At 34.0% G+C, this 90,702-nt stretch carries 80 protein-coding genes, 1 tRNA gene, 1 other RNA gene and 1 pseudogene; 48 read left to right on the top strand and 35 right to left on the bottom strand.

All coding sequences use genetic code 11. The features are described 5' to 3' along the window. Window positions 1-117 precede the first annotated feature (117 nt). Both EKM05_RS12660 and msrB read left to right on the top strand, forming a co-directional pair. Window positions 118-984: an alpha/beta fold hydrolase gene (locus EKM05_RS12660; protein WP_126555815.1), complete on the top strand. Its 867-nt coding sequence runs from the start codon at window positions 118-120 to the stop codon at window positions 982-984. A 38-nt stretch (window positions 985-1,022) separates the two neighbouring features. Then, entirely contained in the window at window positions 1,023-1,412 is a 390-nt protein-coding gene (gene msrB, locus EKM05_RS12655; protein WP_126514806.1) for a peptide-methionine (R)-S-oxide reductase MsrB, read from the top strand. A 472-nt stretch (window positions 1,413-1,884) separates the two neighbouring features. Here msrB and EKM05_RS12645 read toward each other — a convergent pair whose 3' ends face one another. Further along, the gene (locus EKM05_RS12645) at window positions 1,885-3,507 is read right to left on the bottom strand and encodes an amidase (RefSeq protein ID WP_126451437.1); all 1,623 of its coding nucleotides are present in this window, start codon (window positions 3,505-3,507) and stop codon (window positions 1,885-1,887) included. Window positions 3,508-3,772: 265 nt separating this feature from the next. Here EKM05_RS12645 and EKM05_RS12640 point away from each other — a divergent pair, with 265 nt between their 5' ends. The 5 genes and pseudogenes from EKM05_RS12640 (at window position 3,773) to EKM05_RS12620 (ending at window position 6,441) form a co-directional block, all read left to right on the top strand. Beyond that, the gene (locus tag EKM05_RS12640; protein ID WP_126451436.1) at window positions 3,773-4,018 is read left to right on the top strand and encodes a hypothetical protein; all 246 of its coding nucleotides are present in this window, start codon (window positions 3,773-3,775) and stop codon (window positions 4,016-4,018) included. Between the two features lie 173 nt (window positions 4,019-4,191). Continuing rightward, complete coding sequence (locus EKM05_RS12635) at window positions 4,192-4,632, top strand: KTSC domain-containing protein (protein WP_126451435.1); 441 nt, start codon at window positions 4,192-4,194, stop codon at window positions 4,630-4,632. A 375-nt stretch (window positions 4,633-5,007) separates the two neighbouring features. Further along, window positions 5,008-5,781, top strand: coding sequence for a DUF4369 domain-containing protein (locus EKM05_RS12630; protein ID WP_126555812.1), 774 nt, complete (start codon window positions 5,008-5,010; stop codon window positions 5,779-5,781). Between the two features lie 18 nt (window positions 5,782-5,799). Continuing rightward, window positions 5,800-6,186: pseudogene (locus tag EKM05_RS12625) on the top strand (TlpA family protein disulfide reductase); the annotation flags it as partial. Window positions 6,187-6,360: 174 nt separating this feature from the next. Continuing rightward, window positions 6,361-6,441, top strand: a tRNA-Tyr gene (locus tag EKM05_RS12620). Between the two features lie 117 nt (window positions 6,442-6,558). Here EKM05_RS12620 and EKM05_RS12615 read toward each other — a convergent pair. Further along, window positions 6,559-7,245 (bottom strand): SIMPL domain-containing protein, encoded by a 687-nt coding sequence (locus EKM05_RS12615; RefSeq protein ID WP_126459784.1) that lies wholly within the window; start codon window positions 7,243-7,245, stop codon window positions 6,559-6,561. Window positions 7,246-7,295: 50 nt separating this feature from the next. Next, window positions 7,296-7,934, bottom strand: coding sequence for a rhomboid family intramembrane serine protease (locus tag EKM05_RS12610; RefSeq protein WP_126459787.1), 639 nt, complete (start codon window positions 7,932-7,934; stop codon window positions 7,296-7,298). 114 nt (window positions 7,935-8,048) lie between these two features. On the opposite strand from EKM05_RS12610, the gene EKM05_RS12605 reads away from it, so the two are divergent. Then, window positions 8,049-8,918 (top strand): lysophospholipid acyltransferase family protein, encoded by an 870-nt coding sequence (locus EKM05_RS12605; RefSeq protein WP_126555806.1) that lies wholly within the window; start codon window positions 8,049-8,051, stop codon window positions 8,916-8,918. 85 nt (window positions 8,919-9,003) lie between these two features. Here the strand turns inward: EKM05_RS12605 and EKM05_RS12600 are convergent, their stop codons facing one another. Next, window positions 9,004-10,491 carry an aminotransferase class V-fold PLP-dependent enzyme gene (locus EKM05_RS12600; protein ID WP_126555803.1) on the bottom strand — a complete coding sequence of 496 codons (1,488 nt, stop codon included), beginning with the start codon at window positions 10,489-10,491 and terminating at the stop codon, window positions 9,004-9,006. Window positions 10,492-10,658: 167 nt separating this feature from the next. Here EKM05_RS12600 and EKM05_RS12595 point away from each other — a divergent pair, with 167 nt between their 5' ends. Further along, on the top strand, window positions 10,659-11,075 hold the full coding sequence (locus EKM05_RS12595) for a DM13 domain-containing protein (RefSeq protein ID WP_126555800.1): 417 nt from the start codon (window positions 10,659-10,661) through the stop codon (window positions 11,073-11,075). Window positions 11,076-11,085: 10 nt separating this feature from the next. Then, window positions 11,086-11,988 (top strand): hypothetical protein, encoded by a 903-nt coding sequence (locus EKM05_RS12590; RefSeq protein WP_126555797.1) that lies wholly within the window; start codon window positions 11,086-11,088, stop codon window positions 11,986-11,988. Between the two features lie 97 nt (window positions 11,989-12,085). Here EKM05_RS12590 and EKM05_RS12585 read toward each other — a convergent pair whose 3' ends face one another. The 3 genes from EKM05_RS12585 to EKM05_RS12575 form a co-directional block, all read right to left on the bottom strand. Next, on the bottom strand, window positions 12,086-12,676 hold the full coding sequence (locus EKM05_RS12585; protein ID WP_126459801.1) for a porin family protein: 591 nt from the start codon (window positions 12,674-12,676) through the stop codon (window positions 12,086-12,088). A gap of 26 nt (window positions 12,677-12,702) precedes the next feature. Continuing rightward, on the bottom strand, window positions 12,703-13,476 hold the full coding sequence (locus tag EKM05_RS12580) for a membrane metalloprotease (protein ID WP_126555794.1): 774 nt from the start codon (window positions 13,474-13,476) through the stop codon (window positions 12,703-12,705). Between the two features lie 104 nt (window positions 13,477-13,580). Next, window positions 13,581-14,624, bottom strand: coding sequence for a hypothetical protein (locus tag EKM05_RS12575; RefSeq protein WP_126555792.1), 1,044 nt, complete (start codon window positions 14,622-14,624; stop codon window positions 13,581-13,583). A gap of 258 nt (window positions 14,625-14,882) precedes the next feature. On the opposite strand from EKM05_RS12575, the gene EKM05_RS12570 reads away from it, so the two are divergent. The 4 genes from EKM05_RS12570 (at window position 14,883) to EKM05_RS12555 (ending at window position 19,566) form a co-directional block, all read left to right on the top strand. Then, a complete protein-coding gene (locus EKM05_RS12570) occupies window positions 14,883-15,398 on the top strand; it encodes an RNA polymerase sigma factor (protein WP_126459810.1) in 516 nt (171 codons plus the stop codon). 62 nt (window positions 15,399-15,460) lie between these two features. Beyond that, window positions 15,461-16,375 carry a FecR family protein gene (locus tag EKM05_RS12565; protein WP_126555789.1) on the top strand — a complete coding sequence of 305 codons (915 nt, stop codon included), beginning with the start codon at window positions 15,461-15,463 and terminating at the stop codon, window positions 16,373-16,375. After that, on the top strand, window positions 16,362-18,896 hold the full coding sequence (locus EKM05_RS12560; RefSeq protein WP_126555786.1) for a TonB-dependent receptor: 2,535 nt from the start codon (window positions 16,362-16,364) through the stop codon (window positions 18,894-18,896). The genes EKM05_RS12565 and EKM05_RS12560 overlap by 14 nt, the downstream gene beginning before the upstream one ends. Window positions 18,897-18,996: 100 nt before the next feature. Beyond that, window positions 18,997-19,566 carry a PepSY-associated TM helix domain-containing protein gene (locus EKM05_RS12555; protein WP_126555785.1) on the top strand — a complete coding sequence of 190 codons (570 nt, stop codon included), beginning with the start codon at window positions 18,997-18,999 and terminating at the stop codon, window positions 19,564-19,566. 193 nt (window positions 19,567-19,759) lie between these two features. Here EKM05_RS12555 and glmM read toward each other — a convergent pair whose 3' ends face one another. Beyond that, a complete protein-coding gene (glmM, locus tag EKM05_RS12550; protein ID WP_126555782.1) occupies window positions 19,760-21,151 on the bottom strand; it encodes a phosphoglucosamine mutase in 1,392 nt (463 codons plus the stop codon). Window positions 21,152-21,270: 119 nt separating this feature from the next. Between glmM and EKM05_RS12545 the strand changes: the two genes are divergently transcribed. The 27 genes from EKM05_RS12545 (at window position 21,271) to EKM05_RS12415 (ending at window position 52,524) form a co-directional block, all read left to right on the top strand. Then, entirely contained in the window at window positions 21,271-21,852 is a 582-nt protein-coding gene (locus EKM05_RS12545) for an ACP phosphodiesterase (RefSeq protein WP_126459824.1), read from the top strand. 276 nt (window positions 21,853-22,128) lie between these two features. Continuing rightward, on the top strand, window positions 22,129-22,542 hold the full coding sequence (locus EKM05_RS12540) for a GxxExxY protein (protein WP_126454889.1): 414 nt from the start codon (window positions 22,129-22,131) through the stop codon (window positions 22,540-22,542). Between the two features lie 145 nt (window positions 22,543-22,687). Continuing rightward, window positions 22,688-24,373, top strand: coding sequence for a gamma-glutamyltransferase (gene ggt, locus EKM05_RS12535; RefSeq protein WP_126555779.1), 1,686 nt, complete (start codon window positions 22,688-22,690; stop codon window positions 24,371-24,373). A gap of 14 nt (window positions 24,374-24,387) precedes the next feature. Beyond that, entirely contained in the window at window positions 24,388-26,073 is a 1,686-nt protein-coding gene (gene ggt, locus EKM05_RS12530) for a gamma-glutamyltransferase (protein WP_126555776.1), read from the top strand. Window positions 26,074-26,285: 212 nt separating this feature from the next. Next, the gene (locus EKM05_RS12525; protein WP_126454883.1) at window positions 26,286-28,070 is read left to right on the top strand and encodes a chloride channel protein; all 1,785 of its coding nucleotides are present in this window, start codon (window positions 26,286-26,288) and stop codon (window positions 28,068-28,070) included. Window positions 28,071-28,171: 101 nt separating this feature from the next. Next, complete coding sequence (gene uvrA, locus EKM05_RS12520; RefSeq protein WP_126555773.1) at window positions 28,172-31,003, top strand: excinuclease ABC subunit UvrA; 2,832 nt, start codon at window positions 28,172-28,174, stop codon at window positions 31,001-31,003. Between the two features lie 36 nt (window positions 31,004-31,039). Continuing rightward, window positions 31,040-31,399: a cupin domain-containing protein gene (locus tag EKM05_RS12515; protein WP_126459837.1), complete on the top strand. Its 360-nt coding sequence runs from the start codon at window positions 31,040-31,042 to the stop codon at window positions 31,397-31,399. 120 nt (window positions 31,400-31,519) lie between these two features. Continuing rightward, window positions 31,520-32,248 carry a TIGR00730 family Rossman fold protein gene (locus EKM05_RS12510; protein ID WP_126459840.1) on the top strand — a complete coding sequence of 243 codons (729 nt, stop codon included), beginning with the start codon at window positions 31,520-31,522 and terminating at the stop codon, window positions 32,246-32,248. Window positions 32,249-32,446: 198 nt separating this feature from the next. Continuing rightward, a complete protein-coding gene (locus tag EKM05_RS12505) occupies window positions 32,447-35,194 on the top strand; it encodes an aminopeptidase (RefSeq protein WP_126555821.1) in 2,748 nt (915 codons plus the stop codon). Between the two features lie 186 nt (window positions 35,195-35,380). Next, window positions 35,381-37,789, top strand: a complete 2,409-nt coding sequence (locus EKM05_RS12500; protein ID WP_126459843.1) for a thiamine pyrophosphate-dependent enzyme — start codon at window positions 35,381-35,383, stop codon at window positions 37,787-37,789. A 340-nt stretch (window positions 37,790-38,129) separates the two neighbouring features. After that, window positions 38,130-38,807, top strand: coding sequence for a peptidoglycan DD-metalloendopeptidase family protein (locus EKM05_RS12495; RefSeq protein WP_126459846.1), 678 nt, complete (start codon window positions 38,130-38,132; stop codon window positions 38,805-38,807). Between the two features lie 3 nt (window positions 38,808-38,810). After that, window positions 38,811-39,293: a hypothetical protein gene (locus tag EKM05_RS12490; RefSeq protein WP_126555770.1), complete on the top strand. Its 483-nt coding sequence runs from the start codon at window positions 38,811-38,813 to the stop codon at window positions 39,291-39,293. A gap of 325 nt (window positions 39,294-39,618) precedes the next feature. Then, the gene (locus tag EKM05_RS12485) at window positions 39,619-40,170 is read left to right on the top strand and encodes an AraC family transcriptional regulator (protein WP_126460145.1); all 552 of its coding nucleotides are present in this window, start codon (window positions 39,619-39,621) and stop codon (window positions 40,168-40,170) included. A gap of 29 nt (window positions 40,171-40,199) precedes the next feature. After that, window positions 40,200-42,812 (top strand): ATP-binding protein, encoded by a 2,613-nt coding sequence (locus tag EKM05_RS12480; RefSeq protein ID WP_126555767.1) that lies wholly within the window; start codon window positions 40,200-40,202, stop codon window positions 42,810-42,812. Window positions 42,813-42,814: 2 nt separating this feature from the next. Next, window positions 42,815-43,249, top strand: a complete 435-nt coding sequence (locus tag EKM05_RS12475; protein ID WP_126459855.1) for a response regulator — start codon at window positions 42,815-42,817, stop codon at window positions 43,247-43,249. Window positions 43,250-43,453: 204 nt separating this feature from the next. Continuing rightward, complete coding sequence (locus tag EKM05_RS12470) at window positions 43,454-43,645, top strand: hypothetical protein (protein ID WP_126555764.1); 192 nt, start codon at window positions 43,454-43,456, stop codon at window positions 43,643-43,645. Between the two features lie 302 nt (window positions 43,646-43,947). Further along, on the top strand, window positions 43,948-44,169 hold the full coding sequence (locus EKM05_RS12465) for a hypothetical protein (protein ID WP_126555761.1): 222 nt from the start codon (window positions 43,948-43,950) through the stop codon (window positions 44,167-44,169). Between the two features lie 122 nt (window positions 44,170-44,291). Next, on the top strand, window positions 44,292-44,726 hold the full coding sequence (locus tag EKM05_RS12460; protein ID WP_199745220.1) for a hypothetical protein: 435 nt from the start codon (window positions 44,292-44,294) through the stop codon (window positions 44,724-44,726). A gap of 275 nt (window positions 44,727-45,001) precedes the next feature. Continuing rightward, the gene (locus EKM05_RS12455; RefSeq protein WP_126555758.1) at window positions 45,002-45,220 is read left to right on the top strand and encodes a hypothetical protein; all 219 of its coding nucleotides are present in this window, start codon (window positions 45,002-45,004) and stop codon (window positions 45,218-45,220) included. Between the two features lie 397 nt (window positions 45,221-45,617). Next, the gene (locus EKM05_RS12450) at window positions 45,618-46,256 is read left to right on the top strand and encodes a porin family protein (RefSeq protein WP_126555755.1); all 639 of its coding nucleotides are present in this window, start codon (window positions 45,618-45,620) and stop codon (window positions 46,254-46,256) included. Window positions 46,257-46,289: 33 nt separating this feature from the next. Continuing rightward, window positions 46,290-46,442 (top strand): lmo0937 family membrane protein, encoded by a 153-nt coding sequence (locus EKM05_RS12445; protein ID WP_126459873.1) that lies wholly within the window; start codon window positions 46,290-46,292, stop codon window positions 46,440-46,442. Between the two features lie 26 nt (window positions 46,443-46,468). Continuing rightward, window positions 46,469-46,738: a YtxH domain-containing protein gene (locus EKM05_RS12440; protein WP_126555752.1), complete on the top strand. Its 270-nt coding sequence runs from the start codon at window positions 46,469-46,471 to the stop codon at window positions 46,736-46,738. A gap of 141 nt (window positions 46,739-46,879) precedes the next feature. After that, window positions 46,880-47,086 (top strand): histidine kinase dimerization/phospho-acceptor domain-containing protein, encoded by a 207-nt coding sequence (locus EKM05_RS12435; RefSeq protein WP_126555749.1) that lies wholly within the window; start codon window positions 46,880-46,882, stop codon window positions 47,084-47,086. A 364-nt stretch (window positions 47,087-47,450) separates the two neighbouring features. Then, on the top strand, window positions 47,451-49,142 hold the full coding sequence (locus EKM05_RS12430) for an Ig-like domain-containing protein (RefSeq protein WP_126555745.1): 1,692 nt from the start codon (window positions 47,451-47,453) through the stop codon (window positions 49,140-49,142). Window positions 49,143-49,145: 3 nt separating this feature from the next. Then, window positions 49,146-51,179 (top strand): OmpA family protein, encoded by a 2,034-nt coding sequence (locus EKM05_RS12425; RefSeq protein ID WP_126555742.1) that lies wholly within the window; start codon window positions 49,146-49,148, stop codon window positions 51,177-51,179. Between the two features lie 429 nt (window positions 51,180-51,608). Further along, the gene (locus EKM05_RS12420) at window positions 51,609-52,088 is read left to right on the top strand and encodes a nuclear transport factor 2 family protein (protein WP_126555739.1); all 480 of its coding nucleotides are present in this window, start codon (window positions 51,609-51,611) and stop codon (window positions 52,086-52,088) included. Further along, on the top strand, window positions 52,078-52,524 hold the full coding sequence (locus tag EKM05_RS12415; protein ID WP_126555736.1) for a DinB family protein: 447 nt from the start codon (window positions 52,078-52,080) through the stop codon (window positions 52,522-52,524). The genes EKM05_RS12420 and EKM05_RS12415 overlap by 11 nt, the downstream gene beginning before the upstream one ends. Window positions 52,525-53,109: 585 nt before the next feature. Here EKM05_RS12415 and EKM05_RS12410 read toward each other — a convergent pair. From EKM05_RS12410 to nagB, 20 genes are all read right to left on the bottom strand, one after another. Beyond that, complete coding sequence (locus EKM05_RS12410) at window positions 53,110-54,156, bottom strand: o-succinylbenzoate synthase (protein ID WP_126555733.1); 1,047 nt, start codon at window positions 54,154-54,156, stop codon at window positions 53,110-53,112. A gap of 137 nt (window positions 54,157-54,293) precedes the next feature. Further along, entirely contained in the window at window positions 54,294-55,502 is a 1,209-nt protein-coding gene (locus tag EKM05_RS12405) for a M48 family metallopeptidase (RefSeq protein WP_126555730.1), read from the bottom strand. Between the two features lie 185 nt (window positions 55,503-55,687). Then, window positions 55,688-56,365: a metal-dependent hydrolase gene (locus tag EKM05_RS12400; protein ID WP_126454851.1), complete on the bottom strand. Its 678-nt coding sequence runs from the start codon at window positions 56,363-56,365 to the stop codon at window positions 55,688-55,690. Window positions 56,366-56,419: 54 nt separating this feature from the next. Further along, window positions 56,420-57,382 carry a 1,4-dihydroxy-2-naphthoate octaprenyltransferase gene (gene menA / locus EKM05_RS12395; protein ID WP_126555727.1) on the bottom strand — a complete coding sequence of 321 codons (963 nt, stop codon included), beginning with the start codon at window positions 57,380-57,382 and terminating at the stop codon, window positions 56,420-56,422. Between the two features lie 85 nt (window positions 57,383-57,467). Beyond that, window positions 57,468-58,982, bottom strand: coding sequence for a PH domain-containing protein (locus EKM05_RS12390; RefSeq protein ID WP_126555724.1), 1,515 nt, complete (start codon window positions 58,980-58,982; stop codon window positions 57,468-57,470). After that, complete coding sequence (locus EKM05_RS12385) at window positions 58,982-59,503, bottom strand: PH domain-containing protein (RefSeq protein WP_126555721.1); 522 nt, start codon at window positions 59,501-59,503, stop codon at window positions 58,982-58,984. Before EKM05_RS12385 ends, EKM05_RS12390 begins: the two co-directional genes overlap by 1 nt. Before the next feature lie 198 nt (window positions 59,504-59,701). Further along, the gene (locus EKM05_RS12380; protein ID WP_126459908.1) at window positions 59,702-60,532 is read right to left on the bottom strand and encodes a 1,4-dihydroxy-2-naphthoyl-CoA synthase; all 831 of its coding nucleotides are present in this window, start codon (window positions 60,530-60,532) and stop codon (window positions 59,702-59,704) included. Between the two features lie 876 nt (window positions 60,533-61,408). Continuing rightward, on the bottom strand, window positions 61,409-62,263 hold the full coding sequence (locus EKM05_RS12375) for a S1 RNA-binding domain-containing protein (protein WP_126454843.1): 855 nt from the start codon (window positions 62,261-62,263) through the stop codon (window positions 61,409-61,411). A 413-nt stretch (window positions 62,264-62,676) separates the two neighbouring features. Next, window positions 62,677-63,180, bottom strand: a complete 504-nt coding sequence (locus EKM05_RS12370; protein ID WP_126555718.1) for a CAP domain-containing protein — start codon at window positions 63,178-63,180, stop codon at window positions 62,677-62,679. Between the two features lie 165 nt (window positions 63,181-63,345). Further along, a complete protein-coding gene (gene pdxH / locus EKM05_RS12365; RefSeq protein WP_126555715.1) occupies window positions 63,346-63,990 on the bottom strand; it encodes a pyridoxamine 5'-phosphate oxidase in 645 nt (214 codons plus the stop codon). A gap of 96 nt (window positions 63,991-64,086) precedes the next feature. Then, window positions 64,087-64,992 carry a ribonuclease Z gene (locus EKM05_RS12360; RefSeq protein WP_126459916.1) on the bottom strand — a complete coding sequence of 302 codons (906 nt, stop codon included), beginning with the start codon at window positions 64,990-64,992 and terminating at the stop codon, window positions 64,087-64,089. Between the two features lie 95 nt (window positions 64,993-65,087). After that, window positions 65,088-65,420 carry a ribonuclease Z gene (locus tag EKM05_RS12355; RefSeq protein WP_126459918.1) on the bottom strand — a complete coding sequence of 111 codons (333 nt, stop codon included), beginning with the start codon at window positions 65,418-65,420 and terminating at the stop codon, window positions 65,088-65,090. A 77-nt stretch (window positions 65,421-65,497) separates the two neighbouring features. Then, a complete protein-coding gene (locus tag EKM05_RS12350) occupies window positions 65,498-66,424 on the bottom strand; it encodes an aspartate carbamoyltransferase catalytic subunit (protein ID WP_126555712.1) in 927 nt (308 codons plus the stop codon). 46 nt (window positions 66,425-66,470) lie between these two features. After that, a complete protein-coding gene (pyrR, locus tag EKM05_RS12345) occupies window positions 66,471-67,010 on the bottom strand; it encodes a bifunctional pyr operon transcriptional regulator/uracil phosphoribosyltransferase PyrR (protein ID WP_126555710.1) in 540 nt (179 codons plus the stop codon). Between the two features lie 81 nt (window positions 67,011-67,091). Then, window positions 67,092-67,388: a DUF418 domain-containing protein gene (locus EKM05_RS12340; RefSeq protein ID WP_126555707.1), complete on the bottom strand. Its 297-nt coding sequence runs from the start codon at window positions 67,386-67,388 to the stop codon at window positions 67,092-67,094. Between the two features lie 46 nt (window positions 67,389-67,434). After that, window positions 67,435-68,202 carry a DUF4382 domain-containing protein gene (locus EKM05_RS12335; protein WP_126555705.1) on the bottom strand — a complete coding sequence of 256 codons (768 nt, stop codon included), beginning with the start codon at window positions 68,200-68,202 and terminating at the stop codon, window positions 67,435-67,437. 484 nt (window positions 68,203-68,686) lie between these two features. Then, complete coding sequence (locus EKM05_RS14440) at window positions 68,687-68,887, bottom strand: hypothetical protein (RefSeq protein WP_158615153.1); 201 nt, start codon at window positions 68,885-68,887, stop codon at window positions 68,687-68,689. Window positions 68,888-69,015: 128 nt separating this feature from the next. Beyond that, window positions 69,016-70,635: an ABC-F family ATP-binding cassette domain-containing protein gene (locus EKM05_RS12330; RefSeq protein WP_126453416.1), complete on the bottom strand. Its 1,620-nt coding sequence runs from the start codon at window positions 70,633-70,635 to the stop codon at window positions 69,016-69,018. A 186-nt stretch (window positions 70,636-70,821) separates the two neighbouring features. Next, window positions 70,822-72,849: a beta-N-acetylhexosaminidase gene (locus tag EKM05_RS12325; protein WP_126555703.1), complete on the bottom strand. Its 2,028-nt coding sequence runs from the start codon at window positions 72,847-72,849 to the stop codon at window positions 70,822-70,824. 24 nt (window positions 72,850-72,873) lie between these two features. Beyond that, complete coding sequence (nagB, locus tag EKM05_RS12320) at window positions 72,874-74,811, bottom strand: glucosamine-6-phosphate deaminase (protein WP_126555701.1); 1,938 nt, start codon at window positions 74,809-74,811, stop codon at window positions 72,874-72,876. Between the two features lie 346 nt (window positions 74,812-75,157). On the opposite strand from nagB, the gene EKM05_RS12315 reads away from it, so the two are divergent. Continuing rightward, the gene (locus EKM05_RS12315; protein ID WP_126555698.1) at window positions 75,158-76,819 is read left to right on the top strand and encodes an MFS transporter; all 1,662 of its coding nucleotides are present in this window, start codon (window positions 75,158-75,160) and stop codon (window positions 76,817-76,819) included. 120 nt (window positions 76,820-76,939) lie between these two features. On the opposite strand, the gene fsa is transcribed toward EKM05_RS12315, so the two are convergent. The 3 genes from fsa to ffs all read right to left on the bottom strand — a co-directional run bounded on the left by fsa (window position 76,940) and on the right by ffs (window position 78,748). Then, on the bottom strand, window positions 76,940-77,596 hold the full coding sequence (gene fsa, locus EKM05_RS12310) for a fructose-6-phosphate aldolase (RefSeq protein WP_126555695.1): 657 nt from the start codon (window positions 77,594-77,596) through the stop codon (window positions 76,940-76,942). 139 nt (window positions 77,597-77,735) lie between these two features. Then, window positions 77,736-78,539, bottom strand: coding sequence for an SDR family oxidoreductase (locus EKM05_RS12305; protein ID WP_126555689.1), 804 nt, complete (start codon window positions 78,537-78,539; stop codon window positions 77,736-77,738). 111 nt (window positions 78,540-78,650) lie between these two features. Beyond that, an RNA gene (ffs, locus tag EKM05_RS12300) (signal recognition particle sRNA small type) lies at window positions 78,651-78,748 on the bottom strand. Between the two features lie 86 nt (window positions 78,749-78,834). On the opposite strand from ffs, the gene EKM05_RS12295 reads away from it, so the two are divergent. Together EKM05_RS12295 and hutI are read left to right on the top strand one after the other, a co-directional pair. Continuing rightward, window positions 78,835-79,911, top strand: a complete 1,077-nt coding sequence (locus EKM05_RS12295) for a glutaminyl-peptide cyclotransferase (RefSeq protein WP_126555686.1) — start codon at window positions 78,835-78,837, stop codon at window positions 79,909-79,911. Window positions 79,912-79,922: 11 nt separating this feature from the next. Then, the gene (hutI, locus tag EKM05_RS12290) at window positions 79,923-81,161 is read left to right on the top strand and encodes an imidazolonepropionase (RefSeq protein WP_126555684.1); all 1,239 of its coding nucleotides are present in this window, start codon (window positions 79,923-79,925) and stop codon (window positions 81,159-81,161) included. A gap of 48 nt (window positions 81,162-81,209) precedes the next feature. Here the strand turns inward: hutI and EKM05_RS12285 are convergent, their stop codons facing one another. Further along, complete coding sequence (locus tag EKM05_RS12285) at window positions 81,210-82,094, bottom strand: hypothetical protein (RefSeq protein ID WP_126555681.1); 885 nt, start codon at window positions 82,092-82,094, stop codon at window positions 81,210-81,212. A gap of 100 nt (window positions 82,095-82,194) precedes the next feature. Between EKM05_RS12285 and EKM05_RS12280 the strand changes: the two genes are divergently transcribed. Further along, complete coding sequence (locus tag EKM05_RS12280) at window positions 82,195-83,232, top strand: formimidoylglutamase (RefSeq protein WP_126459968.1); 1,038 nt, start codon at window positions 82,195-82,197, stop codon at window positions 83,230-83,232. Window positions 83,233-83,343: 111 nt separating this feature from the next. Further along, window positions 83,344-84,597 (top strand): DEAD/DEAH box helicase, encoded by a 1,254-nt coding sequence (locus tag EKM05_RS12275; RefSeq protein ID WP_126515627.1) that lies wholly within the window; start codon window positions 83,344-83,346, stop codon window positions 84,595-84,597. 538 nt (window positions 84,598-85,135) lie between these two features. Here the strand turns inward: EKM05_RS12275 and EKM05_RS12270 are convergent. From EKM05_RS12270 to aroC, 3 genes are all read right to left on the bottom strand, one after another. Next, complete coding sequence (locus EKM05_RS12270) at window positions 85,136-86,422, bottom strand: dicarboxylate/amino acid:cation symporter (RefSeq protein ID WP_126555677.1); 1,287 nt, start codon at window positions 86,420-86,422, stop codon at window positions 85,136-85,138. 79 nt (window positions 86,423-86,501) lie between these two features. Then, window positions 86,502-87,782, bottom strand: coding sequence for a dicarboxylate/amino acid:cation symporter (locus tag EKM05_RS12265; RefSeq protein WP_197037191.1), 1,281 nt, complete (start codon window positions 87,780-87,782; stop codon window positions 86,502-86,504). Between the two features lie 109 nt (window positions 87,783-87,891). Next, the gene (gene aroC / locus EKM05_RS12260) at window positions 87,892-88,953 is read right to left on the bottom strand and encodes a chorismate synthase (RefSeq protein WP_126453382.1); all 1,062 of its coding nucleotides are present in this window, start codon (window positions 88,951-88,953) and stop codon (window positions 87,892-87,894) included. 183 nt (window positions 88,954-89,136) lie between these two features. Here aroC and EKM05_RS12255 point away from each other — a divergent pair, with 183 nt between their 5' ends. Together EKM05_RS12255 and EKM05_RS12250 are read left to right on the top strand one after the other, a co-directional pair. Next, on the top strand, window positions 89,137-89,976 hold the full coding sequence (locus EKM05_RS12255) for a UDP-2,3-diacylglucosamine diphosphatase (RefSeq protein WP_126459977.1): 840 nt from the start codon (window positions 89,137-89,139) through the stop codon (window positions 89,974-89,976). A gap of 103 nt (window positions 89,977-90,079) precedes the next feature. Continuing rightward, a complete protein-coding gene (locus EKM05_RS12250; protein WP_126459978.1) occupies window positions 90,080-90,589 on the top strand; it encodes a hypothetical protein in 510 nt (169 codons plus the stop codon). The last annotated feature ends 113 nt before the right edge of the window (window positions 90,590-90,702 follow it).

Raw genomic sequence — 90,702 nt, 5'->3', positions numbered from 1 at the left:
TACTTGTCAAAATTTCTTTTAACAGGATTCAAATCTTTGGAAAACAATCTGTTTTGCTTTTTGTCATGTACTTAAAAAAAAATTATAATATAATAACCTGCTTGAAAATTTATTAAAATGACAAAAAAGTCTTCTAATCATACCCAATCATTGAAAATTCCTAAAATTATTTTATTAACCAGTAAATTAATCTCTTTTATTTCACCAAAACTAATTACATTATTTGCAGCTAAACTGTTTACTACACCCATAAAACATAAGATTCCAAAAAGAGAGTTAGAAATGGATCGAAATAGTATACAAAAATTAATTTCAATTCCGGCAATTGGCAAAGAAGTTGTTGTATATGAATATGGAAAAAGTGACAAGAAAATTTTATTAGTTCATGGTTGGTCAGGACGTGGAACTCAATTATTCAAAATAGCGGATGAATTGCTTAAAGCCGGATATTCTACGATCAGTTTTGATGCTCCTGCACATGGAAAATCACCTGGAAAAACGACTATTATGGTCGACTTTATTGATACAATTTTAGAAATAGAGAAGCAATTTGGGCCCTTTGAAGCAGCTATTGGTCATTCATTAGGAGGAATGTCCGTTTTGAACGCCATAAAAAAAGGTTTAAAAGTAAATCATGCCGTAGTGATTGGCAGTGGTGATGTTGTAGAAGATATTATAGATGATTTTGTGGCAAAATTACAATTGAAACCAAGTGTAAGTACTCTTTTGCGTTTGCATTTCGAAAAAAAATACGGAGAAAAAATGAATAGTTATTCTGCTTTTTTGGCTGCAAAAGAAACAGCGATTCCTATTTTAGTAATACATGATAACCTTGATCCTGAAGTTCCCGTAAAGGCTGGAATTCACATTCATAAATATTTAAAAAATGGAGAGTTACTATTAACAGACGGATTAGGACATAGAAAGATTCTAGGCAACCTTAAAGTAATTGAAAAAACAGTTCAATTCATCCAAAATAAATAATTGAAATACAACACTATACAATTAATAAAAAAATAATCATGAAATATCCTTTAGAAAAAACAGAACAAGAATGGAAAGAAAAATTAGGAGCAGAACGGTATAGAATTCTTCGACAAAAAGGAACTGAATACCCACATACTGGAACTTATAACTTACATTACGAAAAAGGAACCTATTGCTGTGGTGCCTGCGGTGAATCTTTGTTCGAAAGCAACTCTAAATTTGATGCCCATTGCGGTTGGCCTTCATTTGACGAATCCATTCCTGGAAAAGTAGAATATATTTCTGATGTAACTCTTGGTATGAAACGCACTGAAATCCTTTGTGCTAATTGTGGCAGCCATTTAGGACACGTTTTTGATGACGGACCTACAAAAACCGGACAACGCTATTGCGTGAATTCTTTATCAGTGGACTTCAAAGAATAGTGATACGGATTTATTTGAAAATTGCAACGGAATGGGATAAAAATTTAGAATCATTATAACAAACAAGTAATAACCATGGTATAATGTCGTATTTTAAAATCAGGATAAAATTATGTAACAATATGATTTAAAGCTGTTTTACTTAAAGTTAATTCTTTTGACTTTACGACTTTTAAACTTTCGACTTACTTATATAGGCAAAAAACATCCGTTGGAGTTAGAGTAGTGCCCAGAATTTGATTAATCCCAGAATCCGAAGACGGAATCAAAGCTGAGAAACAACTCTTGCAAGTTTTACCAAAAGAAATTTGGGGCGAAATTAGGATGGCTATTTCCTTTTGAGGAAGAGAAATTTCTAAGCCTCAGCCCAAATGTCCGGAATAACCGATTAATTCCATTTGTCAGTATTATAAAAAAAATAAAAGGGTAAAAAGTAATTCACCCTTTTACCCTTTTAAATACCTATGAAATATTATAAAAAAGAAGGTTTAAGTCCCGGTTTTATTCTCTTTTTAGATACTTGTTCATACGCATAGCCCAATCCTATTAATTTCCCTTCTGTATACGGCATACCAAAAAATGATAAACCAACGGGTAGATCATAAGCCAGTCCGCAAGGAACTGTAATATGTGGATATCCACTTGCTGCAGCAGGAGAAGTTAAAGAATATCCTCCCCAACGATCTCCGTAGATCATATCAATACTGCAAGCAGGTCCCATGGTGATTCCACAAATAGCGTCTAATTTATTTTCTTTAAAAACTGTATTTAGCACACTTTTACTTCCTTCGAAACTTACGGTTAATGCTTCCAGATATTTTTTGTCCTCTAATCCTTTTTTAGCATTAGAACTTTCTAATGTTTCTTGCTTAAAATACGGCATTGCTTTATCTTCATTAGCAGTATTAAAATCGATAACATCTTTCAAACTTTTTACTTTTGCATTGGCTGTGGCCAAATAGGTATTCAATCCATCTTTAAATTCATATTGTAAAACTTCGAATTCGGCCTGACCCAAAGCATTAATTTTCTCCAAATAGTCAATTTCGATAATAATAGCCCCTTGTTTTTTTAGCAGGTTGACAGCAGCATCTAAAAGTGCATTAATGTATTTATTATTTCCTTGTGGCTTTTTTTCAATACCAATACGCTTGCCTTTCAAAGCATTTTTATCTAAAAAAGTTGTATAATCCTTCTGTGCTTTCCCTTTACTTTCAAGGGTTACAGTATCATCTTGGTCTACAGCAGCAATTACGCCTAATAAAATAGCAGCATCCGTTACGGTTCTGGCCATTGGACCAGCCGTATCTTGTGTTTTTGAAATTGGAATAATCCCAGATCGACTAACCAGACCTACAGTAGGTTTAATCCCTACAACTCCGTTTACCGAAGCTGGACAAACAATAGAACCATCCGTTTCTGTCCCAACAGCAACAACACAAAGATTGGCTGAGACTGCTGCTCCTGAACCAGCACTGGAACCGCACGGATTATGATCTAAAATATAGGGGTTTTTAGTCTGACCGCCTCTACTGCTCCAACCGGAACAGGATTGGGTAGAACGAAAATTAGCCCATTCACTTAAATTTGTTTTTCCAATGATTACTGCGCCGGCTTCTCTGAGTTTTTTAACGACAAAAGCATCTTTTGAAGCACTATTTCCTGCCATTGCCAAAGATCCAGCCGTGGTTAGCATTTTATCAGCTGTGTCTATGTTGTCTTTTATTAAAACGGGGATTCCATGCAAAGGACCTCTGCTTTTACCTGCTTTTAACTCTTTATCCATTGCAAGAGCTATAGCCAATGCATCTGGATTGACTTCGATGACTGAATGCAATTGAGGCCCATTGGTATCAATAGCTTCAATCCGTTTTAAGTATAATTGCACTAATTGTTCTGAAGTATATTTACCAGAAATTAATTTCTCCCTAACACTGCTGATGGTTTCTTCGTCTAGTTCAAAAACGGCATTAAAATCTTCAACAGATACTAAATTTTCGTTCTTTTTGGTACCGGAGGTACAGCCTGTAATCAAAAAAGTAGTTAAACCTGCAGATGCAAGTGTTGCGGTAGTCAAAAAAGATCTTCTTTTCATAGATTGTCAAATAAATATTTATATACTTTTAATTTCGTTAACATTGAACACTGTTTGAAATAGATGCATTCAATTTAACTTCTAAATTAGTTTTTTTTTGATAAAATCAGTTCATTATTAATGAAATAAAAGTTAAAGTTTACAATGGAATAAAATTGGAATAAAAAACTAGAATACTAAAAGCAATAGAGTCAGGCTTAATTGTAGCAATACATTCAATAATTGATTAACTTTGCCAATTAGAATTATATAAAATCAAATTGATATGACAAAGTCTTCACAAGAACAAATGCTGCAAAAAGGAGTTTATACAGGAATCATAGAAAAAGATGAAAACAACAATTTTTTTTGTGGTACCTATCTTCTGGACTATAAAATGGCTCAAAAACACAGTATTGGAGATTGGATTACGATAAAATCAATCATCGAAAATCCGAGTGATATCAGTTATAATAAATATCCGAAAAAATCCAAAAATTTCGATAAAGCAAACAATAAGCCCCAACAATAAAACTTTTTTAGTTTTTATTCCTTAAATATATCGTTTCAAAAGACTTTTTTTTTAAAAATCTATTGGTCTGAAACCAAAAAAATAAAAAAAAGTGTACCTTTGCAAAAAATTTGTCGCTTTTTGAAATTAAATCACATTGATTTTATAGTAAAAGACAAGTAGTTACCTTATTTATGAAAAAAATAGTTGAATACCGAAAACTGCTAAATGTAGACAAAACTGCAGAGCTGAAAGATTTGAAAACGATATATCGTAATGCGATGAAAGAAGCGCATCCTGATAAATTTCAAGGAGATGAAACTGGTTTAAAAGCAGCTGAAGAAAACAGTAAAAAAATTATTGAAGCTTATCATTTCTTAGTGAGTATCAATCCTGAAACTCTAAAACAAAACTTACCGGAATACACTGAAACTATTGCAACTGCAAAAATTACAGATTATAAGTTCGTGGAAGGACGATTGATCATCAATTTTTCAAATGGAAGTGTTTACGAATATATTAGTGTGCCTAAAGCTACTTACGTAAAAATGGTAAATGCTGAATCTCCTGGAAGATTTGCAAAAAGACACATCCTGAATTCCTTTACTTGGAGAAAAACAATCAATCAAGATTAATTTTTTTTAAAGTCCAAAATAAAAAAGCATCCTTCAAAAAAAGGATGTTTTTTTATTTTGGACTTGTCCCGTTCTGAAATAGCAATATACAAACGCCTGCTTGCAAAACCTAAATAACTCGTCTAGAAAGTGTTTTAAATCCCATTTATTCGCTATTTTTTTATAAATCTTAATTGAAAAAAAATTGATTGTCCCAAACAAAACACATCATGATTAAAAGGTTTTATATTCAAAGAAGGAAGTAAAATAACTACTTGTAAAATAAATGCTAAATCCTAATTAAGAATGAAAAATAATAACAAAAATTTAGGTTGTAAAATTATATATCAATTAAAAATTTAAATACTTTTGCACTCTTAACTTAACTAATTAATAATGAAAAAAATAATTTTATTACTTTCGGCTGCTGTTGTTTTACTATCTTGTAGCAAAGTTGGCAAAGATGAATACATTATTTCAGGGACTGCAACAGGAATTGAAAATGGTAAAACAATTATCTTAGAAACACAAGATGCAAATGGCATGGGACTTATTGCTAAGGATACCGTAAAAGTTGAAAACGGTAAATTTGAGATGAAAGGATCTATTACAGAGCCATCGTTTTATACAATCCAATTAGAAGGGGCTCAGGCTAAAATACCTTTCATATTAGAAAATGGAGAAGTAACGATTGCCATAAATAAAGACAGTATTCAAAAATCTAAAGTTTCAGGAACGTATAACAATGATGAATACGCAACCTTCAACGAGGAAATCACTAAAGTTCAAAAGAAACTAATGGATTTCCAAAACAAAAACATGCAAGCAATGGAAGCTGCTCAACAAAGTAAGGACACCATTGTGATCAATAATTTGATGCAGGAATTTTCTAAACTTCAAGAAGAAGTTGGTATTGCTTCAAAAGCAAAGTATTTAGCGTATGCTGAAACACATCCTAAATCTTTTATTTCAGCGCTAATCATCCAAGGAATGTTAAACGATCCTAGTGCTGATGTTGCAAAATCTGAAAAGTTATACAACAGTTTAGAAGAAGCATTGAAAAAAACAAAGCCTGGAATTGCTATCAAAACCAGACTAGCTGAAATGAAAGCACCGGCTGCTGTAGGCGCTACCGCTCCAGCTACTGCTCCAACTACTGATGGTAAATGAAGAGCAGATTTTTCAGGCCCTAATCCTCAAGGGAAAATAATTTCTCTGAAAGAAAGTTTAGGAAAAGTAACAATAGTTGATTTTTGGGCATCATGGTGTGGGCCGTGTCGTCAAGAAAATCCAAATGTTGTGGCCATCTATAAAGAGTTACACAGTAAGGGTCTTAATATTATTGGTGTTTCTTTAGATAAAGATGCCAAAGCCTGGAAAGAAGCCATTGCTAAAGACAAGTTGACCTGGAATCAGGTTTCAAATTTGAAATTTTGGGACGAACCAATTGCTGCTTTGTATAAAGTAGAATCTATACCTGCCACTTTTATCCTGGATGCATCCGGAAATGTTGTGGCTAAAGATTTAAGAGGAGATGCCCTTAGAGCCAAAATAATTGAGCTTTTAGAACAATAAACACCTTATATCGTACAAATAAAAAAAATCTCCCTAGTGGAGATTTTTTTATTTTATTCAATACCAATGCTTTAAAAATAATAGTAAAATTAAGTACTAATATAGTTTGGAAACTTGAAAACAGTTTTTATATTTGCATCCGGTTAGCACAATAAGCACTGCTTATTGAGTCTTGGGGAGATACTCAAGCGGCCAACGAGGGCAGACTGTAAATCTGCTGTGTAAACTTCGCAGGTTCGAATCCTGCTCTCCCCACAAAACTCTTCAAGCGATTGAAGAGTTTTTTTTTACATACTACTGTTGTAAATTAATCCAAAAAAATCTTAGCAAATTGATATTTTGAACGGAATTTTTTAATACTTGCAGCTTCTTCTATTCTAAAATAAAACTTACCGTTACATTAGCCGTAATGTTGATTTCGCCTACCGCCATCGTTTCTCTTGAAACTCTAGTATCGCTCATTTCCATTTTCATGGCAGCATACATTGGTTGTGGGCTATAATTTTGTGAATTATCTGATATGATCATGGCACGTCCTACTTTTTGTCCTAATACTGAAACATAATCTTCTGCTTTTAATTTAGCCTCTTTCATCGCTAATTTTCTAGCCTCAGATTGATATTGGGCCAACTTAGAAGATTCAAACACAACAGTATCAATTCTATTAATCCCTTCGTCAACTAAACCTTCCATCAATTCATCATATTTTGATAAATCCTTCAATACAATTTCGATTGTTTGTGTTGCATTATAGCTGTGTTTCTTTTTTTCGTAATCGTATTGTGGGTTCAACGAAACACGTTGCGTTTTATAATCTGCAGGAGCCAAGTTCATTTTTTTGATGAACTTAAGCACAGCTTCAATCTTTTGATCATTTTGCTTTTTGACGTCTTTGGCATTATTCCCTTTTGTTTCAACAGTCACCGTTATACTTGCTTGATCCGGAACAACCTTTACTTTTCCTTCGCCACTTACGCTTATTTGAGGAACTTGTTTGATTTCTTGCCCGTAGGACACTGAAATAAATAAAATAGACAAGATTAATAGTGCTTTTTTCATTTTTTTATCATTTAATTGTTTGTGTTAACTTCTTTTCAAAAGTTGTGCCATTATAATTTTCCCATTTTTGCCATTACGAACAGGATAATTATAGGAATGGCTAATAAAACTGCCATTAAAGCATGATCCACTAATAACTGTGGCTCGTTGACAAGTGTAATCAAATAACCGCCAACAGCGCCTCCAAAATGGGCGGTATGACCTATATTATCATTCTTAGCTTTCATTCCGTAGATTGAATACAATAAATAAAGGATTCCAAAGATATAAGCAGGCATTGGGATAATAAAGAAGATTCCCAACATCATGTCTGGCTGTAACAATATGGCCGAATATAAAACCCCAGTTACGGCTCCAGAAGCACCTACAGCTCTATACCCGTAATCATTTTTATGAAACAATACCGTCAATAAACTTCCAAAAATTAAACTTCCAAAATACACCAGTATAAATGAAAAACTCCCTAAATAACTGATGACTACCGGTGCAAAAAACCACAGTGTCAGCATATTAAAAATCAAATGAGTCATATCTGCGTGAAGAAAACCAGACGATAACAACCGTATTTGTTCGCCTGCACGAATACTTCCAATATGGAATTCATATTTTCTAAAAAAAGAAAGGTCATTAAAACCTTTGTAACTAATCAAAACATTTACAACAATTATTGCTATTAAAATGGTATTCATAAAGTATGTTTATTGTGAATTGTAAAGATAGTCTTTCTCAAATACCATCTTGTATGCGGTCCAAATTTATATCAATCTATATTTTTGCCTTATATTTGTCAAAAAAATTACGGCATGCAATTTCTTATTTACATCTTAATCATTCCCTTTTTGTGGGTCATTTCTATTCTTCCTTTTCGGATTTTATACTGGTTTTCGGATTGTATCTATTTGATTGTATATTATATTATAGGGTATCGAAAAAAAACAGTTAGAGAAAATTTAGCCCTTACTTTTCCTAATCTGAGTTTCAAGGAGCGTCTTATTATCGAAAAAAAATCCTATCACCATTTGTGTGATATGTTCCTGGAAATGATAAAAACCATGACTATTTCAGCTGCTGAAATGAACCGACGATTTGTAATAACAAATATTGAACTGGTTAAAGAATATGAGGATAAAGGGAAAAGCACTGTATTATTAGCCTCCCATTATGCAAGTTGGGAATGGTTATTATCTGTAAATGAAAAAACAATATTTAAAGGAATAGGCGTTTATAAAAAAATTGCCAATAAATACTTTGATAAATTACTACGAGATATTCGATCCAAATACAATGCAGAATTAGTCGAAACAAAAAGAGCGATCCCGTTGATGGCAGAAAATCAACAAAAAGAAATATTATTCATGTATGGCTTAGCCAGCGACCAATCCCCAAAACTAGATCGAGCCTTTCACTGGGATACATTTATGGGCATTGAAGTTCCAGTGCATACCGGAGCTGAAATGCTGGCCAAACGATACGATCTCAATGTCCTTTTTGTAAAAGTAAAAAAAGTAAAAAGAGGATTTTATGAAGCTACTTTTGTCCCTATAACAGATGATCCAAAATCCATTCCCGATTTTGAAATCACCAATACTTTTTTACGGGAAGTAGAAAAACAAATTCTGGAAGCTCCTGAATATTATTTTTGGACGCATAAACGATGGAAACACAGACGGTAGTAATTCGTATTCAGAAAAAAATCACACATTAGAAACAATAGCGTTTATGATATGTGATTTTTTTAGTTTCTTAAAACAGCAACTTCTATAAAGAAAACCAGTTTTTTACCAATTCATCTTCTAAATGGCGTGTATTTTTATTTATAAACTCATTTGTAGCCGAATTATAATCATAATCCAAAGCCCAAATTTTATGCTTTTCAGCCAATGCTTTTATTGCGTTACACACAAATTCAATTTCGGCATTTGTAGTTGTAGGATGAATAGACATTCTGATCCAACCTGGTTTTCTGATTAAATCCCCCAAAGTAATTTCGTCAATTAATTTGTGTGAGGTTTCCTGATCCACATGCAATAAAAAATGTCCGTATGTTCCGGCACAACTACACCCGCCACGGGTTTGTATTCCAAATTTATCATTCAATAACTTTACCCCTAAATTAAAATGTAATTCTTCTATAAAAAAAGAAATAACCCCTAACCTGTCGTGATGCTGCCCTGCAAGGATTTTAATATTAGAAACCGCTCCTATCTCTGAGAAAATATAATCCACAATTTCATGCTCTCTCTTCAAGATATTCTCAATTCCCATTTGCTCTTTCAATTGAACCGCCAGTGCAATTTTTATAACCTGAAGAAAACCAGGAGTTCCTCCATCTTCTCTATCTTCAATATTATCAATATACTTGTGCTCTCCCCAAGGATTGGTCCAGCTTACCGTTCCTCCTCCAGGATTATCAGGTATTAAATTTTGATATAGCTTTTTATTAAAAATTAACACCCCGGAGGTTCCAGGTCCTCCCAAAAATTTATGAGGCGAAAAAAAAATGGCATCCAATTGACTTTCAATGTCTTCCGGATGCATATCAATTTTTACATATGGTCCAGAACAAGCAAAATCAACAAAACAAAGTCCGTTGTTTTGATGCATTCTTTTTGCCACTTCATGATACGGTGTTTTAATTCCCGTTACGTTTGAACAAGAAGTTATTGACGCTATTTTGAAAGGTCGCTCTTTGTACTTTTTCAATGCTATTTCTAAATTCTCCATACTGAACAATCCGTCTTCAGTAGAGGGAATTACTACAACATCAGCAATAGTTTCTAGCCAAGACGTTTGATTGGAATGGTGTTCCATGTGAGAAATAAAAACAACTGGTCTTTTTTCGGGTGGGATGGTAATAAAATCTTTCAGGTTTTCGGGTACTTTCAAACCTAGAATTCGTTGAAATTTATTGACTACACCTGTCATTCCTGTTCCATCAGTAATCAAAATATCATCACTGCCGGCATGCACATGGTGTTTGATAATATGGCGCGCTTGATGGTATGCTTTAGTCATGGCAGTTCCCGAAACGGTAGTTTCAGTATGAGTATTGGCTACAAAAGGGCCAAAATCATTCATTAATTTTTCTTCAATAGGACGATACAAACGACCACTGGCGGTCCAATCCGTGTATATAATTTTTTTTGGTCCGTAAGGTGACTCAAATTCTTGATCAATTCCAATTATATTTTTACGAAACTGTTGAAAATATTGTTCTAATTGGGTGGGTACTTCTTTAGTTATCATAGAATTCCTGATTTGAGTTCAAAGGTATTATTTTTTTGCAGAAAAAATATTTTCAGTTTATGGAAAGTGGATTCTAGTGTTTTTAATCTTCTCTTAAATGTAAAGTAGCTGACAAAGTTTAATTTACATTCCTTATACATTTGAATAATCAATAACCAATCCTGATTATGAAAAAAATTTTTATACTCCCACTATTTATTTTACTGCTCTCCTGCGAAGTGGAAGGAGATTTGACGCGTGATCCAGCTATACAAGCCTCACTTCCTGAAAATAGTACATCTGCATTTACTGGAGATTTTATGCCTACATCAGGCATTAAGGTTTCAGGTTCAGCCAAAGTGTATTTGAATACCAATCAAAATGAAGTACGCTTGGACAATTTTAGTATTTCCAATGGCCCGGATTTAAAAGTATATTTATCTAAAACCGCTGCCCCTTCAGATTTTGTGAATTTAGGAAATTTAACCTCGTCAACAGTATATGCAATTCCTCCTCAAGTAAATATTAGTGATTATAAATATGTGCTGATTCATTGTCAGCAATACAGTCATCTTTTTGCAGTAGCGCAATTGTCTCAAAATTAAATTTATATCCATGAAAAAAACAATAATAATTGTACTCGTTGGGCTGTTTTCAGGCTTTAGTTCTTATTCTCAAGGATGCAGTGACGCAGGGATTTGTTCGATAGGAAACAGCTTTCAAAACTCAAAAACTGATTTCAAAAACGGTATAGAAATAGGAAATATTTTTGGCACCGGGGAAGCAGATCTAACTTATTTTTCATCCTATCTTACCTATACCAGAACAATAAACGAACGCTTTTCACTCAGTTCTAAAATCACTTATTCTGTAGCAAACGGCAGTTTTGGACAACGTGGTGCTTTTGGTGATGGCTATTTCATAGGCAACTATAACTGGAAAACTAAAACTACCGCAAAATGGAGCACTCTTATGGGTTTTAAAATACCTTTTACGAGTTCCAATCTAAAAATAAATGAATTTTCGCTTCCGTTAGACTACCAATCCAGTCTGGGAACTTTTGACCTTATTTTGGGTTTGAATCTTACTTATAAAAAATGGGATTTCAATACCGGGATACAGATTCCTGTTTTTAATAACAACAGAAACTCTTATTTTAAGGAGTTTTCAGACACGGATGATTTCCCGTCTACTAATTTATTTGAAAGAAAATCAGATGCTTTATTTAGAACTACCTACACCATTCAGCCCGCTAATACTAAATTTACCTTCAAACCTAATGTATTATTTCTTTATCATTTAGGCGAGGATAGTTTTGAAAATGCTTTTGGAAAAAGAGAAACCATACAAAATTCTGATGGACTCACCATCAATGGAAATTTGATTGGTTCTTATGCTATTGATGCTAAAAATAGTATCGAATTATCATTGGCTGCCCCTTTTGTAATTCGGGAAGTAAGACCCGATGGACTTACAAGAGGTTTTACCGCCGGACTCATCTACAAAGTTTTGTTCTAAAAACAGTTGTAGTAAAGCCCTTTTCGTGAAATTTATTCAGAGTAAAATAAACAAAAAATGCCCAATATCTATTGGGCATTTCAACTGTTTTTTTTAATTATAAATCAAATCCTAACGAAAACTGCAGTACTCGATTTTGTGCTTTTCCTTCCTCATAGATATCGCCCTTGCCTAAGTGATAGCGTACTCCTAAACTTATTCCGGAATCCGTTTTAAAACCTGCTCCAAAATTGACTCCCCAGTCAAAATTATTAGGTTCAAATTCTTGATTGGTATCAAATAAACTAAACCCACTGTTAAACTCCTCTCTGTGAGAAACAGCCAATCCAATTTGAGGCCCTACTTCTAAAAAGAAATTTCTAGAAGGATAGGCTTTAAGCATCAATGGCAGGTTGATATAATTTAGCTTTTGTGTAAATGTACCGCTACTATTCGTAATTATATATCCTTGTTGGGAATACAACAATTCTGGCTGAACAGAAAAACTATTGCTTATAAACGACTCTCCATAAACCCCCACATGAAAGCTATGACGTTGAGCTGTTTCAGCATTTCCGTCAAATTGTACTGAGGATAAACTATACCCTCCTTTTATTCCTCCAAAGGATTTATTATTCGAGTTGTTTTGGGCATTCACAGCGAGGGTCATACCAAAAAGCATTACGAGTATTAATTTTTGTTTTTTCATCGATAAGTGTTTTTTAATGTATTCTATTATTTTCCCCCGTTAGCTCTAAGATCTGCAATACATTGTGCATCTAATTGTGGTGCTGTACCTCCAGAGACCATCTCTCCAATACCACTGCCTGTTTCTGCAGACCAAAACATTAAACACGTTTTTATATTACAATGCTTTGGGTGTTCCCCATCTTCATGATTGCTTTGCAATGCCGTTCCTAAGTTTGTTAAGCCAAAAATATGTCCAAATTCGTGGGTGATGATAGTTGTTTCTAATACGCTTCTGTTGGGTTTAAAAGGGCTGTTGCTTAACCCATGAATTGTTTGTTCATAAATAACAAATGAAGTATTTCTATACGCCGTTCCTAAAACAACTCCGGAGCTTGTATTTCTAGCTGATTCTCCATCTGCAAAAAAGGCCCAAACGGCAATTTCATTTGAGGTATTGTATTTTGTTCGGTTTGTTTCTTCAATTGCTACAATTTCCTCATTGGTATACGGAGAAGTCCCTGGTGACGGGATCGATCTCAATACAATATTAATCCCATTGGGCTTATGTGTTCGTGCTTCCAGAAAAGCTACAAAATTATTTATTGCTATACTTGTTGGCTGAAAACCAGCAACATAAACCACTTCAATAACCATACTTTTAAACTTTTTATCTGATAATAAATCGTTTGCAGAACTACCTGTGGACTGTTTATTTGTAATGGGATTAACAGTCTCAATTCCTTCTGTTACATCATTTTCTTTTGAACAGGATACCAATAAGACAAAACCTACGCACAGGATTACAAGTACTTTTTTCATTATTATCTATTTATATTAAAGTTTATTATTAAAAAACAGCTGCCTAAAAAGACAACTGTTTTTTGAGAATTTCAAAAAAATTAAACCCAACTTAAAAGTCTACTTTATATTTGTTTCAATACTAACGTCGCCGCTGCATTAGTTGAACTTTGTAATGATATCGTTGTTGCATTAAAAGAAGTTACTTTCCAATCATTATTCAACAAGCTGAAAGAAGCGTTACTTGTAAAATTTAATTTAAGAAAGACTTCTATTTGTGAGCTTACAGCGTACGTACCATTTACAGTTGTATTTAAATTATTTACCGCTTTTACACTCCAATCATTTGCAAAATCTATTGTAAAATCTTTGTAATTAGTTGCTGAATTTACTCCAGAACTTACAAATGATTCTACTTTGAATTTGCCGTTTACCATAATCGTTTCTAATTTTTTTGAATTTTGAGCTGCTTCGTCTTTAGTTGCTTCTGTTTTAAGAGACGCCACAATAGTAGCTTGCAATTCTGCATCACTAGAAATTGTAGTTTTTGAACCATCACTGGTTGTAACTGACATTGGATAATTTACTGAAAACAATTCCGTACTACTAATATTAGTCATATACGTATATAATTGCTGTTCGGATGTGATAACAACGCTTCCCGTTTGTTGTACACTTAAATTATAGGTCAAAATAGTAATTGGAAAACTAATCTTTACTGACGAAATAGCATTCTGACCAGATGATTGTGCGGAGGAACAAGCATTAATTATAGCATTATACTCTGTTTGGTTACTTACATTAACCTCTGTATAATTGCTTAATTTAACTTTTAAAGGAAATTGTAATACTACAGAATCCTGATCATTATTATACTGTCCAAGGATAGAAATGACTTGTTGATAATTGACTTGGCTAAAAAGAGTAACCTGCGTTCCATTTACTCTAGCTGAAGCTGGCAGGATAATAGAAGAACAAGAGGTGCCGTCTAAAAAATCATCCGATGATCCGTCATACATAGAAGTACGTTTCAGATTGTTTGCTGTAGTTGAGTTTGCCGCATTTGTATTTGGGTTTTGTCCTTGCTCGTTATCCACTTCACTTTGACAAGATGCAAATCCGAATAGAGTCATTAATGCTATTCCAGTAATCGTTTTTAATTTTTTCATAACGTTCAAATTTAATATATTTTTGTTTGTAGAGGCGCTGTTTTTGACGCCTTTCTTTTAGTAAGACAACTACGTTCCGTTTTACCCTATTTTATTTTTAAAAAAAATATAAATTTTTATTAAAAAATTCATAAATAACTATATAACAGTACTATACGATTTTATATTTTTTTTAAGTAAAAATCAATTCGAATTAACCTGACTGCTTTTTGAAAAAAAAATTACATTTACAATCTACAAAAAATGAATCCCTTTTAAATGGACGACCAAAAGAGTACACTTTGCGAAGAAAAACACTTTAGAGACTTTTACTTAAAGCAAGTACAATCAGCAACTAATTTTGCCTATTATAAATGTGGTAATACTGATACTGCTTTAGATTTAGTTCAAGATGCTTTTACTAAAATTTGGGAGAATTGTGCCAAAATTGATTTCAGTAAAGTAAAAACTTATTTATTTACAACGATATCAAATTTATTTCTAAATACTATAAAACACCACAAAGTAGTATTGCAGTATGCGAAAGAAACACCAAATTTAGACACCAATAATCAAAATCCAGAATATTTATTTGAAGAAGAAGAATTCAAACAAAAACTTACTAAAGCAATTGCATCCTTAAGTGAAGCGCAACGAGAAGTATTTTTGATGAATCGAATCGATGGCAAAAAGTACCGAGAAATAGCTGAAATACTCGACATTTCTCAAAAAACCGTAGAAAAAAGAATGTCGGCAGCACTGCAACTTTTAAAATCCCAGATAGAAAACCTATAAATAACCATTTTACCGTAGGGTAATTTAAAAGTTAGTTGTCTAATAAACATAGCGATATTAAAATGAAAAACGAAAAAGAAATATTAAAATGGTTAGACGATGCGCTTTCAAGTACAGAAATTGAGGATTTAAAACAATCTGATAGCTTGCAAACACTTGATAAAATTGCTTATTATGCCTCTAAAATGGAAGCTCCACAAGTAGATGCTCAGGAAGCTTTTGCAGCATTTACAGCTAGAAATCAGTCTAAAAAGGAAACAAAAGTCAGAACCCTAAATTTTAAAACAGGGTTTAAAGTAGCTGCAGTTTTAGTGGTTTTATTGACGTCGTCTTATTTTTTGTTTTTTAATAACATTCAGACATTTGAGACCCAAATAGCACAAACAAAAACCTTTAACCTTCCTGATGATTCTGAAGTAATCTTAAATTCTGATTCAAAAATAACTTTTAACGACAAAAAATGGGATGATCAAAGAAATTTAACTTTAGACGGAGAAGCCTTTTTTAAAGTCAAAAAAGGACAAACTTTTAGTGTGCGAACAGATGCCGGAATTATTACTGTCTTAGGAACACAATTTAATGTAAAAAAACGGAACAAATATTTTGAAGTAAATTGCTATGAAGGCTTAGTTAGCGTGTCCTACAAAAATCAAATCGTTAAATTGCCTCCTGGCAAAACATTCCGAATTATAAATGATGCCATAGAAGGTGTTCAAGACTTAAATGCAAAAAACCCTTCGTGGATTCAAGAAGAATCTAGTTTTGACCGTGTTCCTCTTAATCAGGTTATTGCAGAACTGGAGCGTCAATATGATCTAAAAATTAAAACACGAAATCTGGATACAACTAAATTATTTACAGGTAGTTTTACACATAAAGATCAAAATATAGCCCTTCAGGCGATTACAATTCCGCTTAAATTAAGTTATAAAATGGAAGGCAAAACCGTTATATTTTATAATTATGATGAAAAATAAAGGGCTGATTTTGCTATTACTTTGTTTTGGAAGCTTGTGTTACGGACAAAATTCTCCAAAAAAAATTCCACTAACGGCTCTTATCCTTTCTATAGAGAAACAATTTAATATTAAATTTTCGTATGCTGTAGAAGATGTAGTCGCTGTTTCAATAGAAAAACCTGAAACTACACTCACATTACCTCAGGTTATAGATTATCTTAATGCTAAAACAGTACTGAATTTTAAAGTTTTAGACAAGCGGTACATTACCGTTTCGGTTATCAATAAAACGATAGCTGTTTGCGGGACTGTCTTTGACCAGGAAAATAAGAGGCCACTTTCCGGTGCTTCCGTACTGGTAAAGAATACTTCCAGAAGCACCGTTACAACTGAAAAGGGTATCTTTAAATTACAAAACATACCTCTGAATTCAACAATTACGCTCTCGTATTTAGGATATGAAATTAAAGAGATTCCTGCAAAAGAACTGTTTTTATCCGGTACTAATTGTCTGGAAATCACTCTTACAGCAAAAAGCGAAACGCTGAACCAAGTGTTAATTAATGTATATTTGACCCCTGGTTTGCAAAAGTTTTTAGACGGCAGTACCGTTTTAAACACAAAAAAATTCGGGATTCTTCCTGGACTTATTGAACCTGATATTTTACAATCCATACAAATACTTCCCGGAATTGAAAGTACCAATGAAAGCATTGCAAACATCAATGTTCGTGGTGGTACTAACGATCAGAACCTGGTCATTTGGGATAATATCAAAATGTACCATTCCGGTCATTTCTTCGGATTGATTTCTGCCTATAATCCAAATCTTACCGAAAAAGTGACTGTCAGCAAAAACGGAACGAGTGCGGAGTACAGTGATGGAGTTTCCAGCACCATAAACATGCAAACCAAAGACGTAGTGACGAACAAATTTTCCGGTGGAGCCGGTGTCAATCTCATCAGTGCCGATGCTTTTCTTGCCATTCCGTTAGCTAAGGATCTGGAACTTCACCTTTCAGGTCGCCGTTCTATTACGGATCTTTTCAATACACCAACTTATAACAATTATTTTGAAAGAAGTTTTCAGGACAGCGAAATCAATGCCGATAGCTCAGACAAGAATACTAATTCTGATTTTTACTTTTACGATTTTACCGCCAAATTACTTTTTGATTTAAATGAAAAACATCAGTTTAGAGCCAATATTATTGGAATAAATAATGCTTTGGCCTATTCTGAGAGCAACGCTAATACGAACAATACTGAAACAAAAGCAAGTACACTTTCTCAAAATAATATTGGTTACGGCGGAAACTGGAAAGCACAATGGACCTCAAAATGGAGTACCAACCTGATTACCTATTTTTCAAAATACAATATCGACGCCACTGATTATAGGATAGAAACTGACCAACGACTCACAGAAACCAATGAAGTTCTGGAAACTGGCGTGAAACTAAATACCCATTATAAAGTAAATAAGCACCTAAGCCTTTTATCCGGGTACCAGTTTAATGAAACAGGAATGTTAAACGAAACTACCGTTAGCGCTCCGTCATATAAACGAACTAAAAAGGATGTGCTGTTAAATCATTCCCTATTTTCGGAAGCGGAATACAACAATGCAAACACTTATTTAAGAGTTGGTATGCGTATAAATTATTTTCAAAAATTTAATAAATTTTTGATTGAACCAAGAATAAATATCCGACAAAAATTATCAACTACTTTTGCTCTGAAACTAGAAGGAGAATTTAAAAATCAAACTACTGCACAAATAATTGATTTTGAAGATGATTTTCTTGGTGTTGAAAAAAGACGTTGGGTTTTAGTAAACAATCAAGATATCCCGATTGCAACAAGTAAACAAGGCTCTTTTGGAATAGAATTCAACCAAAAAAAATTAAATATTGAGCTTACTGGATTTTATAAATTGGTAGAGGGCATAACGGCTTCTAATCAGGGTTTCTATAATAGTTTTCAGTTTATTAATGCCAACGGCAGCTATACAGCAAAAGGAATTGAGTTTCTAGCCAATAAAACAGCTCGTAAATATAGTGCTTGGTTCAGTTACACCTATAGCATAAACGATTATGAATTTGCTGTTTTTACGCCTTCTGTCTTTCCTAATAATGCGGATATAAGACATTCTTTTTCTATTGGGTTTTATTATGATATAATCAAAAATCTAAAAGTATCTGTTGGTGGAGTATGGCGAAACGGGCAACCGTATACAAAACCCATTCCAGGAAATGAAACCATACAAGACGGAAATGCCACAATGGTCAACTACGATTCCCCCAACAATGAAAATTTAGATAATTTCATGCGTTTAGACGCTTCCTTACAGTATAATTTCAACCTGTCTGAATCAATTAAAGCTTCGTTTACAGCCGGTGTAATCAATGCTTCCAATCAGGACAATGTCATCAATCGCTATTACAAAGTCAATCCAAATGATACTAATGATGCCATTCAAGTAGACAATAAGTCACTTGGCTTAACGCCAAATATAAGTTTCAGAGTAAATTTTTAAGGATTATTTTATTACCACCTAAGGTAGATTATATTGCTTTATTTATAATGTGCTGATAGAAAAATTTAATCGAAATTACCATAAAAAATAGTGCATTAAAATGACCGAAAATAATTCAAGAAAACAACAAGCTAAATTACTCCGGATTTTTAGAAAATTACACAGAACAACTGGCGCTTTTTTATTCCTATTTTTCTTTATTGTTTCCGTGACAGGACTATTATTAGGTTGGAAAAAAAATAGTGGCGGACTACTGCAATCAAAATCTTATCAAGGTACTTCGGTGCAATTTAAAGACTGGCTTCCTATTGATAGTTTGCATAAAAATGCTTGCAAAATTGTACATGATTCAATTTCAGCAGATAGTACTTTAGAACTAGAGCGCATTGAAATAAAAAAAGATAAAGGAATGGTGAAATTTATTTTTGCTGAGAATTATTGGGGAATTCAACTAGACGGAGCAACAGGGAAATTATTGCATATTGAAAGACGAAGATCTGATATTATTGAAAAAATACACGATGGATCAATTGTTGACGATTACTTCAAAACGGGTAGTGGTTTCTTCAAATTATTTTACACAACCGTCATGGGATTTGCACTTTTACTGTTTACAATCACAGGATTCTGGCTTTGGTATGGACCAAAGAGGATGAAACGAAAATCATAAAGTGGTAATTCAAATAAATAACACTTCATTATTTTCTCTATTATTGCATAAATAATCATAATTATTCCTCTGCAATGTCATCTGCAAAGAAGACTAAAATAAAAGTTTACGCTTTAATTTAGTCCCAAGGACGGATCAAAAAAGCCTGTTTAATAATTCAAACAGGCTATTTGTCAGTATTTATTTTAGATTTCTAAGATATTCCAGCCACTGCTTTTATTTCATCAATAATTCGAAGTGCCAAAGCATCTGCTTTCTCTTGTGAAGCAGCTTCGGTATAAATACGAATTATAGGCTCCGTATTCGATTTTCTTAGGTGAACCCAATTTTCAGCAAAGTCAATTTTTACACCGTCAATGGTTGTAATATCTTCATTTTTATATTTTTCCGTCATGGCAACAAGAATCGCATCTACATCAATTTGTGGCGTCAATTCGATTTTGTTTTTGCTCATATAATATTCCGGATACGAAGCACGCAAAGCCGAAACTGTCATTTTTTTGTTAGCCAAATGCGTTAAAAACAGCGCTACTCCCACTAAACTATCACGACCGTAATGCAGTTCCGGATAAATGATTCCGCCATTTCCTTCACCACCTATTACAGCATTATTCTTTTTCATCAACTCGACTACATTTACCTCACCCACCGCACTGGCTTCATAGCTTCCGTTATGCAAATTAGTTACATCACGCAACGCACGGGAAGACGACATATTCGAAACCGTATTCCCTGGTGTTTTACTCAATACATAATCGGCGCAAGCCACCAAAGTATATTCTTCACCAAACATCTCTCCGTCTTCACAAATGAAAGCCAAACGATCCACATCAGGATCTACCACGATTCCTAAATCTGCTTTTTCTTTGACAACCAATTCTGAAATATCGGTCAAATGTTCTTTCAACGGTTCGGGATTGTGAGGAAAATGACCATTTGGTTCACAGTATAACTCGACTACTTCAACGCCCATTAATTCCAATAATCTTGGAATAATAATTCCTCCAGAAGAATTTACACCATCCACAACCACTTTAAATTTAGCTGCTTTTACTGCATCAACATCTACCAAAGGTAAATTCAACACTTCATCAATATGAATATCCATGTAGGCGTCGTTAATCATAATTTCTCCCAAATTATCCACATCTGAGAAATCGAAAGCTTCCGTTTCAGCAATTTCAAGAATTTTCAAGCCTTCTTCTCCATTCAGGAATTCTCCTTTTTCATTCAATAATTTCAAGGCATTCCATTGTTTTGGATTGTGAGAAGCGGTAAGGATAATGCCACCTTCAGCTTTTTCTAACGGAACAGCAACTTCAACCGTTGGCGTTGTTGATAGACCTAAATCAATCACGTCAATTCCTAAACCAATTAAAGTATTTACCACCAAATTGTGAATCATTGGTCCCGAAATACGGGCGTCACGACCTACAACAACAGTGATTTTTTCCTTCCCGATATATTTTTTTAACCAAGTTCCGTACGCCGCGGCAAATTTAACCGCATCAACAGGTGTCAGGTTATCCCCTACTTTACCGCCTATTGTCCCACGTATTCCCGATATTGATTTTATTAAAGTCATTGATTATTATTTTAAATTTTGAATTATAAATTTTAAATTGCTCACAAATATAATAATTGACGCTTTATAAAAGTCATTTAGAATTCAAAATTAACCATTTAAATTCCTAAATTAGGCGAATGAATTTTCTAGCACACATCTATCTTTCCGGTGATAATGATTTAATCAAAATTGGCAATTTCATGGCCGATGGAATTCGGGGAAAACATTTTGAAAGCTTTCCTTTAGAAATTCAAAAAGGAATTGTTCTGCATCGTGCCATTGACACTTTTACTGATGCACATCTTGTTTTTAGAAAAAGTACCAAACGCCTGCATGAGCATTATCATCATTATGCAGGTGTAATTGTTGATGTTTTTTACGACCATTTTTTGGCTAAAAACTGGACGAAGTATTCCGATGAAAAACTAGAGGACTTTGTGATACGATTTTACCAATCCTTGTATTATAATTATGAGATGTTGTCAGAACGAACCAAAGGACTAATGCCTACCATGATGAAAGAAAATTGGCTGGTGAGTTATCAAACGGTTGAAGGAATTGAGCATATTTTGACTCAAATGGACCATCGCACCAAAAATGAATCTAAAATGCGGTTTGCTACCAATGAGCTTTCAGAATTTTATTCGGAATTTGAAAAGGAGTTCACGGAATTCTTTGAAGAATTGAACGCTTTTGCAAAACAAAAAAGAATTGATTAATGATTTTTTTTACCACATAGAAACATAAGTTTGTTTTTTGTAGAGACAGATTAGAAAATAATTTTCAAACATAAGTAATAACCATGGTATAATGTCGTATTTTAAAATCAGGATAAAATCATGTAACAATCTAATTTAAAGTTATTTTACTTAAAGTTAATTCTTTTGACTTTACGACTTTTAAACTTTCGACTTACTTAGTAGTATTACAAAGACAATATTATATTTAAATCAACAACGCTTTAAGAAGATTAATAATTCGAAAGGACTAAAAGGATGATTACACAAAAATATCTAAATGAATTAAGCTTTCAAATTATTGGGGCAGCAATAGAAGTTCATAAAATCATGGGTAGAGGTTTATTAGAAAGCGTCTATCACCAATGTATGAAAGAGGAATTACGGGTGCGGAATATTAATTTTATTTCAGAGCTTAAAATACCTGTCATTTACAAAGGCAAAATCATGGAATCTGATTTTAGATGTGATTTGCTAGTTGAAAACTTAATTGTTATTGAGTTTAAAGCCGTCTCAGAAATACATCCTGCTTTTGAAGCAAAACTTTTGAATCATATGAAATTATTAAAATCACCAAAAGGTGTTTTGATAAATTTTAATTGTTATAATATTTTCAAAGAGGGGCAAAAGACTTTCGTTAATGAATTTTATAAAATTTTACCAACAGAGTAACTAAATCCGTCTATGAAATCTATTTTTAAGCGAAGTTTTTTTACACACAAACTAAAATTCTATGTCTCTATGTGGTCAAACCATTTAAAGTATTACAATATAAAACAACCAAAACAATACACCTAAAACCAAAATATATTATACAATGAAAAAAATACTATTCCTACTTGCCTTTGCCGTTTTAGGTTGCAAATCAAATGAAAAAACAGTCGAACCAACAGGTTTAGTGACTTCTAAAGCGATGGTCGTTTCCGCTCGTGAAGAAGCGTCGCAAATTGGAGTTGAAATCATGAAAAAAGGCGGTAATGCTTTTGATGCTATGGTTGCCATGGAACTGGCTTTGGCGGTTTCACATCCTCAGGCGGGAAATATTGGTGGTGGCGGTTTCATGGTTTTCAGAAAAGCCAATGGTGAAACAGGCGCTATCGATTACAGAGAAAAAGCACCTTTGGCAGCATCTAAAGATATGTTTCTAGACAAAAAAGGAAATGTAATTGAAGGAAAAAGTACTGCGACTGCTTTGGCATCTGGAATTCCGGGTACCATTGCAGGAATATTTGAAGTACACAAAAAATATGGCTCTTTACCCATCAGTGAAATTCTCAAACCTGTAATTGCTTTGGCAGAAAGAGGTGTTATTGTCACTAAATTTCAAGCCGAAAGTTTAGCGTATCACAGAGCCTCCTTTATAAAAAGTAATGGTAAGAACAGTTTGTTTTCTAAAGTATATAAAGAAAATGATACTATAAAATACATCGCTTTGGCAGCAACATTAAAACGAATTGCTAAAAACGGACGAGATGAATTTTACAAAGGAGAAACTGCTCAAAAGTTAGTTGCTTTTCTTGCTGAAAAAGGTGGAAATACCACCATTGAAGATTTTAATAGTTATAAAGCCAAGTGGCGAACTCCAATTACTTTTCAATATAAAAATTTAAAAATCACCTCGATGTCGCCTCCCAGCAGTGGTGGAATTTGTTTGAATCAAATCATGAAAATGATTGAGCCCTTCAACCTCTCGCAAATGGGACACAACAGCCTAAAAACGATTCAAGTCATTACTGAAGCAGAACGAAGAGCCTATGCGGACAGGAATTATTTCTTGGGTGATCCTGATTTTGTAAAACTTCCGGTAAAAGAATTAGTAAGTCCATCCTATTTAGAAAAAAGAATGGCTGATTTTTCATTTGATAAAGCTTCTAAATCTTCGGATATTGCCCACGGAGCAATCAAGGGATATGAAAGCAACCAAACCACACATTACTCTATTGTTGATGCCGCTGGGAATGCAGTTTCAGCAACAACTACTTTAAATGATAACTATGGTTCTAAAATATATTGTGACGAATTGGGTTTCTTTTTGAATAATCAAATGGATGATTTCAGTGCCAAACCGGGTGTTCCCAACTTATACGGACTCACTGGAAGTGAAGCCAACAGTATTGCTCCCGGAAAAAGAATGTTAAGTTCCATGACACCCACGATTGTCGAAAAAAACGGTACGCTTTTTATGGTTGTAGGTACGCCGGGAGGCTCCACCATTATCACATCGGTGTTACAAACGATATTAAATGTGTATGAATTTGATATGAGCATGCAAGAAGCGGTAAACGCCCCACGTTTTCACCATCAATGGTTACCCGATGAAATTACTTTTGAACCCAATTCATTCGATACAGAATTATTGAATAATCTGAAGAAAAAAAGCTATTTAATCAATGAAAAAAACAAAGAAATCATTGGTGAAGTTGATGCAATTTTGGTTTTGCCAAATGGAAAATTAGAAGGTGGCGCAGACAAAAGAGGTGATAATAAAGCCGTTGGTTTTTAAATTTATACATTCAAATGAAAAAAATTAGTATTCTACTATGTATGCTTTCTATTGGGTGTAAAACCCAAAATATAATGGTTCAGCCCACAGGATTGGTTGCTGATAAAGCAATGGTCGTTTCGGCACGGGTAGAAGCGTCCAAAATTGGAGTTGAAATCATGCGAAAAGGGGGTAATGCTTTTGATGCGATGGTGGCAACCGAATTGGCTTTGGCAGTAGCCTACCCTTTTGCAGGAAATCTTGGCGGTGGCGGTTTTATGGTGTACCGAAAAGCGAACGGTGAAATTGGTTCGTTAGATTACCGTGAAAAAGCGCCGATAGCAGCCACGAAAAACATGTTTCTGGACGAAAAAGGAAATGTCATAAAAGGAAAAAGTACTGAGTCTCCGCTGGCTATTGGAGTTCCCGGAACAATTGCCGGTGTTTTTGCAGTTCATGAAAAACTAGGTTCATTACCGATTGCAGACATCCTGAAACCTGTAATTGCATTAGCCGAAAAAGGGGTTATTGTTACCAAAAAACAAGAAGACCGACTAGCTGCTTATCGAGATAGAATTATAAAAGTAAATGGGAACAAAACGTTATTTGCAACTGCTTTCAAAGAAAATGATGTAATACAATATCCTGCGCTGGCAGCTACGTTGAAAAGGATTTCAAAAAATGGCAGAGCTGAATTTTACAAAGGGAAAACTGCTGAAATATTAGTGAAATACCTTCAAGAAAAAGGAGCTATCATCACCTTAGAAGATCTGGCTCAATACGAAGCCAAATGGAGGACGCCACTCACTTTTGATTACAAGGATTTAAAGATAATCTCGATGCCTCCACCCAGCAGTGGCGGAATATGTCTAGCTGAAATATTCAAAATGATAGCGCCTTTCGACCTGGCTAAAATGGGACATAACTCAACCGAAGCCATTCAAGTTATTGTTGAAGCCGAAAGAAGGGCTTACGCAGACAGAAGTTATTATCTGGGCGATCCTGATTTTGTAAAAATTCCTTTAAAAGCCTTAATGACAGATGCGTATTTGAAACAAAGAATGTCGAATTTTAGTTTTGAAAAAGCCACCTTATCATCGGATATAAAAGAAGGAAAAGTAAATTATAATGAGAGTACAGAAACTACTCATTATTCTATTGTAGATCAGTTTGGGAATGCTGTTTCGGCAACAACAACATTAAACGACGGTTACGGGTCTAAATACTATTGTGATGAATTGGGATTTTTCCTCAACAACGAAATGGATGATTTCAGTGCCAAACCAGGTGTGCCTAATATGTTTGGATTGGTAGGAAATGAAGCTAATAGTATTGCGCCACAAAAACGAATGCTGAGTTCCATGACGCCAACAATTGTGGAGAGAAACGGCAAATTATTCATGGTTGTGGGTTCTCCCGGAGGCTCGACAATTATTACATCCGTATTGCAAACGATTTTAAATGTTTCTGAGTATAATTTCAGCATGCAACAAGCAGTAAACGCACCTCGTTTTCATCATCAATGGTTACCGGATTTAATCACTTTTGAGCCTAATACTTTCGATGCTAAAACTTTTGAAACCTTAAAGTCCCGAGGATACATCATCAATGAAAAAACAACACCTGTAATAGGAAAAGTAGATGCGATTTTGGTTTTACCAACTAAAAAATTAGAGGGTGGTGCTGATTTTAGAGGTGACGATACAGCGGTTGGATTTTAGTCCGTCGATTGTGCTCGGAATGATGACAAATTTACTTTTTTATGAAATTTACACACGCCTTAGAAAACGCTTTTACACAAAATAGATCCAAAAGCTGTGCAGCAGTTTGTCGCAAATTGTAATTTAAACCCCTTAAGCACAAAAGAAGCTTTAAAAAACATTTGTTAGGATTAAAATAATAGTAGTTTTGCATCCCCTTTAAAAAAAATATAATGTTCAAAAAGTTGATCACCAAATTAGAAGTAATAATTGCCATAGCACAGTCTTTATTGACTCCAAAACAGTTTATATTTTTATCTGCTGTTTTAGTTGGTATCTCTTCTGCATTTGCCGTAATCGTTTTAAAAACTTTTGCCCATTGGGTTTTTTCTTTTGCCACGTATGTCAGTGGAATATTAAAATTAGGTTTTCTTAATAGTATCTTGCCTATAATTGGTATTCTGCTTACTGTTTTTGTAGTCAAAAGAGTTTTGGGAGGAACCATACAAAAAGGAACTTCGCAAATTTTATATGCTGTTGCCAAAAAAGCAAGTATTATTCCAAAAAAACAAATGTATTCCCAAATTGTTACCAGCTCACTAACAGTTGGATTAGGAGGGTCTGCAGGTCTGGAGAGCCCTATTGTTATTACAGGAGCTGCTTTTGGGTCTAATTATGCCCAAAAATATAAACTGAGTTATAAAGACCGAACGCTTCTAATCGGTTGTGGTGTTGCCGCAGGTATTGCCGCTGCTTTTAATGCGCCAATTGCGGGTGTATTATTTGCTATTGAAGTGTTATTAGTTGATGTGAGTATTGCGGCATTTACACCCATTATGATTGCAGCGGCAACAGGCGCATTAGTATCCGTCATTGCCTTGGACGAAGCCATCTTACTGTCCTTTAAGCAACAGCAAAGTTTTGATTATCACAACCTTTTTTTTTACGTACTTTTAGGCTTGTTTACCGGGTTTGTTTCCGTTTATTATTCCCGTAACTTTCAAAGGGTAGAACATTTTTTTGCCAGACTTAAATTATCGCCTTATAAAAAAGCCTTATTTGGTTCTTCTATTTTGGCCATTCTTATTTTTATTTTTCCAACACTTTTTGGAGAAGGATATGAAAGTATCAAAACATTATCCGAAAATGATCCCGGAAAATTATTGGAGAACACTTTATTCAGTAGTTTTAGAAATAATAGTTGGGCGCTTTTATTGTTTGTAGGTTGCACCATGATGATAAAGGTTTTTGCTACAGGAATAACCTTGAGTAGTGGTGGTAATGGAGGTAATTTTGCACCTTCACTATTTCTGGGGTCTTATGTTGGTTTTTTCTTTGCTAAATTTTTAAATTTAACCGGATTAACGAAACTTCCTATCAGCAATTTCACTTTGGTTGGCATGGCCGGAATATTGAGTGGCTTGTTTCATGCGCCATTGACTGCGATTTTCTTAATTGCTGAAATTACAGGAGGTTATAATTTAATGATTCCACTTATGATTGTTTCTTCTATCAGTTTTGCTATTTCAAAGCGTTTTGAAAAACATTCTATGGATGTAAAAAATCTTATTCAAAAAGGACATGCATTTACCAGCAATAAAGACACTAATGTTCTTTCCACATTAGAAACAAATTCTATTATTCAAACGGATTTTTTAACGGTCACGCCAAATGAAAATTTAGAAAAATTAGTAGATTTGATATCACATTCCAATCAAGTAATTTTTGCTGTAGTAGATCCAGAAAATCAACTTCTAGGAATGGTTCATTTTAATACTATTCGGGAAATAATATTCAATACCTATAGAGTTAAATATACTTTGGTCAAAGATATTATGATAAAACCTTTGGAAACAGTCACTCCGGATGACAGTATGGAAACCGTCATGAATAAATTTGAAAAATCTAAAGTAGCCTTTTTGCCAGTACTCAAAAACGACAAATATTATGGTTTTATTTCTAAATCTATTGCGCTTGAGGCTTACAGAACTAAACTAAAATCGATGACGATAGAATAATTTCGTAATTACTTTTAACACAAACTTCTAAAGTGTTCTATCGAAAGAATAAATCAAAATAGTAACTTTGTTTCCGAAAAATTCGGAATCTGCGAAAAATTATGTTAGACAAAGACAATACCATCGAAGTTCAAGGCGCTCGCGTTCACAACTTAAAAAATATAGATGTTTCTATTCCTCGGGAAAAACTGGTTGTAATTACCGGTCTCTCAGGTTCTGGAAAATCCTCCTTAGCTTTTGATACTATTTATGCCGAAGGGCAACGCCGTTATGTAGAAACTTTTTCGGCTTATGCACGCCAGTTTCTTGGTGGCTTGGAACGTCCCGATGTGGATAAAATTGACGGACTTTCTCCTGTAATTGCTATTGAACAAAAAACGACCAGTAAAAGTCCGCGTTCCACCGTGGGAACTATCACTGAAATTTATGATTTCCTGCGTTTGCTTTATGCTCGTGCAGCTGATGCATACAGTTACAACACCGGCGAGAAAATGGTTTCTTATTCTGATGAGCAAATCAAAGATTTGATTATTCAAGATTTTACCGGAAAGCGAATCAATATTTTAGCGCCAGTTATTCGGTCTCGCAAAGGACATTATGCGGAGCTTTTTCAACAAATTGCCAAGCAAGGTTTTCTTAAAGTTCGCGTAAACGGCGATGTATTGGATATTACTTTGGGAATGAAATTAGACCGTTATAAAACACACGACATCGAAATTGTTGTGGATCGAATGGTGATTGAAGCCACCCCAGATAACGAGAAACGTTTGTCGGAAAGCATCAATACAGCCATGCATCATGGGGAGAACGTCTTGATGGTTTTGGATCAAGATTCCAATGAAGTACGATTTTTTAGCCGGAATTTGATGTGTCCTACTACTGGAATTTCCTATCAGAATCCCGAACCCAATTTATTTTCTTTCAATTCCCCAAAAGGCGCTTGTGATCATTGCAATGGCTTAGGAACAGTCAATGAAATTAACCAAAAAAAGATTATTCCAAATCCAAAATTATCCATAAAAAATGGCGGTTTTGCGCCTTTGGGCGAATACAAGTCATCTTGGATTTTTAAGCAACTTGAAATCATAGGCGAAAAATATAGTTTCAAATTGACGGATGCCATAGAAACCATTCCGCAGGAAGCGATGGAAATGATTTTGAATGGCGGAAAAGAAAAATTCACCATCAACTCAAAAGATTTAGGCGTTGCCCGAGAATACAAAATTGATTTTGAAGGGATTTCACATTTCATAAAAAACCAACATGATGAAAGCGGCTCTACATCAATCAAGCGCTGGGCAAAGGAATTTATGGACGAAATAAAATGTCCGGTTTGTGACGGTTCCCGTTTGAAAAAAGAAGCGATGTTCTTTAAAATCAATGAAAAGAATAGTACCGAATTGTGCGATATGGATATTTCGGATCTAACGGTTTGGTTTAATGACTTAGAAAATCATTTATCCGACAAACAAAAACGCATCGCTACCGAAGTCATCAAAGAGATTAAGGATCGATTGAACTTCTTAATGAATGTAGGCTTGGATTATTTGGCTTTAAGCCGAAGCTCTAAATCACTTTCGGGTGGTGAAGCACAACGCATTCGATTAGCGACTCAAATTGGTTCGCAACTTGTAGGTGTTTTATATATCTTGGATGAGCCAAGTATTGGTTTACACCAAAGAGATAATGATAAATTGATTCATTCCCTGGAACAATTACGCGATATTGGAAACTCTGTAATTGTGGTAGAACACGATAAAGATATGATTGAACGTGCAGATTATGTAATTGATATTGGACCAAAAGCAGGAAAATACGGAGGAGAAATCATTAGCATTGGAACTCCTGCAGAAACAATGGCCTCAAATACCATTACGGCACAATATCTCAATGGGAAGATGAAAATTGAGGTTCCAGCAAAACGTCGGGAGGGAAATGGGAAATTCCTAAAACTGACCGGAGCAACCGGAAATAACTTGAAAAATGTTTCGATAGAATTGCCTTTGGGCAAAATGATTTGCGTGACTGGAGTTTCCGGAAGTGGTAAATCTACGTTAATTAATGAAACGCTCTACCCTATTTTGAACGCGTATTATTTTAATGGCGTCAAAAAACCAAAACCGTATAAAAAAATTGAAGGACTGGAACATATTGATAAAGTGATTGATATTGACCAAAGTCCGATTGGCAGAACGCCACGCTCTAATCCTGCAACTTATACCGAAGTTTTTACCGAAATCAGAAATCTGTTTACGATGACTTCTGAAAGTCTGATTCGGGGATATAAAGCCGGACGTTTTAGTTTTAATGTCAAAGGCGGACGTTGTGAAACCTGCCAAGGTTCTGGAGTGCGAACGATTGAAATGAATTTTTTACCTGATGTATATGTAGAATGTGAAACCTGCCAAGGAAAGCGTTTTAACAGAGAAACTTTGGAGATTCGATACAAAGGAAAATCCATTTCGGATGTGTTGAATATGACAGTAGATGAAGCGGTTCCGTTCTTTGAAATGATTCCGAAGATTTATAGAAAAGTAAAAACTATTCAGGATGTTGGATTAGGATATATTACCCTTGGACAACAAAGCACTACACTCTCCGGCGGTGAGGCACAGCGCATTAAGCTGGCGGGAGAATTATCTAAAAAAGATACTGGGAACACGTTTTATATTCTGGATGAACCCACAACTGGTTTGCATTTTGAAGACATTCGAGTGTTGATGGAAGTGATCAATAAACTGGTTGACAAAGGAAATACGATTTTGATTATCGAACACAATATGGACGTGATTAAACTTGCGGATTATATTATAGATATTGGTCCTGAAGGCGGAAAAGGCGGCGGACAACTCATTGCCAAAGGAACTCCGGAAGAAATTATTAAAAATAAGAAAAGCTATACGGCGCAATTCTTGAAAAAAGAATTACTTTAGTATACATAAAAAATAAAAAAATAATTTTTGGAAATTATGAATTTAAAAGAAGCGTTCAGTAGTGTCGAAAACTATTTTTCACCTAAAATAATTGGTGAAGTTAATGATCAATTTATTAAAGTGGCAAAAATCAAAGGCCAAGATTTACCATGGCATAATCATGAAAATGAAGATGAATTATTTTACATTGTAGAAGGAGAACTTTTAATGGAAATTGAAAACGAACCTAAATTCACTATGAAAAAAGGAGATTTATTTGTGGTAAAAAAAGGTATAAACCACAGAGTTTCGTCAACTGACGACTGTTTAATAATGCTGATAGAATCAAAAACTACTGAACATACTGGTAAAGTTATATCTAAAATAACAAAATCCATTGAAGAGCAAACGTATTAAATTTGCTTAGCCCTGATAGCAATGAAAATCCTTTATTGTTTTTCTTTAAAACAATAAAGATTGAAATGGATAGCAGGAAATAGCTCCAAAAAAAAGAGAAATTAAAATATATTTTTGAAAATGAGATTAGAAGATTTTGATAACGACGAAGATAGAGTAATCCAAGACCGACTGAAAAGAAAGACTTGGAACGAAATTAGGACCAATGATAGTTGGGCGATTTTTAAAATCATGGCCGAATTTGTTAATGGTTATGAGAGCATGGGACGCATAGGTCCGTGCGTAACCATTTTTGGTTCTGCCAGAACAAAGCCTGAAGACCCCTACTATTTGCTTGCTGAAAAGATTGCCTATAAAATCAGTAAGGCCGGTTATGGTGTAATCACTGGCGGTGGTCCAGGAATTATGGAGGCAGGAAACAAAGGTGCACATTTGGGTGGTGGAACATCAGTAGGATTGAATATTGAACTGCCTTTTGAGCAACATTTCAACCCATATATTGACAGTGATAAAAACCTTAATTTTGATTATTTCTTTGTTCGCAAAGTGATGTTTGTCAAATATTCTCAAGGTTTTGTAGTGATGCCGGGAGGTTTTGGAACGATGGATGAATTATTTGAAGCGATGACTTTAATACAAACCAAAAAAATTGCTCGATTCCCAATTATACTTGTTGGTTCCAGCTTTTGGGCAGGATTAATTGAATGGATAAAAACGGTTTTAGTGGAAAAAGAAGGTACAGTTCATGCCGAAGATTTGAATTTATTTAAAATTGTAGATACAGAAGATGAAGTGGTTGACGTCCTGAATGCCTTTTACAAGAAATACGATTTATCTCCAAATTTTTAAACAAAAAAAGAAGTTGCTTCAAAACAGCTTCTTTTTTTTGTTTTATTTTAAGATCCCTAGTAAGAATACTATCTAATTATAAGTACATTTATTTTTTTAATAAATCAATATCTGAATTTGAAATCATACCTTAAAATATTCTGTTACATTCTTTTTTTATTAGCTACATTGAATCAATATGCACAGCAGCACTCTACCATCTCTGTAGTGTTAAATATTGAAAAAAAGACATTGGATATTAAGCAGGAAATCATTTTTAATAATCAGTCCGATGATACGTTGACATCTATTGTTTTGAATGACTGGAATCATGCCTTTTCCAATAAAAATACGCCTTTAGCCAAACGATTTTCGGATGAATTTTATAGAGGATTTCATTTAGCCAAAGAAGAAGAGCGTGGTAGCACAATAAATTTAATTATTACAGATGCCACTCAGCAGTTTTTGTCTTGGCAAAGGACAGAGAAAAATCCTGATTATGTAGTTGTCCAATTAAAAAATCCGCTACTTCCAAACCAGAAAATCAATTTAAATCTCTCGTACATTACTAAAATCCCCAGCGAAAAATTTACAAAATTTGGTTACCACAACAATGGAACTGTAAACCTTAAAAACTGGTACCTTACTCCTGCGCGTTATGAAAACCATGCTTTTATCAAAAATAGTAATAATAATCTGGATGATATTGCCAATGCTATTTCTAACTTTGAAATTGATCTTAAAATACCCACTACTTTAGAAGCAACATCCGATTTAAACAGTGAGAAAACAACTGATAATAATGGCTTTTCAAACTACAAATTGTGGGGGAATAACAGAACTGATTTCAGTCTGATCATTGAGCCTAAATTGAATTTTGAGAGTTACAAAAACAGTTCAGTTGAAGTACTCACGGATATGAAAAGCAACAAATTAGACAACATTCAAAAAGCAATTGCAATTGACCGAATTGTGAATTTTGCAAGTAATTTGATTGGGAAATATCCTTACGAAAAAATTGTAGTTTCCCAAACGGATTATGAGAAAAATCCGTTTTATGGATTGAATCAGCTTCCCTCATTTATAAGTCCTTTTTCTGATGAATTTATTTTCGAAATTAAATTTCTAAAAGCCTATTTAAATGAATATTTAAAAAAGAGTTTACATCTGGATCCTAGAAAAGACAATTGGATTTATGATGGTATTCAAGTTTATGCGATGATGAAATATATGGATGAAAATCATCCCAAAGCTAAAATGATGGGCAGTGCATCAAACATCCGATTGCTAAAAAGTTTCAATCTGACCAATATTGACTTTAATGGACAATACAGTTATTTCTATATGTTGATGGCTCGCAAAAATCTGGATCAGCCATTAGGCGATCCAAAGAACACTTTAATAAAATTCAATGAACAAATTGCCAGTAAATACCGTGCGGGATTAAGCATTCGGTTTCTGGATGATTATTTGTTAAATGATGCTGTAAAGACCAGTATTCAACAATTTTATAAAAAAAATCAGTTGGAACAAGTATCAAGATCCGATTTTGAAATTTTATTAAAATCAAATACAACTAAAGATATCAGTTGGTTTTTTAATACAATCATTAATTCAAGAGACATCATTGATTATAAATTTTCAAGCGTCTTAAAAACCCAAGACAGTATCACTTTTTCAATTAAAAACAGAACTGGAACTCTTATTCCCATTCCAGTTTATGGTACTAAAAAAGGTCAAATTGTTTTTAAGCAATGGCTGGATATTAATGAAACCGATACTACTTTCACGATACCCAGAAATAATGCTGACAAAATTATTTTAAATCTAAAAAATGAAGTTCCAGAATATAACTTAAGAAATAACTGGAAGAAATTAGAAGGGTTTTTCCCTAATAATCGTCCTGTAAAGTTTGTTTTCATGAAAGACTTAGAGGATCCTTATTACAATCAAGTACTGTATGTTCCGTCAATATATTACAATTTATACGATGGTTTAACTCCCGGCATCAGATTGCATAACAAAACCATTCTGGAAAAGCCTTTTGTTTTTGATGTCAATCCATCTTATTCTACTAAATCAAATAACGTATCTGGTTCAGCATTTTTTGTGGTCAACCAAAATTTCAGAAACACAACGCTGTATAATGCCCGATATTCAGTAAGTGGATCCTATTTTCATTATGCACAGGATGCAGCGTATCTTAGACTAAATCCAACGGTGCAATTGCGTATCCGAGAGCCCAACTTCAGAGACAATAGGAAACAGCTTTTCTTATTCCGACAAGTAATTGTCAATAAAGAAAAAAGCATCCTGGTACTTGACAACTCCCCCGAAAATTATTCTGTTTTTGATGCGAGATATATTAATACCAAAACAGAAGTTACCAACCATTTTAATTTTACTACGGATCTACAAATTTCTGGTAAATTCGGAAAAATTACAGGTGAAATTGAATACCGAAAACTCTTTGAAAACAACCGGCAAATTAATTTACGGTTGTATGCGGGAAGTTTTTTGTATAATAAAACGCAATCCGATTTTTTCAGCTTCGCATTAGACCGGCCAACGGATTACCTTTTTGATTACAATTATTTTGGAAGGTCTGAAAGTACAGGGATTTTTAGTCAACAATATGTATTGGCCGAAGGCGGTTTTAAATCAAAAATTGCTACGCCTTATGCCAATCAATGGCTTACCAGCTTTAATGCCAGTTATAGTATCTGGAACTGGATTGAAGTATATGGTGACATTGGTTTAATCAAAAATAAAAATGTAAAAGAAAGATTTGTCTATGACAGTGGTATACGCCTAAATTTAGTCACAGATTATTTTGAATTATATTTTCCGGTCTATTCTACAAATGGATGGGAAATTGCCCAAAACAATTACAATGAAAAAATACGCTTCATCGTAACTTTTTCACCTAAAACATTAATCAATCTTTTTAATCGAAAATGGTTCTAATCCAATAAGATTCTCATTAATTATTAAACTATTCTTAGTGAATTGATTTTAAAATTACATATACTAAAAAAATAAGATGCTTTTTATTAGAATAAATTACAATAATTTAATTATATTTATTTCAATGAATTATGAATCTAGCTACTTTTTAAGTAAATTTGCACCTCAAAGTTATACTTTTCAATTATGATAAAAGAAAAAACCAATACTACATTGACATTTGAAGATTTCAAAATCGAAGTATTAAATGACTATAAAATAGCCATATTAAGCAGAGAATGCAGTCTTTTAGGACGTAAGGAAGTATTAACTGGAAAAGCTAAATTTGGGATTTTTGGAGATGGAAAAGAAGTACCACAACTGGCAATGGCGAAAGCATTCCAAAATGGAGATTTCCGTTCTGGCTACTATCGGGATCAAACGTTTATGATGGCTATTGGTGAACTTAGTATCCAACAATTTTTTGCCGGATTATATGGTCATAATGATATCGAACAAGAACCAATGTCAGCAGGAAGGCAAATGGGCGGTCACTTTGCTACCCATAGTCTAAATGAAGATGGAAGTTGGAAAAACTTAACAAAACAAAAAAACTCTAGCGCTGATATTTCCCCAACTGCCGGACAAATGCCACGTTTATTAGGACTGGCTCAAGCATCAAAAATTTACAGACAAGTCTCCGGAATACCAAATGCAGCTAATTTTTCTAATCAAGGAAATGAGATTGCCTGGGGCACCATAGGAAACGCAAGTACTTCAGAAGGCTTATTTTTTGAAACTATCAATGCAGCGGGTGTTTTACAAGTACCAATGGTAATGAGTATTTGGGATGATGAATATGGGATTTCTGTTCATGCAAGACATCAAACCACAAAAGAAAATATTTCTGAAATTTTAAAAGGATACCAAAAAGACAAAAACACAAATGGCTTTGAAATTTTAAGAGTAAAAGGGTGGGATTATGCAGACCTGATTGCCACGTATGAAAAAGCTGCCACTATAGCCCGAGAAAATCATACTCCTGTTTTGATACACGTAAATGAATTGACACAACCGCAAGGACATTCCAGTTCTGGTTCTCATGAGCGCTACAAAAATACGGACCGATTGGCCTGGGAAAAAGACTATGATTGCATCCGTCAAATGAGATTATGGATGATTGCTATCAATATTGCTTCTCCTGAAGAAATTGAAGCCATTGATACACAAGCCAAAAAAGATGTTTTAGAAGGCAAGAAAGCGGCCTGGAATGCATTTTTAGAACCCATAATTGAAGAGCAAAAAGAAATAGTCGCTCTATTACAAAAAATAGCCGAAAGCAGCAAAAACAAAGAAGCAATATTAAAACATATCGTTGATTTAAGCAGTATCAAATCTCCTTTGAAAAAGGAAATTCTGGTGACAGCCCGAAAAGTATTGCGTTTAATCCTAAATGAAAATAGCAAAACTGAACTGTCACTTTGGATAAAAACCTACACTGCTAAAACACAAAAGAATTTTAGCAGCAACTTATTTTCGGAAACGGATTTAAATGTGTTCTCTGTCAAAAAAGTTCTGCCTATTTATGCTGAAGATGCCAAGGAAGATACAGATGGACGTATGATTTTGCGGGATAATTTTGATGCAATTTTTACTAAATATCCTGAAACATTAATTTTTGGTGAGGATGCTGGAGCTATTGGTGATGTCAATCAAGGTTTAGAAGGAATGCAAGAAAAATACGGAGAACTCCGCGTTGCCGATGTAGGAATTCGTGAAGCAACCATTTTAGGTCAAGGGATTGGAATGGCTTTAAGAGGTCTTCGCCCTATTGCCGAAATTCAATATTTAGATTATTTATTGTATGCAATTCAAATCATGAGTGATGATTTAGCTACGTTGCGCTATAGAACCGTAGGAAAACAAAAAGCACCATTAATTATCCGTACTCGTGGTCATCGTTTAGAAGGCATCTGGCATTCTGGTTCTCCTATGGGAATGATTATAAATGCCATTAGAGGAATTCACGTTTTAGTTCCTAGAAACATGACTCAAGCAGCCGGTTTTTATAATAGTTTATTAGAATGTGACGAACCTGCTTTAGTCATTGAGTGCCTGAACGGTTATCGATTGAAAGAAAAAATGCCTTTAAACTATGGCGAATTTAAAACACCAATTGGAGTAGTTGAAACCTTAAAACAAGGAACAGACATTACACTCGTTTCCTATGGTTCTACTTTGCGATTAGTACAGCAAGCTGCCAAGGAACTCCTTGAAATAGGTATAGATTGCGAGATTATCGACCTACAATCTTTGCTTCCGTTTGACATTAATCAAGATGTTGTAAAAAGTATTGCTAAAACAAATCGTCTTTTAGTAATTGATGAGGATGTTCCTGGTGGTGCTTCAGCTTATGTTTTACAACAAATTATTGAGCATCAAGATGGTTATAATTATTTAGACAGCAAACCTCAAACGCTAACAGCAAAAGCACATCGACCTGCTTACGGAACAGATGGTGATTATTTCTCTAAACCTTCAATAGAAGATATTTTTGAAAAAGTGTATGGTATGATGAATGAAGTAAATCCATCAAAATATCCAAATTTATACTAAGATCCAATTCATAAATTAGAATCCCAATTGGAAACGATTGGGATTTTTTTTGATAGAAAAAATACACAAACTCATTTCTAAACAGTCATTAGATAATCCATTATTAGATTGTATATCCCATTTAACGGATAAGCATGAAAAGTTGATGACGTTTTAAAAGAAAAATTCAGCTGCTAAACTCGGTACCTATTTATAAATAAATCTTAAAATTAGGAGTTAAAAATTATACTTGTACACTCAAATTAAAAGGTTCTATCTGCTAATTAAAAGTTATAAAGCGGGCGTAAAATTTTTATACAGCCTTTTTTTATTTAAATTTAAGCTTTTTAAAACCCAATAAATGACAAAACTAGAAACTATCTTACACAACATTCAAAATGTTAAAGTTATAGATCAAACAATTGATTACAACAGCTACCTGCCATTAGATTTATCCAATACAAATGAAATCTTATCAAAACGAAATATACATACCGCAGTTGCCTTTGAAGAATATATTGAGGATTATTTAGCTCAAAATAATGCAAAAGTTGCGTTTGGAGGATATAATGAAATTAGAAATTTATACAAACGGAGTGAAATTTTTAATGACACGAAAACCGATGAAAGAAACATTCACATTGGTCTAGACTTATGGATCAAGGCAGGAACGCCAGTTCTGGCAGCATTAGACGGATTTATCCACAGCTTCAATTACAATACTGGTGTGGGTGATTATGGCCCCACTATTATTCTGGAACATAAAATAGAAAATCAAAAATTCTATACTTTATACGGTCATTTGTCCCTTGAAAGCATTAGTAACATTAATATTGGTGATGTGTACGAAAAAGGAAGTCAGCTGGCTACATTAGGCGATTCTGCTGTCAATGGTGATTATGCCCCACATTTGCATTTTCAGATTATAAAAAAAATAGCAAAAATCCTTGGTGATTATCCGGGTGTCTGCAGCAAAAATGATTTGAGCTACTATTTGAAAAATTGTCCGGATCCTAATATCCTATTAAAAATTAAATAAATCATGAAAAAAATAATTATTGTATTTAGCATTCTTTTACTTATTGGATGCAAATCAAAAACTATTGTAATTGCCCCAGAACCCGAATTTGAGAACGCTAAAATTGTGAAGCTGGACTTAACAGCAATCGATGCGGATCAAAAAGCCAAAGCGTATGAGTTAGGAAAGCGAGTTTTGATGACCTGTAATACTTCAAAATTCAAGCCTTTTAACCTCAATGAAGCCACAACGTCAGTAATAAAAAACACCACCGAAGAAAGACTGACAAAGACCTGTACGCGTTTTCGCCAATATTATGGAACTTTTATTGATCTTCAGTTAGTTGAGGTATATAAAAACAATTTTGACGGAAGTACTCTTTTCAGATACAAGGCATCATATACTAAAAAAGTAGCCAACAAGGAACTTCGAGTTACAATGAATGAAGAAAATAAAGTTTCTTCTATTAAATCATTAGATTGGGTAAATTCATTTTTGATGAAATAATTTTTTAAAAAATAGCACTGCATTTTTTCTTCAGGAATAGTTGTTGCAAAACAGAATAGAAATACTAAATTCCAAAAATAGTTTTAATGCCAATTATTTTAAAATTGCTAGAATATTACTGGTGAAAAATATTTAACGAAATTTACTAATTGTAAAAAATTAATTACTATAATTCAATTGAATATTTCGGATTAATATCCTATTAAAAATAGAATACCTTTAATTATATAACTTATAAGTTAAATTATATAATGTACCTTTATTACTAGAAGCTATTTTTGTCTAAACTGTAAAAGAAATATTTTTGAAACTATATATAAAATACATGGTAAGCAATCGCTGTAAAATTGCAGTGAAAGAAGAGCTAAAAAAACTAAACCTTCACTTTATGGTTGTCGATTTAGGAGAAGTTGAAATTATGGAAAATATTACTTTGGAGCAACGACAACAATTAAAAATTGCACTTTTAGATTCTGGACTTGAATTGATGGATGACAAAAAGTCAATGCTTATTGAAAAAATTAAAAATATAATTATCGAGATGGTGCACCATTCAACTGAAAATATTAAGATCAATTTTTCCGATTATTTGAGCCAACTCTTAAATCACGACTACACCTATTTATCTAACTTGTTTTCAGAAGTGCAGGGAACCACAATTGAACAATTTATAATTTCACATAAAACAGAACGGATCAAAGAATTAATTATTTACGGCGAATTAAATATAACTGAGATCGCTTGGAAAATGAATTACAGCAGTGTTGCCCATTTATCAAGTCAGTTCAAAAAAGTAACCGGACTTTCCCCTTCTCACTTTAAAAAATTAAAAGATAAAAGACGAAGCCCAATTGAAGAAATCGGGAATTTAAATTAGAACAATCAACACCTTATTTATCTACCTTCATAAATAAAACAGAAATCATTAAAAATCAAGAATCACAATACGCAAGAAGTTTAATAGAAGCCAGTCTGGATCCCATAATTGCAATAAATACGGAAGGGAAAATTACGGATATAAATCAAGCGACAATACATATAACGGGATTTACTCGCGATTTTTTAATTGATTCTGACTTTTTTGATTATTTTACAGAAAAACAAAAAACACAAGACATCTATCATGAAGTTCTCCAGAAAGGGGCTGTGTCTGATTTTCCGCTTACAATTCAAAATAAGAATGGCAGTTTTACGGATGTATTGTTTAATGCCTTTGTATACAAAGATAATTTAGGAACTATAATAGGCGTACTAATTGTTGCCAGAGATAGTGCAAAACAAAAATGGGCGCTAGATTTAAAAATTGCAAACAATGAACTTGCTTTTCAAAACAAGATCAAAGAAAAACGAGCGGCTGAATTAGTTATTGCCAATGAAGAATTGGCTTTTCAAAACAATGAAAAAGAAAAACGCGCGGATGAATTAGTTATTGCCAATAAGGAGCTTTTATTTCAAAGTAAAGAAAAAGAAAAACGAGAAATTGTAAATAAAAAACTAGAGGAACTTACGTACAACGCAAAATTAGCGTATCAGTATTCACTCAGTTTAATTGAAGCGAGTCGTGATCCATTGGTTACAATTAATACCAAAGGAAAAATTACTGACATGAATGAAGCCTTAGTAAATATCACAGGAATCCCTCGAGAAGAACTTACTGATTCTGATTTTTTTGATTATTTTACGGAACAACAAAACGCAAGAGAAGTATATCAGGAAGTATTTGAGAAAGGATCTGTTGCAGATTCACCACTTACACTACGGCATAAAGACGGCAAACTAACGGATGTATTATTCAACGGATCCGTATACAAAGATGACAAAGGAAACATCCTTGGTGTAGTAATTGTTGCCAGAGATGTTACTGAGCAAAAAAGAATTGCGACAGAGTTGATTGAGGCCAGAGTTTTTGCTGAGTTAACTACAGAAATTGCTGAAAAAGCTAAAAAAAATGCTGAAAGCGCCACTATTATAGCAGAGAATGCCGTAAAAGCAAAACAACAATTCTTATCAAATATGAGTCACGAAATACGTACCCCAATGAATGCCATCATTGGATTTACAAAAGTGGTTTTGAAAACAGAATTGACACCCAAACAAAAAGAATACATCAGTGCGATTAAGATGAGTGGTGATGCCCTAATTGTGCTGATCAACGACATACTCGATCTAGCAAAAGTTGACGCAGGAAAGATGACATTTGAAAAAAAACCTTTCAAAATGAAATCATCCATATCAGCTATGCTGCATTTATTTGAAACAAAAATTCAAGAAAAAAACTTACGATTAATAAAGCAATACGATAGTAAAATACCAAATGTACTTGTGGGAGACCCGGTGCGTTTGCATCAGATTATTTTAAACCTCGTGAGCAATGCCGTAAAGTTTACATCAAAAGGAAACATTACAGTAAGCGTACATTTGATACATGAAGACGAAGATCGAGTCATTATTGAATTTGCCGTTACTGATACCGGAATTGGTATCCCAGAAGAAAAAATAGACAAAATATTTGAAAATTTTCAACAAGCTTCCAGTGGAACTTCACGATTGTACGGAGGAACGGGACTAGGTCTGGCAATTGTCAAACAGCTGATAGAGCCACAAGGCGGGACTATAAGGGTAAGAAGTACCCTAAATGAAGGTTCTACATTTAGTTTTACTTTAAGTTTTCAGAAAACAAATGCCGATGTTGAATTAGAAAATGAGTTAATCGAATTAGATACCGAAATCAAGAATATTAAAGTCTTAGTAGTTGAAGATATTCCGCTCAATCAATTGCTAATGAAGACATTATTAGACGATTTTGGATTTGAGTGCGATATTGCCGAAAACGGGAAAATAGCTATCGAAAAACTAAAAGCGAAAGAGTACGACATTATTCTAATGGATTTACAAATGCCAGAGATGAACGGATTTGAAGCTACAGAGTATATCCGTAAGAAAATGAATTCAAAAGTCCCAATTATTGCTTTAACTGCTGATGTCACCACAGTTGATTTAGCTAAATGCAAATCGGTAGGAATGAATGACCACCTTGCAAAACCAGTTGATGAAAGACTGCTGTACAGCAAAATTGTTGGAATATTAAAAAAACCAAAACTGGAAAAACTGAGTGAAAAACTTAATAACGGTTTAAAGGAAAACAATAGTAAAGAGAAAAAAATAAAATGTATTGATTTGATTTATTTGAATCAAAAAACAAAATCAAATCCAACCTTAATGATGGAAATGATATCCCTGTATTTAGTACAAACACCGCCTTTAATGAATACTATAAAGCAAAGTTTAGAGGACAAAAACTGGAAATTATTAGGCGCTGCTGCTCATAAAATGATCCCTTCATTTGCCATAATGGGTATTAACAGTGATTTTGAAAATATGGCAAAAAAAATTCAGAACTTTGCAATTACACAAGATCAATCAGAGGGAATATATGATTTAGTATTACAACTAGAAAAAATTTGTCTGCAAGCCTGTATTGAACTAGAGGAAGAACTTAATATAATTAAAAACACATAATAGTGAAAAACGAAAATAAAATAAAAATCTTCTTAGTAGATGATGATGCATTATTTTTAAAATCTTTAGAAATTGAATTTACCACAAATACTGATTTTATCGTTGAAACCTTCTCTACCGGTGAACACTGCTTGGCAAATATATCCAATAATCCAGATGTGATCATTTTAGATTACCAACTTGATGGTATTGAGAAAAATGCCATAAACGGAATTAAAACTTTAGATCAAATTAAAGCTTTCAATCCAGATATTCCAGTGATCATGTTGTCCTCACAGGATAAGATTGAAATTGCAGTAAACTGTATGCATCACAAAGCATTTGATTATGTAGTAAAAAGTGAAACTGCCTTTATTCGGTTAAATAAAAATATCAAAACTATTTTTAAATATCAAAAAATGACAAAGGAATTGAATTGGTTCATGGATAGAATGTGATACTAAATCCCTTTTTTTAAGTGTGAATGATGTAACTTTTATAGACAATTATATAACACTCGTAAAGTCTAATCGGAATACATTTGTATTGTAATACCATTATTTACAGCTGTTTGAAGATATTTTTATTTTGTGTATTTGTTTCTAATTAGACTTTCACGAGAAATTACTAAAACTATAGCAATCCATTTAAAAAAAAGAAATATGAATCTTAAAAGAATCTTTGGAACTGTACTTACTTTTCTTGGAATTAGCGGTCTAATCTATACTGCGGTATTATTTTCTAGTGCCTCAGACGATATGAGTGACATTAAATCCCTCCTTATTTATGGCATATTAGGTGCCGTATTTTTCGCTTCAGGTATTAGTCTGATTCGTACAACAAAAGATGAATAATAAAATATCTTCACTCTGCACAACTGTCAAAACAACACTCCATAAATAGAACGGAATTATCTTATAATTTAAATTGTTTTATACCAAATTGACAACTCTATAGCTGTACTTTAAAAGCCATTTGCTCAAGCACACCCACTGGAACTGTTTAATTTCTTGAGTGAGGATGAACATTTTTTAAAATAAAATTCGAAATCAAACATCCCAATCAGATGACACCAAATCAGCAACATACCTTTGTAAAAGAATATTTTTCAAAAGCATAAACGCATCTCCATACAATCACTTTTAAATAAAAAAAAATGAAAACAAGAACCATTGGAATCGCGATGATTTTTTTAGGAGTAATTCTGTTACTTTACAACAGCTTTAACTATGTAACCACTGAAAAAATTGTTGATATAGGCCCAATACAAATAAATAAAAAAGTAAACCATCCAATAAAATGGTCCCCCATTATAGGGGCTGTACTTGCTATTGGAGGAGTTGTTTTAATTATGAAAGACAAGAAACAAAGTAATTAATTACAAAGAATAATTTTTTTATTAATCTGTGAATATTACAAGTTTAAATAAAAGTTATTCAACAACTAATTTAATAAAAAAACTTAAATTTGTATTATATATACTCTTAAAATAAAACTAAAATGAAAATAAGTGCTGATTTAAAAAAAATATTTATGGGTGGTTTAGCAATGCTGATGCTGCTTTCGATTTCTTCATGTGGTAAAAACATTGCTTTTCAAAATTCTATTGTGGTCCCCGCAGCAAATGGCTCGGTAAATGTCACAAAAGACAGTAACAAAAATTATTTGATAAAAATAAAAATATCAGATTTAGCCGAAGTAAACAGATTACAGCCTTCAAAAAATGTTTACGTTGTCTGGATGGAAACAGACGGGGATATTGTAAGAAATATTGGTCAAATAAAAAGCGATAGCGGATTTTTGTCCTCAAAACTTAGAGCAACTTTTGAAACAGTTACAGCCTACAAGCCGTCAAAAATATTTATAACTGCTGAAGATGACGGAGATATTCAATATCCGGGGATGCAGATGATTTTGTCTACCAACCAATTTTAAATTTATAAAACCTACCTGATATGAATCCATACCTGGTAGGTTTTATTTTTAAAAAGTTAACTTTTCTTTTTTTGGAATAGCAATAATCCAAAAAAACCTTAGGACATGAAACCCGCAATAACAATTCTTACTCTGGAATAAACAACCGTATTTTGAATAAATTTACTTTATAACCACTACTTTATCAAGTATTTATTCTAATTCTTAAAGATGAAATTCGTGAATTTGATTGCATCTTTTTTAAAAAAATAAAGGTTACCTTAAACTATTTTAGTATGAAAACAGAAAAACAACTTAGCAAATCTATTCTTGAAATTACGATAAAAATACACGACCAGTATCCTGAGTTATCTAAATACCTAGCGGAGATTCCCATCACTGTTCCAATTATTTCAAATCCTGAAATAAATATCCAAACATTAACAAATTACTACAAGTCTTTAGAAAATATCCTTAAAGAATACACTATTAATCACCCTAGAACTGCCAATTAATCAATTCCGGTATATGAAATGAATGAGGCAAAATACATGTGGCTCTAAGCCTTAGTCTGTAACCCGTGAATAATGTAACTAATCCTAAAAGTTATGTAATCGTTTTTAGGTATAAAGTGGATATTCCAGAGCAAACTGAACACCCTATTCCGGTTTAAACTGTACATAAAGAGCTGAACTTTGTAAAGTGACAATTCTTTCACAGGTAATTATCAATAAAGCGGAATGAATCAGATTTAAAAGGAAATTGGAAAGACAAAAATAAAAATCAAAAGAAAAATTTGGAGATTGAAAAAAGTGTGAATAATATAAACTTATCAAAAAGTATTGTAACATAATTATTTTGAAACAGTTGCATCTTTGCAAAGAACAATTTTTTAATTAAAAAATTAAACAAATGAAAAAATTAAAATCAATTATTTTAGCTTCACTATTTGTAAGCCTTATCACTTTTACAACTATTGAAGCACAAGAAAAAACAGCTTCTTTTGGTTTTAAAGGAGGATTAAATTTCTCAAATCTTTACACGGATAATGTAGATGACAATAATGTATTAACAGGTTTTAATGCCGGTTTATATGCTAAGCTTCCCATTACTAATGCTATTGCTATTCAGCCTGAGATTAACTATACCACAAAAGGAGCAGAACTGGTGTACAACAATTCTTTTGCTAACGGAACAGCTAAATTCAATGTCAATTATATTGAAGTACCAGTCTTATTGGTAATGAATCTTACCGATAATTTTAATGTCCATGTTGGGCCTTATGCCGCTTATATGGTAAGTGGTAAAACAACCAATGATTCTAACTTATTTAGTTCCGAAAGTGAATTAGACACCAATGATTTCAATAAGTTTGACGCCGGTATCTCCGGAGGTATTGGTATCGATTTAGATGTTGCAAACTTTGGAGTACGATATAATTATGGTTTAACCAAAGTAGGAAAAGAAAGAAATTATTCCGGTACTAATTACACTTATCCTGATGCAAAAAATAGCGTATTGAGCTTATATGTGGGACTTAGACTTAACTAGAAATTAAAATATTAATCATTAAAAACTAAAATCATGAGCAATCTATTATATACCATAGCCGTAATTTTAATTATCTTTTGGGCGGTTGGGTTCTTCGCATACAGCGCGGGATCAATTATTCACATCCTTTTGGTTATAGCTGTAATAGCAGTGATATTGAGACTGATAAAAGGCCGAGGAATTTAAATTCATTGTTATTAAAAATAAACATTATGAAAGCAGATAAAATTATATTAGGAGTATTAGGAGGAGTTGCCGTAGGAGCATTATTAGGAGTCTTGTTTGCGCCTGAAAAAGGAGACAAAACAAGAAGAAAAATCATGGACAAAAGCAATGATTATGCTGATGAACTAAAAGGCAAATTAGACTCTTTATTAGGGACAATAACTCAAAAGTATGAGAAAATTTGGAACGAAGGCGAAAATTTAATTGGCAAGGGAGAAACTAAATTTGTAGAAGCTAAAAAGGAATTTAAAATTTAAAATTTTTAAATTACAGTTACAAAAAGATTCTCAATATCAATTTGTTCCAATTTTCAGTGTGGAAAACAATGTAACTACAGCATAAATGCTTTTTAAAAAAGCAAAAGAAACCATAAAGAATATATAAAAGGTCTTGAAGAAATGATCTTCATGACCTCGCATAGAGTGAGGCAACCTATTGCCAATATCATTGGGTTAGCCAATTTACTTGAGGAATCTATAAATTCCCCAAATGAATTAAAGGAATTTTCAGAGTACATAAAACAATCTACCATAGCGCTGGATATTTTTACAAATGAATTGACAACATTTATTTTTGCATTAGAAAAAAAAGGTAAAAAGACATAAACAGATTATATTCGTATTATTTACAAATCAAGAATGAAAATTCTTGATTTTTTTTATGTCTTTTTTTAAAATTAATTTTTGCGTTTTACGCTATTTACTTTTTTGAACTTAAAATTGAACATCGATATAAAACTACAAAAAAGCTTTTAAACTGTAAAGAGATCCTGTAAAAGGCCACTATTCTCTTTTAATATTGCGTTAAGCAAACACAAAATATAACTAATTGATTTTTAATACATAAAAGTAAAGGTAACAATTTACAAGAGTAAATCTTGCAAGTAATTTCGCTAATTCCATAACATATTCCTACTTTAATAAACTCACCTTTGTCCGCATATAACTTAATCCCCTAAATAAACAAAAAATGAAAATTAAAAATTTATTAGTAACTTTTGCAATACTATTTATTGCATTAATTTCTGGTTGCGCTAAGGATGACTTTCAAGAAATTGATGGTGTTTGTCCAGAAGTTGTCTCGACAAGCCCTGAAAATGGAGCTATTAATGTAGCACTAGACAAATCGATTACCGTTATTTTCAATGAGGAGATGAACGCATCAACTTTTAACCAATCCTCTTTTACTTTACAAGGCTCCACTTTAGTTACAGGAACTGTTTCATTCAGTGGAACAACTGCTACACTTGATCCTACATCCCCATTATCTGCGAACACAACCTATACCGGTAAAATTAAAACATCCGTTAAAGATGTAATGGGAAATGCATTACAAGTAGACTATGTTTGGACATTTAGTACCGGATCTACAGTTACTCCAATGGTAATAGAAACAGATCCGTTGAAAAATGCCACCAATGTATTTCTGAATAAAGTGGTTGCGGCAGAGTTCAATATGCCAATGAATCAAGCGACTGTAAACGCTACCAATTTCACCTTAAAACAAGGCGCTAATTCCGTTGCTGGTACGGTTACTTATAACGGAACAAAAGCTTATTTTGTACCTAGTATTCCTTTAACTGTCAATACAGTCTATACAAGTACGATCACAACTGGAGTCAAAAATATACAAGGAACATCACTTGCAAATAACTTTGTTTGGACATTTACCACAGGCGCCACTAGTGGACCTTCAGTAGTCACAACAGATCCTGAAAATAATTCTTCTGGTGTTGCTCTGAATAAAACTATTACTGCTGGTTTTAGTGTAGAAATGGATCCTACTACTATTAGTAATTCTACCTTTACTTTAAAAAATGGTACTACAGCGGTAGCAGGAGCTATTTCCTATTCAGGGACTACACTTTCCTTTATTCCTACAAGCCCACTTACAGCAGGGACTACTTATACCGCAACAATTAGTACAGCTGCTAAAAATTTAGCGGGTACTCCTCTGGCAAACGATTACGTTTGGAACTTCAGTACTACTTCAAACTTGGTTGGAAATACAGTAAATCTTGGATCAGCAGAAAGATTTGGAATTTTATCCGGTGTTGGAGTAAGTAATAATGCAGGTTTCAGTGTAATTAATAATATGGATGTGGGTATCAGTCCTGGTGTTCGTTCTTCAATAACAGGCTTTCCTCCCGCAGTTATAATAAATGGTGCTATTTATGCTTCTGATGATACTGCCCCTGTAGGGATTGCTGCCCTGCTAACACAAGCAAAACTAGACCTGACTAATGCATATCTTTTTGCAGAAGGAGCTTCTTATAGTGCGCCAATAACTGTATCCGGTGATCAGGGCGGAAAAACACTTGTTGCAGGTATATACAAATCAACATCCACACTTTTAGTACAAAATGGAGATTTGACTCTTACCGGTTCTGCAACTGACGTTTGGATCTTCCAAGTCGCATCTGCTTTTACTACTGTTGGTGGTGCAGGTGGAAATATAAAACTTAGTGGTGGAGCACTTGCTAAGAATGTGTATTGGCAAACGGGAAGTTCTGCAACTATTGGAAACTACACAAAATTTGAAGGAAATATATTAGCCTTGCAATCTATAACAATGGGAGCATATTCAACTGCAAATGGCAGAATGCTTGCTCGAAATGGAGCAGTAGTAATGACGCACACAAATATAATCTCTAAACCGTAAAAAATGAAAACTAAAAATAATTTCAAAATGGGATCATGCGCTGCATGGTCCCCTAATAATCTGAATTTCAAAAGTGTTGCGATAGTTGCTTTGACATGGTGGAGCATTCAAACCCAAGTTCAGGCACAAGAAACACTAGTAGTAAAATATGCAAAACCTACTTGGCTTTTTGGAGCTGCAGCTGGTGCCAATTTTAATTTTTATCGCGGTTCAACAAATCAGTTGAATGCTAATTTCACACCACCCGCTACTTTCCATGAGGGAGACGGTATTGGACTTTTCATTGCGCCGCTTGTAGAATACAGGCCTGCTGATTCCAGATGGGGCATCATGTTTCAAGCAGGTTATGACAGCCGTAAAGGTTCTTTTGACCCCGTTACTACCGCATGTGACTGTCCTGCAGATTTATCTACTGATCTTAGTTACATCACCGTGGAACCCAGCGTACGTTTTGCTCCGTTCAAATCTAATTTCTATGTGTATGGAGGCCCGCGTTTAGCTTTCAACTTAGACAAATCATTTACCTATCAATTGGGCACTAATACGGCATTTCCGGATCAAGAGCCTTCTCCTGAAGTAAGAGGTGATTTTAGTGCCATTAACAAAACAATTTTATCTCTTCAAATTGGAGCTGGATATGACATTCCGCTATCTTCAGACAGCAACAAAACACAATTTATATTGTCGCCTTTTGTCGCTTTCCAACCCTATTTTGGTCAAGATCCACGTGCTACAGAAACATGGAACAATACTACTGTCAGAGCTGGTGTTGCGCTCAAATTTGGACAAGGGAAAAATATTCAGGAAGCAACAGATCTGGCTAAGGACCGTGAAGTACAGTTCTCCGTAAATTCTCCTAGTAATGTTCCGGGAGAAAGAAGAATGACAGAGATTTTCCCACTTAGAAACTATGTGTTTTTTAATCAAGGATCTACTGAAATTCCAAGTCGTTATGTTGTATTAACGAAAGACCAAGTAAAAGACTTCAAAGAAGACCAACTGGAAGTTTTTGTTCCAAAAAAATTGTCTGATCGTTCTAAACGTCAAATGACTGTGTATTATAATGTATTGAACATTCTGGGTGATCGAATGCAAAAAAATCCTACAGCTACAATTATCTTGGTAGGTTCGTCAGAAAAAGGATCCCAAGAGGGTTTAGTAATGGCAGCATCAATCAAGACTTATCTAGTATATATATTTGCTATTGATCCGTCTAGAATCATGACTAAAGGTCAAGACAAACCAACTATACCTTCTGAACAACCAGGCGGAACTCAAGAACTAGTCTTACTTCGTGAAGGCGATCGCAGAGTTTCTATCGAAAGTAATTCACCGGATTTACTAATGGAATTTCAAAGTGGACCTGATGCGCAATTAAAACCTGTACAAATAATAGCACTACAAGAAGCTCCTATTGAAAGCTATGTTAGCTTCAACAATAAAGGAGCCGGTGAAGCCTTATCTTCATGGTCATTACAAATTACTGATGAGCAAGGTACGGTTCAAAATTTTGGACCATATACTCAAGACGAAGTTAAAATTCCTGGAAAAGCAATTTTAGGGAGCCGTCCAGAAGGTGATTACACCGTAAAAATGATTGGTCAAACTAAAAGTGGTAAAATTGTAGAAAAAGAAACTCCTGTTCACATGGTACTTTGGACTCCTGCAAAAATGGAGGAAGGCACCAGATATAGTATTATTTATGAATTTAATAAATCTAAAGCAATTGGTATCTATGAAAAATACCTTAGCGAAGTAGTAACCCCACAAATACCTGTTGGCGCAACAGTACTAATTCACGGTCATACTGATAGTATTGGTGAAGAAACCTACAATCAAAACTTGTCTTTAGCCCGTGCTAACGATGTGAAAGGGATCCTTGAAAAAGGGTTATCTAAAGCCGGTAGGAATGACGTAAAATTTGAAGTAACCGGAGAGGGCGAGAATGAAAATAATTCTCCTTTTGAAAACAAAACCCCTGAAGAACGTTTTTACAACCGTACCGTCATAATTGATATAATGCCCGCTATTAAATAAGTAAAATGCACGTATTATAAATTGACAAAGAGGGTAGAAACGCAAAGTTCTATCCTCTTTTTTTGTGCTGAAATTTATTTCAGATATCATGAATAGAAATTCATTTTCATAATTAAGTAGCAAGAAAGATATATTCTCGCAATTATTAAAGAAAATTTTTGCAACAGATTGGGCTGATTAAAAATATTTTAAAGCTATGAAGCGCATTAATCTATGCAAATCTGTGAAATCTATGGAAAGAAATGAAGATCTTTATTACTATTTTAGTCCCAAATTAATACCAATTTTTTTGAATTAATTTATTAGTTCTGAATCTTATAATTTTACAAAGTAAAGGTAAATTAGACGTAATCCCTTTCCAATTTTGATTTTAAACACTTACTTTTCGTAAAAATTTTAGTATTTTTACTTTTCACTTTATTTAAAAACATGACCGAAAGCGAGAAAATCCTTACCAAATTCTATAGTGCTATTGCAAATGCAGATTCACCAACAATGTGTAACTGTTATGATTCCAGTATTCAATTTCGTGATCCAGTTTTTGGTCTATTAAAGGGAAATGATGTTTGCCTAATGTGGAAAATGCTCCTCGAAAAAAGCAAAGGGAATATTACAATTAAATTCTCTGCGGTCAAGGCTGATGACTATATTGGCTCCGTACAATTTATAGCTACCTACAATTTCAGTAAGACTAATAGAAAAGTAGTAAATCGTATTCAGGCACAATTTCAGTTTAAAGACGGATTAATTATAAAACACACCGATGATTTTGATATTTTTAAATGGTCCAAACAAGCTTTTGGAATCACCGGATACCTACTAGGCTGGACTGGTTTTTTTCATAAAAAAATTCAAGAGCAAGCCCTTTTATCATTAAAAAAATATAAAGAAACTCAACATGCTGATTGACACCCTGAAAATGCTTTTCATTAGAGATTTAAACATTCTGAAATCCGAAATTGAATCGTATGAAAACGAAAGTGATATTTGGAAAACACAAAAAGGAATCGCTAATTCAGCCGGAAATCTATGCTTGCATATTATAGGAAATCTCAACACATATATTGGAGCCCAATATGGAAAGACGGGTTATATAAGAAACAGACCATTAGAATTTTCACTGAAAGATATTTCAAGAGCAGAATTATTATCAAAAATCGAAGAAACGATAGTTATCCTTGTCAATGCACTTAATACCCTCTCAGAAGAAGATTTGAAAATGGAATATCCACTTTTAGTTTTAAAGAACAAAACTTCAACTGAGTTCATACTCATCCATTTGACCACGCACCTTGCCTATCATTTGGGACAAATTAATTACCACAGGCGATTATTGGACGCTTAAATATTTCCCACAATATTCAATTTACTGTAATTCGATTAGTTATAACAAACATCTTACTCGCAAATAAATATAAAATACGAATAAGAGATAACGACTATAATGTAATATTGATATCCAATCCTCTAAAACTCCCATCCCGGTTCAGTCCACTAAAAAATATTCTGTTTTAGAAATTCTTTAGTTTATAAGTAATAACCATGGTATAATGTCGTATTTTAAAATCAGGATAAAATTATGTAACAATCTGATTTAAGGATGTTTTACTTAAAGTTAATTCTTTTGACTTTACGACTTTTAAACTTTCGACTTACTTAACGTTGTCCGCATTAATATTCTATTTTGGAAAAACACTATTTATTCCGTTATGTTTTGCTTTACTCATTAGTTTTATTCTATATCCTGTTTGTAAGTGGATTGAAAAAAAGGAATACAAAAAGGATTAGCTATCTTTATTTGTATTTTAGAACCTCACTTTTGGCAGGTCCCGTTATTTATTTATTATCAAATTGATAACGGACCGCACTCCTAGTTAGAAGACATTATCCGTTTTGTTAGGAGAGGGCGAACAAAAAAAGACGAGATAATCTATTTCAAAAGAGCAAAATCAAACGCCCAGTCCAACTCCTTTTTATACCACAATTGCCCTTGTGAAACTTCCAGCGGACAGTCAAAATTATTCGTATAAAGCGCTCCGGTTCCTAATCCCTGAGGCATTGCATTGTGTTGCAAAAAAGTCCATTGCGCAATCGCATTTAGTCCAATATTACTCTCCAAAGCAGAGGTAATCCACCACCCGATTTTATGCTTTTCAGCCAATGAAATCCATTCTTGCGTGCCTCGAAAACCACCTACAAAACTAGGCTTCAAAATGATGTATTGCGGCTTGATTTTTGTCAGTAATTGCTTTTTCTCTGCCAAAGTAAACACACCGATCAGCTCTTCATCCAAAGCAATAGGAAAAGGAGCTTTTTTACACAGATCTGCCATCCTGTCAGTATGGTTTTTTTGTATCGGTTGCTCTATACTATGTAATTTAAATTCAGATAGTTGAATTAATTTATTTAAAGCTAAAGTTACATCAAAAGCACCGTTCGCATCCACCCGAATTTCGACTTGTTCCGGAGTAAAATGTTCCCGAATAAACCTTAATAACTGTAGTTCTTTATCAAAATCTATTGCTCCAATTTTGAGTTTGATGCATCTAAAACCCTGCGCTAATTTTTCCTCGATTTGCTGCTTCATAAACGCCTCTTCACCCATCCAAACTAAACCGTTTATCAGGATGGATTTTGTACCGTTTGTGAATTCAGATGGAAAGAGGAAAAAAGGGTTTTCATTCTCCAAAGATCGGAACGCCATTTCCACTCCAAATTGTATCGAAGGAAACTCTAATAACGCTTCCCAAAGCTGATCTTTTCCTAAGTGAATATTATCGCAAGTCCACTGCAATTTTTCTTCATAATCCGGTCGGTCATCAATACTCAATCCGCGAAGGATTCCGCACTCTCCTATTCCCTTTTTACCGTCTTGTTCCAAAACAATAAACCAAGTTTCTTTTTCGGTCATAACGCCACGAGAAGTTCCTGATGGACGTTTGAAATTAAGAATATATTTGTGGTAGGTTGCTTTCAAGAAATTATGAATTATGAGTTATTTCAATCTAGTAAACTTATATCTGAATTATTTTATTAAAATTTAGATGCCTAACATGGTAAAAAGAATTGTTGCTTCTTTAAAACATATAAGGCATATAAGCTTTAAAGTTCGATTTATTTATCCATTAACTTCAAAACTCTTTCAAAATCATCATTTTTAATCCCAACTTTCTTAAAAGCTGCGAAATCTTGTTTTACTTTTTGAGTCCAACTCAAACTATCCGTTACGTTTTGCGATTGATACTCTTTATAAATGGCTTTTGCAGACGAAAAATTATCATTCAATAAATACGCGTGTGCTAAATTCAGCTTTATCAATAACTCTGTATCGTCTATTTTCTCACCTTCTTTCAGGAATTTAATTGCTTTGCCGTATTGCTTCGTCAAAACATAACTGCTACCTATCGCATTATAATCCAAAGCAGTTGCTTTTCCATCATTGATAATCGTTGTCAATTTCGTGATTGCCTCACCTTGCATTCCTTGTTTAGCCAACATAGCGGCTTGCTTACGCAAATTGTCATACACACTTTTTGAAAGACTACTTTCACCAAAACAACTATTACCAAAATCCCTGAACGCCTTAGTGCGCTCTACAGCTAATAATTTCTGGAATTCCTTAAACTTGTACTTGGTTTGGATTTTATCGAGAATACAAACACAAAAATCATCTGAATTGGTCATTTTTTGAGCCAAATTAGATGTTTTGCATTGTTCAATTATTGCTTTTCTGTTTGCTAAAGTCCATCCGCGACTGAGTTTATTATCAACCCACGGCACCACTTCGAGAATGATTTTTTGGTTCATGATCCAGTTTTTACTTTCGAAACCAAACCATAAATTTCCCGAATTCGATCGCATACAAGTAGATTTCTCAGTAGAAAGTCGTTTGGCATCTTTACTCACCGGCGTGTCTTGAACCAAACAAGCATCATCCGTTTTGCCACTTTCTTTATATTGTGTGGCTAATTCATCGCTAGAGAAAACAGCATACTTGCATTTATCATCACCTGATATTTTCGACAAGATAAAAACTGCTCCTGCTGAACCTTGACTGATTCCTGTTGGGTCTGGAATAGCTTTTAAAACCGAAACTAAACTGCCTACCATTTGCTGATTTTTATCCAAAAGCGTTATTCTGTATACGACCTCGGTAGTTCCTTCAGGGAAATCTTGAGTTTTTATAACGATTCTATCTCTGGCGGAAACTGTAATTTCTTCGGTTGTAGCACGGGTTTTATCCCAATAGCCATCTTTCTGAGAAAAAATAGTATTTGTTGAAATTAGAAACAGAAATAAAAAAATGAAATTCTTTTTTTGCATGATTGATATAAAATTTAAACACCAGAGCGAACAACGTTTTAGTAAAATTAACTACGAAGTTTGGTACCGGCAAACCCTAGCCCAGATAGAAGTAAAAATCCTTTTATCACCCTGTCAGGGTTTCAAACCCTGACAGGGTGATAAAAGATTGCAACGGATAGCTGGATTAGCTTCAAATAAAAAAATTACAACTCTATGGAACTTCCTATCTCTAACAACATGAGATCTTTTCCTTTATTGAAGAATTTACGAATAGCATCTTCATGATCAATTTCGATATAACCGAAAGTGTCGTAATGATACCCCAGAATTTTATCGCAATCCAAGAAATCAGAAGCGACAATAGCATCTTCAACATCCATGGTAAAATTATCACCTATGGGCAGAATAGCTAAATCGAGTTTGGTCCGCATAGGAATGAGTTTCATATCCATAGTAAGCGCTGTATCACCAGCAATGTAGATGTTTTTATGTTCCCCTTCAATGACAAAACCGCCAGGATTTCCTCCATAACTGCCATCAGGAAACGAACTGGAATGAATGGCATTTACATATTTCAGTTTTCCAAAATCGAAATTCCAGCTTCCACCGTGATTCATAGGATGCGATTGAAAGCCTTTTGCACCATAATAACCGGCAATTTCAGCGTTAGAAACAATTACCGCATTCGTTCTTTTAGCTATCGCATCGACATCCAGAATATGATCTCCGTGAGCATGTGTCACTAAAATATAATCGGCTTTTAACGTATCAATGTCAATGTGAGCTGCATTGGGATTTGCAGAAATGTACGGATCTACAATAATATGTTTGCCGCCAACTTCTATCCCTAATGCCCCGTGACCGTAAAATGTTATTTTCATCTTTTTAAATTTAAAAATAGAATGATTAAAGGATTCCGTATTTAGATTATTATTTTATCTCCCCCCTAAAAAAGTGTTTACAATTATATCCGAAAAGAAATAAATCATACCTAATGACAATAAAATTGAAAGTGCAAAAGTACTCAATGCCAGTTTTTTTAATTCAGGATCTAATTCCTTAGGATTTTGGTTTTTATAGACGGTAATTAAATGTTTAGTCAAAGGGATATACGACAATAAAAACAAGTATTGATCAAAGTGAAAATCATCTGTAATAGCAAAAATCAATACTAAAACCATTGCGGTTACAATCAGAATATAATGGTATATTTTAGCTTTGGCACCGCCAATTTTTACGACAATCGTGTTTTTATTTGATTTTTTATCTGATGCTTCGTCTCGCATATTATTCAGATTTAAAACACCTACACTCAATAATCCAATGGCTATTGCAGGTAAAACCAACAACGCATCCAATTGTTTAGAATATAAAAAATTCACTCCTAAAGTACTCACCAAACCGAAAAATACAAAGACAAACACATCGCCAAATCCACGGTATCCGTACGCCGTATTTCCAACTGTATATCGAATGGCTGATACAATTGCCAAAATTCCCAAAACCAAATAAAACAAGGAAAACCATAAATTTGTATCTCTAAACGCATAATAAATCAATAGCATCGCTGAAAGCAACGTCAAAGCTGATGTTATGATCATGGCGCGTTTCATGGCTTGCGGAGTAATCACACCGCTTTGTATGGCACGTTTTGGTCCTACCCGATCTTCATTATCCGTTCCTTTCATGCCGTCACCGTAATCATTGGCAAAATTGGACAGTATTTGCAATCCTAATGTTGTCAATATTGCAAAACCAAACAATCGCCAGTTAAAAACTTCCGTAGGCGTTAATATGTTATCTGTTGGGTTTGCCAAAGCATACATGCTTCCAACTATTATTCCAGAAACCGATAAGGGTAAGGTTCGTAAACGTGCGGCTTCAATCCAATGTTTCATATTTTTTTATTTAAAAGTTTGAAGTTTAAAACTTAAGCTTTATTGTAAAAAACAACTTTAAACCTTAAACTTTAAACCATTTTATTTACATCCAATTGCTATCGGAAGTTTCTATTTCGTACAACCAAAAATTAACTTGTTGTTGTAGTACTGAATAATTCCCTAATTGAAAAGCGATATTTCCTCCTGCGGTATGCAATGTTATGGAACCAATATCCAACTTTTTATGCCAAAAAAGCTGCGACGTTGTAATCGCTTGTATTTTACTGGGTTCAATAATATCATTGCTCACATCCCAAGCGCCACTTTGCTTTATTATAAAATTCTCGTGGATAAACAATCGGTCATTTTTGAATTTAAAATACTGGATTGCTCCAATAAAAATCACATAAATTGGCATCACATAATTATATTCAAAAATTATAGGTTCAATCCAATGACCAACTGCCATAAAACCAAACAAAGGTAATCCTATTGAAAGAATAACAGAAAAAACAAGTTTACGAAAATTAGGCTGAAGCATTACTCCCTTTTCAGGAATTTGATGAAATAATAACGTCAATATGGAATCTCTTTCGGCTTCACTGCATCCCGGAATTTCTATTATTGATTTCCGTTCTTCCTTTTCACCCCCGGTAGCTTGTTTGATTTGTAGTTCTAAAATTCCCATTTTTTTTTGGAAATAATTTCTGGTAACGGACGTGATCTGAACTTTTTCAGGTTTGATGATAGTGCTTTTCGTATTCAACAAGCCAAAAGACAACAACAAAGATCCTTTTTGTCTCGCTATTCTATAATCATAATATTTAAAAACCGTACGGATCACATTTACAACCAGAACCACAACAAACAACAACAGTATTGATATTAAAATAGTTTGCAACACTACATTTTTATCAATGTATAATCCTACTTTCTCCTTATAAGCATTGCTTTCTTCTCCAAAATTTTGAAAATTCTCATATATAGTACTAAAAAAAATTACCAATAGAGCGATACTTCTGCCATAATTAGATGTAATTCCAACTTTCAGCAAACTCAAAAAACTGATTTTAATAAAAGGATGCGCAGCTTCAAATAGTTTTTGCTCGGTTTCCTCCAATACAGTTTCTTCAGCGCCAATTTCATTCTTTATATCTTCATTTTCTAACAAACGAAATTTCAATTCCAAAGCCAGTTCTTGCGAAATCGCTTGAATAGCACCTTCTTTTTTATTGCTTCCGGCTGTGTCTACATCCAATTCATAAACACCAATTAATTTTTGAATAAAAGACTGATTGATATTTACCTGTTGGATTTTACGCAGCTGAATCGCGGTTTTGGTTTTATTGAAAACGCCGTCGGTAATGATAAATTCCTGATTTTCGGCATCCAAAAAGAAAGTGAAATTCAGGTATTTCAAATAAGAAACAACTCCAACACTCACAAAGAGGGCAAGCATCCCAAAGAAAAAATACAATTTATTAACCTCATCAAACTTGAAAATCCAAATCACAATCATAGGCCACAACGCTCTGGCGTAATACTGAAGCGTGTAAAAAAACATCACTAAAATCCCTATTGAAGATTGCCTCTGTGGCTGACTAAAATCGGCTCCCATTACAATTGCTTTTGTATTTTACCCATCAACAACTGTTTGATATTTTCGGCTTGTTCTTTTTCAATTCCGGGAATTTCAATATCACTGGAATTTCCGCCAGCAGTAAAAATTTCAATTTTGGCCAAACCAAAATAACGTGAAATCAGTCCTTCATGCAATGCCACATGTTGCACTCTGTTATAAGGAATTACAATCGTATTTGTAGCAATTATTCCGTGTCTGAAAAGCACATCGTGTTCCCTGAATGCAAATCCTTTTTTATGGAATCCAATAATAGAAAACACTACCAACAAAGCTGAGAATACGGGAATAACAGCTCCTATAATCAACCAGACTCTTCCTGAAAACAGTTCCGGTTTAAATGTTGAAATCAATATTGGAACAAGAATAAGTATGCCAATAAATAACGCCAAATTAATCAATACTACCCTAATATATTTAGGATGTAAATTCATAAAAGTGACTTTCTCAAATTTTGGAAGTTGGCCCGTATCAATTGTTTCGTTTGTGAAATTTTCCATTTGTAAATTTTAGTTTTTTTTGCCAAAAAGAGGCTTTCTTTTTTGCCACAAAGACCACTAAGGCGCGACGTTTTTATTTGAGTCTTTTGAGTCTGATTACTGAAACTGTTAATGAGATTTCTTCTTCGTCGAAATGACAAATTACGACTGCGTTCTTGATGGCGACCGACTACTGAACACTTATAACTGAATACTCAATTACGGCAACCATTTTTTCTCAAAATTCGGCTTTCTTTTTTCCAAGAATGCATTCCTGCCTTCTTTAGCTTCTTCTGTCATATAGGCAAGTCTAGTGGCCTCACCGGCAAAAACCTGTTGTCCCACCATTCCATCATCCGTAAGATTCATCGCAAATTTTAGCATTTTAATAGCCATTGGAGATTTTTGCAAGATTTCCTGCGCCCATTCGTAAGCCGTATTTTCTAATTCAGCGTGAGGAATCACAGCGTTCACCATTCCCATATCCATAGCATCCTGAGCCGAATAATTGCGTCCCAAAAAGAAAATTTCACGTGCTTTTTTCTGTCCCACCATTTTAGCTAAATAAGCTGAACCATATCCACCATCAAAACTGGTTACATCGGCATCAGTTTGTTTGAAAATAGCGTGTTCTTTACTTGCCAAAGTCAAATCGCAGACCACATGTAAACTATGTCCGCCGCCTACAGCCCATCCAGGAACTACGGCGATAACTACTTTTGGCATGAATCGGATTAAGCGTTGTACTTCTAAGATGTTCAAACGATGCTGTCCGTCATCGCCTACATATCCTTGATGACCACGTGCGTTTTGATCGCCTCCGCTACAAAAAGAATATACGCCATCCTTAGAAGAAGGTCCTTCGGCAGAAAGTAAAACTACTCCAATTGAAGTATCTTCCTGCGCATCATAAAAGGCATTATACAATTCAGCTGTCGTTTTTGGACGAAATGCATTGCGCACATCCGGCCTGTTAAAAGCAATTCTGGCAACGCCATTGCATTTCTTATAAGTGATATCTTCGTATTCTTTAGCAGTAATCCAATCCATTACAATTGATTTTAATTATTATAGTGTAAAAATAAATCATTTTTTACATTTTATCTATTCTATTTAGACAAGCTTATGGTAATATTTCTCTCATTAAAGGCTTTGTAATGTTAAAAAACGACCAAAAAATAGCGTTTTAACAGTTGGGAATCCAAATTATTTCTAACTTTATAATCAGCTAATCAGATAAATACGAATTATTTATCTCATTTAATTATTGATTTTTCACTGATTTATTAACCTAAAAAAAGAATGTATTGAATATCATTAAAAATGTTGTCACTCGTTTTTCTACGGTAATAACTTATAACACTATTTCAAAAGCCCTGATTAACGAGTTTATGAGAAAATCATTTGCTTCAGCAGTAAAAATAAAAGTAACACCCACGGTTAACTAAAGAGCTATTTTTCTTGTTCTTGCATAAGTGAGACATTAATAAACAATTGTTTAGAAAATTATCTTCCAATATATATAAAACCAGTGGCTTTATTGTGAAATTATTTTCAAAAATGCTACGCAACTGACTGGACATTTAAAGACAAACTATTCTTTAAAGTACTTTATGCTTACGTTATTGTTTTAAAAATAGTATCCTGAATACTATAGTGTTAGAGGTGGATAAAGTTACTTTGAACATCCAATTTATTTTAATGTTGTCAGAATTTATTATTCTAAAACAATATTAAAAAGAGAAAGACTAATCATACCGATTAGTCTTTCTTTTTTTAATTTACATTGAACATTGTTTAAACATTTTATATTTTTTCTAAATCATTTAGAAATTAATCTACAGTAAGAATATGCTCCTTGACTAAACTTCCTAAATTTTTTAATGGTTGCAAACGATAAAACATAAAAATAGTGTTGGTATTATTTTACTCCTTAATTAAGTAAATTCCGTCTTCCTTGATTTCGATTAATTTCTCTCGGTATAAAGCACCAATGGCTTTCTTGAAGGTTTTCTTGCTCATTTTCAAAACTGTTTTAATGTCTTCCGGGTGTGAATTGTCCGTCAAACGCAAAAAACCTCTGCTGGCTCTTAACTCATCTAGAATTTTATCTGCATTGGGCTCGATACTTTGGTACCCCTGAACCTGCAATGCCACATCAATTTTATTATCAGGGCGAATCGTCTTAATGTAGCCGCGCATGCGGTCTCCTGTTCGAATTGCATCATCATACACTTCATCTTTGTACAACAAACCTTTATGTTTCTCGTTGATAATTACGTTAATTCCTATTTCAGTAATGTGCGAAACAATCAAATCCACTTCTTCTCCTTTTTCAACCGTTAGCTCCTCATTTTTTAGAAATTGGTTGGTTTTACTGGAAGCCACCAAACGATTAGTTTTTTCGTCCATATAAAGATAAACCAAGTAGCGTTTGCCTTTTTCCATAGGACGCGCCTGCTCTTTGAACGGAACCAAAATATCTTTTTCCATTCCCCAATCCATAAAAGCACCAATCTGATTGGTATAATTCACACGCAAAAGCGCAAATTCATTCAATAATATATACGGTTCTAATGTGGTGGCAACGGGTCTTTCTTCGTGGTCTAAATACACAAAAACAATCAACTCCTCGCCTATTTCAAATTCGTTTGGTACATATTTGTTAGGCAACAGAATGTCGTGAATTCCTTCGGGATCTTTTTCTGGATTACCTAGAAACAAACCCACTTTGGTATCGCGTAATATGGTAAGCGTATTGTATTTTCCTATTTCAATCATTTTCTTTCAATTTCTAAAGTGCAAAGGTACGAAGTTTGAAAATAGTAAATTAAGAAACCGTCCACAAAAAAACAAAGCCCGAATCCGAGGTTTTTTGGTTTTCCAGAAGCATCACTTTCCGTTGTTTCATTATGAGTTGTACTGCCGACTATTTAGTATCTTTTACTCATCAGTGGACGTAAACCAAAAATGAAAGAGCTACTTTAGAATAAAATTAGTTGTTTTTTTTATAAACGAATAAAAATTCCGTAAGATTACACAAATACAAAAAGTCCAATGAAAGTAGATTCATTGGACTTTTTGTAAATAAAAAAATAGCACTAAACCTTTTTAAAAATAATTGGCTATTCATAAAAAATAAAAGGCCGTCTTTTGGGGGAAGACAGCCTTTTAATTATAAAAAAACACTCAACTTAAATTTTTGCGAAGATATTTGTGTAATATTTTTTACCCGTTGCAGGATCCTCTTTTATTGCAATTCCAAAATGGGTAAAATTACCCTCTATATTTTCTTTATGACTAGGACTGGCTAACCAAGCATTTAAAGCCGCTTGTGGTGTATTGTAATTATAAGCAATATTTTCGCTCACGGATGTGGCTCCTAATGTTTTCATTATATTTTCGGAACGAGCCACAAAATCATTATGATTCACTACATTATTTACAATCATATAATGATCATGTTCTTCTGATTTGTAAGACATGTGATTAATTTTTTCTAAAGGTGTTAAACCCTTGCGAACTCTGTGAGCATTAATCAAATTCATCGTTTCTATTTCGATCGAATTGTATGAATAAACAGTTACTTTCTTTGCTACGGCATCAGCTGTTTGAGTATCAGAAGAGTCTGAAGAACAGGAATTCATAGTGCATATTACAGTCACGAGCAATAACGCACGAAGTAATTTTAGCTTCATAAGAGTAGTAGTTTAAGTGTAAAGTAAATTGTGGGACAAAAAACTTTAAGAATAATTAATAGATGCTTTTTATTATTAATTAAAATTACATCTTTTATCGTTAAACTACCAAAAATAATCGACTAACTACATTATAAAGATATTTATATATGTATATTTCCTACTTTAAGGAGAGAGTCTGTCCATTTTCCAAGAATAATCGTGTTGACTTGTATAACGAATTCTATCATGTAATCGATTGGGCCTTCCTTGCCAAAACTCTACTTCTAAAGGAGTTACTAAAAATCCGCCCCAGTGTTTGGGTCTCGGAATTACAACACTCTCAAAATCTTTTTCTAACTGCTTCAGGTTTTCCTCTAAATAGCCTCTGGAAGGAATCACTTCACTTTGGTTAGAAACTAGTGCGCCTAATTTACTGCCATCAGGTCTGGATTCAAAATAACTATCAGAAGTCATTTCCGATGTTTTTTTTGCAATTCCTTTAATGATTACCTGACGCTCCATAGTATGCCAAAAAAAAGACAGGCACACATTAGGATTTTCAGCAATAGCCTTACCTTTTTCTGAATTGTAATTGGTATAAAAAATAAAACCTTCTTCAGTAAATTTTTTCAATAAAACAACTCTAGACTTGGGAAAACCATCTAAACCTATTGTAGCAACCGTCATAGCATTTACTTCGCTTTCGCCACCATAATCTTCTACTTCATGAAACCAGCGATTAAACAAATTTATTGGGTCTTCCGGAATATTCGATTCTAATAATTCACTCTTTTCGTATGATTTTCTGTAATTACTTAAGTCGTTCATATTTCATTGTTTTAAAAATGTTTGATTGTTGAATGATTTGATAAAAATTATCAAAAAATCCAAATACTATTTTATACTCTAAATTGATTTCTGTATTTAAAACTCAAAGCTTTTTCCATCATCTGCTAAGAGTACTGAGGGGAAAATAGTTTCGGCTTCTTCTTTAAACAATCCGATATTTTCATATCGGGTGGAATAATGTCCTAAAACTAATTGTTTAGCATTTGCTTTCAAAGCTATGGTTGCAGCTTCTTTAGCTGTAGAATGTAATGTTTTTTTTGCCAGATTTTCCTCCGATTGAAGGAAAGTAGATTCATGGTACAACACATCTATATTTTCAATTATAGGAAGTATCTCCTCATTGTAAGCAGTATCTGAGCAAAATGCATAATTCTTTGCCGGAATAGGATCAAATGTCAATTTGTCGTTTGCTATGATTCTTCCGTCTTCCAACGCGATGTCTTTCCCATTTTTTATTTTTTGGTAATAGCAACTCTCTATTTCATAATTTTGAACGGCATCCAAATTCAGTTTTCGGTCTCCTAATTTTTCTTGGAACAAAAAACCATTAGTATACACGCGGTGTTTTAATGGAATGGTTTTCACCAAAACCTTGTCGTCTTCAAAAATAATTTCGCTTTCCAGCGATTCCAATTCATGAAAGAACAAACCGTAATTGGTCCAAGAATTAGACAATCGCAATTGCAACTTGATAATTTCTTTGATGCCCTTTGGACCATAAATATGCAAATCCGTAGTTCTGTTGAGCAAAGTAAATGTGGATACTAAACCCACTAATCCAAAGAAGTGGTCTCCGTGCAAATGGGAAATAAAAACATGGTTTATTTTAGAAAATCGTATTTTATTCTTCCGCAATTGCACTTGGGTTCCTTCTCCGCAATCAATCAAAAAGAGTCTGTTTTTTATGTCTAAAATCTGGGAAGTAGGATTGGTAAAGGTTCGCGGAGTGGCTGCATAGCAACCGAGGATTGTTAGTTTCAAGTTTAATTTATTCGGTTATTTGGTTAACTATTTAATCGTTATTTCATATTTGTTTAAATAAATTTGGCGGTTAAAAAGTAACCGAGTGTTCTAACTTAAAAACCTAAATCTCTTTCAATCTCCTCCATTTCAATAATATCATGAGACTCTAATAGTGAAGGCACCACAGTTAATTTCTCAGGAATGGCATTGTAATCAAAATCAGAAGTGACAATTACAAAAGATTTTTTAGCTTTTTTATGTTGTTTTGACAATGGCATAAATAATTTAACATCATTTGTTGACAAATCGTTATGCAACAAAAGATCAATTATTATGTTGTGTTTTTCGAATGTTTTATATTGATGGGTAACCTTCATTAAAAAAGAAGTAAAATCACCCTGAGTATCCCTAATCGTTATCGTATGTCCTTTTTGATCTACTTTCATTGTATTAAATTTCAGAGACTGCATCTTTAATAGCAGTATGGTTTATAAGTAGCTAATTTACAGAGTTTTAAATTAATTTATTGAATTTTTGAAGCCAAAAGATAAATAACCGCCATTCTAATTGCTACACCATTTTCTACTTGGTTCAAAATCACGGATTGATGGGAATCAGCCACTTCACTTGTAATCTCTACACCGCGATTAATAGGTCCGGGATGCATAATTATAATTTCTTTATTAAGAGAATCCAAAAGTGGTTTATCAACTCCATATAGTTGTGCATATTCCCTTGTGGATGGAAAATAATTGACATCCATACGTTCATTTTGCACACGTAACATATTGGCAACATCACACCATTCTAATGCTTTTCTTAAATTAGGTTCCACAGTAACGCCAAGCGATTCAATATGTCTTGGAATAAGTGTTTTAGGGCCGCAAACTTTGACCTCAGCGCCTTGCATTTGCAACGCATAGATGTTGGACAAAGCGACTCTGGAATGCAAAACATCACCTACAATGACCACTTTCTTTCCGGCTACTTCACCTAGTTTTTCTCGAATGGAATAGCTGTCTAACAACGCTTGTGTAGGATGTTCGTGTGCACCATCTCCTGCGTTGACGATGCTGGCTTTTACGTTTTTGGACAAGAAATAAGCAGCGCCTGGATTCGCGTGCCGCATCACCACCATATCTACTTTCATCGAAAGGATATTGTTTACGGTATCTATTAATGTTTCTCCCTTTTTGACAGAAGATTGTGCTGCCGAAAAGCTAATAACATCTGCAGACAACCGTTTTTGTGCTAATTCAAAAGAAAGTTTTGTTCTGGTACTGTTTTCGAAGAAAATATTGGCAATGGTAATATCTCGTAACGAAGGCACTTTCTTAATTGGTCGATTAATGACTTCTTTAAAATGATCGGCAGTTTCAAAAATCAGGTCAATATCATTCTTGTTGATGTATTTTATCCCTAATAAATGATTTACGCTTAATTCTTTCATTTTTATTTACGATTATAGTTTTTAATAGGTGGCTTTTGTTTTAAATCTAACTTGTAATTAAATACACACCATCTTCTCCGTCATTTTCTTTCCAGCTCACTTTTACTTTTTCATCATTTATTGCGTCTACCTGTCTGCCTCTATAATCCGGTTGAATGGGTAAATTGCGACTGAAACGTCTGTCTATCAAAACCAGCAGTTCAATTTCCGAAGGTCGCCCAAAAGATTGTATAGCAGTCAAAGCTGAGCGTATGCTTCGTCCGGTGAACAGGACATCATCTATGAAAATGACTTTTTTATTTTCAACAATAAAATTAATCTTGGTTTTATTGGCTTCTAATGGCTTATCTGTTCTTCTAAAATCATCTCTGAAAAAGGTAATGTCCAGATAACCTAATTGAATTTCAGGAGTTTGATATTCTTTTTCCAGAATTTGTTTCAATCGCTCCGCCAAAAAAACACCTCTTGGTTGGATTCCAACTAATATTGTATCTGAAAAATCTAAATGTTTTTCTATTAATTGACAAGCCAAACGATGTAATATGATAGTAACTTCTTTTGCAGTAAGTAATACTTTTTGACTCATAGTAATTGTGTAGTTTGGTTTGGCAAATATACAAATTCCAATTTATGATATTATAATTAAAAAGGGAGAAAATAGCAGCATTTAGGATTTGCCCCATGAAATCCATGTGGCTTTATGCCAAATCATTTCTAAAAGTCCTTGCTTGTGGGTTTCAAGCCACCATTTACAAAAATATAATTGGATAAAAAACAATGCAAATCCTATCAATAAGCAAAAGATAGCGCCAGTATATTTAAAAAGTCCCAACCCATATCGGTAATAAATAAATACGCCAATTGCTGACTGAAATATATAATTTGTAAGGCTCATTTTTCCAAACGGAATAAACTTAGAAAATACGTTATTAACAGCATTCTTTATGATAAAAAAAATACTCAATTAATAAAAAATTAAGTGTTTAACGTAACAAATTTATTTATACTTTTTAAAATGCAGTTGTTCCTATATCAGTTGTATTACCAATGGTCACTACGATAGTACTTTTTGTTACAGGCAATAAAGGTAAAACAGGAGTCATAGTTACGTTGTAAGTCCCTGAAGGAAGACCTATAACTAAAAATTCACCGCTTGCATTTGCGTTTGTTGAATAAGATAAACTCGTAAGAACATCAACAGCAGTGACTACAGCTAAACTGCCTACCGGAGTAATTTTACCTTTAATGTTACCACTTATAGCCGCTTCAATTGTTCTAACAACAGGTTTCAATTTATAAGCACCATTTCCTGTATTCACAATTGATTTATTCGCATCAAAATCAAGTAAAACACTATACAAAATTCCTTGTTCAAGTGTTTGGTGTACTTGTAATTTCAGTCCTGATTGTTCAGCACTTGGAGTATTCAAAGGATAGGTTACATTATCAACAACTACCGTATTGTTTGTTCCAAGTATAAGTCTAATTTGAGCAACTTTAGAAATTTGTAAGGTGTCAGTAGCAATAAGAGTACTTTCGCCGTTAGAAAAATCAAGTAGGTTATAAATTCCTTTCTTAACATTCAACGTTACCGTTTCTCCAGCATCTCCAGTTACTTCTACACCTAGTAAATCAATATTTACTTTTTGATATGGCCCCGGAGCGTCAGTCATTTTTACTTGATAAGGATAACTTGAAGCTATTTCTTCGTTGTTATTACATGAAGTCATAATAATTCCTAATACGAAGAAAGATAGAATAATTTTCATTTTTTTCATTTTCAATTGTTTTTTATAGTTATAAAATACTTTAAAATATTTAGTAAATTTAAAAGCAACGTGAAAAAAATTTGTTACATAACTTTAGTATTAAGTTATAGGATTCACACATTAAAACAGCAGTACTATAAGACTTTATTATGCATTAAATTTTTTCCTTTACAATGCGGTCTTTTTTGACATGTAAAACTGTTAATTGCTTTTCTATTGCTTCCATCATAGGCGGAGGTCTACAGAGGTAAAATAATTCATCAGTTACTTTTTGGTTGATTTTAATCAAATTTTCAAAGATTTGACCATATTCATCTACAACACGTTTTTCTTTTGATAGAATATTAATGAAATTATGACCTAATAATTCTTTAAATTCATCTTCTAATATAATATCATCTTTGGTTTTATTATATTACTTTTATGTTTAATTATGGTGGTTAACCACTATTTTGTGATTTTATCCTCTAAATTTCACAATAAACTTAAATAATTATGTAACAACGCTATACTTGAAACCTGTAATTTTATATTTCAAATTAAAGATAGAAATCATGCTAAAAAAATTAACCAGACTATTAATGCTTTCATTGGTACTAATATCATTTTCAAGTTGTTCAATAATAGGAGGAATATTCAAAGCTGGAGTAGGTGTTGGTATATTTATAGTTGTTGCCGTTATCGTTATTATCATTTTTATCATTAATAAGATTTTCGGTAAGAAATAATGATCGTTTAATTAAGATTGACAATTAATAACTTCTTTTAATAAAAATATCCCGCAATTGCGGGATATTTTTAATCTTAAATATAAATTACTTTTTATACAATATACATTTTAGCTCTCAATTCCTGAACTTTTTCATCATCTAGGTAATCATCAAAAGTCATGTAACGGTCAATCGCTCCATTAGGCGTTAATTCAATTACTCTATTAGCAACCGTTTGCGAGAATTCATGATCATGAGTGGTGAAAATCACAGAACCTTTGTAGTTTTTTAATGAATTATTAAAAGCTGTAATGGACTCTAAATCCAAGTGATTGGTAGGTTCATCCAGCATTAAAACATTCGCTCGTTCCATCATCATTCGAGACAACATGCAACGCACTTTTTCTCCTCCGGATAATACTCTGCAGGTTTTTAAGGCTTCTTCTCCTGAAAAAATCATTTTTCCAAGAAAACTACGAATATTTACTTCATCACGCTCCTCTTCAGTTTTTACCCATTGACGCAACCAATCTACAAGAGAATAATCGTTTTCGAAAAACGAATGATTATCTCCTGGTAAATACGCTTGGTTTGTTGTAACTCCCCAATCATAAGTTCCGGAATCCGCTTTTTGATTTCCATTTAGAATTTCGTAGAAAGCGGTAGTGGCACGTGAATCTTTTGAGAAAAGAACGATTTTATCGCCTTTGGCCATATTCAAATCTACGCCTTTAAATAAAATATCTCCATCTACAGAAGCGCTTAAATTTTGCACATTCAAAATTTGATCTCCTGCCTCACGCTCTTGGTCAAAAATAATTGCCGGATAACGACGACTTGATGGTTTTATTTCGGAAATATTCAGCTTGCTAATCATTTTTTTACGAGAAGTAGCTTGTTTTGATTTGGCTACATTCGCACTAAAACGACGAATAAATTCTTCTAATTCCTGTTTCTTTTCTTCTGCTTTTTTGTTTTGTTGCGCGCGTTGTTTTGCTGCTAATTGACTTGATTCATACCAGAATGTATAGTTTCCGGAATAATGATTTATTTTACTGAAATCTATATCCGAAATATGCGTACAAACAGAATCCAAAAAGTGTCTGTCGTGAGAAACTACAATTACGGTATTTTCATAATTGGCCAAGAAATTCTCTAACCAGGCAATGGTTTCAAAATCCAGATCATTGGTAGGCTCATCCATAATAAGTAAATCCGGATTTCCAAAAAGCGCTTGTGCCAAAAGGACACGAACTTTAATTTTTCCCTCAAGATCTCCCATTAAAGTATAATGATGTTCCTCTGTAATGCCTAGATTTGATAACATCGATGCCGCGTCGGAATCAGCATTCCAACCGTTCATCTCTTCAAATTGCACTTGTAACTCGCCTATCCTGTCCGCATTTGAATCATTGTAATCTAAATATAAAGCATCCATTTCTTTTTTGATCGCATACAAGGTTTTATTCCCCATCATAACGGTCTCCAATACGGTGCTTTCGTCAAACATATTGTGGTTTTGGTTTAAAACCGACATACGTTTTCCTGGTTCCAAATGAATATGTCCCGAAGTTGGGTCCATTTCACCGGCGATTATTTTAAGAAAAGTAGATTTTCCAGCGCCATTGGCTCCGATAACTCCGTAGATATTACCGTGAGTGAAGGTAGTATTTACTTCGTCAAACAAAATTCGTTTGCCAAACTGAACTGATAAATTATTTACTGTTAACATGAATATTTATTTTATAAAATTTTTGCAAAAATACGAAAAAAATAACGATTTACTGAATTCCAAAAAAATCCATTTTTAACGGTTTTAATTTACGGATTAGAACAACAATTAACAGAAAAAAATCCTGACACAAATTATCAGGATTTCAAAATTCTTACTTCATAAAGCCAATGTTACTTTTCTTGTTTACAACAATTTTTTTAAACTGCCGTAAACTGCTAATTCTACATCGGCGGGACTTCTGGTATTGCATTTCTCTAATAAATCTTCCAATACAGTTTGACTTACTTTTTGTTTTTTATCTATTAAAAGCAATAGCTGCTGGGATACATCACTCAAACTTTTAGACAAGGGCAAAAGAGGTTGCACCAGCGGCGCATTGGCACTTAAAGCAATTAAATCGAAATTTAGGACGATCCACTTCTTAAAAAAGTCAGTCACTATCCCTTTATTCTCCTTGCTTTTATTTGCTAAATATACATTGACTGCAACATTAAAATCTAGTGCTTCCGAAGCATCCGCATTACAAGCATCCGCAAATAAGGTCAACGGAGAATGCATGCGGTATTTCTTTCCGCCACCATTACGTTTATAATTCTTAAGTGGCTCACAAACATTTGAAAAATCATTCAATGCACGCGTATCTTGATTGTTGCTGATGTTTCTTAAAATCACTTCTTTGTTTCTAATGTGAGTAATTCCCAGTTCTTCTAATCGAAAAGAGATTGTTTTCAACCTTTTGCGTAAGCTGTTCATATCCGTCACCTCCGCATTAGCCCATAATCGCTCTGCAATAGCTGCGGTTCGTGGCCAAATTCTTGAATCTATAGTTAATGGCGTAACCAGTTCGCTCCACATTGCCGCTTCTCCACCTAAAACCCTTGCTTTTTCTTCCGGGCTAAGAATTATCTTGTTTGGAATGGGATCATTCAAATAATGACTTTCAATACCAAGCATCAAATCAATATAATATCCATTTGACAACACAGTATTGTAACCGTTTTTTGCAGCTTTGATCAATGCTCCACCGGCTTCTTGCCCTTCGTTAGTTCCTCTCCAAGCATGAATTATGGCATCTTTAGACATGTTTTCAGTCATTATTTCTTCCCAACCCATTAATTTTTTGTTGTATTTTTTCAAGATTGGAATCAACTTCATATTAAAATAAGTTTGCAAATCATGATTACTGGCCAGATTATTATCCTTTTTAAATTGCTGAATAGCAGGATTTGCATTCCACTCTTTTCCATTATTTTCATCGCCGCCAATGTGAAAATATGCTCCCGGAAATAAAGGACACACTTCGTCAAAAATCGAACTTAATAGTTCATAGGTTTTTGGATTTGTGGGATCTAAAGTCGCATTAAAAATTCCTGAATTTCTTTGCACTTCATACGTGATTTCCCCCTCGCCTACTTTACTTCCTATTTCTGGATAAGCGGTCAGCAATGCCGATGCGTGTCCCGGAACATCTATTTCAGGAATAACCAGAATCCCTCTTTCAGCAGCATATTTTACAATATTTTTAATCTCTTCCTGAGTATAAAAATTTCCATCTGAGGCTAATTCTGTCAATTTTGGATGATTTTTTAATTCAATTCTCCAACCTTGATCATCGGCTAAATGCCAATGGAAAACATTCATTTTCATCGAAGCCATAGCGTCCAGATTTCTTTTGATAACATCTACCGGTTGAAAATGTCTTGCCGCATCAATCATCAGGCCTCTCCAGGTAAAACGTGGCGAATCCGAGATTTCAACAACCGGAAAGTAAAATGACGTACTATTATTCTGAAGCAATTGTAATAACGTCTCCAAACCATGCAAAGCCCCTAAATCACTTGTGGCATTAATGGTTATTTGATTAGAAGCAATTTTCAATTCGTAACTTTCATCTTCATTAATTTCTATTTTTCCGTTGCGAACACAATTTATCTGCAATTCAGCTTCCGGACTTTCGTTGACTTCTGTCAAAAAACTTTGTTCGAGAAACAATCCCGTTCTGCCATCTAATCGTCGCAGGAAATTGGTTGCGCCTATAAAAATTCTAGGATTAGGATTCCCGGTAATATTCACTTTAAATTTTTTGCTTAAAGCAAAAGTGCCAGCGGTCAACTTTATATTTTGTGGCCAAGGCATCAGGTTTAATTGCTCGGTGGTAATTTGTGCATTCGAAACAAAACTTACTAATAATAGGATCAAAAAGTATTTCATAGTTTATAGGTATTCAATATGTTTTTAATAGTCAAAACGTTTAAAAGCTTCGATGGCTTCATATTCTGCCAGTCCTAAATCATCATATAATTTTGCTGTATGTTTATTGCGGTCTTCGGCACGCACCCAAAATTCTCTGGAATCATTACCTTGAAACATCACGCGGTCTTTTTGCGATTGATGGTATAAAATTGCGTGCCTTTTTAGCATTACTTCTTCTGGACTTAATGGTACTGCCATGTCTATTTCATGAATTTCCCATTCATGCCAAGCACCACGATATAACCACAGCCAGCAATCATTCATAAACGATTGTGGTTTCAACGCTGCCATAGCAGTAAAAATAGCATTAAGACAAACTTCATGCGTTCCGTGCGGATCCGCAAGATCACCAGCGGCAAAAACCTGATGCGGTTTTATTTTTTCGATAATCGCTTTTACAATAGCAATGTCATCCGCGTGGATTGGGTTTTTCTTTATTAGTCCCGTCTCATAAAAAGGCATATCCAGAAAATGGATATTCGATTCATTTAACCCAATGTACCGAACGGCTGCATACGATTCTCTGCGTCTGATAAGTGCTTTAAGTTTCCGAACTTCAAGAGAATCTATTTGATTTTCTGACTTGTTCCTCAGGAAATCAATAACGGATTGAAAATCAATTTTAGTTTTAGCATCTCCAATGAAATCAGTACAAACCTCAGCAAATTTTAAGGCTTCGTCATCTGTAACAGCGATGTTTCCTGAAGTTTGATACACTACATGAACATCATGTCCTTGCTTTATTAATTTAGAAAAAGTTCCTCCCATGGAAATCACGTCATCATCTGGATGCGGACTAAAAAGAATCACTCTTTTCTTATCAGGATTAGCCCTTTCCGGTCTATGGGAATCATCAGTATTAGGTTTACCTCCTGGCCATCCGGTTATGGTGTGCTGCAACACATTGAACATGTTTATATTCAAGTCGTAAGCTGAACCTTCTAATGCTAAAAGATCAGACATTCCATTATTATTGTAATCTCTGTCGGTCAATTTCAAAATAGATTGATTGGTACTTTGACACAGCCAAACAATTGCTTTGCTTTTTAACTCTTGAGTCCAAATACATTCGCCCACTAACCACGGTGTTTTAAAACGGGTTAATTCTGAAGCTGCCAATTGATCTAAAACGAACGTAGCATTAGCATGATTTTGCAAAAATGTCGCAGGAACTTCAGAGCTAATATCGCCTTGAATTGTTCTTTTTATTATATCTGCTTTGTTTTGGCCCCAGGCCATTAATACAATTCTTTTAGATCTTAGAATCGTAGAAACTCCCATGGTAATTGCTCTTTTAGGAACATTTTCAATCCCATTAAAATCAGATGAGGCATCGACTCTTGTAATGTGATCCAAAGTAATTATGCGAGTGCCCGAGTTGATATGGGATCCTGGTTCATTGAACCCAACGTGACCCGTACGACCAATTCCTAATAATTGAAAATCAAGTCCGCCAGCATTTTTAATATTCATTTCATAATCAATACAGTATTGATTCAGCTCTTCAATAGCTATCGTTCCATCCGGTATATTTATATTTTCCGGTTTAATATCAATATGATTAAAAAGATGCTGATGCATAAAATAATGATAGCTCTGATTGTTCTCTTTAGTCATCGGATAATATTCATCCAGATTAAAAGTGACTACATTGCTAAAACTAAGTCCTTCTTCTCTATACATTCTAACTAGTTCTTCATACACTTTAATAGGTGAAGAGCCAGTAGCCAAACCAAGAACACAAGATTTATTTTGCTTTTCTTTTGATTTAATCAATTCAGCAATTTCCTGCGCTACAATTACAGAGGCTTCTGTTGAGTTTTTGAAAATTTCATTATGAATTTTTTCAAATCTAGTTTCTTCGAATTTACCGGCACTTTTATAACTGATATCTTTTTTTCTTCTTAAATCACTTTTCATATCGTGTTTTTCATACTGAATTATAAAGATAGTTTTTTTAAAAGAGTAAGGAAAATAAAAAATACCATAAATCAGATTGCTTCGAGTATCCAAAAAAATGGAGATTATGAAAATCTTAAACTATTTCTATAGATAAAGTACATTTAATCCCAATTTCAAAGTTACCGTCGTTTTAGAATTAGCAAAAAGGTTAAAAAAAAAGCATCATTTTTTAATAAAACGTGGTGATTCAATAATTATAACAATATTTAGTCTAAATTATTTTTTTTTAATTTACTTAACAAATATATTTACGGTCTTACAGCTATAAAAGTATTTAGTTTTAATCATTAACCAATGTATACTTATGAATTCAGAACAAACAAAGTCTAACAATTCCGCGCTTTACACGCTCATAACCGTATTTTTCTTTTGGGGTTTTATTGGAGCATCAAACGGAATTTTTATTCCATTTTGCAAAGCTAAATTTGGCTTAGACCAATTTCAAAGTCAACTTATCGATTTTGCTTTTTATGGGGCTTATTATATCGGAGCTTTATTGCTTTTTATTTTTAGCAGTATCGCCAAAAAAGATATTTTAAACGGTTGGGGATTCAAAAAAGGAATTATTTACGGATTATTGATAAGTACGTTTGGAGCTCTGCTTATGATTTTAGCGGTAACACAAGGAAGTTATTTGTTTATTCTTGGTGCATTATTCATTGTAGCTCTTGGTTTCTCACTGCAACAAACATCGGCACAGCCGTTTGCTGCTTCACTGGGCGAACCACATTCAGCATCAAGCAGACTAAATCTTGCTGGTGGAATCAACTCATTGGGCACCACAATAGGACCGATAGTGGTTTCTATCGCCTTGTTTGGTGTTATTGCAGGAGTTAATATCGAAGAATTTGCTCAAAAACCAGATTCATTAGATTCTATGAGAATCCTTTATGTATTTGTTGGTGCACTCTTTTTATTGGCAGCAGCCTTATTCCATTTTTCTAAAAAGTTACCGGCCGGAAAAAGTGATTCTACTTTTGAAACGGCGAATAAAGCAATGAAAACACTAATTGCGATCACTGTAATTTTGGTTGCCATTTTTGCTTATATCTTTTCCCGTTATGAAGATGCTGAATTTATTACTCGTTTTATCGAGAACAAAGAAAAAGATTACTTAGGATTAGCCTTAACGGTTTCTACACTTTTGGTAGTTGTTATTGGATTATTTTTCGCCAATACAACGGCTCAAAAAAATCCTGAAGGATGGGGAGCCATGAAATACCCACAATTAGTTTTGGGAATGTTAGCCCTTTTCGCTTACGTAGGTGTCGAAGTAACTATAGGAAGTAACCTTGGTGAATTATTGGTGACTACTGATTTTGGTTCAATAGCTGGACCTGCTTTAGCGCCCTATATGTCTATGTATTGGGGAAGCTTAATGATTGGGCGTTGGGCAGGAGCCATTACAGTTTTCAACCCGTCATCTCAACTAAAGAAAATTTTACTTATCGTAGTTCCTTACATAGCTTTTGGAGTCGTATTAGCCGCTAACGCTATTTCCGGACAAGATGTAACGCCTTTATATGCTTATGCATTTGTAATTTTGTTCCAAATCGCTGGTTTCTTTTTAGGAAAAGATCAACCGTCTAGAACCTTAATGATTTTTGGTTTAATGGGAATGACAGCCATGCTTATTGGTTTATTCACTACGGGTACAATAGCTATTTTTGCTTTTATGAGCGGTGGATTATTCTTAAGTATTATGTGGCCTTCTATTTTCTCATTAGCAATTGCAGGTTTAGGAAAATATACCTCCCAAGGTTCAGCCTTCTTGGTGATGATGATTTTGGGTGGTGGTATTATCCCGCCATTACAAGGAAAACTAGCAGATATTATAGGAATTCATGCTTCTTACTTCATTCCTGTTTTATGTTTCGCATTCATCGCATTCTACGGATGGAAAGTAATTGGAATTTTGGAAAAACAAGGAATCGGAAAAGAAGTAGAAGTTGGTGGCGGACACTAATCAAAAATATAATACCAAACCATATTGAAACCAAACCAATAAAAAAAATCCCATTTCAAATTTGAAATGGGATTTTTTTATTCAATTCGCTGAGACTCAAAATGGCTCACCGAGCATTTTTTATTTATTTCCTTTCTCGAAATCAGCCACAAACTGCGCCAATCCAATATCCGTCAATGGGTGTTTCAATAAGCCGTATATAGCAGATAATGGTCCGGTCATTACATCAGCACCAATTTTTGCACAGTTTACAATGTGCATCGTGTGACGTACTGAAGCAGCCAGAATTTGAGTTTCGTAGCCATAATTATCATAAATCAATCTGATTTCTTCAATCAAAGCCAAACCGTCCGTAGACACATCATCTAAACGACCAATAAACGGAGAAACGTAAGTAGCTCCAGCTTTTGCTGCCAATAAAGCCTGTCCAGCCGAGAATACTAATGTTACATTCGTTTTAATTCCTTTATCCGAAAAGTATTTAGCGGCCATAACTCCTTCTTTAGTCATAGGAACTTTTACCACGATTTGCTCATGTAAATCCGCTAATTCTTCTCCTTCTTTAATCATTCCGTCGTAATCCAACGCATTTACTTCGGCACTTACATCGCCTTCAACTAGATTACAAATGTCAACATAATGCTTCAAAATGTTGTTTTTTCCTATAATTCCCTCTTTGGCCATCAATGATGGATTTGTTGTAACGCCATCCAAAACGCCTAATGCCTGTGCTTCCTTAATCTGAGCTAAATTAGCCGTGTCAATAAAAAATTTCATATTATATAATTTAATTGTGTGTTTTAATTCTTTGGGCGTGACCCAAGGGTCGGGCTTTCCGCTTCAATCTTTTATTTTTTAAAGAAAAAATAAAAGGATTTTCACTGTAATCCCTCACGCTAATAAATTCGGTGCAAAATTACAACTTATAATGGCTCATCAGCATTTTTTCATATACTTTATCTGGTAAAATTCTTTTCAAAACAATTGAAAATTTTTGCATAAAAATTCCCACTTTATAATGAATTTTAGGTTCTGGAGTTTGGATAATCTGATAGACCGCTTCGGCCATTTCATTTGGATTACTGCCGCTGTCCACATGTTCATCCATCGTTTTCAAGGTGTTTCCGTACGGAGTTTCGTAAGCGGAACCCTTTAGCACCGGAGCATGAAAACGTCCCGAAGCAATATTTGTCGCAAAATCTCCCGGTGCCACATTCGTAATATGAATACCAAAGGATTTCACTTCCATTCGCAACGCTTCAGTGATGAGTTCAAGGGCACCCTTTGAAGCAGAATAAACACTTCGATACGGTAAACCCATATATCCCGCAATAGAAGTCACGTTGATGATTAATCCTGATTGTTGTGTACGCATTTGTGGTAACACTGCTTTCATTACTTCAATTGGGCCAAAAAGATTAGTCTCAAAATTATTCTTAATTTCATGCATCGGAATTTCTTCCAATGGTCCCGTAATCCCAACACCAGCGTTGTTAATGACAACATCAAGCCTTCCGGAGGTCGCAATCACTTTGGCTACAGCCGCATGAATCGAATCCGAATCCCGAACATCTAAAGCAATTAGAGGAAAAACCGAATTTAAAATTCGTTCCGGATTTCTGCTAGTTCCGTACACAACAAAACCTTTATGGTGTAAAAATTCGCCAATAGATTTCCCTATTCCTGAAGAACCGCCTGTTATTAAAACTACTTTATTCATGATTATTGATGTTTATTGTACGAAAGGTCCAAAAATAAAAAAATCCTCCCGAAGGAAGACTACTTATTTGTGTGAATTTAGAAAAGAATCTGAAATAAATTTAGATTAAAAAAATGGCAAGCGACCTACATCGCACCGCTCAACCACGTACCCTTGCTATGTTCCCATCCTGGGGGAGTCTGCAGGAGCTGGTCGTGTAGGACTTGCCGGTGCAAATATACAATCTTTTTATATTTTTACAAGAGCTTTAATCATTAAAAAATAACGTTATATTGGGGTATCAAAAATTCAAACAATGAAAAATCATAACTTCCTATATATCATTTTATTAGGAATCACTTTAGCAAGTTGCAACGAGGAAAAAAAAGGCCAAAACACTTTATTTACCTTTGATAATTCTAAATTTTCAGCATTATATACCCCACAAGAAGTCCTTTCTTTAGCGGTTTTGAATCCCAATTCAAAAAAAGTAGATAGCATTATTTACTACGTCAATGATAAAAAAATTGCTTCTAAGAAAGGTCTTGATAAACTATCATTGGAATTAAAAGATCAAAAATTAGGAAACCAAGACCTGAAAGCCCTTGTTTATTATGAAGGACAAACCGCTGAGGCTACTGGAAGAGTAGAATTAGTTTCCAGCATTCAACCAAAACTATTAAAATATACCATTGTAAATACCTATCCGCACGACATTCAAGCCTACACGCAAGGATTAGAGTTTTACCGTGACACGCTGTATGAAGGAACTGGAAACGGTTCTGGAAACAGTTCTGGAATAAAAGGGATTTCGAGTTTAAGAAAAACAAACTATAAAACTGGAGAAGTATATAAAAAAGTAGAACTGGCTGACAATTATTTTGGGGAAGGAATTACGATTCTCAACAACAAAGTATACCAACTGACTTGGCAAAACAATGAAGGATATGTGTATAATGCTGATACTTTCAAAAAAGAAAAAACGTTCCCCTATTTCAAATCAATTGAAGGTTGGGGATTAACAAATGACGGAACTTATTTATACCAATCAGACGGAACCGAAAAAATTTGGATCATTGATCCAACCACATTCAAAGAAGTAGATTACTTGAACGTATATTCCTTTGAAACAAAAATAAAAGCAATCAATGAACTCGAATGGATTGATGGTAAAATTTATGGAAATGTGTACCAGAAAGATGCCATTGCAGTCATCAATCCTAAAAATGGAGCCGTTGAAGCAATTATCAATCTTGCTGATTTGAAGAAAAAAATTACCCAATTACCTGATACAGATGTCCTAAACGGAATTGCCTACAACCCAAAAACCAAAACCATTTTTGTGACCGGAAAAAACTGGGATAAAATGTTTGAAATCAAAGTTTCTGAATAATTTTATATAAAATGACAACGCTACTTATCAATATCAAAGAATTACTCCAGATTAGGGAAACTGCTATTGCTAAAGTTTCCGGTGCTGAAATGGCAATTCTTCCCACCATCAAAAATGCCTTTTTGGTCATTAGAGACAACCTGATTGCTGATTTTGGATCAATGGATAATTTGCCGGAATTACATGCTGACAAAATAATTGATGCCACTGGCAAAATAGTTTTACCTTCATGGTGTGACAGTCACACGCACATTGTGTATGCGGGAAATAGAGAACAGGAATTTGTAGATCGGATTAATGGCTTGACGTATGAAGAAATCGCCAATTGTGGTGGTGGAATTTTAAATTCAGCTACAAAACTCAACGAAACTCCCGAAGATGAAATTTATAACCAATCCAAGGTGCGTCTGGAGGAAGTCATGCAACTGGGAACCGGAGCTGTAGAAATCAAATCAGGATATGGCTTGACGCTGGATGGAGAATTGAAAATGCTTCGCGTGGTTCAGCGGCTATCAAAAAATTATCCCATTACTATAAAAGCAACTTTTCTGGGTGCTCACGCTTTTCCATTGGAATATGCAACAAACCATCAAGGTTATATCGATTTAATTATCAACGATATGCTTCCTGAAATTGCCAAAAACAAACTGGCAGATTTCATCGATGTGTTTTGTGAAGCGGGTTATTTTACTGTTGAAGAAACCCGAAAAATTATGGAAGCCGGAATTAAATTTGGCTTAAAGCCAAAAATTCACGTTAATCAGTTCAACTCAATTGGCGGAATTCAAGCAGGAATTGAATACAACGCGTTATCAGTAGATCATTTAGAGGTTATGAAACCGGAAGATATCAAAGCGTTGAAAAATACCGACACAATGCCTGTTGCATTGCCTTCTTGCTCATATTTTTTAAGCATTCCCTACACTCCCGCACGAGCAATGATCGCGGCAGGACTTCCTATTGCCCTTGCAACGGATTACAATCCGGGCTCTACTCCTTCAGGAAATATGAATTTTGTTGTAGCAACGGCATGCATCAAAATGAAAATGACTCCCGAAGAAGCCATCAATGCTGCCACAATAAATGGAGCTTACGCCATGGGAATTTCTGAAACTCATGGAAGCATTACTATTGGCAAAAAAGCAAATCTAATTATTACAAAACCCATTACATCCTATTACCAGCTTCCATACGCTTTTGGCAGTACTCTAATTGAAACGGTACTGATTGAAGGTGAAATTATTTCATAAAAAAAGAGGAACAGCACGTTCCTCTTTCCTAATTATTTCAATTTTTGATTATCTCAACACAAAACTTGTTTTTGAAACTAAAACATCTTTATTAAAAATATTGATAAAATACGTTCCTTTAGCAAAATCTTTCCCTTTTAAATCCTCAGAAACTATAATGGTTTTGTTTTCATATTTCACATTAGTTGCAAAACTGTATGTTAACGTATTTTCACCAAAATTTTCCGTTTTCTTGTCTCCTAATACATTGTTTTTGCTGTCAATTACTTGTACGTAATACATTTTGTCACCGGACATAGCAATTTGATTTTCAGCAATCGTAAAATTAACTCTTAAAACATCGGCTCTACTTGCTTTGTCTGTTTCAATTTGTTTTCCAGAACTTCTTAATTTAAAAGCTGTTCCTCTAGTATTTAAAACCGTTAATTTAGATCCTTTTTCAACCGCTTTAGATAATTCTTCGTTTTGTCCAACTAATACTTCGTTGTATTTTTTAGATTCTCCCAAGACCACTACAGTACTGTCTCGTTGTGTAGTTAAGGTTGTGTTTTCTTTTTTCAACCCTTCATTTTCAGCCATTAAAACTTTCATATTTCCCTGCAAGGCATTGAATTGAGTTCTGTATTTAGATAATGAAGCTACATCCCCTTTGGACTTACTCAAATCATTCATCAAGTTTACTACTTTATCTCTTTCTTGAATTAACTCATCAGACATGGATGTGTTTTCAGCAATTGCGGCATCATACGTTGATTTTAATTCCTGCAAATCTTTCATAACCGATTCTTTTTCGGTCAATGTAGTTTTCAATTCTGTTTTAACGGTATCTGCGTCGGAAGTCATTTTAAAAATGTAAACCAAACTCCCCACTAATAAAATAGCCAACACTGCTATAACCGCCTTAAGACTTGAACTGCTTTTTTGATTTTCCATCTTTTAATTAATTTAATTTCTACAAATTTAACAATATATAACTAATGAATAACGCAAGTTGATACATTTATATTATTTTTGGGAAAAAATATTTTTTTTAATGGAAAAAATTATACGCTTTACAATTCATGATCTTGCAAAAATTACGAACCACAGAAGTGGCGAGATAAAGTTTGGAGAAAAAATGATAACCATCCCAAAAGATGTTGATTCAATTGATTTTCTAACAACCTGTGAGGCTAAATATGTATTATTTGGTATTCCCGAAGACATTGGAATAAGAGCTAATTTTGGCCGACCCGGGGCGGCTTCAGCTTGGGACAGTGCCATAAAAAGTATCGCTAATATTCAGCACAATCGTTTTTGTAAAGGAAGTCAGTTAATTGTTTTAGGGCAATTAGACGTAAGTGAGAAAATGCAGGAAGTAGAACACCTTGATTTTAATGATATTGATGATCGTTTTAAGTTAAGCCAATTAGTTGAAAAAATAGACAAAGATGTCTCTCATATCATTTTTAACATTATAAAATCAGGTAAAACTCCAATAATCATTGGTGGCGGACACAATAATTCATACGGAAATATAAAAGGAACTGCACTCGCCAAAGGCAAACCTATTAATGCAATCAATTTTGATGCGCATTCTGATTTTAGGATTATAGAAGGACGTCACAGTGGCAATGGTTTTTCGTATGCTTATGAAGAAGGTTTTTTGAAAAAATATTTTATTTTTGGACTACATGAAAACTACACTTCAAAAAGTGTGTTGGATATCATTAAGAAAATAGAGGATCGAGTTCGTTTTAACACCTATGATAGTGTAAGTATTAGAAGAGAAAAAAACTTTGATCAGGAAATGGCGCTCGCTTCGGAATTTATAAATGATGATTTTTTTGGAATAGAGATCGACTTGGATGCGATTCCTAATATTGCCTGCAGTGCCATGACTATGAGTGGATACTCTGTGGAGCAACTTAGGCAATTTATATACTATTTTGCCAAAAATAAAAATGCTGCCTATTTACACATTTGTGAAGGCGCACCGGATTTAGGCGAAGAAAAAAACAATCATTTAATAGGTAAACTGATAGGCTATCTGGTGACTGATTTTATTAAATCGAACCAGCAGATTGTCTAACTGGTTAAATGATAAATTGCTTAAACGAATACCTATTAACCTAATCGATAAATAACACTACCTTTGCAGCACTATCTATGTACTTAATACATGATATTTAATATTTAAAATATGTTATTCGAAGATTTACCACTTTCAAAAAGTATACAAAAAGCCGTATTTGAACAAGGCTATTTAGAAGCAACTCCAATACAAGAACAAGCCATTCCAATCGTATTATCAGGTAGGGATATGATTGGTTGTGCCCAAACCGGTACCGGAAAAACGGCCGCATTTGCCATTCCTATTATTCATCAATTGCATAGAATAGTAGGGTCCTCTAAAAAAGCAAGTCCAATCCGTGCTTTAGTCATCACCCCAACCCGAGAATTGGCCGTTCAAATTGGACAAAATTTTGACCAATATGGAAAATATACAAACTTAGTGCAACTTACTATTTTTGGTGGCGTTTCTCAAGTGCCACAGGTAGAAATGCTGAAAAAAGGAATTGATATCCTGATTGCTACTCCAGGACGTTTGCTAGACTTAGTCAAACAAGGTTTCATCGATTTAGACCATTTGCATACTTTAGTCCTTGACGAAGCGGACCAGATGCTGGATATGGGATTTGTAAATGATGTCAAAAAAATTGTAAAACTGACCCCTAATAACAGACAAACCTTATTTTTCTCGGCTACAATGCCAATGGCCATAAGAGAATTAGCCGAAATGTTTCTGAAAGATCCTGCAACAGTTACCGTATCTCCTGTTTCTTCTACAGCTGAAAACGTAGAACAACGCGTATATTTTGTTGAAAAAGCAGAAAAAAGAAATTTGCTGTATCATTTAATTAAAAACGAAAAACTGTCTAATGTTTTGGTTTTTTCAAGAACAAAACACGGAGCTGACAACGTTGTAAAAGCATTGCGCAAACACGATATTGCTGCCGAAGCGATTCATGGTGACAAGTCTCAAAATGCCAGACAACGCGTTTTAGAAGGATTCAAGAATAAAGAAGTGAATGTTTTAGTGGCTACTGATATTGCAGCCAGAGGAATTGATATTGATCAATTACCATTTGTCATTAATTTTGATTTACCCAATATTCCCGAAACGTATGTACACCGAATTGGCAGAACCGGTCGTGCCGGAAATGAAGGTGTTGCAATTTCTTTTTGTAGCAAAGATGAGCACCAATATTGGAAAGACATTCAGAAATTAATAAAAGTAGATGTAAAAACCGTAAGTGATCACCCATACGGTTGGCATTCAGGAAGTCCTGAAACCGCTCCCGCGGGAACTCAAAAGAACTCAAACCGCAGTGGTGGAGCTCATAAATCAAGAAAATCAGAGGTTTCCAAACAAAATAAAAAACGCTGGTATTAAATTCGTTATACTGACTTACATCTGTAATAAATCACTTTTTAACTGTCGTTAAAAAGTGATTTATCGTTAACATGTTGTTTTTAAGTGTTTTAATGAAAATATTATTTGAATTAAATGACCTTAATCTTCTTGAATTTCAATACTATCTATTTTTGTCATGTACTAAAGAAATTACTATAGAAAATTTATCCTTTTGAGTAATGGCTTTGTACAAGGCAATTTTCGAAATTTTCAAGGATTTTTCGAAATCAGCATTCGTCAGGTATTGTGACGCGTGATCCGTTAATTTTACGATCTCATTGTTTCATGCCATTTACGTTTGTGCAAGTACGTCATCACTGAAAAAGTTAAATACAAACACTATTAATAACACAATATACACCTGATTCATAAGTGATTAAGTTTAATTAAATATAAATTTATGCGCCAATAAATAATAATTTATTTTAATCAATTAAGTGTCAAAAGTGAACTATTTTGAAGTCTCATGAATTTCAAATATATTAAATCCACTTCATGGTGTACAAAGAACTATTAGTTAAAAATTAATTTCTTTTGGTTTATTTAATTTCCCTACAGATTTGGCGACAATAGTTGCAATAGTTGCATCACTTGTTACATTGACTACAGTTCTGCACATATCCAAAGGTCTGTCAATAGCAAAAATAAGCGCTAGCCCAGCTTCTGGAATTCCAGCTTGACCAAGAACAATAACAAGCATCACCATTCCGGCACTAGGAACCGCTGCTGATCCTATAGAAGCCAGTGTTGCAGTAACAACTATCATCAATTGTGTACTGAGGTCTAAAGCTTCCGGAAGCATTGCTTGAGCTATAAATATCGCAGCTACTGCTTGATACAAGCTAGTTCCATCCATGTTTACTGTTGCTCCCAGAGGCAAAACAAAACTGGAAACCTCTTCATCAACTCCTAAACGCTCGGTAACACATTCCATGGTAACGGGCAGTGCAGCTGCACTTGAACTTGTTGAAAAAGCCAATAATTGGGCGGGCGCAATGGCGTTAAAAAACTGTATTGGATTTACTTTTGCAAAAATCATTAATAAGCTTGGATAAAACACAAACATCATCAAGAACAAGCCAAGCAAAACCGTTAATCCATAGATTCCCAGCGCTCCTAATGTTGAAAAATCTGGAATTTCGACCATCAGTGCGGCCATCAGTGCGAAAACACCAACTGGTGAAAAAAGCATGATAATGTCAATAATTTTCAGAATTACATCATTCAATCCCTTAAAGAAATCAACGACAGGTTTTGATTTTTTTTCTTCAATTAAAATGAGACCGATCCCAATTAAAATAACAAAAAAAATGACTTGCAACATACTTCCATTATCACTTAAAGCTTTAAAAAAATTATCTGGTACAATATCTATCAAAGGTTGCAGTGGCCCACTATTTTTAGCTTTTACCGCCAATTCAATTTTTTGAGAAGCATCAACCGAAAAATTTTCAAGTAAGCTTATTCTGGATTCTTCGTTAATGTAAGTTCCGGGCTTAATTAAATTGGCTAACAACAAACCAATAATGACTGCTATTACTGTGGAACATAAGTAAAAAAAGACTGTCCTTCCTCCTAATTTAGAAAGTTTAGAAATATCTTTTAAATCTGCTAATCCAACAATCAATGAAACCACAATTAAGGGAACAGCAATCATTTTGAGTAAGTTTATAAAAATAGTTCCAAAAGGTTTTATCCAGTCAATTACGATTCCTTTTTGTTCTAAGTTTTTCAGTACTAATCCAAAAAGGAGTCCTAGAATCATTCCTAAAAGAATTTTCCAATGTAAAGCAAGTTTTTTCATAATTTTAAATTCATTTGAATCAGACAAACTGATATTTTACAAAAAAAAACTCCTCATTATTTGAGGAGTTTTTTATTATTTAGTCTAAAGAAACCGGTTCGGAATCCTCGTCTTTTTCCCAGCTTCCAACTACCGATGTTGCTAAAGCATTTCCTAACACATTGGTTGCGCTACGAAACATATCACAAAAATGGTCAATAGGTAAAATTAAAGCAATTCCTTCGATTGGAATGTCAAACATACCACAAGTTGCAGCAACAACCACTAAACTCGCTCTTGGTACTCCTGCAATTCCTTTACTGGTAAGCATCAAAACTAAAAGCATGGTCATTTGCGTACCCAAATCCAAATCAATTCCGTAGGCTTGCGCAATAAAAATACTGGCAAAAGTCATGTACATCATACTTCCATCCAAGTTAAAAGAATACCCGAGCGGCAACATGAAAGAAACAATTCTGTCCTTGACTCCAAAACGTTCTAATTCTTCGGTCAATTTTGGAAAAACAGCTTCACTGCTGGTTGTTCCAAAAGCAATAATCAATGGACTTACAATTCTTTTTAGCAAAACGGTCATTCTGCTTTTTAGAAATACATACCCCACAACAATCAACACGACCCAAAGTGAGGAAATTCCAATTAAGAAAGAACCAAAGAACTTGAAATAGGTAATTGCCAATTCCTGAAAATCTCTAACCGCAAATACACCTGCTATAGCACCAAATACTCCTATTGGGGCAAACTTCATAACGTAGTTTACCATTTTCAGAACAATATGAGATATTTTATCCAAAGCATTTGTCACTGGCTTCACATAATCACCTAATGCAGCCGCTGCCAGACCAAAGAAAATCGAAAATATTACAATTTGTAAAATTTCATTAGTAGCCATTGCTTCAAAAATACTTTTAGGTACTATATGCTCAATAAAGTTTTCAAAAGATATGTTTTGTGTTTTCGCTGTGACTTCTGAAACTGATCCCATATCAACATTTGATAAATTAAGGCCAACTCCCGGTTCTAGTATGTTTACAAAAAACATCCCCAATAACAAAGAGATAAATGAAGCTGTAAAAAACCATCCCATCGCTTTTCCTCCAATTCTCCCCACCGCTTTGATATCCCCAAGTTTCGCAATTCCTACCACCAACGTCGTAAATACCAATGGCGAAATAATCATTTGAACCAGTCGAATAAAAATAGTAGCCAGAATTTTAATTTTGTTACTAAAATTTTGAGCTGCTTCCGGTGAAATAGAATTATGAATGATAATGCCTAAAATAGCACCCAAAACCATAGCTATTAATATTTGCCCTGTTAATCCTGAAAAAAAGGACGGCTTTTTAGTTGTATTCATATTCATTAAATTGGTTATAAGATTGTAGGATCAACCTTGATTATAAAAAATAATTTTTTACTCGCAGTCAGGTAAAAAATGGTATTGTAAAAAACATAAAAAGTATCAACAATTACTACTGATATGTTTTATTTATCAAATAAAAATCAGCTAATACAATGGCTGCCATTGCCTCAACAATAGGCACAGCACGCGGTACTACACAAGGATCATGACGCCCTTTTCCAGTCATTTCTGTAATATTGCCTTTATTGTCCAGTGATTCTTGTTTTTGCATAATGGTGGCCACAGGTTTGAAAGCCACGCGAAAATAAATATCCATTCCGTTACTGATTCCTCCTTGAATTCCACCTGAAAGATTGGTTTTTGTCGTTCCGTCAGCATTGTATAAATCATTATGCGCACTTCCTTTCATCTTAGCGCCTTCAAAACCACTTCCAAATTCAAATCCTTTTACGGCATTAATAGAAAGCATGGCTTTGCCAAGTTCTGCGTGAAGCTTATCAAAAACGGGTTCTCCTAAACCAATAGGTACATTTTGAATCACACAGGTTACGGTTCCGCCCACAGTATCCCCTTGTTTTCGGATATCACGAATATATTCTTCCATGATTACCGCTGCCTGTTCATCTGGGCAACGAACCGGATTATTTTCGGTTTTCGAAAAATCTAAATCTTGGTAGGGTTTGTCTAAAAAAATAGGTCCTACAGAAGAAACATACGCATTAATTTTTATGTCTGGCAACATTTGTTTTGCTACAGCTCCCGCCACAACTCTACTGGCAGTTTCCCGCGCAGAACTGCGCCCACCGCCACGATAATCCCTAACCCCATATTTTTTTTCATACACATAATCCGCATGACTGGGTCTGTAATTGTCTTTTATATGAGAATAATCATCTGATTTTTGATTGGTATTAGGAATAATAAAACCTATGGGTGTACCGGTAGTTTTACCTTCAAAGATTCCGGAAAGAAATTGAACGTCATCCGGTTCTTTGCGTTGAGTAACTATTGCTGATTGGCCTGGCTTTCTGCGGGACATTTCAAATTGAATTGCTTCTAAATCTATTGTTATTCCGGGAGGACAACCGTCTATTATCCCTCCTAAAGCGTCACCGTGAGATTCTCCAAAAGTTGTTATTCTAAATAGTGTTCCGTAGCTATTTCCTGCCATACTGATTAGTTTTGAACAAAAGTAGTATTTTAGTTTAAAGTTCAAAATTTTAACCACTAAACTTTTGAATAGCAATACCTATTTATTGACTTTAAATTAATATTGAAAACTATTTATTAACCTTTAATCGCATTTCAATTCAGTAGAATTCCATTAATTTGATAAAATTCAAATTCAAATACCTTGAAAAAAAGAAAAGTCGAGTTAGTGGTGATTTCTGATGTACATCTGGGGACTTATGGAAGTCATGCTAAAGAACTTTATAATTATTTATCTGCAATTAAACCTAAAATTTTAGTCTTAAATGGAGATATTATTGATGTATGGCAATTTAGAAAATCCTATTTTCCCAAAGCGCATTTAAAGGTTATCCAAAAAATCATCAGTTTTGCTTCAAAGGGAACAAAAGTCTATTATATTACTGGAAATCATGATGAAATGCTCCGAAAGTTTAGCGATATGAGTATGGGTAATTTTGCATTGGTGGACAAGTTAGTCTTGGATCTTGATGACAAAAAAGCCTGGATATTTCACGGTGATGTCTTTGATGCCTCCGTACAACACTCAAAATGGATTGCAAAATTAGGCGGTTTAGGATATGATTATCTGATACTTTTGAATCGATTTGTAAATTGGTGCTTATCAAAAATAGGGAAAGAGCCCTACTCTTTTTCTAAACAAATAAAGGCTGGTGTAAAAAAGGCAGTAAAGCACATTTCGGATTTTGAAAAAACAGCCACGGAACTCGCCATCGAAAACAACTACGATTATGTAATTTGCGGTCATATTCACGAGCCAAAAATAATCAAAAAAGAGAATAAAAACGGAGCTACTTTGTATTTGAATTCCGGGGATTGGGTGGAGAATTTAACCGCATTGGAATACAATAAAAAACGTTGGAAATTATTTCACTACTCAGAAACTAATTATGCTGAAGATGAAAATCTTTTTGAGATGGAGGATTTAATCAGTACTCAGTATGTTACACCTGCTATTTTCTTTAAAAAAACTATTTTAGATTAATGGTGGTTTTATATCAAAAGTGTGAATTATGAAACATTTACAATTAATTTTGTAAATTTAATCACAAAGTTAGTAATATCTTTGTATTTATAAAAATTTACTTATGAAAAAAATTATTTTATCGGTTATAATGCTAATTGGATTAGCATTCACCTCACAAGCACAAGAGATTTCAAAAAATGCACTAGGCCTTCGTTTTGGTGACAGTGGTGGTTTTGGTACTGAGATCACCTATCAAAGAGGTTTAGGCGATAACAATCGTTTAGAATTAGACTTAGGTTGGAGAAACAGAAATAATTATAACAATGATAATTATGATGACAATGCCATCAAATTAACTGGTTTGTATCAGTGGGTATGGAACATTGATGGTGGATTCAACTGGTATGCAGGTATTGGTGGTGGTGTAGGAAACTACAATAGAGATTATTATGATAATAGAAATTATAATAATGGAACTTTCGCATTTGTTGCCGGAGATATAGGTATCGAATATAATTTTGATATTCCATTGTTAATCTCTTTAGATTTCAGACCAGAGTTTGGTGGTAGCGACTATTACAGAAACAATTACGGTTCTGATGTAGCTTTAGCTCTTAAATACCAATTCTAATATTTCAAAAAGAATAAAAAAAATGCCACTAGAAATAGAGGGCACTGAAAAACTTCACTTATTTTGATTAGCATCCTTTTTTAGACAATAAAAAAACGCTTATAACAGGATTT

This window comes from Flavobacterium sp. GSP27 (assembly GCF_003970395.1).
Lineage (GTDB): Bacteria > Bacteroidota > Bacteroidia > Flavobacteriales > Flavobacteriaceae > Flavobacterium.
Note: the sequence above shows the minus strand (reverse complement) of the source record. Positions and strands in the feature narration are given on the sequence as shown.

Excerpts from the sequence above, each read along its gene's own strand:
- EKM05_RS12615 (WP_126459784.1), bottom strand. The coding sequence starts at position 7,245 with ATGAAAAAAGCACTATTAATCTTGTCTATTTTATTTATTTCAGTGTCC.
- EKM05_RS12250 (WP_126459978.1), top strand. The coding sequence starts at position 90,080 with ATGAAAAAAATTATTTTATCGGTTATAATGCTAATTGGATTAGCATTC.
- EKM05_RS12325 (WP_126555703.1), bottom strand. The coding sequence starts at position 72,849 with ATGAAATACTTTTTGATCCTATTATTAGTAAGTTTTGTTTCGAATGCA.
- nagB (WP_126555701.1), bottom strand. The coding sequence starts at position 74,811 with ATGAAAAGTGATTTAAGAAGAAAAAAAGATATCAGTTATAAAAGTGCC.
- EKM05_RS12415 (WP_126555736.1), top strand. The coding sequence starts at position 52,078 with ATGCTGATTGACACCCTGAAAATGCTTTTCATTAGAGATTTAAACATT.
- EKM05_RS14440 (WP_158615153.1), bottom strand. The coding sequence starts at position 68,887 with ATGATAATAACGATAACGGCAACAACTATAAATATACCAACACCTACT.
- ggt (WP_126555776.1), top strand. The coding sequence starts at position 24,388 with ATGAAAAAAATTAGTATTCTACTATGTATGCTTTCTATTGGGTGTAAA.
- EKM05_RS12355 (WP_126459918.1), bottom strand. The coding sequence starts at position 65,420 with ATGAAAGTAGATCAAAAAGGACATACGATAACGATTAGGGATACTCAG.
- EKM05_RS12595 (WP_126555800.1), top strand. The coding sequence starts at position 10,659 with ATGAAAAAAATTTTTATACTCCCACTATTTATTTTACTGCTCTCCTGC.
- EKM05_RS12440 (WP_126555752.1), top strand. The coding sequence starts at position 46,469 with ATGAAAGCAGATAAAATTATATTAGGAGTATTAGGAGGAGTTGCCGTA.
- EKM05_RS12605 (WP_126555806.1), top strand. The coding sequence starts at position 8,049 with ATGCAATTTCTTATTTACATCTTAATCATTCCCTTTTTGTGGGTCATT.
- EKM05_RS12305 (WP_126555689.1), bottom strand. The coding sequence starts at position 78,539 with ATGAATAAAGTAGTTTTAATAACAGGCGGTTCTTCAGGAATAGGGAAA.
- EKM05_RS12635 (WP_126451435.1), top strand. The coding sequence starts at position 4,192 with ATGAAAAAAATAGTTGAATACCGAAAACTGCTAAATGTAGACAAAACT.
- EKM05_RS12330 (WP_126453416.1), bottom strand. The coding sequence starts at position 70,635 with ATGTTAACAGTAAATAATTTATCAGTTCAGTTTGGCAAACGAATTTTG.
- EKM05_RS12540 (WP_126454889.1), top strand. The coding sequence starts at position 22,129 with ATGATTACACAAAAATATCTAAATGAATTAAGCTTTCAAATTATTGGG.
- EKM05_RS12490 (WP_126555770.1), top strand. The coding sequence starts at position 38,811 with ATGAAAAAAATAATTATTGTATTTAGCATTCTTTTACTTATTGGATGC.
- fsa (WP_126555695.1), bottom strand. The coding sequence starts at position 77,596 with ATGAAATTTTTTATTGACACGGCTAATTTAGCTCAGATTAAGGAAGCA.
- EKM05_RS12460 (WP_199745220.1), top strand. The coding sequence starts at position 44,292 with ATGAAAATAAGTGCTGATTTAAAAAAAATATTTATGGGTGGTTTAGCA.
- ggt (WP_126555779.1), top strand. The coding sequence starts at position 22,688 with ATGAAAAAAATACTATTCCTACTTGCCTTTGCCGTTTTAGGTTGCAAA.
- EKM05_RS12390 (WP_126555724.1), bottom strand. The coding sequence starts at position 58,982 with ATGGGAGCCGATTTTAGTCAGCCACAGAGGCAATCTTCAATAGGGATT.
- pyrR (WP_126555710.1), bottom strand. The coding sequence starts at position 67,010 with ATGAGTCAAAAAGTATTACTTACTGCAAAAGAAGTTACTATCATATTA.
- EKM05_RS12565 (WP_126555789.1), top strand. The coding sequence starts at position 15,461 with ATGAAAAACGAAAAAGAAATATTAAAATGGTTAGACGATGCGCTTTCA.
- EKM05_RS12430 (WP_126555745.1), top strand. The coding sequence starts at position 47,451 with ATGAAAATTAAAAATTTATTAGTAACTTTTGCAATACTATTTATTGCA.
- EKM05_RS12560 (WP_126555786.1), top strand. The coding sequence starts at position 16,362 with ATGATGAAAAATAAAGGGCTGATTTTGCTATTACTTTGTTTTGGAAGC.
- hutI (WP_126555684.1), top strand. The coding sequence starts at position 79,923 with ATGACAACGCTACTTATCAATATCAAAGAATTACTCCAGATTAGGGAA.
- EKM05_RS12455 (WP_126555758.1), top strand. The coding sequence starts at position 45,002 with ATGAAAACAGAAAAACAACTTAGCAAATCTATTCTTGAAATTACGATA.
- EKM05_RS12385 (WP_126555721.1), bottom strand. The coding sequence starts at position 59,503 with ATGGAAAATTTCACAAACGAAACAATTGATACGGGCCAACTTCCAAAA.
- EKM05_RS12545 (WP_126459824.1), top strand. The coding sequence starts at position 21,271 with ATGAATTTTCTAGCACACATCTATCTTTCCGGTGATAATGATTTAATC.
- EKM05_RS12610 (WP_126459787.1), bottom strand. The coding sequence starts at position 7,934 with ATGAATACCATTTTAATAGCAATAATTGTTGTAAATGTTTTGATTAGT.
- EKM05_RS12295 (WP_126555686.1), top strand. The coding sequence starts at position 78,835 with ATGAAAAATCATAACTTCCTATATATCATTTTATTAGGAATCACTTTA.
- msrB (WP_126514806.1), top strand. The coding sequence starts at position 1,023 with ATGAAATATCCTTTAGAAAAAACAGAACAAGAATGGAAAGAAAAATTA.
- EKM05_RS12450 (WP_126555755.1), top strand. The coding sequence starts at position 45,618 with ATGAAAAAATTAAAATCAATTATTTTAGCTTCACTATTTGTAAGCCTT.
- EKM05_RS12420 (WP_126555739.1), top strand. The coding sequence starts at position 51,609 with ATGACCGAAAGCGAGAAAATCCTTACCAAATTCTATAGTGCTATTGCA.
- menA (WP_126555727.1), bottom strand. The coding sequence starts at position 57,382 with ATGAAACATTGGATTGAAGCCGCACGTTTACGAACCTTACCCTTATCG.
- EKM05_RS12380 (WP_126459908.1), bottom strand. The coding sequence starts at position 60,532 with ATGGATTGGATTACTGCTAAAGAATACGAAGATATCACTTATAAGAAA.
- EKM05_RS12470 (WP_126555764.1), top strand. The coding sequence starts at position 43,454 with ATGAATCTTAAAAGAATCTTTGGAACTGTACTTACTTTTCTTGGAATT.
- EKM05_RS12600 (WP_126555803.1), bottom strand. The coding sequence starts at position 10,491 with ATGATAACTAAAGAAGTACCCACCCAATTAGAACAATATTTTCAACAG.
- EKM05_RS12525 (WP_126454883.1), top strand. The coding sequence starts at position 26,286 with ATGTTCAAAAAGTTGATCACCAAATTAGAAGTAATAATTGCCATAGCA.
- EKM05_RS12335 (WP_126555705.1), bottom strand. The coding sequence starts at position 68,202 with ATGAAAAAAATGAAAATTATTCTATCTTTCTTCGTATTAGGAATTATT.
- EKM05_RS12485 (WP_126460145.1), top strand. The coding sequence starts at position 39,619 with ATGGTAAGCAATCGCTGTAAAATTGCAGTGAAAGAAGAGCTAAAAAAA.
- EKM05_RS12400 (WP_126454851.1), bottom strand. The coding sequence starts at position 56,365 with ATGAAAATAACATTTTACGGTCACGGGGCATTAGGGATAGAAGTTGGC.
- EKM05_RS12500 (WP_126459843.1), top strand. The coding sequence starts at position 35,381 with ATGATAAAAGAAAAAACCAATACTACATTGACATTTGAAGATTTCAAA.
- EKM05_RS12630 (WP_126555812.1), top strand. The coding sequence starts at position 5,008 with ATGAAAAAAATAATTTTATTACTTTCGGCTGCTGTTGTTTTACTATCT.
- EKM05_RS12425 (WP_126555742.1), top strand. The coding sequence starts at position 49,146 with ATGAAAACTAAAAATAATTTCAAAATGGGATCATGCGCTGCATGGTCC.
- EKM05_RS12315 (WP_126555698.1), top strand. The coding sequence starts at position 75,158 with ATGAATTCAGAACAAACAAAGTCTAACAATTCCGCGCTTTACACGCTC.
- EKM05_RS12510 (WP_126459840.1), top strand. The coding sequence starts at position 31,520 with ATGAGATTAGAAGATTTTGATAACGACGAAGATAGAGTAATCCAAGAC.
- EKM05_RS12645 (WP_126451437.1), bottom strand. The coding sequence starts at position 3,507 with ATGAAAAGAAGATCTTTTTTGACTACCGCAACACTTGCATCTGCAGGT.
- uvrA (WP_126555773.1), top strand. The coding sequence starts at position 28,172 with ATGTTAGACAAAGACAATACCATCGAAGTTCAAGGCGCTCGCGTTCAC.
- glmM (WP_126555782.1), bottom strand. The coding sequence starts at position 21,151 with ATGACTTTAATAAAATCAATATCGGGAATACGTGGGACAATAGGCGGT.
- EKM05_RS12270 (WP_126555677.1), bottom strand. The coding sequence starts at position 86,422 with ATGAAAAAACTTGCTTTACATTGGAAAATTCTTTTAGGAATGATTCTA.
- EKM05_RS12555 (WP_126555785.1), top strand. The coding sequence starts at position 18,997 with ATGACCGAAAATAATTCAAGAAAACAACAAGCTAAATTACTCCGGATT.
- EKM05_RS12285 (WP_126555681.1), bottom strand. The coding sequence starts at position 82,094 with ATGGAAAATCAAAAAAGCAGTTCAAGTCTTAAGGCGGTTATAGCAGTG.
- EKM05_RS12350 (WP_126555712.1), bottom strand. The coding sequence starts at position 66,424 with ATGAAAGAATTAAGCGTAAATCATTTATTAGGGATAAAATACATCAAC.
- EKM05_RS12370 (WP_126555718.1), bottom strand. The coding sequence starts at position 63,180 with ATGAAGCTAAAATTACTTCGTGCGTTATTGCTCGTGACTGTAATATGC.
- EKM05_RS12590 (WP_126555797.1), top strand. The coding sequence starts at position 11,086 with ATGAAAAAAACAATAATAATTGTACTCGTTGGGCTGTTTTCAGGCTTT.
- EKM05_RS12465 (WP_126555761.1), top strand. The coding sequence starts at position 43,948 with ATGAAAACAAGAACCATTGGAATCGCGATGATTTTTTTAGGAGTAATT.
- EKM05_RS12495 (WP_126459846.1), top strand. The coding sequence starts at position 38,130 with ATGACAAAACTAGAAACTATCTTACACAACATTCAAAATGTTAAAGTT.
- pdxH (WP_126555715.1), bottom strand. The coding sequence starts at position 63,990 with ATGAACGACTTAAGTAATTACAGAAAATCATACGAAAAGAGTGAATTA.
- EKM05_RS12515 (WP_126459837.1), top strand. The coding sequence starts at position 31,040 with ATGAATTTAAAAGAAGCGTTCAGTAGTGTCGAAAACTATTTTTCACCT.
- EKM05_RS12660 (WP_126555815.1), top strand. The coding sequence starts at position 118 with ATGACAAAAAAGTCTTCTAATCATACCCAATCATTGAAAATTCCTAAA.
- EKM05_RS12445 (WP_126459873.1), top strand. The coding sequence starts at position 46,290 with ATGAGCAATCTATTATATACCATAGCCGTAATTTTAATTATCTTTTGG.
- EKM05_RS12265 (WP_197037191.1), bottom strand. The coding sequence starts at position 87,782 with ATGAATATGAATACAACTAAAAAGCCGTCCTTTTTTTCAGGATTAACA.
- EKM05_RS12405 (WP_126555730.1), bottom strand. The coding sequence starts at position 55,502 with ATGCAAAAAAAGAATTTCATTTTTTTATTTCTGTTTCTAATTTCAACA.
- EKM05_RS12375 (WP_126454843.1), bottom strand. The coding sequence starts at position 62,263 with ATGATTGAAATAGGAAAATACAATACGCTTACCATATTACGCGATACC.
- EKM05_RS12570 (WP_126459810.1), top strand. The coding sequence starts at position 14,883 with ATGGACGACCAAAAGAGTACACTTTGCGAAGAAAAACACTTTAGAGAC.
- EKM05_RS12585 (WP_126459801.1), bottom strand. The coding sequence starts at position 12,676 with ATGAAAAAACAAAAATTAATACTCGTAATGCTTTTTGGTATGACCCTC.
- EKM05_RS12575 (WP_126555792.1), bottom strand. The coding sequence starts at position 14,624 with ATGAAAAAATTAAAAACGATTACTGGAATAGCATTAATGACTCTATTC.
- aroC (WP_126453382.1), bottom strand. The coding sequence starts at position 88,953 with ATGGCAGGAAATAGCTACGGAACACTATTTAGAATAACAACTTTTGGA.
- EKM05_RS12275 (WP_126515627.1), top strand. The coding sequence starts at position 83,344 with ATGTTATTCGAAGATTTACCACTTTCAAAAAGTATACAAAAAGCCGTA.
- EKM05_RS12580 (WP_126555794.1), bottom strand. The coding sequence starts at position 13,476 with ATGAAAAAAGTACTTGTAATCCTGTGCGTAGGTTTTGTCTTATTGGTA.
- EKM05_RS12280 (WP_126459968.1), top strand. The coding sequence starts at position 82,195 with ATGGAAAAAATTATACGCTTTACAATTCATGATCTTGCAAAAATTACG.
- EKM05_RS12435 (WP_126555749.1), top strand. The coding sequence starts at position 46,880 with ATGATCTTCATGACCTCGCATAGAGTGAGGCAACCTATTGCCAATATC.
- EKM05_RS12640 (WP_126451436.1), top strand. The coding sequence starts at position 3,773 with ATGACAAAGTCTTCACAAGAACAAATGCTGCAAAAAGGAGTTTATACA.